Origin of the sequence: Rickettsia africae ESF-5 (genome assembly GCF_000023005.1) — a bacterium.
GTDB classification, from domain to species: Bacteria; Pseudomonadota; Alphaproteobacteria; order Rickettsiales; family Rickettsiaceae; genus Rickettsia; species Rickettsia rickettsii.
This window is the reverse complement of record NC_012633.1, coordinates 519,043-634,385: the sequence shown is the minus strand read 5'-3', so window position 1 is coordinate 634,385 and position 115,343 is coordinate 519,043. Positions and strand designations below refer to the sequence as shown.

The following is a 115,343-nucleotide window of genomic DNA, read 5'->3' as shown; positions in this document are numbered from 1 at the left end:
AGTCGCTTGGAAGTATTTCAGTTATGTAATTCGCAATATCGTTACCTTTTTCATTAAAAAATTTTCAGCAATTTTTATCCGTGGCTAACATTCCTAATGTTTTAGAAGTTACTTTATTATAGTCCGGTACTTCTTGCTTTATCTCAAGTGCAATTTCTTGAAGGCTTTTAAGTAAAGCATCATTTTTAAAACATTCTTTTAGTATTTCGAGTCCCTTTTCATCTAAAGCACTCTTATCTTGAAATTCTCTAAAACCTGCTTTTGCTAAGATTTGTCCTATTTTTGGTAAATCATCTGCATGCTTTTTTAGAAAATCCTATATTTCGGATTTTTCAAGAACAGATTTTTGAAACTTTGAATCTATCAGAGGAGCTTGCAAGTTTAACAAGATTATAACTATTTACGGGATTAGTGAAGGCAAACTTCGCACCTTTTAATAATGCTCCTATACTAACTGGTAATATTTTTTCTTTGGAGATGCAAGGTCATAAATAAAGCTTGTCAATGCCTTTCTGCATCAGTAGAAGATAATGTCCTTTTAACAGTTTTATTAAAATTCTTTAATTTAATATCTTTAATGGAATTTGTAACTGCCGTAAAAATAATGAAATATATTTAATTACATAAACATTAAATTATCTTAAAATTGATTCAAAGAAATAAATTAAGCACTACTTAAATATTTTAATTTATATTACATAATATGGTAATTCAATCAATTTGATCTAAGATTTATGGAGTGATCTGTGTATTTGTTTACTTTTTGTAGGTAATGATGCGTAAATATGTGATTTATCGTGATTACCTACTACATGCACTTTACTATCTAAATTTGAAACTATATTTGTTGCTTCTTTTAAAATATTTAATTTAGTAATATTTTCGAACTCATTTTTAAAGTTATCTTTTAACTGTTCATTGAAAATTTCTTTTGGTAAATAAATTCCACCGGTAATAGTGCCTACCCCAGTATATTTAGATTTAGAATATAAAGTAGAGGCAATATTACTTGCTAGCTTTTCTAGATTTTTTGGCTCTAAAAAATTATTTATATTATCAGGATTTTCTTTAGAAGATTCAGAAACGATAGCTTTTAGCATCTGATTTATCATGTAAAAATCTTCACCTCTATTATCACCTTTATCAAAAAGTTTTTGTGATATTTTCTCGCTTAAAATATTTGCCAATAAATTACTCTTAATATTTTGTTTATTTGCAATATTTTCATATAAAGGGTTCAATATTTGTAATGGAGAATTTACATGATTTGTAATATGTTTATATTGATTTGTTCTAGGAGTAGCTAGGTTAGTAACCATATTCATAGGTAGTGAATTTAGTTTTTCTATAATATAGTCTTTAATCGTTTGATTTTCTTCATATAATCTTTTTACTTGTTGAACAAAATTTTTTTTACTAAATACATTTCTTTTTCCTTCAGCTTGTATTTGTAAAAATAATTTATCAATTGCCTTATCAATTAATTTTGCTTGTTGTTCTTTAATTAGTTGAGGTACTAAAGGAGGGATAGCCTTATCAAGATTGTAAGTATCAGTAAGTAGCATTAAATTATCAGGTAATTTAGCCTCTGCTAAATTAATATTTTTAAAATTACAATCTTTTAAAGAAGTGACTTTAGTTAAATCTGCATTTTTTAATGATACGCCTGAGAAGTCGATATTAGATAAATCGCCTACTAATATAGCTCCCTCTAAGCTGAATTTTCCATTTTGTATTTTATGTAAATTATTTCTAAGAGTAATTGCATCTATAGTTTTACCTTTAAAATCTTGTGATGGACTAAATACGTCTTTTAGTTTTTCAGTAGCATAGCTAAAACCTGCTTTTATAATATTCGGCAATTGCCCTTCCAAATAATTTGTTTTTTGAGCTAGAGTATATATAGCACTAGCAGCCTCACGATAATTACTTTTTTCAACCTCTTCTATAACTTTAACTAATTCATTAGGATGGTTTAACATTGATGGAAGTACATTATATAATTCTTTCTTATCAAGGTTATTTATACCTGGTATTTCTACTAAAGTTTTATCTAAAATACTTGCAAATATTTCTCTATTATTGTTTAAATATTTTTTAATTTCAGGATTGTCTTTAGTTAAAGCTATTAACTCTTTTGCCATTCCCGTATAATCACCTTGAATAAAATCTCGAAAAACCTTTTTTAATGATTCAGATTGATCAAGTAATATAGGCATTATGCTCGTTAGCTTTGTAACATCATTCGCTTCCAGACCATAATTTATAAGTTGTTGTTTTATAGTTTGGCTATTTTTTGCATCTTGTTCTAAAACTCCTGTAATTAAATTATCAAATAGACCTCCTTTACTTTGCTCTACTAATATATCTTTTAATTTAAATGAAGGATCATTAAGGGCGGAGATTATATTACCGGTTAAACTCATATAATCGCCTTTATTTAAGTCTGCAATAATCTCATGAGCAACTTCCGGTTTTGACATAACTTCGCCTACAATACTAAGCATTTGTTTATCAAAATTATATTCTTTTGTTACGCTTTGTACGCTAGGAGTATTTTCAATAATACCTAAAACAATATTTGGTAAGATTGTTTTATTATTAGCAAAAAAACTTTTTAATTTATCATCACCAGCTACCATTTCTAAGGATTTCTCAAGAGATATCATTACACCTTGATTTGGAGCATTAAGAGTATCAAAAATCTCTTTTGTCTCAGGCATTTTATTTAATAAAGTAGGAATAATATCTAAAATTTTAAGATCAATTTTGTAGGTTTCAAAATGTTCTTTTAAGAAAGGTTTAGCTTGTTCTTTTGCTTCTTCTAAGAAATTTTCAATAATTATTTGTTTTTCAGGAGATAACTTATTAAATCTTTTTAGAGTATTAGGATTGTTTATATTTTTAGCCAGTTCTTGCTTAAAATCAGGATGTTCATTAAATATTTTTAATAAATTTTTCTTTTCGGGTTGTTGTAATATATCATCAAAAGTTTTTATATAATCGCTTGGAAGTATTTCAGTTGCTCCTGTACGTATGTATTGCGTAATATCTTCACTCTTTTCGTTAAAGAATTTTTGGAAGTTTTTATCGGTAACCAGCATATCTAAAGTCCTAGAAGTCACTTTATTCCAGTCCGGTAGCTCTTGCTTTACTTCAACTGCAATTTCTTGAAGTTTTTTAAGTACTTGTTCATTTTTAAAACATTCTTTTAGTATTTCGAGTCCCTTTGCATCTAAAGCACTCTTATCTTGAAATTCTCTAAAGCCCGCATTTGCTAAGATTTGACCTATTTTAGGCAAATCATCCGAATGTTTTTTTAAAAATTCCCATATTGGAGATTTTTTAAGAAGTGCTTTTTGAAATTCCGGATCAAGATATATCTTAGAAGAGTTAGCAAACCTAAAAAGATTATAAGTATTTACAGGATTAGTTAAAGCAAATCTTGCTCCGAGTAATATCGTTCTTAAGCTTATACTCTTTCTTAAGCTTATACTCTTTGAAGATAATAAGTCCTGCATTGCACTATTTAGTACTTTATTAGCTTTAGAAGAAGATAAAACTTTTTCTACAACTTTTTGATAGTTTTTATTATTTATAACAGCCATAAAATCACTCGCTAATGTTTAAATATTCTAAATCTATTTTAAAAAATTTTTAAAAATAAAGATCAGGTATTTTTAATTTTTTGTTATTGTTAATATGTATACTTCGACACAACATGTTCAGCATAAGTGCTATCTGAGTATATTATTTAGCCTCCGCTGTGGCGTCCATCTCAGTGAATACTTCTTCCCATGAACCGGTAGTCGCTGCTTTTGAATATTCAGTTGTTCTATTTTCAAAAAAGTTCGTATGTTCGACTCCGTTTAGCATTTCATCAAGCCAAGGAAGGGGGTTATGATTTACCAAATATACATCTTTGAGTCCTAGCTGCATTAAACGACGGTCGGCAATATAACGAATATATTGTCTTACTTCATATGCCGTTAATCCCTCAATACCGCCAACTTCAAAAGCAAGTTCAATAAAGGCATCTTCAAAATGCACAATAGTCGTACAAGCTTCATAAATACGTTTACGTAAAGTTTCTGTCCAAACTTCAGGGTTTTCTCTTACAAAAGTCTTAAACAGAGTAATAATTGAGTTAGTATGAAGTGTTTCATCACGCACTGACCAAGCAATAATCTGTCCCATACCTTTCATTTTATTAAAACGAGGGAAATTAAGCATGATCGCAAAAGAAGCAAATAGCTGTAATCCTTCAGTAAAAGCTCCAAATACTGCGAGTGTAGTTGCTATATCTTCTTTGGCATCCACTCCGAATTGCTGCATATAATCATACTTGTCTTTCATTTCCTTATATTTAAGAAATGCTGAATATTCTACTTCCGGCATACCTACCGTATCAAGTAAATGTGAATATGCCGCGATATGTACCGTTTCCATATTAGAAAATGCTGATAACATCATTAATATTTCAGTCGGTTTAAATACTCGTGAATAATGCTTCATATAGCAATTATTCACTTCAATATCTGCCTGTGTAAAAAAACGAAATATTTGCGTTAATAGATGTTTTTCCCCTGGAGTTAAGTTATATTTCCAATCTTTAACATCGTCGGCAAGCGGTACTTCTTCCGGTAGCCAATGAATTTTTTGTTGAGTGTGCCAAGCTTCATATGCCCATGGATATGAAAACGGTTTATAAATTGGACTTGCATCAAGTAGTGACATAATTTTTCTTCTTTTAATTTTTCTATTTCTTCTTTTGAAAGCTTAGTATATTTAATTATTTTCTCGATCGGCTCATTATCCGCTAACATTTCTTTTGCTATTTCTGTATTTCTTCTAGTTTCTCCAATTTCAATACCCTCAGCTTTCCCCTCATTATATTTACTTTTTTGATTTAACTCTTCCGTTTGAGTAGCAAGCATCGCTTTAATATAATTATCATATTCTGCTTCGCTCCAGTTAAATTATTCAATAGTTTTATAAACTGATAATGCTATTTTCATCTTTTGTATGTTGCGGGGGTTCTTTTGCTCTATCGAATTTAGCCATCATATATAACCAATCATCTTCTAAGCTTTCTAACTCATCTGCTTCTTTGGTAAATTTGTCTAATTCAACAAATACGCAAGCATTTAAGTTGATGCTTACCGTTGCCGACATTAATAGTTTGATGATAGCTAATACATTCTTTTTCCTCGGGCAATGCCTGAAATCCAGAAATAATTACTACCATTACTACAGGAGCTAGATCAACATATTCTTGTCCTCTTTTTAATTGCGAAGAAAATGCTATACAACTGTAAAATGATACTCTTGCTAAAGAAGCATCGGCATAGCCGTCTTGCATCTCAACAATATAAATATTGCCGGAGTTATCTCGAACTTTTAAGTCTACTATACTCCTTTTATTCTGCCCTAAATCCAGCGCTTGTTCGTTTGAAATATATTCAAGGTTGATAATCCTTAACTCTTCAAGTAACCTCATAATATATTGAGAAAGCCTAGTCACCTTGTTTTATCCGTAAACAATTTTTTAAATGCTACATCATTTGTTGGGTCTAAATATCTTTGCATAGTTATACTTACTGACAAGCTAAGCATTCTTCGTAGTTACCGGCTTCTGCTAACTTATCGTTTTGTTCCTCTAAATCTTTAAAATCGGCCTTTAATACGTCATGCGAGACCTTATCGGCTCGCTGTATTGATGTCGATCTACAGTAATATAAACTTTTTACCCCTTTTGTCCAGGCTTTAAAATGAATATTATTTAAATATTTCTTACTAACATTCCCCGGTAAAAAGATGTTTAAAGATTGTGCTTGCGTAATGTAAGGAATACGATCGCTTGCCAGTTCAATTAGCCAATTCTGATCAATTTCGTAAGCGGTTTTGAAAACCTGTTTTTCTTCTTCGGATAAAAATGTTAAATGTTGTACTGATCCTTCATGTGTTGCAATCGAAGACCAAACTTGATCATTATTAAATCCTTTCTCCTCTAATAACTTTTCTAAATGTTTGTTACGCACGTTAAAAGAACCGGTTAAAGTCTTTTGTACAAAGCTATTAGCGGCAAACGGCTCTATTCCGGGTGAGGCATTACCTGCTATTACCGAAATTGAGGCGGTAGGTGCTATTGCGGTTTTATTGCTAAATCGTTCATTACTTCCTGCATCTAGAGCATCAGGACATGCTCCTTTTTCTTTACCGATTTCTATTGAGGCTTTATCAGTTTCAGCAGATATATATTCAAATATTTTTTTATTCCAAACTTTTGCCATCACCGATTCTATCGGTACTTTTTTCATTTGCAAAAATGAGTGGAAGCCCATTACGCCAAGTCCAACGCTGCGCTCACGTAAAGCCGAATATTTAGCTCTTGCCATAGTATCCGGTGCTTTATTAATAAAGTCTTCTAAAACATTATCAAGGAACAACATAATAGAATGGATAAATTCTTTATCGTCTTTCCACTCTTCGTAATACTCTAAATTTAAAGAGGAAAGGCAGCAAACAGCAGTTCTTGACTTGCCTAGATGGTCAATTCCTGTCGGCAATGTAATTTCGCTACAAAGATTAGACATTTTAACTTGAAGCCCTAATTTTTTATGATGCTCAGGGATAGATTTATTAACACTATCGATAAATAACAAGTAAGGCTCACCTGTTTCTATTCTAGTAGTTAATAACTTAACCCATAAATCTCTTGCTCTAACTTTATTTACGACTTTTTTGGTAGCAGGACTAACAAGGTCAAAATCCGTATTGTTTTCAACTGCTTTCATAAATTCATCGGTTATAGCTATACCGTGATGAATATTAAGAGCTTTACGGTTAACATCCCCACCTGTAGGACGTCTTATATCGATAAATTCTTCAATTTCAGGGTGATTAATAGGCAAATATACAGCCGATGAACCTCGTCTAATAGAACCTTGCGAAATAGCAAGAGTCATAGAATCCATTACTTTAATAAACGGTATAATACCAGATGAATGACCTTTATCACGAATCCCTTCATTAATAGCACGAACATTACCCCAATAACTGCCAATCCCGCCACCGCGTGCAGCAAGCCAAACATTTTCTGTCCATAAATTTACTATATCGTCTAAGCTATCATCGGTCTCATTCAAGAAGCATGAAATAGGAAGTCCCCTATCCGTCCCGCCGTTACTTAAGATTGGTGTTGCTGGCATAAACCACATTTTACTCATATATTCATATAACTTCTGAGCATGCTGTTTATTTTCGGCATAATAACTAGAAACTCTTGCAAATAAATCTTGAAAATCCTCACCTTGCATAAGATACCGATCTCGCAGAATAGCTTTACCGAAAGGAGTAAGTAAATTGTTATGGTTGTTGTTTATAGTGATTTGAAATTTATTTTTTTTAAACGTGTTCATTATAGGTACTAATGGGGTTGTAGGATTTATAATGCTTATTTTGAAAAAATGACACCATATTCAGTGTATAGAATCTTCACTTAAGTAGACACGAGAATAATAATTTATTCAATATAAATATTTATTTTTTTTTAGATTTTTGACTTGACACAAATCACTTTTGATTACTATATAAAATTGTTTGTACAAATTATACTTTCTTAAGGCACAACCAGTCTTATCCTGCGGAAGTAAGGCAACGTTGCGTGGTTCCCGGTTGCATTGTCGCGTAGACATAAGTTTAAGGATCGATTCCATCTCTGTCATCTCACGATCAAGTCACAGCGTAACAGAAAGAAAACCGATCCATGCAACAAGACCTTATCTATACGGGAATAACGTTAAATACATTCTCCATCATTCGTATTAAGAGACCTATCGGTGTAACCTCATCCTTATGTTCAACAATAAACGATGCAACAAACGTGGTGTGTCGGCTACTATCCAATCAACTTCTACAACATAATATCCTGGCTCTCTATCTGGAAAAGTTACTTCAATCATTTTAGAAGGAACTAATGTATGATCTCAGTAAGGACATTGATCAGAAAGTTCACTATAAATTTCGTCTCAATCATCGTGTTTCAGTCTATTTTCAAAGGTAAACTCTGCTTTTGTCATTTGCACTATATAACCGCAAGTGTTATGTGATACAGTATAATCCCATGCTATTGTAAGTTTTTTCTCACCTTCTAATGGTATAGTTTATCCAGTTAAACGTTGGATCTTTTAATTCCGCTCTTATTTCTTCATTAGTAGCATTTACCCAATCTGTATCATCTGTACGCCCAACATTAAGAATATGCCCATCTAGCGGTAGCGGTTCCCCTGCGACATCATTTCCAAAACGCTCATCACTCCCTTTCCCTGTTTCAAATTCGTTAAGTTTTCACTCTTCATCTACTAGCTTCTTATCTACACAAACTTTTCCCATTGTGTAAAGCGGGAATATTATTCGACCATGTTTTGGAGTTGGTGGATTGTGTTGTTCTTCATTTTTCATAAATTCGACCTTTATTCAAGTTAAAAATATTAAGTAACTACAAAATACTAAATGTAGTTATAGTAATATAAAACTTAAATTGTTTTTGATATTATAATAAAAATACAGCTTCATAATACTGGACAGCAATGTCTAGCACCCTAGGAGTCAATCCATGTAAGCAACAAAGTTAGAACCTAGGCTGAAGAATTTTGATTTTAAAGATTTTTTATTATATAGCCATGGCTGGGTTACGGTAATAGTGTCTTGAAACGTGCCGGCAGCAGTAAGAGGTTGTGACGGCAGACGTGCATATACGGTATAGTTTTTTGTGACCGGTTCAAGACCTAGTGTATAGGCTATCGGTAAATGTTACAGTACTACTAGTACCGTTACCGAGGATTTGAGTAAAACCGGCATCTTTATACAAATTATAATTCAGCTTACGTACCCCATTAATCATATTTCTTGGGTTATAAATATTAGCAGCTCCCGTACTAAAAGTTACGGTATAGCTAACAAGTAGTGATAATAAAGCACCACAAGTAACTGAAGCAATAACGGCAGTTGTGCTAATGGTACCGACATTAAAACTACCGAAATTTACGGTTGGAACTGACGGATTACATGTTGCAAGTAACGCCATAGCATTTCCTGACATAATCATGTTGATTAATAATATTATTATTGATTTCTTGACATTGCTTAAAAAGAATTTGTCATACCGTGGTGGTCAAGCCACGGTATGACAACGGAGCGTTTTTAGTCCACACAGGAGTAACAATAAAGTCTTCATTTGCATGTTGCTTCGCCTAAATCAATTACAGGGTCATTTAAATCTCTATTAACCGGTACGCTAAAATGACAGCATTTATTATTCTCCTCATTCTCGTCACAAATAGAATCGTTTAATACTTCAAGATCTTTAATATATATCTTACCGTCATAGCCTACAAATATTTCTTCATCTAAACCTTCAATACTCACGTACTATCAAATACTGTCATTTCAATGCTTTTAATTATTTTAATATTAAAGTCTAATAATACCGCTGATTTTGTTCTTGGAGCAACTTTCAAAGCAATTTCTTCAAACTCTGTATTAAGAGGTAGATTTTCATCGTCTAGTCTTATTTCGGAAGGAACATATGGTGTTAAGTTAGGTACAAGCATTTTACCTTTATCATCGGTATCACCCGCTATTATTATAAACCCCGACATTCTTTAAACTATTTACTTGAATCAAAGCAAGACCTCCGTTAATCGGTCTTGTCTCATAATAGCTTTTATCAATAGAGAAAATTCCTCCTTTGATATTAAACTGTTTCATTATTTCGGTATCATTTTTCTGCAGATAAACTCCAATATCATTATTTTTACCGTTACGGTTAACTTGTACATTGTAATTTGTAGCTTTAGCTTTGATCAGGTTAGCATTATATCCCCATCCCATATTTGAAGTAATTGGCGAGGAAACACCAAGTTGCTTTGTATGATATTTATTTTGATATAAATCGGTCAATGAAATGCTTTTATTGGAATCTAAATTCAAGTTAAATGGTATATAGGCAAAATTATTTTTACGTTTACTGTTTAAATCGGTACCTATAGTAAAACTTAAGAAACCTTTTTTAGTAATATTTCTTTGATAAGTCGATGATAATATATTTGAGCGTTTACCTTTTTGCATTGTGTTATTTACGACAAAAGACAAAAAATTAACACTTATATTACCAAAATCGGTATTACCGCAACTAGCTGAAATCTGATAATTTAAACTTGAGAAAATCTTATCGGGATCGTTATATACGTTCTGATAATTACTATTATTCCAATCTAAATTACTATTAATATCAAAATATTCCGATTCATAAGTATAGCCGCAATTAATTCTTGGACAGCGACCGAAATTTTTGATATTGTTTGCAGCTGAAATGCCTATAATAAATTTCCGACTTTTAAATTATTACCCCTACTGCTCCATTATTTTTTAAAAATTCAAAATGTCCGCCGCTTGTTAAATAATCATTCATACCAAGCATATAATCAGTATTTAGAACTAAATATTTATAAGCACTGCTATATATAGTAAAATCTTGTCTTTGAAAACCTGCATCGTAAGAGAAATGTGAAAGCCCGGGACGTAATAAGCTCGGTGATGCGTAATAAGGAATAGTAATTGTCTAAACTTTACCGGTTATATCTTGCGTTTGAACTATTAAATCACCTCTACCGGTGATAACCGAAATATTGGTTATATCAAAATCCCCCATATGAGCTTTAGTATTATATATAGGTATACTATTTGAAAATATCTCTATACTGCTTGGAAGTTCTGATTTCCCTCTAAAATCCAGTAACGGATAGGTAACTAAATTCGGTCTAACTGCAAAATTAGTAGCATACTGAATACCGAATTAATATCATCATTTGGACTAAGAGTCACATCATAGTTTAAATATACCCCACTAATAAGTTTAGTATCGACGTTCTTCATAGGACCACCTGAAGCATCAAATGATTGAGGTTAAATTTTTCTGCTGGAACTTTTACAAAGTTTAACAATTTTACAAGGCTAGTTTAAGAAATGGTTATATTTAAATATGAATTGATGATATTTGCCCCACAGAATTTGTTTTGGTTTTTCTTTAAATTTTTATTTTTTACATTAAAATATAATGAATATAACCCAAATTAGCTATAAATAGATTCTTTATATAGAAAAATTACAAACAGATAAAGAATCTATTATAATTACCAAAAGCGATAGGCAAGTAGCACAAATATTACCTATAAATACTAAAAAAATCTCATTATTCGGTATGCTACAAAACAAAGCCGAGATAAAAGCGGATATATTAGAACCCGTAGAAGAAAAGTGGAATGCAGCACAACCTTGAAATACATCTCGTCTAGTATAATATCCGACAGTTTTTAAAAATCCCCCTGCGAAAGTGTTGGATTTCTATAAATATACTCACATAACCATTGATTATTTTCTCAATATCCAATAAAATCCTTTTTAAAATTTAAATATAAAAAGTATGTATAATACTGATGTTGTAATAATAGGTGCCGGTCCGGTTGGATTATTTGCAGTTTTTCAAGCAGGAATGCTTGGCATGAAGTGTCATGTTATTGATGCACAAGAAGTTATCGGCGGTCAGTGTATTACCCTATATCCTGAAAAGCCTATTTACGATATACCGGCATATCCTAAAATTGCAGCAGAAGAGCTAATAAAACAGTTAGCACTTCAAGCAGCTCCTTTTAACCCTATATATCATTTAAATCAGCAAGCTATAGAGCTAAATAAACAAGATGATTTTTTTGAAATTAAAACCTCAAAAAACACTCTTATTAAAAGCAAAGTTATTATTATTGCAGCAGGAGCAGGTTCATTCGGTCCAAACAAACCGTCCCTTGCGAATATTGAAGATTTTGAAAGCAAGTCAGTTTTTTATTTCATCAATGATAAAAGCAAATTTGCGGGTAAAAATATAGTTATAGCAGGCGGCGGGGATTCGGCTGTTGACTGGGCTATTGCTCTTTCAGATATTGCAAATAAAATATATTTAGTACATAGGCGGGATAAATTTACGGCAGCTCCTGAAAGCGTAAGGCAATTAAGGCATATTGCAGAAACCGATAAAATCGAGTTAATAACCGGTTATCAATTAAATGCTTTAGATGGTAATAATAGTGAACTTCAATCGGTTATAGTTAAAGATTTGCAAAATAATACTCGCAAATTGGATGCCAATATATTACTACCTTTTTTTGGTTTAAAACAAGATTTAGGTAGCTTAGCAAATTGGGGTTTAAATGTTAAGCTTCACCATATTGAAGTAGACTCTTCCTATTATCAAACTAATATAGAAGGTATTTACGCCATTGGCGATATTGCTCATTATGTTGGTAAGCTTAAGCTGATTCTTACGGGTTTTGCTGAAGCGGCAAGCAGTCTTCATCATGCTTATAGTAGAGTATTTGACGGCAAGGCTCTACATTTTGAGTATTCTACTACCAAAAATACGGGGAAAAGAAGTAAGAGCGTGACTAAATAAAGAGATCGTCATTGCGAGCAACCGTAGAGAGCGTGACAATCTCATGAAACAATAACAAACTCCTGAGATTGCTTCGTCAATTACTTACGTAATTTTCTTGCAATGACGTTAAAACCGAACGGAGACAAAAATAAGAGTGAATAATATAATTGACGGTAAAGCATTAGCCAATGAGATACTAGCAGACTTAAAGCTAGAAATTCAAGAACTTACAAGCCAAACCAACGCTTCACCGAAGCTTGCTATAGTCCTAGTAGGCGATAATCCGGCAAGCATTATTTATGTAAGACACAAAATAAAAAATGCACATAAAATAGGAATTTATACTTTATTAATAAATCTATCTGCTACTATTCATACTAATGATTTAATATCAAAAATCAATGAGTTAAACCTTGATAACGAGATTTCAGGAATTATAGTTCAGCTTCCTTTGCCAAGCTCCATAGATAAAAATAAAATTTTATCTGCAGTATCACCTTCTAAAGATATCGATGGTTTCCACCCTTTAAATGTCGGTTACTTACATAGCGGAATTAGTCAAGGCTTTATTCCCTGCACTGCTCTTGGTTGTCTTGCAGCTATAAAAAAATACGAACCTAATTTAACCGGTAAAAACGTTGTAATTATTGGACGCTCAAATATAGTAGGCAAACCTTTAAGTGCTTTACTGTTAAAAGAAAATTGCAGCGTTACTATTTGTCATTCTAAAACACACAATTTACGCTCTATTACTTCTAAAGCCGATATTGTCGTTGCTGCAATAGGCTCACCTTTAAAATTAACTGCAGAATATTTTAATCCTAAATCTATAGTAATTGATGTAGGCATTAATAGAATTAGCAGCAATAAAATTATCGGTGATGTTGATTTTGAAAATGTTCAGTCTAAAGTACAATATATTACTCCCGTCCCAGGCGGCATCGGACCGATGACTATTGCGTTTTTACTTAAAAATACGGTTAAGGCATTTAAGGATTCCTTATATACTCTTGATACGTAAAAAGTAGATAGACGACGCCAATTTTTCAAATTAAACGAGTATCTTATAAACATTTGCAAGTTCTACATAATGTCTTACATTATCTTGCATATATTCTAAATCTTGATCGGTTAAATATCTAACAAATTGTGCAGGGGATCCCATCCATAATTCTTGAGATTTAATTATCTTCTTTGGCAGGATAAGACTGCCTGCAGCAATAAAAGCATATTCTTCTATTACTGCATAATCCATTATCGTAGCACTCATACCGATAAAAGCATTATTATGTATTGTACAGGCATGAATAAGAGAGAGATGACCGATAGTTATATTATCGCCTATTTCTACCGGTCCGTTAAACCTTGAAGCATGAATTACACTACCGTCTTGTACATTAGTATTATTTCCTATTTTTATTGATTCAACGTCGCCTCTAAGAACCGTATTAAACCAAATGCTTGAATTACTACCTATTGCAACATCTCCTATTAAAGAGCTGCTTTCGGCAATATATGCACTTTTATCGATTCTTGGCGTAACTCCTTTGTAAGGGATAATGAGCATTAATTATAATCTACCCAAGAAATATTACCGTCTTTACGATAATAAACTATATTGATACGATCATTATTTATATTTTTAAATACTACTGCAGGTAAATCTTCTAAATCCATTTGCATTACCGCTTCTTTTACCGATAATTTTAATATTTCTACAGGCTTTTCAGCGATAATTGCCGGATTATCATTATCTTCAGCGTTAGAGGTTTCACTATCAGATTGCGGATTAATAATATATTTGGTACCTTCGTAAGCAATTTCTGATATTTTTACTTTACCTGCATGATGATTTTTGAATTTTGATTTATATTTTCTAAGCTGTTTTTCTAGTTTTGACATAGCTTTATCAAAAGCTACATATATATCACTACAACTATCATTACTTTTGACTATATTATGTTTACCGGAGCCATATTTTACTATAATATCACATTTAAAGTTAATTCCTTCTTTTGAAAAATGTATATCTATATTTATTATATCGGTAAAATATTTTTTAACGACTTGCGTAGCCCTCTCTTTTGAATATTCTTGTAAATTATTACCGATAGAAATATGTTGACCTGAAACTGAAATAATCATAAATAACCTTTATAATCTGAAATAATTAATATATAGGCGTTACTAAGTAACACCTATACAATTAATTTATATTTAGAGTAATTTCAAGTTTTATTACAAATTAATTTATTTAAACTTTAGCCGTAGAGTTTGGGACGCTTATCCTTATTTTGTTGCGATTTAATGAGTTTTTTAGCAGTCTTTCTTACATAATGAAGCTCAATGCCAATTTCTAAGCAGGTAGCATTAAAATTTTCATTATTTTCAACAAGCCATTTTTTAGCGTTATATTCTGCTTTTGTTGCCTCTTTCTTGGTAGAAGTATTAGTTGCATCTATTATTGCCTGCATAATAATAGCACTTCTAAGAGCAATATCGGGTATAGGATTATAAAGTTTAATATGCTCAAAAGGAGTAGTTAATTTGATGACATATGGTTTAGTCATATAAAACCTCTAATAATTATTAATAAAGTAAGATTTTATTAAAATAAATGTAACTACTAGGTTTTTCTTTTTTAACAAAGGCCTTAAAAAGTATAATAATTTTCAAGGCTTCAACTAGTAGTGACTAATTTGGATTAATAGAGATATCTAGTAATTATAATATTAGGAATAAGCTAAATGTTAGGTTCTGTATATTTTTTGATAAAATACGATATTTTACTCTTGCAGAAATAGAAGAATTGTTATATACATTGTTATCTTTTACGTATACTCAAATGATTTCAAGAATTGAATTTTATTTTGAGAGGTGAGCACCCGCAGCCTATACTTAATAGATGAAGATGCAATCCTTGATAAAATGAAAGAGCAATTCTTAAAAGCAGAAGAGTATATAAGGGGGTGTAGCTCAGTTGGTTAGAGCATCTGCCTGTCACGCAGAAGGTCGCGGGTTCGAGCCCCGTCACTCTCGCCAACCCCTTTCAGGTTTCGGGATTTCCTGTCGTTTTCTAAAAAATTCATATGCTCCTTTTATTCGCCTTTTGTTTTAATTGTTATATTAAACTCTTTTAAATTCCGAATTTTAAATATTATAAAAAACTAACTTTGTATATTCCTTAAAGTAACCTCAACTCATTTGTTCACACTTTTAGTTAAATTTCTATTGTATGCTTAAAACTTCTTATTATGATTCTATCTATAAGCTCATTTTTAACAAAATATTAAAATTTATAGAATTTAATAAGAAAATAATTATGTTTAGATGGTTTCAACCCTCAAATCAAGAATTAATAAGAACTATACAGAAAAAAAATACCGCAAAAGCACAAAAATTAATTGCCGCAATGGATATTACTGAATTAAGTAAAGTTAGGGATATTTATATTAGCATTAGCAGGACTATTGGCAGCATCCGTACCTATATTTTGAGTTACATTACCGTCACCTATCAAATTCAATGTACCGCCTACACCGCCGGTGCTCAGTACTGCTCCATTTGCTCCTACGCTACCGGTTAGCGTAACCCCATCTGCTAAAGCTAAGATAGAGCCATTCTTATTTAAAGCTACGGGAACAAATACATTAGCTGAGAACGTAATGGGGGTTGCTCCGATATTTACGAGTTTTAAGCTGCTGCCGTTAGCTCCAATCGTACCGTTAACATTACCGCTTTGTATTGTCAGTGTGCCTTAGTTATTTCCTTGGTTATTTGCAGAGGTCGTAACTGAACTGGTCACACCATTTACTATTAACTCACCATCTGCTCTAAATAATATGTTACCACCCGCTCCTAGATCTAAAGCTTGGTTAAATGTTACCTGCTATTCATACTAAGTAACTGCGTAAATACCGTATTATCGACTACGACATCACCTGCTCAGTCTACTATGAAATTCTTAAGGCGATGGGTATTCTATAGTATAAGGTCCACCGTTATTTGCTATGGTTAGGTATTTTGTGATTGCTCCTATTCTCACTATTCCATATTCATCATTGCCAGATTTGTTTAAATTATTATTTGAGCAAATTTACATTCCCATTTGCTGCATCTATTGTATATGTTGTATTATCCGCTATTCTAATATCACCTATATCTCCGGCACTTGGATCATTGGTTAAATTAGCATTTATTTGTATTTTTGCTTGTATAGCGTTTAATAATGCAACATTAATTGTATTTTCGGTATTTATTATTAAAGTACCGCCGCTAGCATTACTATTATTAAAAGTAATACCTCCTACATCTAATAGACTGTTAACACTTATAGTTCCCGCAGCTAAAACACTATCTGCAAAAACAATACTATTTACCGTAGTATTACCTTGTAAATCAAGAATCTTACCGTTACCTCCATTACACTGAAGTATATTGAAATTATTTATATTTCCGTTAAGTATAGCATTCCCTATAAAATTTCCGTTTACTCCTTTAGCACCGTCTATATTACCCGTAACCGTTATGTCGTCATCTAAATTAAGTACGGACGTATTACTTTGTAAATTAATATTAGTAGCTTTTAATATTGTAGAATTAAGTGTTGCCAACCCAAGTAAAACATTTACTGCGGCTAGTGAGCCTATATTACCTATATCGCCTGTTATTATGTTACTACTACCAAGATCATGAGCTGGATTTAGTATCCCTTGACCGTCAACGCCGGTAGTATTATTTATATTCCGTTAACGTTGTTATATTACCGTCAAAAAGAGTAAGTATAGAGTTATTGTTAGTAAGATTTATATTTGCAGCATTAATTGTAATATTAACTGCTCCAGACATATAAATCTGTGCTTCCCCGTTTCCTACATTTATTCCGGCAAGAGAGTTAGTTAGACCTATGTGATTTGATATAGTACCCGTACCTACAAATGTTATTGTTGCCAGCTACCGTATTATCTATCTGAGTTGTAATATTTAAACCGTTATTAATTTGTCAAGTAGAATTCTTACCGGCGAAATCTATATTACTAAATGTTTGATTACCGACTCCGGTAACAATTGACGTAACATTATTATTAATAAATTTAAGAGGAGTGAAATTAGGAGCAAGACCTACTGTTGCACTAAAAGCACCTATTGATACATTTTGACTTACCTCAACCCCACCAAAAGCAGGTAGCGCTATTAATTAATGTATTTATCCCGCCAATAACAGCATTTGTTTTATCTGCCGATATTTTAATTCCAAGCCCTTTGAATAAATATTGCCGTTATTAAATACTCCTCCTACAAGACCGACACCGGAACTCAAGCTTACGCTACCGAGATTAGGAATTGTTGCTCCTGCAGTATCAGAGCTAGTGAATAATGTTCCGCATAATGATGCCGTTGCTAAAAATTTTCTTAATATTTTTGATTCTTTCATTAATATTAATACATTTAATTAATACTTTGTAGCAACTTTTTTACAATAATAAAATAGAAGCAGATAGAGCTAGATTCAGAAAGCTTTAGACAAGATGAATTGACGACTGAGCCTGCGGAACGTACAAAAAGTACGTGAGCAAAGGCGCATGTCAGAAAATTCACTTGTATCAAGCTTTCTGAACGACGCTGTACCAAAAAAATATTGTTACTTGGTAGTGTAGCAATTTAATTTTGTATTTAGAATTAAGTTAAAGGAATTTCTCAATGAAAGTTGGAAAGCAGAAAGATAAACTAAGCTGTTTTGTCTTTTATTGTAGGCATGGATTTTACTACCTCAGATACACCGCTTTGAGTAGCTGCTGCAGTAGTAGCAGCATTACTGTATCACCACCCCCACGGGGTCCATAAAAACAATAAAAAATACTAATAATATTAGTATTTTTAACTGGATCCTATGGTCAGACCACAGGATGACAGAGGTGAAATTGATCCACGCAACAATATAGTCAATTCAGCCCAATTTAGTGACAGGCGTAAGGAAGAGAGTCTATAATAATAGGTGAGCTCAAGATAGTCAGGAATTAAGCAAGAAAAATCGCATTTTGATTGAAAAGTCAAAAAGAATTACTTTACTATAGCTTGCATTAATTTAATATATGATATTTTGACTATTAACAAATCTCTATTTATTTATCGGTGTTCCTACCAAAGCATGCTTAAGTACTTGATCAATATTTGATACAGATATAATTTCTAAGCTTTCTTTTATATTCGGCGGTATATCTTTCAAATCTTTGACATTTTCTTCAGGAATCAACACGGTTTTAATACCTCCCCTACTTGCAGCAAGTAACTTCTCTTTAAGACCACCTATAGGTAAAACATTGCCTCTTAAAGTAATTTCACCGGTCATTGCTACAGTACGATGTACGGGTATTTTAGTCATCAACGAAACAATAGTCGTAAACAAAGCACAGCCGGCAGACGGTCCATCTTTTGGAATAGCTCCGGCCGGTACGTGAATGTGAATATCAAAATCTTTATAATTGTCATACTTTAATCCAAAATTTGTTGCTCTGCTTCTAAAACAACTATAGGCAGCCATTGCCGATTCTTTCATAACATCACCGAGTTTTCCGGTGGTCTTTATTTCACCTTTCCCTGGAAATGCTAAAGCCTCTATAGTTAAAAGCTCTCCGCCTACTTCAGTATAAGCAAGTCCCGTAGTACTTCCTATTTGATCTTCTTTCTCGGCAAGCCCGAAATTATATTTCTTAGCTCCTAAAAATTCTTCAAGATGATTACTATCTATGGCGATATGCTTAACACTTTTATCTGCTAAAATCTGCTTTAATGCTTTTCTAGTTAATGCCCCTATCTCACGCTCTAAAGCTCTTACACCTGATTCCTTGGTATAATATCTAATTAAATCCAAAATTGCCGTCTCGGATATAGTAATTTCATCTTTTTTGATTTTATGCATTTTAAATTGTTTTGGAACTAAATAATTTCTGGCAATTTGGAGCTTTGTTTCCTCTACATAACCGGAAATATATATTTTTTCCATTCTATCACTTAAAGCTCTAGGTAAATCATGAGAGTTAGCAGTAGCAATAAATATTACATTTGATAGATCATATTCTACTTCTAGATAATGATCAACAAAGTGACTATTCTGCTCAGGGTCTAATACCTCAAGCAAAGCGGATGCCGGATCACCTCTAAAATCAGAACTCATTTTATCGATTTCATCAAGCAGCATTACAGGATTACTAGTCTTAACTTTCTTAAGTTGACCTAAAATTTTACCGGGCATTGATCCAAGGTAAGTTTTTCTATGCCCTCTGATTTCTGCTTCGTCTCTAACACCGCCGAGCGCAAGTTTAGTATATTTTCTGCCCATTCCTTCGGCAATAGATTTTACAAGTGAAGTTTTACCGACCCCTGGCGGACCTATTAAACATAATATAGGTCCTCTAATTTTACTTGAACGCTGTAATACCGCTAAATATTCTATAATTCGTTCTTTAACTTTTTCGAGTCCAAAATGGTCACGATTTAAAATTTTCTCTGCTTGGTTAATATCTATTTTGCTATTATCATACTTACCCCAAGGCAGGCTAAGCAATGTCTCAAGATAGTTACGCGTTACTCCCGACTCCGCTGACATTTGGTTCATAGTACGGAGTTTCTTAAGTTCAGCCTCAGCTTTTTCTTTTGCTTCTTTTGATAATTTTAAACTTTTAATTTTTTTCTCAATATCGGCAAGTTCTGATTTATCTTCATCAAGCTCTTTTTGAATAGCTTTCATTTGTTCGTGCAGATAATAATCACGCTGCGTTTTTTCGATTTGCTTTCGTACTCTTTGCTGCAATGCCTGCTCGGTTTCTGAATTTACTATATTGGAAGTAAGCATACTAATAACCGTAGTGATACGCTTAAAAGGACTCGTTTCTTCTAATAAATGCTGCTTTGCCTCAAGTGAAGTTATCAAATGTGAGGCTAATATATTTATAATATCTATGAAATTAGTGCTATTACTTATTTTTTTATTGATAGTTTCAATAATTTCTGCATTAACTTTCTTATCATTAATCGCATATTTACTAAATAGTTGTACTGCATTATCAACGAGTGAACGCATGTTATTAACGTCAAATATTTCTTCATCTGGAATAATTTCATAATTTGCTTCAAAAGCTTCCTCGCCTTTGATATTGCTTAGCTTTACTCTTGCTACTGCTTCTATTAAGATTTTTGCCGTATTATTAGGCAGCTTCACTATTTGGATAATCTTGGCAAGTATAGCTGTATTATAAAGTTCGTGTGTACTAGGGTTTTCTTGATCAAATTTTTTCTGTAAAGTTACTAAAATGTATTTACTATTATCTTCCTCGAAAATGGTAGTATTAGAGAGTGCTTGCAACGATTTTGGCCTACCCACAAAAATAGGCGCAATTACTCCCGGGAATACTACCATATCTCTCAGTGCCATTAACGGAAGGGATTTTTTATGCATCAATTAAAACCTTTTAAAATTTCTAATTATTAACTATATAATATAGTATCAACCTGATTTCAAGCTACCATTATTAATTATATTTATGAATTTATTACTACAACCTCCTCAAAATGTAGCAGCCGCACATAATAGAATAAAACAATATCTACATTTAACTCCGATCGTTCACTCTGAAAGCTTAAATGAGATGCTCGGTCATGAGATTTTTTTTAAGGTTGAATCATTACAAAAAACCGGTGCATTTAAAGTTAGAGGCGTGTTAAATCATTTATTAGAATTAAAAGAGCAAGGAAAATTACCTGATAAAATAGTCGGTTATAGTACGGGTAACCATGGAATCGGTCTTGCTTATGCGAGTAAATTATTCGGTATTAAAACAAGGATTTATTTACCGTTAAATACTTCAAAAGTAAAACAGCAAGCAACTCTTTATTACGGCGGTGAAGTTATATATACATATACTCGACAAGAAGCGGAAGAAAAAGCAAAAGAAGATGAAAAGCAAGGATTTTACTATATGCATCCTTCCGATAGTGATTCTACAATAGCAGGAGCAGGCACGTTATGCTATGAAGCATTACAGCAGCTAGGTTTTAGTCCTGACGCTATTTTTGCCTCTTGCGGCGGCGGCGGTTTAATTTCCGGCGCATATCTTGCCAAGGAATTAATATCACCGACAAGCTTGTTAATAGGTTCAGAACCTTTAAATGCCAATGATGCTTATTTATCTGTTAAAGATAATAAAACATATAGATTTAACTATGCTCCGAATACTATTGCGGACGGTCTTAAAACCTTGAGTATATCAGCTCGTACATTTGAATATCTGAAAAAACTTGATGATTTTTATTTAGCAGAAGAATATGAAATATATTACTGGACGGCGTGGCTTACTCATTTACTTAAAGTAATATGCGAGCCGTCAAGTAGTATAAACATGGTTTCAGTGGTAAATTTTTTAAAAACACAATCCAAACCTCAAAAATTACTAGTACTAATCTCAGGCGGTAATATCGATCCTATTCTTTATAATGAATTATGGAAAGAGGAGTATTTAAGCATCTCACCTAAATCTTTATGTTCTGATGTCATTTCTGCGAAAGCAGCAATCTAGTAACCTTTAATGTCATACTGCAACTTGATCGCAGTATCTTAGGACTCAGCTGGTGATACAAGACCCCGTGGTCACGCCACGGGGTGACAATAAAAAATCTAGATTTCCGCTTTCGCGGGAATGACATAGAAGCAATATAACAACGCCTCCTCACAATGATGAAGTTATATTAAAATTTAACCCTTTCTTCTTACTGCTTCCTGATTTTTAGTAGAAGGATTAGGAGTGATGTGCGGAGGTTTTATATTAGAACTTCTTAGTTTTATTGAATCTTCAAATATGGTTTTATCAAATGCTATTGGATTGATTTTTCTGAGTTCCGCTAAATTAAAATTATTAATTTGTTGCGGTTGAACTATAATAGACTCACCCGTAACAGGAATTAAATTTTTAAATTCAGGATTAGTTGCTACTTTATCTTTATTTTCATTTAAAAATTTTGTTAGACCTGCAGCAATGTCAGGGTTTGTTAAAGCATTTGAAAAGATTTTATCATTAATTGTCTTCACTACATATTCATCACTCAGAGTAATATATTTATCTACAACTTTTCCTAATCTTTTTTCCAAATAGTTTCTACCTGTAAATATCTGCTTAAATTTTTCCCCTAAAGAAGTACCTCTATCATTAATATCTTTTAATTCATTGGCTATTTTAGTACTATTCTCAGTTAGATAAGTAGAATCTAACTTATTTAATTCCCTTATTATTTCAGGATTCTTTATGCCTGATGAGTTAGTAAGTATAATAATTTGTTCTAATTGCTTACTAATGTTATTATTTTTTTCTAATCTATTACTAATCTGCTGTACCGTATAAGTGGCTGCATTTTGTAATGCCTTAAGTTCCACTTGAGATAATTGATTTACTCTTGGGATAAACTGCTTACTATTTTTATTAAATTTCTGGTTTTTATCTCCTTGCATAATAAATTTTTCATATTTCTCAAGTTTGTCTGGAGTGTTTTTAGGATCTTGTTTTAAGATTTCTATAGCTTGATCTTTTACAGCCTGTGCATATTGCTCTTTAGGTATAGACTTTCCGCTTACGGCTATTAATGCTTCTTTAGTTGCTCTTATAGGATTGGCAAAGATTTCTTCTTCATCTTCTATACCCATCAATGATAATGCATCAAAAGGTCCTCCTTTATTTAGAGGAAGTACAAAACCCTTAAGTGCTGCTTCAGCCCTTGCGACATCAAACTTTAGCTTATCTGCTAAACTAGGCATTAGTTTTATATCTTGTCCTAAATTGATATGCAAGTTATCTACTAATTTTTGTGTATCTTTATTTTCTACAACTTCACTAATAATTTTACTGGCAAGTACTTCAAGCGTACTAGTGATATATTCTTCAGATTGTAAATATTGTTGAATAGGATCGGGAGTAACAATATTTTTATTCAAAGTATCTAATCTCCTATCTACGTTTTTTATATCAACTATTTTATCTTTTACTGCAGCCAATATCTCAGTCACTTCATCGTTTTTTTTAATAGTATCATTTATATTAGTTATAATCCCTGCCATATAATACTCATTATTAAGTTATTTGATATAATGAACTAAATTATCAAACTTTTTAAAAATTCGCAACTATATTATCATATAAATCACTACTTACTATGCCCTGACTGTTGCCCACTCTCTCTACTTTTATTAAGGTTTTCAACATGAGATATAGGGGTTGATATAGAAGACTTATAGCCTTGGGGTATTGTTTTATTTTGCTTTACAATATTTGGTGCTTGTTTTTCTCTTTGTAGTTCTTCCGACAAATTTTTTGTTTCTATATGTAAACTATTACTTTTTTCAAAGTTAGCAAATGCTTTATCTATATTTTTTTGAGCATCATCCGTACCGGTAAAAACTGCTACTATTCTTTGCCATAGCTTAGGTTTGGTTACTCCTTGTAATTCTAATGCTATACTTTCTCCCCCCCATCCGTGTGTTCCTTAAATATCCAGGATCTAACTCTGCTAATACTCTTTTAGTACCGTTAACAAGTACAGAATTGCTGCTCTCAAGTAATGGGCAAAATTCTTGATAATTTCTTTACCTTGCTCTATCATTGTTTCAGACGGTAGTTTACTTATCACTGGTAATAAAGTTTTAATTATATTAGGCTCATTTACTCCTAACTCATTAATAGACGATAAAGCTTTTGCTTCTTTTTCATAAGTAATTTTTAAAAATTCAGCTATCTTTAATGCTGCTTGTGTTAATGCTGCTACTTGTTGTGGATAATTAATTTGCTCTTGTTTATCAAGTTTAGGGGTAGTATTTTTAGTAAGAAATTTTCTGTAGTTACCTAATGTTATTTCTGAAACATTTTCTTTAAGGTTATCTAATGTTTTATCTATTAATTTCTCTCTATATTGTTCTTTAGATATTTTTTGGTTAGCTAATTCTAACATAGCTTTTTCTAATGGTTTTTTAATATCCATCACTTCATCTTCGCTTAAGCCATTACGTTTTTCGTCGTGCATCTGCTCTACTTGAGACTCACTTAAATCTATGGCAAACCAATTTAAAATTTATGAATGAAAATTAATTAAAACTTATAAAAAGAATTGTATTTTTTCATAGAAGAGGTCCTAATCGTAATTTCATCAGGGATTTCAGTTATGAACCTTGAAGGGTAAGAACGGACTATTTCATAAAATATTTTTCTGCTTTCAGCATGAGTAATGTAGAGGTCTTTTTTGGCTCTCGTAATACCGACATAAGCAATGCGGCGTTCTTCTTCTAAGCCTTTTTCGCCGTCTTCGTCTAGAGATCTTTGAGACGGAAATACCCCCTCTTCCCAGCCCGGTAAAAATACCACGTCAAACTCAAGCCCTTTAGCTGCGTGCAGGGTCATTATAGTAACAGAGCCACCGTAATTGGTTTCAAGCACTTCATTTTCCATAACTAAGCTTGAATGTTCGATAAAATCATGAACATCGTTAAATTCAGCAATAGCTCTAAGCATTTCGTTAATATTTTCGATTCTACCGAATGCTTCCTCGGTTTTTTCTTCTTGAAGCATTTCAAGATAACCGGAATCATCAAGTATTGCTTTAACTACGTTTATTGGAGCATCTATACTAAATCTTTCGTACCAATTATCGATTTTGGTAACCAAATCTTTTAGAGTTTCATATGATTTTGCTTTAATCTCACCTATTTCTAGCATTTCTTTAATGGCTGCGAAATTAGAAATATTTCGCTCAAGTGCATAGCCTCTAATTTTATTTAAGCTAGCTGCACCTATTGCCCTTTTCGGCACATTTATAATACGCTCAAGTGCTAGATTGTCATTTTGATTCAAAGATATACGGATATAAGCAAGTACATCTCTTATTTCCATACGTTCATAGAACCGCAAACCACCTATAATTTTATAAGGCATAGCACTATTTATAAACGCTTCCTCAAAACTTCTTGTTTGAAATACGGCTCGTACTAATATTGCAATATTGCCGGCATTATACCGGTTTTCTCGCACTAAATTATCTATTTCACTGGCTATATATCTTGCTTCTTCTTTATCACTCCAACAAGAGATAATTTTTATCTTTTCACCGTTTTCCCTATCCGTCCATAACGTTTTACCGTGACGGTTTTTATTATTATTGATAACATTGGAAGCAGCAGCAAGTATTGGCAAAGTTGATCTATAATTCTGCTCTAATTTAATAATTGTTGCACCTGCAAAATCTTTTTCAAAACGTAATATATTCCCGACTTCTGCTCCTCGCCAACCATAAATAGATTGATCATCATCCCCTACACAGCAAATATTTTTATATAAACTTGCGAGCATTCTTGCCCATAAATACTGGACAACGTTAGTGTCTTGATATTCATCAATTAAAATATATCGATATTTTTCTTGGTAATATCTTAGTATTTCAGAATTTTTAATAAAAAGCTCATTATTATAAAGTAGCAAATCTCCAAAATCTAAAACATTAGAAATAAGTAAATTTTTCTGATATTCTTCGTATACAAGTTTTGCAACCCTCTGCAACGGTAAATTAGTATCTGATACTGATAGTTTAGTTGGTAATAATCCTTGATCTTTCCATCTAGAAATTATGATATGTATTAATTTAGGAGCATATTTTTTAGTATCAATATCTTTTAGCTTTACTATATCTTTCACTAGTTTTAATTGATCATCATGACTAATAATAGTAAATCTATTATTTAAACCAAGATTTAAATGCTCAATCTGGTCACGTAATATCCTAGCTGCCATTGAGTGGAAAGTACCTATATTAAGACCATAGCAATTAATTAGACTATTAACTCTTTCAGCCATTTCTTTAGCAGCTTTATTAGTAAAAGTAACAGCTAGAATATTTTGAGGTGAGGCTAAATTTTGGTGAATAATATTAGCTATTCTTGAGGTAAGTACCTTTGTTTTACCTGTCCCTGCACCTGCAAGCAATAAAAGCGGTCCTTCAGTGTGAAGAACTGCTTTTTGCTGTTCTGGATTTAATGTATGTATGAAATCTTGATTTTGCATTTATTTTAAGGATGTTGTACTATGGCTCTACTATGTCATTCCCGCAAAAGCGGGAATGACATTAAAGCATTAAAATATCACCTTATTCTTCTTAGATTTTTAATAATATACGAAATAGTAATTATCGGACTACAAATAATTATTTTAAATAACCTAAAATAAGAGCTTAAATTTCTATCTTCAATAAACCAATTATATAAATCATTTATAGGTTTAATCTCAGCAGGAATAATATATTGATCTTTAAATAATGCTTTTAAAACTCTTTTTGCCTGTTTTGCTTCTACTTTACGCTCTATTGTTAAGCTTTGATTATGTACTCGGTAGAAATATAAAGATTCCGGTATATGAGCAAATTTCGTAACAAGTCCAAACCTTAGCCAATATTCATAATCATCCACTAACTGCATATTTTCATTATATCCACCTACTTGCCTTGCTAAATCGGCTCTATATAAGAAACATGCACCGACGCAATCTCTAATCGGTAAAAACTCAGGAGGTTCTTGATAAAGTCTTATTCCTACTTTACCGTGGTCATCGATCAAAGTATAATCAGTATATACAAGCCCTATCTCAGGTGAATTATCAAGTATCTTAACCATTTTTTCTAAAGCATTTTCATGGAAAAGATTATCATCTGAAGTCCAAGTAAAATACTCCCCCTTGGCCTCTTTAAAAGCAATATTAAGACTTGCCGGTAATCTTTTATTGGTCTCATTTACTATTACCTTAATACGTGAATCCTGCTCTGCATATGTCCTAGCTACTATAACGCTATTATCTTTTGAGCAATCATCAATAATAATAAGCTCAAAGTCTTTAAAGCTTTGATTAAGGCAACTCTCAATAGCAAAAGGTAATAGCTTCTTTCTATTATAAACCGGTAAAACTATTGAGATTTTTGGAAGATTACTATGCATGTCCTCCTAACATATCAAGAGTATTTAAACTATTAATTATATTTTCTATTAGTTCTGATTCTTCAGCTTTACATCCATCTTCAAGGATTAATAATATATTGCTTAAAGCATTATTAAGCATTTTGGGTATTATAGTATTTTGCTCTTCAAACCTTTTTTAATTAGTTGCATCAAAGGATCAACATATTCAATTGTTAACGATTCTTTATATTGAGCTAATAGCTCGGCAAGACAATCAGATACTGCCCATAACAAAAGATCAGCTGCTTCATTATCTATTAAATCAAATACTTCATAAATTTTTTCAATTTGTACTTCAATATTATCTACAAACACTAGCATAATTTTTACTATTTAGATTATTATATTTCCTATGTCATTCCCGCGAAAGCGGGAATGCAGAAAAAATAATCTTAATACTGCTACAAAGAATTATATTCTTTACTAGATTCCTGCTTTCGCAGGAATGACATAAAAGGAACCATGCGGACATGCTTAATTCTGTAAATTTATATATTTCGTATTTAGATATTCAAATATTCCTTCAAATGAGCCTTCAACTCCAAAACCCGAAGCTTTACGTCCTGCAAAAGGTGCTTTTGCATTCGCAGGTAACGGGTCGTTAATCGATACCATAACAAAATCAAGCTTAGACGCTATCATTTGTGCCACGGATATATTATTTGAATATACATATCCTTGCAAGCCGTATTCGGTATTACTTGCATGTTCTATTACTTCATCCAAATCTTTAAATTTATAACAAGCAACTACCGGACCGAATATTTCTATTCTAAAGATATCCATATTATCCAAACAGTCAATAATAATAGTAGGCTCAATAAAATTATCAACAGTTTTACCGCCGCAAATTAATTTAGCTCCTTTACTTTGTGCATCAGCGAGTAACTTTTGTATTTTTTCTATGGCAGCAGAATTAATTAACGGACCTATATCCGATTCCTTATCAAATCCGTCACCGGCTTTAAGCTTAGTAAATTTAGCCTTTAGAATTTCTATAAATTTTTCATATATAGATTCTTCTATAAATATTCTGTTAGGTGAAGTACAAGACTGTCCACTATTCCTAGTTTTAGCGATTACTAAATCACTTACTACTTTCTCTAAATTATTATCTGCCGTTATAATGAAAGGAGCATTGCCGCCAAGTTCCAAAGATAAACGTTTTAGAGTATTTGCGGCATTTTGATATAGAATTTTACCGACATTTGTAGCGCCGGTAAATGATAATTTCTGAAGCCTAAAATCTTCACAAAAAGCCTTACCTATAATATCTGAACTACCTGTAATTACATTAAATACTCCGGCAGGCAAACCGGCATCGCTTGCAAATTTCGCAAGTACTAAAGCTGATAGAGGCGTAAGACTTGACGGTTTTAATATAACGCTGCAACCCGCAGCTATTGCAGGTACTACCTTGCGAGTAATCATTGCATTAGGAAAATTCCAAGGAGTTATAGCAGCAGACGGTCCTACAGGCTCATATTGCGTAACAATTTTATGAGTGTTACTATTACCGGGTTTGATAGTCGAATGAATATTATGTATAGCATATGTATACCAATCAATAAAAGAGGCTCCATATAAAATTCCTTTTTTTGATTCAGCAAGTACTTTACCCTGCTCTAGGGTTAATATATGACTTAACTCCTCAATATTTTCGATTACTAAATTATACCATCTTCTAAGAATTGCTATTCTCGCTCCAAATGAACTTTGTGACCATAAAGAAAAACTAGTCACCGTATTATTAATCGCTGAATTAATCTCAGATAATCCTAAATTCGGAACTGTAGCAATTTCTTTTAAGGTCGCAGGATTAATAACGGATATTTGCTTCCCGAACTCTATAAATTCACCGTTTATATAATTCTTTCCCGTAATGTTTTTAAGTAAGTTCATATATTTTTACCTGCGTGGATACTAAAATCGTCATTGCGAGCGAACATTGGCGTTGTTGCATGGCTCGAGAAAAGTGTTATAAACTTATATTAAAATTATACGGCAATACTAGCAAGAAAAATATTTATAATGAATTATTTATACCAAAATCTTCACCACCCATTTGACTTTCTAATACATCATAAGAAATATTTGCCAAATTAGCATGTTTTATAATATTAATGATATCTTCAGGAGCTATTGCGTTTAATATAAGATTTAATATTTCTTGAGGAAATTTATATCCAATGTCAGATAATATAGCAGAGTTTTCTATTATAATAAAGTCATACACCTATCTTGTTTAAGTCTTCTAGAATATTTTCTCACAATAAATTTGATACTTTATCTACCTTTATAGCCTCAGCTATTTTAACCCATAACTCAGAGGGACTTATTTCTTCTTTGCCAAAAGCTATTAAATTCTTGAATTGCTCTAAATAATTACCTTTAACTCCTTTAATATTTCCCCATGCATACTCAATAACCTCAGATGAAATATCAGAGTAATATTTTTTCTTAGGATTTATTAATTGTGACTCTAAAGAGATCACAGCTGAGAGAAATACTTTTTCTAAGTTATTAAATAACCGCCTTTATTAAGATTTATACTTGCTAACAGCCAACCATTTGAGTCATCTCCATTAAAAATCCAATTCTGATGTAACATATTGAGTCCAAAGTCAAATTTTTAAATATATTAGTAGTCGTAGGCTTATCGGTAGCTAACCTAATATCAGGAGCCTTTATCACTTGATCATATCTAACTCCGGTTATTTCTAGCTCTGTAAATTTTTCACTTTGGCTATTTGGATAAAAATGATTTAAGTAAAATTTTATTGCAGAATATATTAAAAATTTTTTTGAAAATGCGGCTTCTGCTAGCTCTATTTCTAAATTAGCATTTTTCAATACTTCTAAATTTTGTATGTTAAAACTACCTCATCCAACTAAAAATTTCATAAGTAATGGATATGTATCAATATTTTGTTTTTGTGGTGGTATATTTGTTCCAAGTCATTATATATTTGTACCTAATTAAATTAATACACAATGACTATAATAAGTGTCTTACTAAATACAACAATTTTTTATTAACTTATATGTTAATTTACAGCTAAAAAATCTAAATTATTTATTTAGAAATTTTTCAGCCTCAAGAGCCGCCATACAGCCTGTTCCTGCAGCAGTTACTGCTTGTCTATAAATTTTATCCTGAACGTCACCAGCAGCAAAAACACCTTCTACACTAGTTCTAGTAGTACCTGACTTCGTGATGATATAATTATCGTCATCCATTACAATTTGTCCGGTAAATAGCCCCGTATTCGGTGCATGCCCAATAGCTATAAATACACCACTACAATTCAATAGACTAATCTCTTTGGTGTGAACATTTTGAATTTTAACTCCAGTAACGGATTTTGGTTTATTGCTACCTACAATCTCATCTACTACATGATCCCAAATTACTGATATTTTAGAATTTTTAAATAATCGATCCTGTAATATTTTCTCAGCTCTAAAACTATCTCTTCTATGCACTATAGTGACTTTGTTAGCATGATTGGTTAAGTATAAAGCTTCTTCTACTGCACTATTTCCTCCCCCTACTACAACTATTTCTTGATTCTTAAAAAAGAAACCATCGCAAGTAGCACATGCCGAAACACCAAAACCACGAAATTTCTGCTCTGAAGCTATACCAAGCCATTTTGCTTCCGCACCGGTACAAATGATTATGCTCTCCGCGTCATATTCATTTCCTGCTCCTGTAAATACTTTAAAAGGTCTTTTTGATAAATCCACCTTTTCTACGTAATCACTAACAATTTCCGTACCGACATTTTTAGCCTGCATATACATCTGCTCCATAAGCCAAGGTCCTTGCACCGTTTCCGCAAATCCTGGATAGTTCTCAACATCGGTGGTACTTGTAAGCTGCCCGCCTGGCTGCATACCATTTATTAATATTGGTTTTAAAGCAGCTCTAGCTGTATAAATAGCGGCACTTAAGCCCGCAGGTCCTGAACCTATTATTAGTACTTTAGTAGTAATTTTCATAATTATTATTTATTAATTTAAATGATGCCTATGTCATTCATGCGAAAGCAGGAATCCAGAAAAACATATAAAAAACAGTTTTTTTATATGTTTATTGTATTAAATATGTAATTTTTGTACTAAGATTAAGGTTATTTTTCTGGATTCCCGCTTCCGCGGGAATGACATCCTGAACGTTCGTACAATACAAGGTCATACAATCTAAGATTTCTTTTTTAACCAAGATTTGACATAGTTAATTTCTTCAGGGTTCATTAGAGAAGGAGCATGACCGGCATATTTTATTTCATAAAGATCAAAAATTTTTGTTTCTTTCATCTTTTTAATAGTAGATTTTGTTAAAATTTGAGATTTCATCCCATGAATTACTAATATTCTACATTTTATTTTGTTCCATACAGACCATAGTTTAATATCTTCCTGGTTACTAGCATTTTTCATTCCTTTTGTTATAGCAGGATCATAATTCATTTTATATTTTCCGCCGAATGTAGAAATTACACTATATTTTGTTAAATAATCCCAATCTTCTTCATCTTTAATACCGCTTTGTGCATAAATAAGTTTTAAATGTTCTTTTGCACTAGCCAAATCATCTAAGAGTATCGTTTTTTTAGCATAACCTCCAATTTTAATTAAAGGAGCAGCATCAATAAACGCCCCTATATCATTTAATATTAAGGCTTTAAAAATATTTTTATATTTACTGGCAAGTATCATACCTATAATACCGCCCATTGAAGTACCAAGCCAAATAGGATTTTTGATATTTAGCCTTTTTAAAAAAAATAACGTATCTTTAATATAAGTCGTATAGTTATAATGATTAGCTTTTTTAAAATTTTCGCTATCACTGCGACCGGGATAATTTATTGCAATTACTCTATAATTTTTACTCAACTCTTTAGCTATTTTATCAAAATCATGAGCATTTCTAGTTAAACCGTGAGCACATACTATTATATTTTTATTTTTAGGATCACCGAATTCCAAATAAGAAATTTTATGTTTCGGTATATATTGAAGAGGTAATAAATTAATATAGGGACCAATTTTTATTGAATTAATTTTCATATGAACCTATTAATACCAATTTAGAATAAATTGTAAAAAAATCATTGTCATCAATTGTCATCATGTTATTAATTTAAGTCACTTAAAAATATACTGACCATGGTCGGCATATATATAACTACAAAAAGCAAAGATAAAAACACAGTAGCTGCAACTTTTTCAGGGTAAAATTTCTGTAAATTCGCTATAACTATAGTATTTGCTGCGAGTGGTGCCGTAGAAAGTAGTTTTAGGGCATTATAGTAATCATTGTTATACCATTTTGTTACAAAATGATCAAACATGATCAATAACCCTACTCCCAAAGGATAGAATAGAAATTTAGCAGCAAAAGTAGCAAGAGTAAATTTGATATCGACTTCAAATTTTTGTAGAGACGAAAGAGCAAGACCCACCATCACCATACCGAGTATCGAAAAAGAGCCTTTCATATTATATATAAAATCATCTAAAAAATCCGGTAAAGTAAAACCGCAAAAACTAAATAAACATCCCAAGAAAAAAGCGTTTAAAATCGGTAATTTTACTACTTTTAATATACTATCGGTGGTATTAGCAAAGCTCCTCATACAAATATAAAAGCCGATGGAACATTCATAAATATTCACTCCTATAACAGCCATCATGTAAATACTTAATGTATAATCATCAAAAAGTGCTGCAGCTATAGGCAACATAAAATACCCACCATTGGCCGTACCTGCAGACAAAGCTATAATATTACGTGTATGATCCTGCCAAAATTTACCAAAAAAATAATAAGAAAAGAGCGATAAGAGTGTTGCAATTACAAATGTTACAACCGTAACGCTTAATGCCGCAAGTGTTAAGGTTGTACTAGCAGGTATCGTAAAAAATACTATAGGCGATATAAAATAGAATAGTAACGAAGAGATACTATCTCTTTCAACATTTGAATATTTACCTGCTAAAAATCCTATTACTACACTTAATAATACCGAAACGGTTTTAAAAAAAACTATACTAAAGATTATCATGTAATGAGCTAAAGATATAATTACTTATAATATATGAGGTTTTATTTTTTTCACTAAATTTTGTAAAGATTTTTACTTCATCAGACCACAATAAATTTCTAATTGAAACTTTAAAAACTTTATGTGATTTAAGGTATCTAATTTAATATGAAATTTTCATATTTATTGGTATTGCTCGCGTGGAGTCATATGTCATTCCCGCGGAGGCATTGTTGCGTGGATACCTATGTCATTCCTGCGAAAGCAGGCATGACATAAGGAATAACACACGAAGCTACTTCGGAAATTATAGGCATATGTAAATTATATTTTTTTATCAAATCCAAAACTAATTTTAATGCTTCTCTTCCCTCTACTAGCTCTTTATATTCCTGTAAAAATTTCTGTTTATCGCTACTAATTCCAAGTTCATAACCAAATTTTGTATTACGTGAACCTAACGAATAACAAGTAAGCACTAAATCGCCTACTACGCCTTCTAATAAAATATCAGAATTTTTTTGCATACCACCTAACGCTTTCGACAAAATAGCAATTTCTTTTAAGGCAGCTACTATAAGCGTTGCTCTTGCATTTTCGCCCTGCTTTCTTGCTAAATCAATCCCGCTTTTAATAGCAAAAATATTTTTTAAAGCTCCTGCTACCTGTAATGTTACAATATCGCTTGACACATTAGTAGTAAAAATTTTTGAACTTAGGTTATAAGCTATTTTATTTGCTATATCTATATCTAAACTTGCAATACTTGCCGAAGCAGGTAAATTTTTAGCAAGTTCTTTTGCTAGATTCGGACCTACAAAAAACGCTGTAGGGTTATACGGTAATAGAGTTTTTAACCTATCTGAAAATAATGCGGTAGGATTACGGGCAAAGCCTTTTGTTGCAATTAGAAGAGTATTGTCTTTAGAAATGCTGTGAGTTTTTAATAATTTTATTGAGTCATCAAAAGCGTAAGACGGCAATGCAATAATAATTAGTTCAAAATCCTTAATTATATCTAAGTTTGTAGTAGCCTGTAAATGAGCAGGTAATTTAATATCCCCTAAATATTTTACATTAGTTTTGTTATGTAAAATTTCCTTTGCTATTGCCTCATCACGTAAAAATAAAGTAACGTTATTACAGTTTTGTGCTGCTAAAGAAGCAAGGCTAGTACCGAAACTCCCTCCCCCATACACCGCAATATTTTTAAATTTGTTCATGTGCTTATTTTTTCTTTGTCACTTACAGGTTTGTAGGTATCGTTGCTTGGCTTGTTTATGTCATTCTCACGAAGGCGGGAATGACATTGAACGAATTTCTCGAGCCATAAAACAATACCTACTTACAATAACAATTTCACTACTCCACAGCTTTCTCAAGATTTACTATTATAACGGGTGACTTATTAATTTCTTGTTTTAAGGTTTTACGGATTGTTCCTTTTATTGCCTCGATTACTTGTTCATCCGACAATGCTTTTTTAGCCTGTTTATTTTGAATGGTAACAAGTTCTTTAATGTCGTTTTTAATGAGGTTAACTAATGCCATATCCTCTTTCGGATCAAGCAGCCCGGGCATAGACAGCATTGGGTTTGCAGCAAGTAGTCCTTTTTTATTAATGACTACTGATGCTACCACGATACCCGACTCACGCATACGTCTTCTAGCTTTGAAAATCGGAGATTCAACGGGCAGCAAATAATTACCGTCAACAGCTAAATAACCGTTTTCAACCTTTGAAATTACTTTTGCATTATTAGGTTCAAGCAGTACTACACTACCATTTTCAACCTCTACTACCTGTTTTATGCCGTTTTTCTTAGCAAGCTTAACATGTTCATGAATATGTACAGGCTCGCCGTGAACAGGTATACAAATATTCGGTCTAATTAGAGAATACATTTTTTGTAGCTCGTCAATCGATGGATGTCCTGAAACATGTACAAAATGGTCTCGCTCAGTAATAACTTCTACACCGGCTTTAACAAATATATTAAATAGCCTGAATATTTTCTTTTCATTACCCGGAATAATTTTTGAAGAAAAAATCATTGTATCCTTAGGAACAAGCTTTATAGACGGATGAGAATTACTAGCCAGTTTTGCGGTAGCAGCCATAGGCTCACCTTGACAACCGGTAGCAATTACTAATAATTCTTCTCTTCTAAATCTGCTAACATCACGTTCACTAATTAGAGGAGCAATATCTTTCAAATAGCCGCTTTCCTGCGCAGCAAGCATCATACGGTGCAAACTTCTACCGGTTAAGACTACTTTTCTACCCGCAAGCCCTGCAGCATGAATTATTGTATCAAGCCGTGCTAAATTAGAGGCAAAGGTTGAAACTACTACCATTTGAGGACAACCGGCTATAATATCTACTAAACTTTTTCTAACATCCCCCTCAGAACCTGAGCTTCCTTTATTAAATACGTTAGTTGAATCACAAACAAGTGCAAGAACCCCTTCATCTCCGTAAGATTTTAAAAGCTCCTCATCGGCTTTTTTCCCAAGTATCGGATCGTTATCAAATTTCCAATCCCCCGTATGTAAAATATTACCTGCATCCGTACGGATCATAATTGCTTGCATTTCAGGAGCCGAGTGAGTCAGTGGCACCATCTCTAAGGAAAAAGGATCTAGATTTATTTTACTACCGGGTTTTACTTCATGAATTTTTATATTTTTAGCAAAATCATATTCATTTAAACGAATTTTTAGAAAATTTGCTGTAAAAGTAGTAATATAAATAGGACATTTAAGTCTATGCCATAAATATTGGACTCCACCTAAATGATCCTCGTGAGCATGAGTTAAAATCAGACCTACTATATCTTTTTTATATTTCTCGATAAAGCTGCTATCAGCAATTATCATATCAACACCGGGTAAATAATCATCGGCAAAACCGCTACCACAATCAATCATTAACCATTGACCTTGATAATGGTAAAGATTAAGATTCATACCTATTTCATTAGATCCCCCTAGCGGTACAAATAGCAGATCATTTTTATGATTTTTGATGTTGAATGATGACATAATTTAACTTAATATTTATTTTATTTTATTCTTATAACTTATTATTAGTTAAGCGTCTATATATTAAAAAAGAAATTCATATAATGAATATAAATAAAATAGCATTAATTTATAACCACAATTCCAAACATTTAGCTATTATAGAGGAAATAAAACAACTCTATAATTATTGTAAAATAGAGGAGGCGGAGGTCATTATCGTAATAGGCGGGGATGGAGAATTACTACATAATATTCACCGCTATATGCATCTTAATATACCTTTTTACGGAGTTAATTTAGGAAGCCTCGGCTTTTTAATGAATCCTTTAGATACCAAAAAATTATTACAAAATATACACGAAAGTACAGTTTCTATCCTAAATCCTCTTCTTATGCAAGTCGAAGATACGAGCGGTCAAATATATACGGCACTTGCTATTAACGAAGTATCGATATTTCGTAAAACTAATCAAGCTGCTAAATTTAGAATAGAAGTAAACGGGATAGAGAGAATGAGCGAATTAGTAGCAGACGGAGCTTTAGTTGCAACACCTGCCGGAAGTAGTGCTTATAATTTATCTGCCAGCGGTCCTATTTTACCGCTTGAGTCAAACATGTTATGCCTAACCCCTATCTGCTCGTTTAGACCGCGTAGATGGCACGGTGCTTTACTGCTTTCATCTGCTACGATTAAATTTGAAATACTTAATACAAATAAACGACCGGTAAATGCTACTGCCGACTTTCAGGAGTTTAATAATATCACAAATGTTACCGTTAAATCTACTAAGGATAAGCCTGTCAAACTGCTCTTTAATAAAAACCATACGCTGGAAGATAGAATTATTAAAGAGCAATTCGGTGGGTAATTATTAAAAAATATTAATAATTTTTTGACTAAGAATTAAACTAATGTATGATGCCTTGTTAAAAATAACTAGGCATCATATATGAAATCAAGTCTTCTATTAACTTTTCTGAAAATAACCATATTTTGAGAATATATTAACCAAATTCATATCGAAGCTCTTGTTAGCAACCTTAATTTTGCACAAGCACAAGCTATAGAAAAAATTAATAAGATTATCACTTGTTTAATCGCAATTAAAAAATACAACTTAGCGTTAAAGAAAGTTGAGGAAATTTTACAATATGATAATAAAAATCAGGAAGCCATTGAGATTAGATAAGAATCAATGTGATAAATTTATAAATGCCTTAAAGAAAGATATAATATATAGACAACAGGGGGATAACGGCGTTAAATTTATCGGTAAAAAGTAGTTGACATTAAAATTGATGGTGACCAGTGTTTATTCACAAATATATTACATTCAAACGAACAAGGTGAATTACTGATACATTTTGATCATCAAGGAAATCATAATGATGTAATAAAATTCGCCGGCGAACATCATCTAGAATTTCATCAAGATTCACTATAACTTTAATAAAATTATTAATTTTTACTCAAAAGGTTGGCGTAGGTTAATAGCGGCAGATACGGTACCCTCGTCTAAATAATCAAGTTCACCTCCGATAGGTATACCGCTAGCAAGGCGAGAAATTTTAGCAGGATGCTCTTTTAAATATTCTGTAATAAAATAAGCAGTAGTCTGACCTTCTAAAGTAGAATTAGTAGCAATAATAACTTCTTTAATATTTTCTGCAAAACATCTTGTAAGTAGTTCAGGTAACCGAAGTATGCTAGGGTTTTGTCTACTAGCTGCCGATAAATTATGACCGAGTACATGATATAAACCTTTAAAATTACCGCTACGCTCCATTGCCCATAATTCAGCCACAGTTTCGACAATAGCAATAATTGATTTATCTCTATATTCAGAAGAACAAATACGGCACATATTTTCCGTATCCATATTACCGCAAATCTCGCATTTTACTATTTTCTTATCTATCTCTACAAGATTATTAATCAGGCTTTTTAACCTTACGTCTTTATCTTGCAATAGGTAAAGCGCTATACGCCTTGCCGATCTAATACCAAGACCGGGTAATTTTGAAAAAAGATAAATTAGCTGATCTATATCATTATCATTTGTTTCATTCATAAATATACTCGTTTAATTTGAAAAATGAGCTACGTCGTATTATAAGAACTGCGGTACTCACCTATTAAGTGTATATGCTCCGCTCCTCGCCTTATATACTCCTTGCTCTTTTCCAAATTAAACTTCGTCTATTACTTAGGAGTATATTTAAGACTTAATAACGACGGTTCCGGCTATCTTATCATGTAATGCTTGTTTTTTAGAAGAAAAAAGTATGAAAAAAATACCGATAGGAAAAGTCATATACCCTAAAAATCTTTTAATTAACTGCTTTAAGGTCGGACGATTTAATGTTACGGCATCTACGATTTTCATACGTAAAAACATTTTACTAAGCGTTGCACCTTTATAATACCAAAGCGTTATGAAATATGAGCCTATTACTAATATATTAGTAGCAAAAATTGAAATATTAAACAAAATATATTTATTAAAATTTCCTGCTTTAAGATATTCATAAAATTCCTGACTCATAACCGAGTTAAACATTTCATTGGGATTATAAAGATTAATGTTATTGCTAAGGAAGTAATCATTAAAGAACAACCATAATAAATTAAAAGAACAAAATTGTGATATTGGGATTGCTATAAAGGCAAATACTGATAAATCAAGTGCCGTAGAAAAAATTCGTGCTATAAAATCAGGATAAATAATTTGCTTTTTCATTGCCAGTTACTTTATTTTGGTGTTAGATAGTAAGGGTTATGGCAATCTCAGGATTTTGGCATGAGATTGCTTCGTCAAAACTTACAGTTTTTCCTCGCAATGACGATTAATACCCCTAATCAAAATTCAATATATTACATTCATGAATCAATTTGAAGCATATAGTTTATTATTTGTTGATAGTTTTGTCTCAAATCTTGTTATAGGTTTTCAGAATGAATTAATATTTCATGCTATGAAAATGTTCGGAGGCTATAATAGTTTAATAATGCTGTTAGTAGCTATTTGTGCTTCTCTTAGCGGTAATGCAATCAATTATATTTTTGGAAAAATAGTTTTAAATATCTTTTATGCTTCCAAAAATACACAAAATATTTTAAGACATAAAAATTTAACAAAACTATATTATAAATATGAGATATTTATAATTTTCTTAATGGCATTTGCTTTTTGGGGAAGCTTTATTTCTTTATTCTCCGGTTTTTTTAAAACAAAATTTCTAAAATTTTTAGGTATTGGTTGTTTGGCAAAAGCATGCTATTATGCCTTAGAATTGTATATATTTTTTAACGCATGAAAAAATTAACCAAAACTCATTCTCATAGACAACAAAAATTAGCAAGCATTATAAATGAAGCATTAATAGAAATTCTAAGGCGTGGCAAAATGCTGGATACCAGACTTTTTGATTGTCCTCTCACTATTACGAAAGTTATAGTTACTGCTGATCTCAAAATAGCTAATTGTTATTTCTTGCCTTTTAATACTAAACTAACAATAGATGAAATTATGGATGCATTAAATAATTCTAAAAATGCTATCAGAAATTTTATTACTAATAAAATAAATATGAAATTCTCGCCTGATATAAGATTTTATTACGATCACGGATTTGATAATGCTATAAAAGTGGCACACTTATTAAAAGATCTCTGAATATAAGAATCTAATAATTTATTAAAAAAATTATTATTAATAAATTGTTTTAATATTTAGGTTATTGTATCATGCCATATTTTAATCAGTAATGTTATAACTTAAATATGGCATAACAAAATAGATAACTTAAAAGAAATAAAAGGATTAACAGGTTTACGCGGGTATACTGCATTATGGGTATTCTTCTTAACACGCCACATATAATTTGGCCATGTAACTCAATTGGAATGAATATAGCAAGACTTGGCAGTCTTGGGGTTGTAATATTTTTTGTGTTATCCGGCTTTATTTTATGTTATGTATATAATACTAGGTTTTATACGCATACCGTTAGTTATAAAAGTTTTTTATTTGCACGTATTGCCAGAGTTTATCCCTTACATTTATTTATGCTTTTATAATGTGTTCCTTATTCAAGCATGGGGGTTCACGGGTTTAGTATCTTGGAATCAACCTTCATGTACAATACATACGGTAATGTTTGCATATTAATTATTTCCTTTTTTAATATCATTGATGCAAGATTATCAATAATTAAGTTATTGATAATCTTGTTATTTATATCTTATGGGATAATTTCTACTCCTTATGCTTTTCAATGGCTGCAGACCCATATTAGTAACGAAAGAATACAATTTGCTTACGGTAAAAGCTTAATAATGTTTTTAGGTGTATTTATTTTTGGTTGTATAACATTTTTTATTACAAAATATATAAAATCTTTGAAACTTAATTATATTATTTATGATATTATTACATTTGTAGGAATTGCTGTTTTTGTTTATATTTTTATTATAATTAATGCAGAAACACTTTGGTGGCTTGCAGTTGGCTCATCCTTAATAATTATTGGAACATCTAATGATTCAGGATTAAGTACACTTATTTTCGGTAATCCAATAACATATTTTCTAGATCAAATTTCATATGCTTTATACCTTTCTGTTTTAACTACAGAATGTTTGTAGCATATTACTGGATTGATCCAACTCCTTTATGGCTTAAATTTGCTACTTCGGTTACAATAGCTACTATGTTGCATTATACAATTGAATTACCAGCTCGCCAGTTCATTCATCAATTAAAAGTGAATAGATAGATAGGTGCTAGGGGATAAACGCAATCATTGAAAACAATAATTATCCGTTATACTAAAAACGCTTAAAAATTAAGCTTTAGTACAACAGCCCCCTAACATAAATGGACTAAAGGCTATAATAAATGTTTTGCAATGATGGAGTTTAAACATCATTTACAAAACGATAAATATCATAATAATTAAAATAATCAAGATATTTTAGTGATTTTTTAAATTTTAAGTATAACTCAAATAAAAATAAATCCTTATTTTTATTAAATAACTTTAAAAGATTATTTTTTTATATTATAAATATAAAAATAATCTTTTAATAAAAATAAATAGAAAATGTCTCCTCAAATAATAGAGTTATTAATTTTTGCCGTTATTGCCTTTTACATTATCAACAAATTAATTACGACTCTCGGTTCTACTTCAGAAGAGGAACAGACAAAGCAAAAATCTTATTTTGGCGAACCGGTTATTAAGGACGTAACTTACAGTATAGTTAAATCTAATAAAGAAGAAAAAAATATTCCAACAGCCCAAGATATTAAAGCTTTTAAAGATATAATAGTAGAACATAATATAACTGCGGTCGTAGATGGAATGGAACAAGTCCATAAACGCCTTTACTCCTTTGATCCGGTTAAATTCATAAATAATGCTAAAACTGCTTTTCAAATGATTATAGAAGCTGCTTATAAAAAAGATGCTAAAGAATTATCTGAGCTGATAGATAAAAGATACTTGGAAGAATTTGAAAAAATAACACCGTCCTATGGTGATTTTTTTGACTCATCGACTTTAAGTGCAAAATATTCAGAAATTTACATGTTCGGTAATAACATATTTATTAAATTACTATTTCAAGGTAAAAATGTGGTTGACAAAATCGAAGATTTAAAAGAAGAATGGACATTTACACGTAATGCTAATACCAAAGAAGTTGATTGGTTTTTAAGCAATATTGAGAGAGTGTAGCAATTATATTTTATGACCTGAATGTCATTTCCGCAGAAGCGGGAATGACATCAAAAGACTATAAAACTAAATAACAAACTATTAGTAATGAGTAAAATTTTCTATATTATAGGCACTATATTAATAATAAGTGTCGGTATTTTTATGTTTCAAACGATAACGGATAACAATCAAATAATCCCCAGAAAAGTTTTATTCGGTAACCCTGATAAAGCAAGGGTTTCTCTAACCCACGACGGCAAATATATTCTATATGTTGCACCGAAAGACGGTGTATTAAACATTTGGCTAGCACCCTCAGATGATATTAGTAAAGCAGAAGCCATAACCCATGATAAAGGACGCGGTATTTGGTCTTATACTAAAGCTTATAATAATAAAAATATTTTATATACCCAAGATTTTAACGGTGATGAAAATGACCGAATTTATAGCTATAACATAGAGACAAAAGAGACAAAATTACTTACTCCTGCAAAAGGAGTTAAAGCCAAAATAGCCGGAGCAAGTCATAAGAAGCCAAATGAGATATTAATATATTTAAATGAGCGTAATCCTGAATATTTTGATATTTACAAATTAAATCTAGATACTCTAGAAAAAGAACTGATTTATAAAAATGATAGATTTACTGATTATGTAACTGATGAAAATTTAAATTTAAGATTCGGTAGCTTACTAGATAAAGACGGAGCTGTTGAATATTATGAATTAAAAGACGGAGAACCAAAGTTATTTACTAAGATATCAATGGAAGATTCTTTTAACACTTCCATACTTGGTTTTGATGCTAGCGGTGAAACTTTATATATGCTAGAGGGACGTAATCGTAATACCTCCGCACTTAAAGCTATAACACTAGCTACAGGTAGTGAAGAAATATTAGCCGAAGATACAAAAGCTGATATCGGCTTATTTACAGTTCATCCCACAAAGCAAACTCCGCAAGCAGTATCTATAGATTATGATAGAGTCTCATATAAAATATTAGATAAAGATATTGAAGATGATATTAAATATTTGCAATCTATTGATCGCGGTGATTTAATTATTAATAGTAGGACGCTAGACGATAAAACTTGGATCGTTGCTTATATGGCTGATAATACACCGGTGAAATATTATAAATATGATAGGGCAAATAAAAAAGCTGAGTTTTTATTTACTAATCGCAAAGAACTTGAGCAATATAATCTTGCTAAGATGATACCGATAATTATCAAGTCACGTGACGGGCTTGATTTAGTTAGCTATATCACTTTTCCAAATGATGTAAAGCTCGATAAAAATAATATACCCGATAGAAAAGTACCTCTAATTTTAAATGTCCACGGCGGTCCGTGGGTACGTGATAGCTGGGGATACAATCCTGAGCATCAGTGGCTTGCAAATCGTGGTTACGCAGTTTTAAGTATAAATTACCGTGGTTCTACCGGTTTTGGGAAAGATTTCTTAAACGCCGGTAATTTAGAATATGCCGGTAAAATGCACACCGATTTAATTGATGGTGTTAACTGGGCTATTAAGAATAATATAGTTGATTCTGACAAAGTTTGTATTATGGGTGGAAGCTATGGAGGTTATGCAACGCTTGTAGGTCTTACCATGACGCCTGACGTATTTGCTTGCGGTATTGACGTTGTCGGTATGTCTAATTTATTAACTCATGTGCAATCTAAAGCTCCTTATATGACACCATTGTTAAGTATATATAAAACACGTATAGGACCTTGGGATACTGAAGAAGAAAAAGAATTTTTAAGACAAAGATCACCGATTAATTTTGTTGATAATATCAAAAAGCCTTTATTTATAGCACAAGGTGTTCACGATGTGAGAGTCGTGCAGGCAGAATCAGAACAGATTGTAAACAGCATGCAAGCAAAGCATATACCGGTAGTTTATGCACTTTACAAAGATGAAGGTCATGGATTTGCAAAAGCCGGTAATCGAATCTCATATTACGCTCTTGCCGAGCAGTTTTTAGCTAAGGTTTTAAAAGGAAGAGCGGAACATATAGGAGATGACTTAAAGAATGCTAATCTCATTCTGAATGATAAAGAAAAAATTAGCGGTACAGAGGCAGAAAAGATTATAGATACGGCCGTTGGGAATTAAGAAGAAACTGTCATACCGTGACTCGGTGTCACCCCGTGGCTTACCCATGGGATCTAGTTAAAAATACTAATAATTTTAGTATTTTTTATTGTTTTTTAGATTCCTGCTTTCGCAGGAAAATGACACAGAAGAGCGACAATGACATTAAGTAAGTTTGAGTACTATCATACTACTTACAAATACTGAAAATTCTTACGGCTTAATTACAAAACTTTTTCACTGGATCATGAGCATTATAGTTATAGTAATGCTCGTTGTCGGTGTCTTAATGGATAATTTCTTAGAACTTCCTTTAAAATGGCAATTATACGGGATACATGAAGCAACCTGTATAGTTGTTTTATCTTTAGTAATAATAAGGCTTTTATGGAAATTCTATAATGCTAATGTTTTGCTACCGGAAGATATGCCGAATTGGCAAAAAAAGCCGCTAATATTAATATACATTTGCTATAGCTTTTAATGTTATTAATGCCGATAAGCGGCTTTCTAATAACTATTTTATCAAACTATCATATTGATTTTTATGGTTTGTTTACTATAAATTCTTTTGCTCCAGATTTACAATTTGCCAAAATCTTTAAAAAAATCTATAAAAATGCTGCTTATTTACTGCTTTAATTATTTTGATATACTAGCTGCATTATATCATCACTTTATTAGGAAAGATAACGTATTCAAAGAGGATAGTAAATGAGTAACCTCATTATAAACTTATTGACATATAATAAATTGTGTTTTATATACAAAGTAAGATCCGATAACTTCCTATATTAGTATTATGAGTAAAAGTGCCAGAGTAGTAATCTCATCGACACAGGTAGTTATACCTAAATATATAAGAAATAAACTTGGTTTACATTCAGGCTCTGAGTTAATAATTAACTACAAAAAAAATGAAACATTAGAATTGCTTCCCATAAAAAAAGATATCTATAGCTTTTTTGGTAAAGGTCAACATAAAGCTAAAAACGGTCCGGTGGATGTAGATGAAGCTATTAGTATTGCGGTTATCGAAAATGATAGGAATTGACACTAATATCTTAACTCGTACTTTTCTTGAAGATGATGCAATACAAGGTAAAGCAGCTCAAAATTTCTTAAACAATAACATCACTAATAAGATTTTTATTGCATCATATGCATTACTTGAATTTGTATGGGTGCTAAAAGTAAATAAATTTACTCGCCAGGAAATTTATGAAGCAGTAATTAATCTTATTGATAATTCCGGCTTTATCATTGGGCATCAAGACATAATAATATCAGCTACTGAAAAATATACTAAAGGTAAAGCAGACTTTGCCGATTATATAATTATTGCAGAAGGAGAAGTCAATAGTGCTAATAAGTTTATCACTTTTGATAAAGACCTAGTAAGAGAAGTTAAAAATGCATCTTATCCATAAAAATTAATAGCAATTTAAATAAATTATTTAAAATGAATATTCATGAATATCAAGCAAAAGAGATTTTAAGAAAATACGGCGTACCTACTTCCACCGGGCTAGTTGTTACGAAAACCGAAAAGATTAATGAAACCATAGATAAATTAAATACGGAAGTATATGTGGTTAAAGCACAAATACATGCCGGCGGTAGAGGTAAAGCAGGCGGTGTTAAGGTTGTTAAGAGTAAAGAAGAAGCCAAAAAAGTTGCTCATGACATGTTTGGTATTAATTTAGTAACGCATCAAACAGGACCTCAAGGACAAAAAGTAAACCGTCTTTATATCGAATCAGGTTGTGATATTTTAAAAGAATATTATTTTAGTATAGTATTTGATAGATCGGCTAGCTGTATTACTTTTATAGCTTCTACAGAAGGAGGAGTTGATATTGAAGCAGTAGCAGAAAAAACTCCGGACAAAATTATTAAATTTTCCGTTGATCCTGCAACCGGTTTACAAGATTTTCATATGCGAGGCATAGCTTATGAGTTAGGCTTTAAGGATAACCAAGCTAAACAGATGAAAGAAATAGTAAAATCAGTCTATAATGCTTTTATTGAAACCGATGCAGCACAAATTGAAATCAACCCATTAATTGTAAATAGCGACGGGAATTTATTAGCTTTAGATGCAAAAATTACTTTTGACGATAACGGCTTATTTCGGCATCCGAATATTACGGCAATGCGTGATCATGATGAAGAAGATCCTCTAGAAACTAGAGCAGCAAATGCAGGACTTAGCTATGTAAAAATGGATGGTAATATCGGTTGTATGGTTAACGGTGCCGGTCTTGCCATGGCCACTATGGATATTATTAAACTTTACGGTGCTTCGCCTGCTAATTTCTTGGATGTCGGTGGTGGAGCTGATCGTGAGCGTGTAAAAGAAGCTTTAAAAATAATTTTATCTGATAAAGAAGTACAAGGGATTCTAGTTAATATTTTCGGCGGTATCATGCGTTGTGATATTATAGCAGAAGGGATTATTGCCGCTGCAAAAGACATAGGTATAAAAGTACCGTTAGTAGTTCGTTTAGCCGGTACAAACGTTGAAAAAGGCGAAGAAATTTTATCAAATTCCGGTTTAGCAATAATACCGGCACATGATTTAGCAGATGCGGCAAATAAAATAGTTGAAGCGATACGGTAGATAACCGTCATGAGCTATACAGGCATTGACCTTGTTGTATAGCTCGAAAAACCAGTTCAGTGTCATACCGTGGCTTGACCACAGTATCCATAAAAAAATTAAAAAAGGACTGGATCACGCGATCAAGTCGCGGGATGACATCAAAGTAAAATAAAAACAATAAACATTATTTAACATGGCAATATTAATAAATAAAAAAACACAAGTTATCTGTCAGGGTTTTACTGGTTTACAAGGAACTTTTCACTCTGAACAAGCGATAGCGTACGGCACTAACATGGTTGGCGGTGTTACACCCGGCAAAGGCGGTCATACTCACCTTGATTTACCTGTATATAATACCGTACATGAAGCAAAAGCAAAAACCGGTGCAAATGCAAGCGTTATATATGTTCCGCCCGGCTTTGCCGCTGATTCAATATTAGAAGCAATCGATGCCGAAATTGAAGTAGTAGTATGTATAACGGAAGGAATTCCGGTGCTTGATATGCTGAAAGTAAAACGTGCTTTAGTCGGTTCTAAAACTAGATTAATCGGTCCTAACTGCCCTGGAGTTATCACACCGGGTGAATGTAAAATCGGTATTATGCCTGGGCATATTCATAAAAGAGGAACAATAGGTATTGTTTCAAGATCAGGTACTCTAACTTATGAAGCAGTAGCACAGACAACAGCAGTAGGACTTGGACAATCTACGTGTGTCGGTATAGGCGGCGATCCTGTTAACGGCACTAATTTTGTTGATTGTATTGAGATGTTTTTGAAAGATGATGAAACAAAAGCAATTATTATGATCGGTGAAATTGGCGGTAATGCAGAAGAAGATGCAGCTGAGTTTATCAAGCAGTCAAAAATCAAGAAACCTATAGTAAGCTTTATTGCAGGTATTACAGCACCTCCAGGTAAAAGAATGGGACATGCCGGAGCCATTATTGTCGGAAGAACAGGAAGTGCCGAAGATAAGCTTGAAGCTCTACAAAGTGCCGGCGTAATTATCACTAGATCCCCTGCCGATATCGGTAAAACTATGTTAGATTTACTAAATGGCTAAAAGTTATTCAAGAGCAATTGCTGTCATTCCTACTAGGCCTTGTTGCGTGGAAACTGAAGGTCGTCATTGCAAGGAAATTACGTAACTAATTGACGAAGCAATTTCAGGATGCTTGACAAGATTGCCACGTCGCTTCGCTCCTCGCAATGATGATTTGGTATCCATACAACAATGCTTTCACGGGCATAACATAAAAAGCATTTACTGGTCTACGCAACAATTCTTAAGAACTCTTAATTACCCCTAATTTCTTTAACTATATTTAGTAATTGTGGGAAATCTATTAACCCAGGTATTAATTTTGAATCGATTATATACGCAGGTACTCCTTGAATTCTAAGACTTCTAGCTATTTTCATATTTTGAGTAATTAAATCTTTAATCTGATTACTATCGGCAATTTCTTCAATTTCCGTAGCATTTAAGCCATTCTCAGTTAATAATTCTTTTATAGATTCCTTAGAAACATCTCTTATTTTTATTAATTCATCATGAACAGCTTTGAATTTACTTGGATTAACCTTATAAACGGCTAAAACTATTCTTGCAAGATATTCGGAAACATCTCCAAGGATAGGAAGCGGTCGTAATACAACTTTAACTTTTGGATCGTTTTGCAATAATTCATTTATAGAAACATCGCCTTTTTTACAATAAGAACAATTGTAATCATAAAAAGCAATTATTGTTACATCACCGTCTTTATTTCCTATAACAGGAAAACTTGTGCTATCTTCAATACTTAACTTATTATCTTTTATATAGTTATTAACTTTAGTCTCATTTTCCTGTACTTTACGTTTTTGCAACCCTTCTATTGATTCTATTATTATTTCCGGAGTTTTAAGCAAATAATCTTTGATTATTTCTTGTACTCTTTCCTCCTCACATTTTCTTGCATCTTCGCTTTGTTTAACCTCAACGGAAACCGGATTTGTAGAATAAGTTTTCATTGTTTTGAAAACAAATAAAACTCCTATTATAACTATAAATATAACCAATATTTTACCTATAATATGCTGCATAAATACCTTTTTTAAAAATTTTATATCTTCCTAAAGTCTAAGTAATTCTATATGTCATTCCCGCGAAAGCGGGAATGACATAAAACGAGCTATGTAACAAAGCCGGCTTGTCATCCGGTGTAGCAAAGTCCATTACTTCTGTCTTATTAATCTGCTCTGATCTCTTTTCCAGTCTTTTTCTTTAATTGACTCTCTTTTATCATGTAATTTCTTACCTTTAGCAATACCAAGTTCAACTTTCACTTTATTTTTTTTATTAAAATACATAGAAAGAGCTACTAGCGTATAGCCTTTTATTCTAATTCTACCGATAATTTTCTTTATCTCTTTAGTATGCAACAATAATTTACGCGGTCTACGAGTAGCATGATTAAATCTATTCGCTTTTTCATATTCTGCAATATGGCAGTTATACAAAAATACCTCATGTCCGGTATCTGCCGCATGACTTTCTTCTATAGAAGCTTTGCCCTGACGCAGAGACCGTACTTCACTACCCTTTAATACAATACCCGCTTCTAATCTTTCTGCAATAAAATAATTAAAAAGGGCTTTCTTATTTTGTGCAATAACTTTCTTATATTCAGTCATATTTTTATAGATAGTGATGTTATGATGTTTTCAATTTGTTTTTTGGCACTATCGCTTGCTTCAGTTAATGGGGGTCTAATTTCATTTTCACATAAACCTAAATAATGTGCAGCATATTTTATCGGAATCGGATTAGATTCTACAAATAATGCTGTATATAAAGGTAGTAATTTCTGATGGATTTCTAATGCTCCTTTAGTATCATTCTTATTCCATTTTTCTAATAGCTCTTTACATATATTAGGAACAATATTAGAGGCTACAGAAGTCCACCCCACCCCACCTTGAGCGTTAAAAGCTAAGACTACTTCATCATTACCGGTTAAAATATTGAAATCCTTTTTAACTGTTGCTCTGATCCGCAATGGACGTTCTAAATCTACACCACAATCTTTTAATGCTAAAATACGCGGTAGCTTGCTAAGTCTCAATATTGTCTCATCAGAAAAATCTACTCCGCTTCTAGTTGGAGCTGAATATAACATAATAGGTAGATTACACACTTCATGCAATGCTTCAAAATGCTTATAAATCCCGTGTTGGGTAGGTTTGACATAAGATGGTGGACTAGCCATAAAACCATCTACGCCGATTTTTGTAGATTCCGCTGCAAGTGCTCTTGCATAAGTAGTATTATTTGATGAACACCCGCTTATTATAGGAATACACTTATTAACGATTTCTACGCTAGTTTGCAGTAATAATTTATATTCTTCAAAGCTTAAACTACTACTTTCTCCCGTTGAGCCTGCAATTAATACTGCATCGACTTCATGCTTTATTTGATGTTTTACAATTCTCTCTAAAGCATATAAGTCTAACTTATTATCTTTAAAAGGTGTTATAAGTGCGGTAATTAAACCTTTAAATATGTTATGCATGATTTTTTTGATTTTAATTGTTTAGCTTATTAAATCGTCATTGCGAGAAGAATTACGTAGTAATTCGACGAAGCAATCTCAGGAGTTTGTTATTATTTCATGAGATTGCCACGCAGTCTACGACTGCTCGCAATGACGACTCGGTATCCATACACAGGCAATACCTCCTCGCAATGACGTTTCTTCTACTCCCTAACAACACGCCTATACTCTTCTTTCAAACGATCTGCAATTTTATGATCATCAAAAATAATCTTTTTATTGCCAAGATCTATAGAATCAATATTTTGTACCTCAATTGCTGTGCCTGTAACAAAACATCCGGTAAAATCCTCTATTTGCTCTAATTTTAAACGCTCTTCTTTTACTTCTAGACCTAAATCTTTTGCAATTTCAATAATAGTCTGTCTTGTTATACCGTTTAAAAACCTATCGGCAATTGGAGTATATAATATTTTATCTTTAACAAAGAAAATATTTGTTGTAGTGCATTCAGCAATATACCCTTCATAATCAAGTAATAATGCATCCTCATAGCCAAGAGCCTTAGCTTCTTTTTTACTCGTTATTGCCATATTATATTGAGCGGCGGATTTAGATTGTACCGGGGTGCTATCAGGCATTGCTTTACGCCAGCGGCTTACATGCAAATTTATACCTTTCTCAAAAGACCTCGGCATAGATGGAATACCGGCAATCAAAAGATTAGTAGATAAATACTGATTAGTGATATTTAGCGACTCGTCTCCGCACCAAATAAGCGGTCTTATATATGCATCCTTAATATTATTTTGTTTTATTACACGTTCATGAGCCTTTATTATCTCGTCTACATTATAAGGTACTTTCAAACCTAATGCTTCTGCTGATTTTATTAATCTTGCCGTATGTTCTTTTAGTTTAAAAACTTTGCCGTTATAAGCTCTCTCACCCTCAAATACCGATCCTGAATAATGCAGGCTATGAGTCAAAACATGAATCCTTGCAAATTGATAAGGAACTAAATCACCGTTAATCCAAACATGCCCAAAAATTTGCTCTAGTTTTACCATTGTCATTAACCTATATTTATATTAAAGTATTGTCAATCGTCATGAGCTATACGGCCGTAGTTCTTATGTCATTCCTGCGAAAGCGGGAATCCAGTAGTATTTAACGTCATCCCGCGACTTGATCGCAGGACCTCAGAACACAGCCTGCGACATAAGATCCCGTAGTCAAGCCACGGGATGACAATAGTGAAATACAATTTTTTTAAATTAAACGAGTATACATGCATACATACAAAGCACATATTTTAATCGTTGATGATGATAGCAGAATATTAGCACTTTTAAAGCAATTTTTAAATAAAAACGCGTTTTTAGTATCAACGACAAGCTCAGTCATAGAAGCTAAAAATCTATTAAAAACTTCTAATTATGATTTAATTATTTTAGATGTTATGTTACCTGAAATAACAGGGCTTGATTTTGCTACTACTATAAGGGATGCCGGTAATAATATTCCTATAGTTATGCTTACTGCTTTATCGGAAGCTGATGACCGTGTTAAAGGACTTGAAGCCGGTGCCTCTGATTATATAACTAAACCTTTTGAACCGAGAGAATTATTACTTCGGATAAATAACTTAATCAATAATTATAATAACTTTACAAAAGAAACGAATATAATTAAATTCGGCAATAATTTTTATAATTCCGATACAAAAGAATTTATCAAGAATAATCAAATTGTATCTCTTAGCTCTACTGAACAAAAATTACTTGAGATATTAATAAAAAATTCCGGTAAATCTACTAGTCGTTTTGAACTGTCAAAAATAATGGGAGGGCTTAGTATGCGTTCTATCGATGTACAAATTACAAGAATAAGAAGCAAAATAGAAGACAACCCAAAAGAGCCGAAATATTTAAAAACTGTGCGTAATGAGGGCTATGCACTTTATATCTAAATTATTACAGCATATTTCAAAGAGCTTCAGACAAGATGAATTTAAAAGCGAGCCTACACAGCGTATAAAAATACGTGAGCACAGACGAATCTTGAAAAATTCGCTTGTATCAAGCTCTTTGAAATATGCTTTACCAAGAACATTATTTGTACGGTTTATGTTTATTATAATCATTCCGATTTTAATAGGACAAATCGTTGCTATATTTTTGTTTTACGATCGTCATTGGTATAATGTTTCATATTATACTAGTACTATTATTATCAATGAAATAGAATCATTGATTAAAGAACATAGAAATAATTCAAGAAAGATAACCCATTTATCGGAAAATTATCTTAATTTATCTTATCAGTTTCAGCTTAATAAAAAGTTATCTATAAAACAGCCTAAATTAGGTGAACCTTTAACTATATTCAAAAATATTTTAGCTACAAAAATCCATGAAAAAAATATAGTTAAACTAAATAAGGAAAATAAAATTGAAGTATTTTTAGAATTAAAAGATGGAGTATTATATATTACTTTTCCTGCAAAGTTACTACTTAATCCTACAGTATATATATTTGTTTTATGGATTATATCTTTAACTGTTATATTACTTTCTGTTTCTATTATTTTCTCCAAAAATCAAATTAAATCAATACTCACTCTTGCGGATAGCATGGATAAATTTGGTCGAGGTGTTTTAAAAGGCAAAAATTTTAAACCTTCAGGAGCATTAGAAATAAGAAAAGCAGGGCTTGCTTTTTTAAAAATGAAAGCTCGTATTGAAAAACAAATTACTAAAAAAACCACTATGCTTGCTATGATTTCTCATGACCTGAGAACTCCTTTAACAAGAATGAAGCTACAACTTGAATTGATGGAAGAAAGCGAAGAAATCGAAGGGTTAAAACAAGATATATTAACTATGCAGCAAATGATAAATTCTTATTTAGATTTTGCTAAAGGTGAAAGTACAGAAGAATTTGAAGACATTTTATTATTACCTTGGATGGAACGTTTTTTTAACAAATGGTCACATGTAAATATTGAATTTATAAAATCTACTAATTTAGATAAACTAGAAGTATGCATTAAGCCGCATTCTTTTGAAAGAGCCTTGTCTAATTTAATCGGTAACGCTATAAAATATGGAACTAAAATTAAGATATCCTCAAAAGATAATTCATCTACCGTAGCTATAATTATTGAGGATAACGGTCCCGGTATAGATGATACGGAAACACACCTTGTATTTAAACCGTTTTATAGATCGGATAAAGCAAGACAGCTTGATAATGCAAGTAACGTAGGGCTTGGGCTTGCTATTACTAAAGAAATAATAAACGATCATAAAGGCTCTATTTATTTAGAAGATAGCAAGGATTTAGGCGGGCTATCGGTAAGAATCGAAATACCTAAAATATGACTACCGATGTCATTCCCGTGTAGATGCCAAGTCGTCATTACAAGGATAGGCAAAGCCGAGGGCGTGACAATCTCAGAAATTTTATATTGTTTCATGAGATTGCCACGCTCCTTGCAGTCGCTCGCAATGACGGAAAAATCGATCCATGCAGCAACATCTAAAATATAAAATAATGACTAACATAAAACATTTAGCAATAATAATGGACGGTAATGCTCGTTGGGCAGATCAGCATAACTTAACAAAATCTGAAGGGCATAAAGCAGGAGCCGATAAAATTCGTGAATTACTGCCTGAGTTTCTTAACCTTAACATACCTTATATAACTTTATATACTTTCTCTTCCGAAAATTGGCAACGCTCAAGCACGGAAGTAGATTTCTTAATAAAATTATTAAGTATTTATTTAAAAACCGAATTAAATAATTTACATAAAAACGGCGTTAAAATAAAAGTAATAGGTAGGCTGACTTTATTAAGTAGCTCATTGCAAAAACAAATAAATAATGCTATAGAATTAACAAAAAATAATAATAAGATAACGCTTTGTATAGCTTTTAGTTATGGAAGTCGTCAAGAAATAGTTGATGCCTGCACAAAAATTATTACAAGCGGTAAAAAAGCAGTAAGTGACAGCGATATACAACACGCTTTATATGATCCTGAAATGCCGGATGTAGATTTATTAATAAGACCGGGCGGGGTTTATCGCATCAGTAATTTCTTGCTTTGGCAAGCAGCTTATGCTGAATTATATTTCTCACCCAAATATTGGCCTGATTTTAATAAATATGATATACAAGAAGCTATAAATGATTACTCAAAAAGGAAAAGAACATTTGGTAAAAGATAAACAAAAATCAAACATATATTTAAGAATCCTGTCCGGTATAGTTTTAGTTCCGTTATTTGTCATAGCTATATTATGGTGTAAGCCTTTATTCTATATTCTAATGATATTAGTAGGTACGGGAATGTTAAGTGAATGGTATAATATGACCTACTCTTCTATTCCTGATCTATTAATCGGGCTAATTATTATTCCGATTCCTATAAGCCTATTAATATTTTTAAGTATGGAAGATACCAATAGATGGCTTATTATGCTTTATTTTTGCATAATGTGGTCAGTAGATACTTTCGCTATGATTGGCGGTAAAACTTTTAAAGGAGCAAAACTTGCTCCGAAACTTAGTCCTAAAAAAACCTGGAGTGGTTTAGTGACGGGAGTATTATCAGCAGGTTTAGTTGCGGTATTAGTTAGTTTTATACCAAACTTTCATATTGAAAATTACTATTTTTCAAATAAAATTTATTTGTTTATAATTAGTTGTATATTAGCATTAATAGCTCAATTAAGTGATTTATTTATTTCATATTTTAAGCGAAAATTTAATATTAAAGATAGCGGTCATATAATACCCGGTCATGGAGGAGTGCTAGACAGATTTGATAGTATTATTTTAACCGCTCTGATATTATTTCTTATGAATATATATTTATGATAATACATTTAAATAATCATGCTAAAAAAATAATTTTAAATATCGTTTTAGCTTTACTGCTTGGATATTTTGTTTTTCATTGCATATATGGTAACAAAGGGATTATTGCATATCTAAAAGTAAATAGGCAGCTTGAAAAAGCTTATGATGAACTAAAAGGCTTACGAGCAGAAAGAGTAGAACTTGAGCATAACGTCAAATTACTTCGAACGGAATCTCTAAATAAAGATATGTTAGAAGAACAAGCAAAGAAAGTTTTAGGAGTAGCTGCTCCAAATGAGCAGGTGTTTAATCACCAATAACAAAACTTTGTTGTCATCCCGCGACTTGATCGCGGGATCCAGTCTTTTTTAATTTTTTTTTGATACCGTGGTCAAGCCACGATATGACATAGAACGCGTTTTTCGATCCGCACAACAACATTATTGATTCAAAGGAATTAAAAATCATTTATGACTATAAAAATTTATCAAAACGACCTACCTAATAATTTTAAACTTGAAGGAGATCTAGCTATAGATACCGAGACAATGGGACTAAATCTACATAGAGATAAACTATGTTTGCTACAATTTAGTAACGGCAATGGTGAAGCTCATCTTGTTCATTTTACAAATCAAGATTATACAGCTCCTAATGTAAAAGCATTATTACTAGATAAAACTAGATGTAAGATATTTCATTTTGCTAGATTTGATCTAGCATCCATAAAAAAATATTTAAGTATAGATTTAGAAAATATCTTTTGTACTAAAATATCTTCAAAACTAGTTAGAACTTATACCGATAGTCATGGGCTTAAGGATTTGTGCCGAGAATTGCTTAATATAAATATTTCAAAACAACAACAATCTTCCTATTGGGGTGCGGATAATTTATCTTCAGAACAAAAAGAATATGCAGCAAAAGATGTGCTTTATTTGCATCAGTTAAAAGATATTTTACAAAAAATGCTACTTAAAGAAAATAGATATGAACTTGCCCAAGATATTTTCCGTTTTTTACCGATAAGAGCTAATTTAGACCTTATCGGTTGGAATGAAATCGATATTTTCATGCATTAATTTATTAATACCATTTATTGACTTCAGGTATAAAATCAGGCGTTAATAGTCTATCTGTAATAAATTTTAATTAATAATTGAAGATTTTTGCAGAAATAGCAGTTCCTATTTCAAAAAAATCTTATAATTTACAGCAAAAAAAAATTAAATTACCGATTAAAATTTATTACAGACAGTCTATTAGTAGCTAATTGATTTTTTTAAATTACTGAGCCTACAATAGACTTATTGCATAATGTAGCTAATAAGGAAGAATTTGAAGACGACACGGAAACACTTACCACCGCAGCATACATAAAAATACGTAAGGATGTGAGTACCGGATTGACATACAAATTTACCCTTAGACACAAGTTATACAAAAGGGTATCTTTATGACTAATAGAAAAAAAAATAGACGTGCTAGATTCAGAGTCAGATTTAAATCTAAGTCTAGATAGTATAGCAAACCTCTGTTATCTTAGGATTATAACTTGTAAAACAGAAGAAGACACTTTAAGTATTGATGGCGGTGTTTTTGCCGCATTTTGGTAAGTAGCCAATTATATAATAGATAAAGTATTAATGCTAATAAACAATATTTACTATTACCTTAGAGAAGGGGCATTATGAAACTTCATCTTATCAGAGTTATAAGGGTGCTTCAAAAGGTACTTACCATAATAATTGCAGTAATTTTATAAATGAGACGCAGCAGCATTATGACGCTTCATTAGATAAACATAAGGAGGTAGTTTTAGGTCATACTACTATTTTTTTTGGGTTAGTATGGTGGTAATACAATAAAAGTATGCTAGGTGTCATACTGCGGCTTAACCACGGTATTTAAAAACAACTCAAAGTACTAATAATTTTAGTATTTTAAACTAGATCTCGCGATCAAGTCGCGGGATGACAGATTCAAAAAATAATATACTTCTGATAAATGAAAAGTAGATAGACGCAGTTTAATTTGGAAAGAGCCAGGAGTCTGTAAGCCGAGGAGCGGAGCATATACTTAATACGTGAGCATCCGAAGACTTACCAAAACAACGTAGCCAATTTTCCAAATTAAACGAGTATATTCACAATTTTACGAGGAACGAGGATAATCTTCTTCGGCTCTTGCCCTTCTAAAAACTTTTGTACCTTTGGTAGACTGACGGTAACTTGCTTTATTTCATCTTCACTTACGGAAGTTTTAAACTCATAGGTATCACGGAGTTTGCCGTTAACCTGCACTGCCATAATATATGTATCTAACTCTAGCATTGATTCATCAAATGCAGGAAAAGACAAATTATATAATCGCTCTTTATTGCCAAGCTTTTGCCAAATTTCTTCCGTAATATGCGGGATAAAAGGATTTAGTAGCTGTACTAAAACATTAAAGCCATGCCTTACGGTTTTAACATCAATTTTATCTTTGGATATTTCAGCAGATATAGCATTAGAAAGCTCGCGCATACGTGCTATTGCTCTGTTTAGGGCAAAATGCTTTATATCTTCGGCGACGTGCTTTATTGTAAAATGTACTAACCTATTAAGCTCTTTATTAACCTCGCTATTCACATCATCTTTTAAAGAATCTATCGCCTTAAACATATACTCAAGCTTATTAATAAAACGTGAGCAGCCTTCAATACCGCTTGCCGACCATTCTAGATCTTTCTCAGGCGGACTATCGGACAGTACAAAAAGCCTAATAGCATCTGCCCCATATTGCTCTTGCATTGTCTCAAGATCGATGAGATTCTTTTTAGACTTACTCATCTTTTCAATGCGTCCCTGCACTACTCTATTATTGCTTTCTTTATGAAAAAATTCATTACCCTTTTTAACTACTTCTTCAGGATATAACCAATTATTATGTTCATCTTTGTAAGTGGCATGCAGCACCATACCTTGAGTAAATAGCCCTTTAAAAGGCTCCCGAACGCTTACGTAATTCTGTTCGTTCATTACTTTTGTGAAAAACCTTGCATATAATAAATGCATTACCGCATGTTCAATGCCGCCTATATATTTATCGACCGGTAGCCAGTAATCACAAGCTTTTTTATCAGTCATCTCTGTAGCATTGCTATTGCAATATCTCATAAAATACCAAGATGATTCAAAAAATGTATCAAAAGTATCGGTTTCACGCACAGCCGGCTTATCGCATTTCGGACAATTAACATGTTTCCAACTAGGATGATGATCAAGCGGATTACCGTGACCGTCAAAATTAACATCATCAGGTAAAATAACGGGTAAGTCTTTGTAAGGTACAGGCACTATGCCACAAATTTCGCAGTGAATCATAGGAATAGGACATCCCCAAAAGCGCTGCCTTGAAATCCCCCAATCTTTTAGACGATAATTTACGCTGCGTTTACCTATGCCTAGTTTCTCAAATTCTCCGATGACTTCTTGTTTTGCTTCGTGACTAGTTAAGCCGTTTAGAAAATCCGAATTAATTAAAATTCCATCTTCCGTATAAGCAGTCTTTTGTACATCCATATCTGCTTTAATTACTTGTTTAATAGATAAATTCATTTTGACAGCTAATTCATGGTCACATTCGTCATGAGCAGGGCAACCAAATATTGCACCAGTTCCATAATCCATTAGCACAAAATTAGTAATAATAACCGGTAAAACTATATTTGAATCGAAAGGATGAATAACAAAAAGACCGGTAAATACACCTTCCCTTTCAGTCTTTTCTAGTTCGCTACTTCTTGTAATATGCGAGCATTGAGTTATAAAAGCGAGTATTTCAGGTGTTTTAGAAACTAACCGCTCTATTATCGGATGATTAAAGGCAATTCCTATAAAGCTAGCACCAAAAATGGTTTCAGGTTTGGTTGAGAATACTTCTATAGTAGTCTCTTCATTATCCTTAATTTTGAAATGAAAATTAGCACCTATCGATTTACCTATCCATTTCTCTTGCATAGACCGAACAGCTTCAGGCCACTCTTTTAAATTCTGAATTTCGTTTAATAATTCTTCAGCATAATCGGTAATTTTTAAGAACCATTGCTTTAAATAACGTTTTACAACTATTGCACCTGAACGCCAACCACGCCCGTCTACAACTTGTTCATTCGCAAGCACGGTATTATCAACCGGATCCCAATTAACAAATGATTCTTTTTGATAAGCAAGATTTCGTTCATAAAGCTCTAAAAAGAATTTCTGCTCATGTTTATAATACTCAGGATCACAACTATTTATCTCTCTAGACCAATCATAAGAAAAGCCCATAGATTTTAGCTGCTTTTTCATATTCTTGATATTAGAATATGTCCATTTTTTTGGGTGAGAATTATTTTTTATTGCGGCATGTTCGGCAGGTAGCCCGAAAGCATCCCAGCCCATCGGATGAAGCACATTAAAACCTTGCATAGTCATAAACCTTGCAATAACATCACCTATAGAATAGTTGCGTACGTGACCTACATGGATTTTACCGGAAGGATAAGGCAGCATTTCAAGTACGTAATATTTTGGCTTGCTACTCGCGTTTGATACCTCAAAAGCTTTTTCTTCTTGCCAAATGTACTGCCATTTTTGTTCTATTTGGTTCATATTTTTTTAATTTATATACTACATTGTCATTGCGAGCAGTCATAGACTGCACGGCAATCTCATCAAATATCCTGAGATTGCTTTGTCAATTACTCCGTAATTTCCTCGCAATGACGGCAATACTGTTATTACCTCACACTATTAATATATATTTCTCTAGCTTTTCTTAAAATTTTATCTTCAAGCGTGATAGCAAGATTTGAGGTGTTTTCATTAAGTACCCATTGTTTATTTTTAAGCATTTCTTCAAATACTTTCACTTCGATTGAATCAGGGCTGATTACATCGTCTTTAATAAATATATTTATTTTAAATCGAAAATTAGGATTAGAACGTGGGCTATACCATTCCGTAATAATCACACCGCCGTTTGAGTCGGCTGATGCAAGAGGAGCAACACTTATAGTCTCTAATGCTGCTTGCCAGAGATATTTATTAACTGAACCTCCTACAGCTTTAGTAGATTCATTCTTAACCCTACCCGGTCTAAAAACTAATCCTTCTTCACCTGCTATAGAACCTACTTCGTCCCATTTCTGCTCTCGTTCTGTTTTTGGATAATCACCCGCTAAGATACTAGTACTTATTGCACTAAGTATAATTACAAAAAATAATCCGATAATTTTCTTCATAACCAATATTTAATTAGTGTGCTTAAGGGAAATAATAGAGAAGCTTTAGCTATTAGTCAAAAATTATTTCTTCCCACCGTTCTTTAGCATTGTTATATGGCTCAAAAAAAACCACTCGATGTCATACCCGCATAGGCGGGCATGAACATAGGGCAGATTTAATTATTTCTCAGAAATAAATTCAAAACGTGGAATATTTTTGCCGTGTAATAAAACCTTTTCGTTAAACATTTCAAACGGCCTTACCCAGAAGCTGGAAATTATCATATAACTCTTGCAAAGTTTCAGTATGTTTTGCAGTATCTATAACTTGATATAATTTTTCTTTGTAATGCTTATATATTCCGGTTCTCATAACACTTACACCTTAACAGGCATGACGACAAAAATATCTTTAGGATTCTCAGGAAATTTAATAAGTACCGGTGCTGAAACATCTGAAAAATATAGTTCTACTACATCCGATTTCACTGCTTTTAAGACATCTTCCAAATATTGCGGGTTAAAGCCTATAGCTAAAGACTCATCACTATTATATTCATAAAAACTTTCCTTATCTTGTGAAGAATTAATAACCTCTTTTGCGTTACCTCTTGCTTCACCTACGGCACTAATCTCTAAGGTTTCACGAGATAACGATAATTTTACTGCTCTAAATTTTTCAACGGTTATTATCGCTATCCTTTCTATACTATCTGCAAACATTTTTCGATTAATTACTAATTTTGAGCTGCTGCTTTCCGGAATAAAAGTACTATAATCAGGGAAAGTACCGTCTATAAGCTTTGATAGCATACTAGTATTTTCGTTACATATAAATTTAATCTTATTGCTACTTAATAAAATTTCTATATCTTCATTTATATTTTTAGGATCTTTAACGATTTTTAAAATTTCCTCTGCACTTTTTTGGGGTAATATAACTCCAAAATTCTTTATTTGTTTTTCTAATGTTACCCATGAAATCGAAAGTCTATGCCCATCGGTACTTGCCGAACAAAACTCTTTGTCTTTTATGTGTAAATAAACACCGTTTAAATTATAACGAGTTTCATCTAAAGAAATCGAAAATTTTGTCGATTCGATTATTTTAGCAAAATCCGTGCAGGAAATTTTAAAACTTGCTTCAGGATTAATACTATCCATTGCAGGAAAAGAACTAACCGGCAAAGTAAATAAATTAAATTTACAATTTTTTCCTTTGATCTCAAGTCCCGTTGTACCGAGATCTGTTAATGTAAGCTCGGAATCCGGAAGTTTTCGGACTATATCATTTAGAGTTTTCGTAGAAACGGTACATTCACCTTCACTTACTACCTGTACTGCTATTTTTTGACTTAAGTACAAATCCATATTAGTAGAACTAAGCTCTAGATTGCCGTCTTTTGCCAATAATTTAATGTTTGCATATTCAGGTATGACATTACGTTTTTCAACAACGGAACTTGCAAACCCTAGGGACTGAACTAATGTTTTTGTTTCAACTATTAATTTTAACATATTGTTATTCTCTTAATGTTCCTTGAAATTTTTGTGAGATGGCAGCAACTAAATCTTTACTGAACGAATTTAAATCAGTATCAGATAACGTCCGATCATCTGCTTGTAGTTCTATTTTAACCGCTATAGATTTTTTACCTTCAGGTAATTTATCACCACTATAAATATCAAATAATATAACTGATTTGATAAGCTTTGTATTAAAATTATTTATATATGATATTATTTCACCGACTCTATGATCTTGACCAACAATAAATGCGTAATCTCTAAAATTAGCTTGGAAATCCGATACTGCAAATTCGTCTCTTTTACCAAATTTAGCTTTTATCAACGGCAAATTCGTAATATTTAGCTCGAATGCAAATATTTCCTGATTAATATCATAATATTTCAAGATTTTAGGATGTATCTGCCCAAAATGACCTAATAAATTTTTACCAAGCCCTATATTTACTGCTCTAGTTGGATGATAATATTGTGGCAATGCTGTCCCATTTGTTGCTATACATTTATCTATAGATAGTCCTGCATAATCAGCTACCAACTCTAAATCACCTTTAAGATCAAAAACATCATAGCCTCGTCCAAGCGAATGAGGGTTTTTATTATTATATGAACCGCTTATAATTGCCGTCAAATAAGTTGCTTCCGTATTTAAATCTATAAAACTTGGTCCAACTTCAAAAAAAGCCATATCTTTTATAGAGCGTGCTAGATTTTTACTTACTATACTTAACAAATTCGGCAGTATAGTAGGACGCATATAATTGTCTCCTATGCTAATAGGATTAAGCAAAAATAACTCTTCTTTTAATTCAGCAAACAACTTTGCATCTTCACTACTCATAAAAGAGTTAGTTACTACCTCATCATAGCCTTTGCTTGCTAATATCCTTTTAAAACTAGATATTCTTTTATGCTCTCTTAGCTTATTATTATCTTGGTCTAGTTCAGGTAATTTTATACTCTCTATTTTGTCATAGCCGTAAATACGAGCGATTTCTTCAGCTATATCTTCTAAAATAGTTATATCGTGACGCCAAGAAGGAGCTATTACCTTTATAAGCTCACCTTTAACATCCGTAATAAATCCTAGTTTATTTAATATGGCTTCTATCGCTTTGATATTTAGTTTAATTCCTGTAATTTTTTCTAAATAACATGCTGAAAAATCTAAAGGTTTTTTTTGTGACTCTTTTTCACCGACTTTCACTACTTCCGATACTTCACCGTTTCCGCATATTGACAAAATAAGATTAGTTGCTATATCCAAAGCCTTTTCCGTAAAATTTCTATCGATATTACGCTCATTACGATATCTAGCATCCGTATCAATTTGGAACCTTCGCCCGCTAGCTGCAACCATTTTAGCATTAAAACAAGCAGCCTCGAGTATTATATTAGTCGTACTATCAGTACAACTACTATCAGCCTCGCCAATGACACCGGCCAGACCTTGAATACCGCTTTCATCTTTTATAACTAAATCATTTTCTGTAAGTAAATATTCTTTGCCGTTTAGGGCGTGGCATTTAGCTACGTCATTGCGAGGCTGCAAAGCAGCCGTGGCAATCTCATTTTGTTGTCCTGAGATTGCTTCGTCGCTACGCTTCTCGCAATGACGTGCTACAGTAATTCCCCCTTTTATCCTATCTGCATCGTAAGCATGCATCGGCTGCCCAAAGCTATAGGAAATATAATTTGTTACATCCACTAAGCTTGAAATAGTTTTTACCCCAACATTTTTTAATAATTTCCGTAACCAATCAGGGCTTGGTTTATTTTTTAAATTTCTTATCTCTCTAAAAGTAAATAACGGACAGGCTTCCTTATCTTGCACGTTAAGCTTCATTTTAGAAATAAATGTACTCTTTATTGGCGAAATTTCTAGCTCTTTAAGTATTCCTATTCCTTTAGCTGCTAAATCTCTTGCGATGCCGTAAACTCCAAGTGCATCACCACGATTAGGAGTAACGTTAATAACAAATATAGGATCATCTAAACCGTAATATTTAGTAAAATTCTCTCCAACTACGGCATCTTCAGATAGCTCTATAATCCCTTCAGACTCTGAAGCTAGCAGTAATTCCTCTTCAGAGCAAAGCATACCACAGCTTTTTTCGCCTCTAATAACAGATTCCTTAATCTTAAATTTACCGTTTGGTATTTCTATTCCGATATTTGCAAGTACTACTTTTATACCTGCTCTTACATTACGCGCACCACAAACTATTTGCAGCATACCGCTTTTAGTCTCAACATCACAAAGCTTTAATTTATCAGCTGACGGGTGAGGTTTAATATTTGTAATATATGCTACTTCAAACTTTTGTAATTCCGCCGCTTTATCTATCACCTCTTCCACTTCAAGGCCAATAGCTGTTAGGGCTTCGGCAATTTCAGTAACTGAAGCCGATGTCTCTAAAAATTGTTTTAACCATGATAACGTAAATTTCATTTCGTAAGCCCTCCTGCTAAATTCGGTATATCAAAGCTCCCAAAATTATAATGTTTAAGCCAACGCATATCGCCTTCAAAAAATTGTCTTAAATCTTTGATATTATATTTTAACATTGCAAAACGCTCTACTCCAAGCCCAAAAGCAAAACCTTGATACTCGCTGCTATCGATACCAACATTTTTAAGCACGTTTGGATGAACCATCCCGCAACCGAGGACCTCAAGCCATTTATCGTTTTTATTCATCCGAATATCAACTTCGGAAGAAGGTTCGGTAAATGGGAAAAAGCTGGGTCTAAAACGTAATTCAATATTAGAATTTTCAAAAAAGCTTTTTATAAATGTCGTGATAACATATTTTAAATGTCCCATATTGATATTTTTATCCATAACAAGCCCTTCTATTTGGTGGAACATTGGCGTATGCGTCATATCCGAATCCGATCTATAAGTCCTACCCGGTGCTATAAACCTAAAAGGCGGTTTGCCGTTTTTCATAGCTCTAATCTGCACTGTTGAGGTATGAGTACGTAATAACAGCGGCTTATTATTTTCCTGACTTTTCAAATAAAAAGTATCATGCATTTGCCTTGCGGGATGATCATCTTCAAAATTGAGAGCGGTAAAATTATAAAAATCATTCTCGATATTCGGTCCGTTTTCTATAGTAAAACCAAACTGCGAAAATACTTGTATTAACTCCTCACTACATTGTGTTATTGGATGAATAGAACCTTGTTTATATCTCCGTGCAGGGATTGTTAAATCAATTTTATCGGCAGCAAGTTTAAAATTTAGTTCCTGCTCCTCTAAAATTTCTGCTTTTGCTTTTATTATATTCTGTATTTTATCTTTTAATTTATTGATTTTTAAGCCAAATTCTTTACGTTCCTGTTCATTTAAACTACCTAATTTTTTAAGCTCACCGGTCACTATACCGTTCTTGCCTAAAAATTCTACTTTATATTCTTGCAGAGCTTTTAAGTTTTGTACTAATAAGATTTTGTCCTCAGCAAGCCTTAATATTGTTTCTATATTTTCCATGATTGTTTTTTTGTTTTTGATTTTTTATTGTAAGGTAGAACGTCATTGCGAGCGGGCATTGTTGCGTGGACCTGTTTATCCGTCATTGCAAGGAAATCGCATAGCAATTGATGAAGCAATCCAGTTAAAAATTCTGTAAATCAGAATTTTTTTAATTATTTTCTGGATTGCCGCGTCACCTACGGCTCCTCGCAATGACGACCTTCAGTATCTACACAACAATACCTCCCTGCAATGACGTTAAACCAACATACACTTCATATAATTCTCTTCTATCGCCACCAACTTCGCTTTAAATATCTGCCCTATTTCTAAAGGTTTATCTAGCTTTACCGGAATAAAATTTTCGGTATGGGCAATATTATTATTCTCTACTAATAACTCCACTTTCTGTCCTATATGTTTTTTAAAGAATTCGGTCAACTGGTTTTGCCCTTCTTGCCTTAAAATTGCTGCCCTTTCTTTTCTTATATTTTTAGGTACTTGTGGCATACGTGCTGCAGGCGTTCCTTCTCTTTCCGAATAAGGAAAAACATGTAAATATTGTAATTCCGCTTCTGAAATTAATTGTCTTGTATTTTCAAACATTTCAGGGGTTTCAGTCGGGAAACCAGCTATAATATCCGCACCAAAAGATACTTCCGGTCTTATTGCCCGCAGCTTCCGACAAAACTCTATTACGCTTGCTCTATTATGACGTCTTTTCATACGTTTTAATATCATATCATCACCTGCTTGCAAGCTAATATGAAAATGCGGCATTATCCTTTCACTATAAGCTATAAGCTCAAAAAGTTCATCATCTATTTCTGCAACATCTATTGAAGATAATCTAAGCCTCTTTAATTCAGGGACTAAATTCAACACTCGTTTAATCATTTGTGCGAATGTTGGACTTCCTGGCAAATCACTACCATAAGCCGTGACATCGACACCGGTAAAAACTACTTCTTTAAAGCCGTTTAATACCAAATGCTTTACCTGCTCTACTATAGCTCCTATTGCTACTGATCTACTTTTTCCTCTACCATAAGGGATAATACAGAAAGTACAAAAATGATCACAACCGTTTTGTACCTGAATAAAAGCACGAGACTTACAGTCAAAGCTACTTACTAAATGACTTGCCGTCTCTTTCACCGACATTATATCGTTAACTGTTATTTTTGCATCGGTAATTTGGTAGTAATTAGGTAATAACTTCTCTTCATTACCTATAACTTTGTCAACTTCCGGCATATTACCGTACATTTGCGGACTTGTTTGAGCACTACAGCCGGTAACAATAATTTTTAAATCAGGATTATTTTTTTTAGCCTTGCGTATAGCTTGTCTTGCTTGTTTCTCAGCTGCTTTAGTTACCGCACAAGTATTGAATATTGCTACATTATCGATACCCGACAATTCCAAGTTTTTTCGTATTATCTCACTTTCGTAAATATTAAGTCTACAGCCAAATGTTACTACGTTTTGTCTTAAATTATTGCTCACAATAATATTCCCCACGTGCTACAAGCGTAGCTGCCCCTTGCATTATTATATTACCGTTTTCTTCTTTCATAGTAAGGTTACCGTGCTTAAAGACTATAGTACTTGGTGAATGAATAAAACCGCGCTTTAAACCGGCAGCAAAACTACCGCAAGCTCCGCTTCCGCAAGCAAGGGTTAACCCTGCCCCCCGCTCCCAAACGGATAAATAGATTTTATTATCTTTTACTTCAGCAAAATTAACGTTTACCCCATCTGCAAATAATTCCTTAGCCTGCAATCTTTCACCGACAATTTTTTGATCTTGAGGTTCTAACTTACTAAAAATAACTACATGCGGATTACCTATATCAACGCAAATAGTTTCCTTTAAATCAATCATATAACGCTCTGCAAATTCCCAAACTTTATCACGATTTGGCATCCAAGCTTCATTAAAACTTACGCTTCCTACATTAACGCTAATATTATTTTCATCATTGACATTACATAGCAATTTTTTATTGCCTACCATTACAGTAATATCTTGCTTTCCCGTATCAAGATAAATTAACTTGGCTAAACATCTTGTAGCATTACCGCATAATTTAGCACTAGAGCCGTCTATGTTATATATAATCATTTCATAAAAATCATTATGCTCTTCATAAATAATAAACTGATCGCAACCAATACCTGTATGACGCTCAGCCATATTTTTTGCTAACTGCGATAAATCATATGAACTTGATAAATCTCGTTTGTTAACAATAACAAAATCATTACCGAGACCATGCATTTTTACAAAATTAATTTTACTAATCATAATGTTTTACATATTAGGAAATTGTATTATAGCAAATTTCTTGGAATTTACTATAATGAAGTAATGATATATAAAAATATAGACTATTATGCTAATTTCACGTTTCTTAGACCCTAAAAATAACTATGCATTTTTAAAAATTTTCGGTACAGAAAAAAATAAGGATATACTTATTCATTTTCTAAATAACATTTTAGGTTATACGGGAAAAGAAATAATTACCAAAGTTACTTTTTTAAAAAAATCTAAGGTTCCGACATCGCTGCTTATAGACAATCTATAGTTGATGTATTATGTAGAGATAAATACGGTACTCAATTTATTGTAGAGATGCAGGTCAGCAAACATCCAGGTTTTGAAAAACGAGCTCAGCTTTACACAACAAAGGCCTATTCAAGAAAAATAATAAACAAAGATGAAAATCATAAAAAAAATGGCAGAATATGCAAAACTTCGAGGAGTAATATTCTTAGCTATTGCCGATTTTATTTTATTGCCCGACAAAAAAGATTGGAGATCAAATCACAGATTACTTGATACTAAAACTTATGAGAACGACCTACAAGATTTTTATTTTATATTCTTAGAGCTTGAGAAATTTAATAAAGAATTAGATCAATTAGAGAACCTTCAAGAAAAATGGGCATAGTTTCTTTAAACATGCACATGAAAGCACTCTAGAAGGAATTTGATAGGTCATGATTTTATTATTAAAAAAGCTTTTTATGCTTTGGATCAAGCTAGTTGGTCTGAAAAAGAGTTAAATACTTATGAAAAAATGATAAAAACCGAAATGGATAATCTAGCCGTAAAAGAGCAGAAAATTATGGATACTGAAGCTAAAGGGGAAGCCAGAGGGGAAGCAAAACAAAAAATTTCTATAGCTAAAAAAATGTTAGCAAAAAACAAACCTTTAGATAAAATTATAGATTTTACCGGTTTAACAGAAAAAGAAATCGAGCAATTAAAGTAATGAAGATCCTTAATATTATGCTAAGTCGTGACCTTGGCGGCATTCAACAAGCATTTTTAGATTATAGCACTGCTTTAGAGATGCAAAAAATTGAGGTTATAAATATCACTTCTTACAAGGCAAAAATAAATTCCTTTCTACACAAACAAAGCTTAAAACTACCTAATATAGTACCGTTTGATTTACTCTCGGTACTTATTTTTAAGTATATAATTCATAAGACTAAACCCGATATAATTATAGCACACGGTAACAGAGCAATAAATTTTAGTAAATTTGCTAAATCACAAAATATAAAATTAATCGGTATCGCTCATAATTATAGTTTAAAAGGACTACGTAAATGCGATTTTGTTATTGCCTTGACGCATCATATGAAAGAATTTTTATTAAAAAATCACTTTGCCGAATCTAGGATATGCATCCTACCGAATATGATAAATATTGCTAAAGACTTTATTCCAAATAAAACATATAGAAAACCTGTCGTAATTGGTGTACTAGCAAGATTTGTAGCTAAGAAAGGTGTTGATGTTTTTATTAAAGCTATCAAAATTTTAAAAGAAAAAAAATATGATCTTCATGCAGTTATAGGTGGAAGCGGCGAAGAAAAAGATAATTTAATTGCTTTAGCACATAAACTTAATTTACAAGATCAAATATCATTTACGGGATGGGTTAACGATAGAGATAAATTCTTTAAACAAATAGATATTTTTTGCTTACCGTCTCTTCATGAACCGTTTGGAATTATAGTGCTTGAAGCAATGGAGGCAAGCATGCCTATCGTTAGTACAGATACTGAAGGGCCTGCAGCAATCTTAAACGACATGCAAGACGGGCTTATTTGTAAAGCCGGCTCTGCTGAAGATTTAGCAGCAAAAATTGTCTATCTAATAGAGAACCCTATAAAAGCAAAAGAATTTTCTAAAAACGCCTACCTTACTCTCAAACAAAATTATGAAATTAAAGTTGTTTCTGAAAAGTTACAGCATATTTTAGAAAGCTTCAGATAAGATGAATTTAAGGGTGAGCCTACACAGCTTATAAAAATACGTGAACACACAAGCGAATCCTGCAAAATTCACTTATATCAAGCTTTCTAAAATATGCTATAGCAACATTATTACGTAATTATAAAAATAGTTAGTTGAACAAATAATAGTCTATATTGACATAACGGTTTAAAGATTCATAATTAATATTAAGTAATTTATTTTAATGAACCTAATCGATGAACTTCATATGCCGATTTTGCATTTACTTAAAATATATTCTAGTTTTATCGATTTCATCATTTCTTCTATGTGTTTGTAATGCAAAACACGATAATATTCCCCCTAAACTCTCATTACCTACTACTTGGAATAATTATTCTCTAGAACAAAATAATAATGCATCCTCCAAGTGGTGACTGCAATTTAACGATCCGGTGTTAAATAACCTAATCGAAGAATCTTTAACCGGTAACTCCGATATTAAGCTGGCAATGAGTAATGTGCTAGCAGCGCAAGCACAGCTTAACCTTATTAATTCTTATAGATTTCCACAAATCAATTTACAAGGCGGAGCAAATCAAACAAAAAACAGTAAAGAAACAAAAGCACCGAATGAACCGAAATTCTCTAATAATTTGGGGCTAGCAAGCGTGCTTAATTACAAGCTGGATTTATAGATGCAGCCGCCAACGCTAGCGAATCAGCTAAAAAAACTTTCCTTGCAAGTGAGTATAACAAGGCAGCGGTACTTTTATCAGTTATAAGTAACGTCACTATAAGTTACTTTAATCTTTTAGTATTAGACAAACAAATCTATCTAACTGAAAAGCTAATTGAGGCTCAAACGGAAATTTATAAATTAAATCAGAAATTATATAATCTTGGCGTAGGTGATTTAATATCGGTTAGTGAAGCTGCTTCCGAGCTTGCACTTACTAAGTTATCATTGCCGCCTTTAAAACAACAAAGACATGAGCAGGAAACCACTTTAAAAATTTTAGTAGGTAGAATTCCTGAAAATATAGTAAACGGCTTAATTTATCGTAATAAACCAATAGATTACTTCCCTGCTCTACCGGTATTACCTAAAATATTACCATCAGAGCTTTTAGAGCAAAGACCGGATATTAAAGCAGCAGAGCAAAATTTACTAGCAGCAGATGTAAACTTAAAAACAATAAAAGCTACTTATTTTCCACAAATTTCTTTAACAGGCTTATTAGGATTCGGTAGCAATAAACTTAATACTCTGTTTACTAACTCAGCTGAGACTTGGCAGGTAGGCGGCAACATAGCAGGACCTATTTTTGATTTTGACAAATAACAATGCTTAAAACAATAATGCGGAATTTGATATTGATAACATTACTAGTACTAAATAGTAATATTAGTGGTTTGGGTAATAAAACATCATAATAAAAGCAGTAAACAAATCACTATAGCAGCTCCGGTTGAGGTAACACAAGTTATTAGAAAAGACGTATCTGATGTGATAGAACTTGCAGGAGTAGCTGAAACTGACCAAAGTGCCGATATATTCAATCTCAAGTTACGGGCCAAATATTAAGTGTAAATTTTGATGACGGACACGAAGTAAAAACAGGTGATTGATTATATGAAATCGATTCTCGCCCTTTTCAAAATCAATTACAGCAAGCACAAACAAATTTACTAAGTGATACTTATAACCTTGAAGATGCTATAAAAGAAAAGGCAAGATATCGTGCTTTATACGAGGAAAAAGCTGTTTCGGAAGAGCAATATTGACAGATACTAACTAATATGAATATGCTTAGGGCCACCGTGGAACGCGATAAAGCAATTATTGCAGACGCTAATTTACAAATCGAGTATTCAAAAATAGTAGCTCCTTTTGATGGTAAACTTAGTGAGAGTAATGTGGATATAGGTGATTTAGTATCGCCGGATTTTGTGCGTCTAGTAACTATCAATACTAGCTCGCCTATTTATGTCAGCTTCTCCGTACCTGAAAAATATCTCGAGCGTATTAATAAATCTCAAAAATCTAATCATTTAGCTTTGACGGTTAGAACCGTAAGCGACCAAGAAATTAAAGACGGTGAGATCGTTTTTGTCGATAATTCGATTTATCCAAATAGCGGCACTATCAAAGTTAAAGCAACACTACCTAACCAAAACGAAATATTATGGCCGGGACAGTGTGTTCGTGTATCCCTAACGATTTACATCGAACAATAGGCTTTAATAGTTCCGTCTAAAGCCATGCAAACTAACGATCAAGGTCCTTATATGTTTGTTGTCGATCAAGATAATAAAGCCGTGGTCAAGAATATAGATATAGTGTTTTCTAATGATGGTTTTATTGTTATTAAAAGCGGTATAGATGAGGGAGAAACGGTAATCACCAACGGGCAGCTACGATTATCTAACAGAGCAGAGGTGAGTGTTAGGGAGGAGTAGTGTCAAATCGTCATTGCGAGGAAATTACAAAGTAATTGACGAAGCAATCTTAGGAGTTTGTCATTATTTCATGAAATTGCCACGCTGCTTACAGTCGCTCACAATGACGATATGTATGACAGAAAAAATCCATAAAACAGGAAAAAATAATTGGGTATTTCAGAAATATTTATTAAGCGTCCGGTTCTTGCTACTTTATTCATGGCAACTATTTTGCTGTTTGGAGCATTCGGCTATAGGATATGACCGGTAAGCGTTTTACCTGACATCAACTGCCCGACTATTCCGGTTTCAGTAAGCTTGCCTGGAGCTGACCCTACTACTATGACATCTTCAGTTGCATTACCGCTTGAAAAGCAATGCTCAACGATATCAGATATTGATTCGATGAGTTCGGTTAATAGTAACGGTACTACTCAAATTACTTTGCAGTTTAATTTAGACCGAAATATAGATGCAGCGGCACAAGACATACAAGCAACTACCGAACGACTTACCTACCCCGCCCTCATATTGTAAAGTAAATCCTGCCGACGCACCTATATTTTATTTATCTTTAACCTCTGAGACTCTTCCCCTTATATACCGTGGACTATTACGCCGAAACAATTATGGCTGAGCGTTTATCTATGCTGCCGGGTGTTGCACAGATACAAGTTTACGGCTCACAGCAATATGCAGTGCGTGTGCAGATTGACCCTGTTAAAATGGCAGCAAATAATATAGGGCTTGACCAAGTCTCAAACATTATCATCTCTGCTAACGTTAATTTACCGACCGGAGCTTTTTATACGGTACAGATATCTACTCAAGCATTAGAGCCCCTGGGCAATTACAAAATGTTAAAGAATATAATGAGTTAATATTAACTTATAAAAACGGTAATCCGCTTTTTCTTAAAAATATTGGGAAAGCCATTGATAGCGTAGCTAATAATAAAATAGCCGCTTGGTATAGGGATAAGCCGGGGGTAATACTTGCTATTCAAAAACAACCGGATACTACTAATACTATTGAAATAGTCGACTCTATAAAAGAAGTATTGCCGTTGCTTCGCAGGCAAATCCCTGAGGGCATTAATATTAATATCATGTTTGATAGGTCAATTTCTATATCAGAGAATCGGTAAATGATACCAATTTTACTATACTACTCGCTTTAATACTCGTAGTGATTGCTATATTTCTCTTTCTACATAACTGACGGTCCGTGATTATTCCGACTATTGCCCTTCCTTTATCAGTTGTCGGTACTTTTGCCTTTATATATCTATTCGGTTATAGCATCGATAATATGTCTTTAATGGCTCTAACGCTTGCGATGGGTTTTGTCGTGGATGATGCAATAGTAGTGCTTGAAAATATCACACGACATATGGAAAAAGGCGAGAGTAAAATAGCAGGATGTATTAACGGTACTAAAGAAATAGGATTTACTATCGTCTCAAGGACTTTATCCCTAATGACGATATTCATCCCAATATTATTTATGAGCGGAATTTTAGGGAAGCTACTGCACGAACTTGCCGTTGTTATTACTACCTCTATTTTGCTTTCGGGAGTTATCTCGATAACCGTAACTCCTATGTTATGTAATGTGTTTTTGAGGGATCGTCATTGCGAGGAACGTAGTGACGAAGCACTCTCAGGGCAACCAACCGAGATTGCCACGGCGCCTTTGACACCTCGCAATAACGACCTACCACTAACCGAAAAAGCCTTTGAATATGTCAAACAAAAATATGGTAGCAGTCTAAAAACAGTAGTAGAGCATTCAAAAACTACTATGCTTATATTTTTCTCTTAGTAATCATCGCAACGGCTTATTTATTTGGGAAAGTACGCAAAGGCTTTATGCCTTATTCCTATACGGGACAAATCTTAGTTTTTACCGACGCCGCTCAAACTATTTCTTTTGATGCGATGGTGCAAGAACAGCAACAAGTAAGTGATGTATTACTTAAAAATCCTAATATAGATTCATTTTTTTCTGCCGTAGGTGTTTCAGGTAGAAACTCTGCCGTAAATCAGGGTACGATTTTGATTAGCTTAAAACCTCGTGATCAAAGAATAGGAGCTGACGCCGTTATAGATCAGTTACGTTCAAAACTAAATCATTTAGTAGGTTTAAGGGTATATATCCAGAACGTACCTACTATTACGATCGACGGACCAGCAACCAAAAGCCAATATCAATATACTATGCAAGAACTCGATCAAGATGTGCTATTTAGCTTTGCACCGAAATTAAAGGACAAGCTCGCACGACTGCCAGGTTTTATTAACGTAACTTCGGATTGACAAATAGCATAGCCATAAACTTTAGTGCAGATTGATAGATATAAGGCTGCAAAACTCGGTATATCAGTCGAGCACGCCCAGAATATCTTATATGCAGCTTACGGTGCTGAGCAGATTTCCACATTATATACCCCAACAGCTCAATATGACGTTATTTTAGAGCTAGATCCTAAATATCAAACAGAGTCATCAATGTTATCTTTAGTCAATATTAACTCCACAAGCGGCAATTTAGTAACGCTAACTACCCTTGCTAAAATTGTTAACACTGTTGGCCCGCTTAGTATTTCACATTTCGGGCAATTACCTTCAGTTATGGTATCATTTAACCTGCAAGATAGATATTCAATTAGTGATGGCCGTTCCAAAAGTTAATCAAGCAATAAGAGAGTTACAAATGCTGGCTACGATTACGGGAAGCTTCCAAGGAACAGTTCAGGCATGTCAGTCGTCTTTTTCCGATCTTGGCTTATTGCTTGGACTTGCCGTTATAGTTATTTACATAATCCTTGGCATGTTATATGAAAGTTTTGTGCATCCTATAACTATACTTTTAGGACTACCTACCGCTATATTGGGAGCATTACTCGCTCTACTAATATTTAATAGCGAACTTGATATGTACGGATTTGTCGGACTTATAATGTTAATCGGTATAGTGAAGAAAAACGCTATCATGATTATCGATTTTGCCTTAGAACTTGAGAAAACTGGCAATCAATCTTCGGCATGAAGCAATTTATGAAGCATGTATAATACGATTCAGACCGATTATGATGACTACCCTAGCTGCCTTAATGAGAACTATGCCTATTGCGCTTGGAGTCGGAGCAACAAGAACAGAGAGAAGATCACTAGGACCTGCAGTAGTGGGAGGTTTACTCACACATTGCAATTACTTACTCTTTATACATCACACCGATAATTTGCCTATATTTTAGAAACAGCTAAGAAATGGTTAAAGCATAGCAATTATAAAGCTGAAATTAGAAACTATCCGGAATTAAATTGGCAATCTTAATGTTGTTGTATGGCGCGAGAAACTCGTTCGGCGTTATCCCGTGGCTTGACCACGATATCCAGAAAATAACTAAAAATACTAATAATATTAGTATTTTTGACTAGCTCCCGTGGACAAGCTACGGCGTGACAGTGGTATCAAGCGTGTTCAATATTCGGCATCGTGTTCTCTTCTCCAGTAACCGTAATTTCATCACTATCATAATTAAATGTGTCCGTTGTAGAAGGAGTAGACGGTACAGGCGATGTGCTTACTAACTCATAAGACTTTTGATCTAAATAATCTCTTACTTCTCGTTTACCAAGCAATTCCATAGCATCATTTTTATTCCTTTCTTTTATATATGCTTCAGGAATATATGCCTTAATATATTCCATATCAGATGCGTTTTCTAATAAATAAGGTGATACAAATTCTAGTATGTCCTTACCGCTTCTTTTATAATTAGCAAATGAGTAAGCAACACAAATACCATAGTCATTTAATAAATGCTTGTGTCTTGTCTGTTGAATGTTGTTTTGTAGATTCCACAGCTCTTAAAGCATATAATATCTGTTCTCTTGTTGCTTGAATAGAAACATCATCTGAAGCCAGACCGTAAGCTTTTTCAAGCTCTTGATCTTTAAAAATGTAATTTTTTTGTTAATTCTTTTATTTCAGTAACAATAGGGTTTTGAAGGCCTTTTATAAAGGTAAGACTAGCAGTACTTGCTGAGAGTTTACTTTTCATAATATACCTATTAATAAATTTAACATATTTCTATATTCAAATATTAATTTTTATTAATAAATAATAAACCTATTGGTAGTGATAAATATATCATATCAGAGATTGCTGTATATATCTAAAAACTGGAGATTTCTGCTTTTAGCTAAGAATAGGCTTATTATATCGAACAAGCATTACTACCGTTATCATCATCTTCAAGGATAAATTTTTGCTTTACCTTAGAATTGTTATTATACGGCTTACTATTTTTTACCGGTGGATAATTTACAGGCTCATAATTTGTAACGGGCGGGGCATAATTTTGATTTACTACAGCATTTGGACAAGTATATTTTGATATATCACGCTTAGTTTCTCTAAGCATGGCTTTTATCTGATTTAATTCCTCTTGTATCTTTTTTTCTTTATCGCTATCGTCTTTTCTAACCTTTTTATTCGCTCTACTTAAAGTCATATCATCATCGGATTCAGCGAAACCGGCTTCTGCTTTTTGCCTTGCTATATCCCTTTTAATCATCTTAAGATACATTTCACGATTTCTCTTTACAGGATCGATTCTTTCTCCTCTTAAAGGACTATCACTATCATAGTCATCATCGTTATCATAATCAAGATTATCTTCTACTATATTCTTTTTAGCCAAAGTAATATATTTATTATTATATACAGGTTTTCTCTTACCGCCTTTAGCACCTTTGCTATCAACCAATCTGTTATTTGCTGATCTTTGAAAATAGCTTCTAAAATTATCTGTACAAGCTGAAAGTAAAAACATTCCTAAAAATAATATTATAATTTTTTTTAACATATGATTTATATTATTCCAAAACTTTTATTAGACTTCCTATACAACTTAGCTAATAAGGAGGAATTTGTAGAAGACACGGAACACAGCACCGCAGCGTACGCTTTGGTACGTGAGGATACGAGTAACGGATCGACGCACAAATTACCCTTAGAAGCAAGTTATGCAGAAAGTCTAATATGATTAATGCCACATAATAGCCAAACTTGCAAGAATAAAGAGCCGAACTGCTATGTGCTTAATTAAATTATTGTTATTCTGAGGTATTTTTGGTCTTGTTGTATGTCTCCACCCCGTCATTACAAACGACTAAAAGGAGCGTGGCAATCTCAGGACTTTAGCACGAGATTGCTTCGTCAAAACTTACAGTCTTTCCTCGCAATGACGGAAAACAAAATCTAAATCACCTCTTCTATTAGGTTACTTAATAGCTTATGCCCTTCTTTTCTTCTTTTTAATAAATTTTGTGAAGCATCCTCTAATATTTTTGGATTACTTATCAACTCGAGTATTTTATCTGCTAATTTTCCTGCAGAAATATTATTCTGCTCTAAACACCATCCTGTTTTTTCATCTTCCAATAATTGTGCATTGTAATATTGATGATTATCTGCAGCACTAGGCAGTGGAATAAAGATTGCCGGCAACCCTATATAGGTCAATTCTTCTATAGTAGATGCTCCTGCTCTTGAAATCACTAAATCGGCTTCTTTATATTGCAATGCCATATTATCAAAAAATTCAGCAAATTCATAGGTAATGTTTAATTTCGAGTATATATCTTTTATTTTTACTTGATCATCTAATGCCGCTTGCTGGATTATGTTTAATTCAAGACTTGGCTGTTTTTGCATCAAAAATTGGATACTTGCAGGTATCAGCTCTGAAAATAACTTAGCTCCTTGACTACCGCCAAAGATGAATATTGTAAAAAGCTTGTCATTCCGTGGCTTAACCACGGAATCCAGTGCTTTTATTAAAGACTTTTTGGACCCCGTGGTCAAGCCACGGGACGACATTTCTATAACCTTTAATTCCCTAATATTCTCTCTAACTACCCCACCGGTAACTACTATTTTACTTTTTGCAAATTCCGGTAAATTCTTTATTTTTTCATAAGAAATAGCTATCTTTTTAGCAAAGCTTGCAAAAAATTTATTAACTTTTCCAAGGTAAGAATTCTGTTCATGAATTATAATCGGTACTCTTAAAAAAATTGCTGCAAACATTGGAGCTATAACAGGATAACCGCCAAACCCTACAGTAACGGAAGGCTTCATATTATATAATAATTTAATAGCCTTTAAAACTGCAATTGATAACCTAGGTAAAAACAAGAAAATATTACCTGAGCGTTTTAAATCTAGGATATGAAAAATTACTTTCATATCCTGCTTTATATATTGTTTGCATCTTAAATCAGTAATAAAATGAACTTCATAGCCACGTTTAATTAATTCTTCTCCAAGAGCAACTGCCGGAAAAAAATGTCCCCCTGTCCCTCCTGCTACCAAAATGATTTTTTTCATATTTCAATATTACGAATTTTGTACGAATTTAACGGCGTTCGGTATCTTGTAAAGCCAAGAAGCATACCGGTAGCGATAGCTATTGCAAGCGTTGAAGAACCACCGTAACTAATAAACGGTAATGTCATACCTTTAGTAGGAAGTAAATGTAAAGTCACACCCATATTAATTATTGCCTGAAGCCCTAATTGTGCAATTATACCGCTAGCAGCGAATTGTACAAATTTATCTGTTTCGTTTAATAACTTAATAAGACTTCTTAATACTATAAAAGCAAATATACCTATAACAATAAGGCAAATAATAGCTCCAAACTCCTCACCTGCTACAGCAAAAATAAAATCCGTATGCGAGTCGGGTAGTACCTGCTTAACTACCCCCTCCCCTGGACCTCGTCCATATAACCCGCCATGCTCAAACGCCTTAAGAGACTTACTAACTTGATAATTCTCGCTACTATCTGGATCTAAAAACGAATTAATTCTTTGCGTTACGTGCGGTAACCAAAAATAAGCAATAGTTACTCCTATCATTCCTAAAAAACCGGCTAAAACAATCCAAAGTATCGGCATACCCGCAATAAACAGTTGAATACCAAAAACTGCCGTAATCATTACAAGCATTCCAAAATCCGGCTGAATAATTAAGAGAATAGCAACAATAGAATAAAGTATTACACAAATCGTAAAACTTGGAAAATCATCATTAAATTTTAGCGATAATATCCAGCCCGTAACAACTGCAAAAAACGGTTTGATAAATTCCGAAGGTTGAATAGATAGACCTAGAATATTAATCCATCGCACTGCGCCTTTTACTTCATAGCCAAAAAATTTAACTGCTATTAATAAAACTATACTAGCAATAAATCCAACTATTGCAAAACGCCTTAACCATTTTTTATTAAGACATGAAAATAATAATATAAGTCCTGAAGCGGCAGCTAAATAAAATATTTGTCTAGATGCAAAATAACTTTCTTCAAGACCTATTCTACTTGCTACTGCTGAACCTGAGGTAGTCACAAGCATTAGACTAAAAGCAAATAAGATAATTAAAGAAATTATTATTTGCCTATCGGTACTCCGCCACCATAATTTTATAAAGTTATTAGATATTTCGTTATGCATATTATAGTTATTCAATTATGGCTATATTTATAATGTTATTGCATGGATCGGAAAACACCCTCGATGTCACTCCGTGGCTTGACCACGGTATCCAGAAAAACAATAAAAAATACTAATATTATTTAGTATTTTTAACTAGACCCCGTGGTCAAGCCACGGAGTGACAGGATACTACACAATTTTATAAACAACTCGCCACGCTCTTCAAAATTTTTAAACTGATCATATGAGCTACAACTAGGTGCTAACAAGATATTTTTTACCTCCGCGTTATCACCTACTGCATCCTTATAAGCAAGATCGAAAGCCTGCTCAAGATTATCACATATTATAAAATCTACTATATTCTTAGCAGTATTTGCAAATATTTCTTTAGCTTGACCATAAAAATAAGCTTTCTTAATGTGACTGAAATAAGGCTTTATTTCCTCAATACCACCCTCTTTAGGAATTCCTCCTGCAAGCCAGTAAATATTATCGAGTGCTTTAATTGATTGCACGGCAGATATGGCATTTGTCGCTTTACTATCATTGTAAAAACTTATATTATTTATACTACCGATATATTGCATTCTATGAGGTAAACTTTGAAAACTACTTATAGATTCAAGTATTTTTTTAGGTTCTACTCCTATTATTTTAGCTACTGCATAACTTGCTGCAATATTCTCACAATTATGAACTCCTTGCAGGTTTTTATTAAAAGGTACAGCATAATGCATAAAGCTTGATACAAGCGAATTTTGCAGGTCTTGCCTATGCTCACGTATTTTTATACACTCCGGCTCCACAGGCTCACCTTGAAATTCATATTGTCTCAAACTTTCTGAATTATGCTGTAATTCAAAACTTATATCATCAAAAAAATTAGCGCTAATTTTATCATCAACTACCGAAATACCGTTTTCAAGAATTTGAGCAACTGAAAAAGGAATTAGCTTTATACGCTGCTCTTGCTGCAATTTTATAAAGACTTCACGACAATAATCATTATCGATATTAATTACCGCATAACTCTCTTGATCCATGCGATCAAAGATCTTAGATTTTGCGGCAATATAGCAGGTCATATCCTGATGTCTATCTAAATGGTCGGGAGTTATATTAAGAAGCACGGCTATTTTAGCTGTAAAGGTTTTTACTAGATCTAGCTGAAAAGAAGACAATTCAAGTACATATCCATCCTTACTTGCTTTAGCTTGCAAAGCAGAAACTCCAATATTACCGGCAACCGGATAGTCTAAACCGCTACTATTTAAGATATGGCTTATTAAAGCAGTAGTAGTACTTTTACCGTTTGTACCGGTTATAGCTATAAATTTTAAGTTTTTTGATTTTGCAAATAATAAGTCTATATCGGAAGTGATTGGAATACTAAAACTTTTTGCAATATTGACTATCTCATGCGTTAAAGGAATTCCAGGACTTAAGACAATTGTATCTAAATTTTGCCATCTTGAATCAGATAAAGCAGCGATAGCAGTTTTACTATATAATTCTTCAAATATATCTCTATTTGCTTTTAAATCATCATAAACAATTACATCATATTTATTTTGCAACTCCTCGTAAACCGATATACCGGTTTTACCAAGCCCAAAAACACCTATTTTTTGTTTTGTATGAGAATTCATGAATTAATTTGAAAAAACATTGCAGTCTTAGTATTCAAGAACAGGTATACTTGATCAACTTCAAAAAGAGCAAGGAGTTTACAAGTCGAGGAGCGGAGCATATACTTAATACGTAAGCACCGCAGATCTTGTAAAACGACGTAGCCAATTTTTGAAGTTAATCAAGTATACTAATGCATGTCCTGCATTAATGCTTGTTCACCTTCATTAAATTCACCTTGTCCTTTTACATTACTGTAAGTTGTTTTGCTATGCCCAGGATCAGGTAAATAATAATGAGGCGGAACTTCTAGTGCTTTAGCACGCTGTACTTGATACTCATTAGGTCCAACTGTTGATATACCTACGGTTTCTTTTAACTTTTTACTACAAGCAGAAGTAATTAATAAAACAGTAAATAATACAAAAATCTTTTTCACTTAAACACCTATAAATTAAAATTATAATAGCCTCCTTGCAAAATGAACTTCTAGAGGTAATTTGTACGTCAATCCGGTACTTGAATCCTCACGTAGGTCTACTACGCTACGGTTCTGCGTTCTGTGTTTCCTTCAAATTCCTCTCTATAAGTTTAATTTTGCAAGGAGGCTATTTTATCGTTACCACCCTTATCGGTATTACGAATTTTTTCAGCCATAGCTTCAATTTGAGCATTATCATAATTCCCTTTAGCCTTTTCTTCAATAACTTTTTTAGTACTATAATAATCTTCTATTAAGATAATTACTCCTATTGTAATAAAGCAATCAGCTAAATTAAATACGGGGAAGCTATAATTCTGATAATGAAAATGGATGAAGTCAAAAACTGCTCCTCTAAAAAATCTATCAATTAGATTACCAACAGCTCCGCCGATTACAAAGCTATAACCGGCAAAGCTTCCGATCGTTTTTGAACGTATCATCAAATAATATAAATAACAGACAATAATCGTGTTCGTTATTAAGAAAATAGCATTGCTATATTGATAATATTCACGCATTAGACCAAAGCTAATACCGTAATTCCAAGTATAAACCATATTTAAGAAAGAAGTAAACTTAAGCATTAAGTCCGGCTTCCATCTCAAATTATCAATAAACCACCATTTACTTAACTGATCAATAATCACTAAGGTTATTATTATACGACTACTACGAGCAAATGTGAGATATAGTTTTTTTAATAGTGGGAGCATAATTGTAAATGTCATTCCCGCAAAAACGGGAATCCAGAAAAAATAACCTTAATATTAATACAAAATTATATATTTGATAAAATAAACCTATAAAAAACAAGTTTTTTATAGGTTTTACTAGATTCCCGCTTTCGCGGGAATGACATAAGAGTCGTACAACACCAAGTTGATTACGGTATGACAAGGATTCACTCTACAATGAAACTGTGGCTGCTTTATCAGCTTGCAATTCCTTATCAAGCTTAACAATTAAAGTTTTTATTTCTTTTTTAAATTGTTTAAATTTCTCTAAATTTTTTCCATTTAATTCTATACCCGGTGTTGTTTTAACTGACATAGGATTAACATGTTTGCCATCAATTTTAACTTCATAATGTAAATGTGGAGCTGTAGCTCTGCCAGTACTTCCGACATATGCGATGATTTGTCCTTGTTTTACGATACTTCCCACTTTTAAATTTTTTGCAAAATTTGAAGCATGCGCATAAGCAGTAGATAGCGTACCGCTATGTTTTACCTGAATAAATTTTCCATAACCCGACTTCCAACCTATTTCTGTTATAACTCCGTTTCCTGCGGAATATATAGGCGTACCGGTTGGAGCTGCAAAGTCAACCCCCCTATGCATTTTAGTATAACCGAGTATCGGATGCTTTCTATTACCGTAATGTGAAGAAACTTTTATAACTTTTAGCGGAGTTTTAAGTAAGCTTCTTTTTACGCTTTTACCGTCTTCGGAAAAAAATGCATGATTATTTGCGTTATTATCATGAGAATAACGATATATATTATATTCTTTCCCTGAAAGATTTAATGAAACATATAGAATTTTACCGTGGTGGGAAAATTTACCATCTTCCGTTACGTATTTTTCCGTTATTACGGTTGCAGTATCACCGCGTTTTATTTGACGCTGAAAATCGATTTGATAAGCATAAGCATTAATCAGCTCTATTATACTGTTATCCGATAAGCCCAATTTTTTAAGAGCTGACATAAAATTTGCCTCAATACTTACCGACGATTTAGCAACTTTTTTACTTAAAGGTACTACAATTTCTTCAACTTTAAAATTATCACCTTCTCTAATTACTTCAATAGTTTTTAGCTTATCGATAATTATAACGATTTTATTTAAGAATGCTACCTCTGAGGTTAAATCTTCATCCTCGTTTTCGATAATTTTTGTTTCATATTCAAAAGTAATTTGCTGCCCTATTTTAAGAGCAGAAGATAATTTTCCTTCCTTTATTAAACTTACAATTTTGTCTATTTCATTTTTAGGGATATGTTGTTCTATCAAAATTGACTTTATAGTATCGCCTTTTTTTACTACTACTTCTTTAAATGAAATTGTTTCTTCTTCACTACTATCAGGTTGTACTAAAGTTATGGATAAAGTGTTGTTAACATAATTATTAACAGCAAAAGAGACAAAAACAACTAATCCTATAAATAATAATAAGGAGGCAGAGGTGAGGATTTTCCTGAGACGTGCACTAATAAAAGATGATGGTAATATGCCATTAAAATCATAAGATAGTGCGGTATCATTCATTAAAATTGCTCTGAAGATTATTTGAATCAATTTTTCATTACTAGTAATAATATGAACTATATACAAACAAATTACAATAAAAAATTGTAAAATTTTGTTTTATTTCTGTCTTAATTAGTTTTTTATTGATTAAAATTTAATTTTTAATATAAGTTAATTTTTATTAACTTATATAGATAAATATTATGCCTAGACTTTTCCTATTTGTATTAATTTTTTATTAATTTTTATAAACCTTATGTCCTGCTCATCTAGCCATAATACTGTCAAATTACCCAAAATAGAATATTATGAGAATATTTCTTTAAATAAAAACTGTCCTATAAATAGTGAAATAGTTCTAGTAGGCGGTTGTTTTGATTTATTACATTACGGTCATATAGAATTTCTACGCAAAGCTAAAAAACACGGTAAATACTTAATCGTTGCTTTAGAGCCGGATGAAACAATTATTAAATATAAAAAACGTCAACCTATCCATAATCAATTACAACGAGCAAAAATTTTAAGTTCTTTCACATTTGTTGATAAAGTACTTATATTACCTACACTAAAAGATTTTAATGATTATGCTCGGTTAGTGCAAAACATTTGTCCTTCTGTAATCGCCGTAACAAAGCACGATCCTCAGTTAATAAATAAATTCAAGCAAAATTAAGAAATGCGAAAGTAATAGAAGTTATTGACTTACTGCAACATCCTAATATAGGTACACTTTCTAGCTCAACTTTCTAGCTCAAATATTATTAAAAATATGTAGTTTTTACAAAAATTTATCGATTTTTACTTTAATAAAACTGTATATCCATTTATATTAAATGTAAATAACTTTATATGTGCTATGAAAAATATTATTAGACATCTTTCCAAACCAACTTATAGAGAGGAATTTAAAGAAGACACTTCCCCTCGAACCGCAGAGTACAAAAGCGTAAGTGAGGATTCGAGTACCGGATTGACGTATACATTACCTCCAAAAGCGAAATTTGGAAAAATGTCTATTGCTTTAATTTGTTTTTTGATTGTTAGCAGTAATTGCTTTGCTTCCGAGCCGTTACCTTGGCAAGTAACGTTCCAGCCGCCGGCAAGTCCGATTATGGAGGAATTATATCATTTTCATAATTTTCTGCTTTATATCTCAACAGCTATTGTTTTATTTGTTGCCGGATTACTTGGCTTTGTATGCATCAGATTTAATGCAAAAAATAATCCCGTACCGGCAAAATTTTCACATAATGTTTTAATAGAAATAATTTGGACTGTAATACCTATAATAATTTTAGTTATTATTGCAGTGCCGTCTTTTAAAATATTGCGTCATGCCGAAAAAATACCCGAAACGGATTTAACTATTAAAGTAGTAGGTTATCAATGGTATTGGCATTATATATATCCTGATCATGATAATTTAGAATTTGATAGCGTAATGATCTCTGATGAGAATTTAAAACCTAACCACAAAAGATTATTAGACGTTGATAATCGAATTGTTATCCCTGAAAATGCTACCGTAAGGTTTCTCATTACCGCAGGTGACGTAATACATAGTTTTGCCGTTCCATCACTTGGATTTAAAATAGACGCAGTCCCAGGCAGAATAAACGAAACCTGGACAAGAGTGGCTAAAAAAGGCGTATATTACGGACAATGCTCCGAACTATGTGGCATCCATCACGGCTTCATGCCGATTGCTATAGAAGTAGTAAGTAAAGAGGATTTCGACAATTGGATTGCAAGCAAGAATAAGACTGCTATGAATGGCAAGAAGCCAAAATTGGTAGCTAACTAATTATATTTAGAAGTTCTATGGAAAATTATAATACAAAAATATCTGAACTAGATAAATTACTAAACGATATAACCGATTCTAATCGACATCAAGAAATTATTAAGTAGTGATGATTCAGCAGGTAAAGAAGCATGGTAATTTATAACGCAAGTATTTTATAAACTAAAACTATTACTTTAAATTTTTTAATATATGACTAACCACAATAACCCTTATCCCCATCTTTTTCCTAAACAAGCAAAAGAAACGATATTTTTAAAACATTTTATCCATAATCTAAATATAATAGTCGGAGATTACACTTATTACAATGACGCTAATCACCCTGAGAAATTTGAATATGAAAATGTTAGAGGAGCTTATTTTGTTAAATTGATTATAGGAAAATTTTGTGCTATTGCTATGGGTACTAGTATAGTATTGTTGTCGGTAATCCTGCAAAGCTATAGATTTCCTGATGAGATAGTTGAGCAATTACTTGAAATTCAATGGTGGGATTGGGATTATGATAAAATCACTCGGAATATTCCGGCAATTGTTGGAGCAGATATCGAACAATTAAAACAGGCAGAATAATAATTATGGATATAACTACTACCGAAATTTATCACGATTGCCACCACACCCCACACGGTTGGAGGCGATGGCTTTTTTCTACCAATCACAAAGATATCGGCATTATGTATATCATATTTGCCGTTTTTGCTGGAATTGTCGGAGGTTTGTTTTCACTGCTTTTTAGGTTAGAGCTTGCAATGCCCGGCGGCACTTTCTTAAATCATGATTTCCAGCTATATAACGTGCTTATCACAGCACATGCGGTTATTATGGTATTCTTTATGATTATGCCGGCTTTGTTCGGTGGCTTTGGTAACTATTTCGTACCTCTGTTAATAGGAGCTCCCGATATGGCATTTCCACGCCTTAACAATATCAGTTTTTGGCTACTAGTGCCTGCTTTTCTTTTACTTATGGGATCAGCTTTTGTTGACGGTGGGCCAGGAACGGGCTGGACGCTCTACCCTCCTTTAAGTAATTTAAGCGGTCACCCCGGTGCAGCCGTTGATATGGCTATTTTCAGTTTACATTTAACCGGTCTATCGTCAATCCTTGGATCAATTAACTTAATCGTTACTATCTTTAATATGAGAGCTCCGGGAATGGGCCTTTTCAAGATGCCGTTATTCGTTTGGTCTATTTTAGTTACCGCATTTCTAATAATTCTTGCGATGCCGGTACTTGGTGGAGCTATTACTATGCTACTTACAGATCGTAATTTTGGAACTACTTTCTTTAAGCCTGACGGCGGCGGTGATCCTGTATTATTTCAGCATCTATTTTGGTTCTTCGGTCATCCTGAAGTATATATCGTAATACTTCCAGGCTTTGGTATAATAAGTCAAGTTATTTCAACTTTTTCACGCAAACCTATATTCGGCTATCAAGGTATGATCGGGGCTATGGTGATCATAGGCTTTGTTGGATTTATCGTATGGGCGCACCATATGTTTACTGTTGGGCTTTCTTATAATGCACTTATATATTTCACTGCCGGAACGATGATTATAGCAGTTCCGACGGGTATTAAAATATTTAGCTGGATAGCGACTATGTGGGGTGGTTCGATTACATTCCCAACTCCTATGCTATTTTCGATAGGATTTATTATATTATTCACGATCGGCGGCGTAACCGGCATAATCCTATCAAATTCGGCACTTGATAGAGTTCTGCACGATACATATTATGTTGTTGCACATTTCCATTATACGATGTCGCTCGGCGCTTTATTTACGGCATTTGCAGGCTTTTATTATTGGTTTGGCAAAATATCTGGTAAACAATATCCGGACATTTTAGGCAAAATTCATTTTTGGATTACCTTTATAGGCGTTAACTTAACTTTCTTCCCGCAGCATTTCTTAGGTCTTGCGGGCATGCCAAGAAGAATACCGGACTACCCTGAAGCTTTCGCCGGCTGGAATATGGTTTCGTCGATAGGAGCAGGTATTTCTATGTTTGCTGCCCTTTATTTTGTATTTATCGTTTTCTATACGCTAAAATACGGCAAAGATTGTCCAAACAATCCTTGGGGAGAAGGAGCAGACACATTAGAGTGGACACTTACCTCACCACCACCGTTCCATACTTTTGAAACACCACCGCATATTGAGGGGTAATAGTGGCTTTGCTGCGTGGATGCCCAGTCATCATCATTGCGAGGAGTTGCGTTAGCAACGACGCAGCAATCTCATAAGATAATATAAAAAAACTCCTGAGATTGCCACGTCAGCATAAATGCTGGCTTGCAATGATAGAACCTTTATGAACTGTCCGGTACTATGAAGAATGACATAGCTGACAGAAAAATAATAAAATGTATAAAAAACCGATAATAGGTGTTACACCTGATTTAGCTCAAAATTGTGAAAAATATACTTACGCTGCTTTTCCATGGTACGCCTTGCGAAGAAACTATACCGATGCGATTATTGCAGCCGGCGGTGTACCGCTATTATTACCTTATCAAAGTGATACAATAAATCAGCTTATGGAACTTGTTGATGGTGTTGTAATGCCAGGCGGTGATGAGGACATACATCCTAAATTTTATGAGCCGGAATACGCCGAAGATATAGTAGTTTCCAATGAAGAACGTGATAATTTTGAGATATTAGTTTTAAAGAAAGCATTAGAGAGAAATATTCCGGTTTTAGGAATATGCCGAGGTATGCAGTTATTAAACGTTATTTTTAAGGGTACGCTTATTAAACATATTCCTGATTATATTGACACTGTAATTAATCATACACAACCTTTGCCTAAAAACATCGTTTCGCATGCAATTAATATAGAAGCAAATACTAAACTTGCTAAAATAGCTAATAATCAGCTACAAACTATGGTTAATTCGACTCATCACCAGGCTGCTAAACAACTTGGTAATGATCTTATCGTATCTGCAACAGCAGAAGATGGTATAATTGAAGCCATTGAATCAACAAAACATAAATTTGTTATCGGCGTTCAATGGCATCCTGAATATCTTAACGATAATGGAGTAGATTTAGAATTATTTAAAGAATTCGTAAAAGTTAGTAAGTAAATATTAGTTTTTAACATCATTAGATGAACATATTACAAACGCTTTATTATATTCATATCCAAGCGGCCAACAACATACGGAATTTTTAGAGCATTCATATACGAAAGTAGAACCTCTACCATTGCCTTCTAGTTGATACTGACCATAAATTACAGGTCCACATTGTTCTTGCCAAGCAATTGAATATTTTACCCGATTATCTTGCACATCCCATTGTTGTAAACAGCCGCTAATAATACAATTCATTTCAGTCACAAATAGTTTAACCAATTTTTGTATTACCAAATCTTCTTGTTGTTCTACTTGTATATTATCACAATAAGCTATATGTGAGTTTAAATTATTAGCATAAGCTCGTGATATTATAGAGACTATAATAGTAAATAATATAATAAAAATTTTCATATGATACCTTATTTATTAAATTTAAATTAATATATTTAAAGATACTTAATAAGAAACTAATAATCAAATATTATTTATTGTACTATATTATCATTTTAAATAAGATTTCGGACCTTTGATCTGCTATATTATCATCAAAAACATTATTTTATGACTGCTGATTATTCTTTTTTGAAAAGTTTTGCTGAGTATATCATTGATAAATTAGGTAAAGATACAAAAGTTCAAATAATATTGCCTAATAATTTCTCATGTCTAGAATTAAAGAAGATTTTAACCGATAAATATAAAATTAAATTACCTATCATTATTCCTTTTAATTCTCTTATTTCAAAAAAAATCGATTCGGATTATATATCTAAAATAGAAGAATTACTTATTTTATCATCAATTATCACCGAATATAAAGAATTACCTTTGAATAAAAATGAATCATTAAAAGCTGCAGAACTTTTAAGAAAATTGTTTAATGATCTTATAATCAATAATATCAATATAAAATTAATTGAAGTCTATAACAATTCTAACTATTGGCAAAAGATTTATAAATTTCTAGAATATTGCTTTTTAAGATGGCAAGAAGAAATATCGTTTACTCAAAAACAAACTAAAGCAGTTTATAAATTAAAGCTATTACAAGAAGAAATAATAAAAATAAAAACAGGACATAAGCAGGTAATACTCGCCGGAATATTCAAGCCTAATGTTTTTTTTAAAAGATTTGAAGAAGAATTAAAGGATTACATAATTCACTATAATCCTGCCTCCAAGCAGATTAGCGATGGTATATCTTATTATGAACCTAATGACATTTATGAAGAAACTAAACAAATATCTTATATATGTAGCCGTAATAAAGACAGACGAATTGCAATCGTTACAAATAATAATAAGCTTAAAAGAGTATATTGTAATTTTTTAGACAAATATGAAGATCTACTAGGTAATGACTTAAGGCTTAGTAATATAGGTGAATTACTAACGTCCATTATTAACATATTATGTAATAATTTTGATTTAAAACTCCTATTTTTATTACTTAAAAATCCTTTAATTAACTGCCCTACTGTGCAGCAGTTAGAATTAATGCTATCTAATAAAAACCGTTTTATATCCTCACCGAAATATTTATTGCAATTACAATTTGATAATGAGGATATAAGAGAGTATTGCCGTAACTTAATAGATATTTTATTTACCGATACTCCACACAATATACAAGCTATTCTAATCTTAACTAAAGAAATAACTGAAAAACTTTTGCCTACTATTTGGGAAAAAGAAGGAGGAGCAGAACTACTTGAGTTTTTAACAAATTTAACTGCATATAGTAAATATATAAATTCAACGGATAAAAAGGATTTTCCTAAAATTTTTTCTTTTTTACTTTCTAATATCAAATATTACAAAAATACCGACGCTGCTAGTATTATTATAGGACGGCCTGAAGATTTAGCATTATGTGAATTTGACTTAATTATATTACCGCATTTTAATAATGAAAACTGGACACTTAGTACTAAAGCTCACCCATGGCTTAGCAAGAAAGCATTGCAGATACTAAATATAGATTACGATGAAATTGCCCCTACTCTATATTCAGATTACTTCAATTTATTTCTACAAAACAAGCAAATAGTTATACTGAATGCTAAAAAATATGATGGGAAACTGTCAGTGCCGAGTAATTTATTTTTGAAGCTAGAAAAAGGTTCTGTGTCACCCCGTGACTTGATCACGGGGTCCAGTAATTATATGGATACCGTGGTCAAGCCACGGTATGACAAGAGTATTGAGATCCACAGCCCCTCTTTCCCAACCACCTTATCAGTAACCGAAATAGAAACATTAATAAGAAACCCATACGGTTTTTATGCTAAGAAAATTCTTGGACTACGTAAAAAAGATCATATATGGGAAGAACCTAAAATATCGGATTTCGGTAATTTGATTCATAAAGTTTTAGAGGAATATTCTAAAAATTACGACAAACAATATATTAATTTAAATTTGCTTGATAAACAAAATGCTTTAATAAATATCGGTAATCATATTTTATATAGCACTATTTTACCAAGCTACACAAAAAAAACTTGGCAAATAAAACTCACGGCTTTCAGCAAAGCTTTTATTTTATTTGATATAGAACGCCGAAAAAACTGCAAAGAAATCTATTTTGAAACTAAAGGGGAGTTACAGCTAAATATTATAGGTCAAGATATAAAAATAATCGGTATAGCTGACCGAATTGAAATAAGTAAATCCAACAATATCACTATACTAGATTATAAGACCGGTACTATTCCGACTAAGAAAGAAATAGAGCTTGGACTCTCTCCGCAACTTATCATAGAAAGTTTGATGTTACTAGAAAACGGATTTACGAAATGTAATTCTCTGTCCCTTTTATGTCATCCCCAGCCCCTTTTGTGTTATTCCCGCGAAAGCAAGAATCCAGTTATAAATAACAATATTACTATCGCCTACGTAAAAATAACTAGTACCGAACCTTATGTGCACACAACAGAAATAGCTTTAAGCATCGAGACTTTAAATAGACATAAAGCAGGATTAGTAAAATTACTTGAACATTATATTACAAATAAATTCTTTTCTTATGATTTGAATTTATCAAAGTATAATGATTATTTGCATTTGAGTCGATAGGCTAATTATGTCATTCCCGCGTAGGCAGGAATCCAGTACTTTAAAACTTTTTTTAAAGCTCGATTTATCTCGCTTTACCCTAGGATTCCCGCCTACGCGGGAATATGACATAAACAAACCATGCAACAAGGCTTTCAGTCGCTCGCAATGACGGCTTAGCAACTGCTCGCAATAGTGCTTACAACCCCATCACTAACTTAAATTCTTTACTTTTAATAATCTTACTATTCGTATTATAAATAATCGGATCGTTAATTTTTTCATGACCGAATCTATTTGTTTTAAATACCGGTATATCTAAACTATCTGCAAAATTACGAAGCACTAACATTGTGGCATCAAGATCTTTACCAAATGAACCAAATATTATAGCCTTAACATCCTCAATTAACCCTGCTTGCTTTAAGTGTAAAAGCGCACGATCTAATCTAAAAGGAACTACATTCACATCTTCTAAAAAAAGAATTTTGCCCTTAGTCTTTATTTGCCAACTCGTTCCTATACTAGTCTGCACCATAGTTAAGTTACCGCCTGTTAGTTTGCCGTTAACAAGATCACTTGATTTTGCTATATCGTTAAGAGGCACTAAATTATCTATAGTAACCTGCTTTACTTTACCTTTTAATATTTCAGCAAGCTTGGTAAAATTACCTTGCTCTTGTTCCGGCTTTAAGAGATCGGCTATATTACTGCCGTGAATAGTTTTCCAGCCCCATTCTTGTGATAGAAAAAGATGTAACGCTGTTATATCGCTATATCCTATAAAGAATTTCTCTTTATTTGGTTTTGATAGCTTTAGTAAATCGGGAATTATTCTCGCAGAGCCGTAACCACCTCGTAAACTCCATACTATATTATCAGACTCATCAAATAATGCATCCCGCAGGCAATTAAATCTTACTTCATCGCTACTTGCAAGAAAGGGTAGCTTACCTTTAGCAAAACACTGAGAAGAAATTTGTAAATTTAGTCCATTAATATTTTTTAAATCCGACAAGGTTTTATTATCCGCTTCTGTTGCCGGAGCAACAACAGTAATAGAGATATTTTTTAGACTATGACCAACAGAAAAAGTTGATATTGAAAAAAATAATATTATTAGTAAAGATATATTTTTAAGAATCATGAATATAATTGATAGGTATTGTTGAACAGATAAACCTACTATGTCATGCCGTGGCGCTTGACCACGGCATCCAGTCTTTATTTTATTTTTTCTAGATACCGTGGACAAGCCACGCTATGACAGAGGCAAGCACTGGATTCCCATTTTAGCTAGGGACAGACATGACATAGAAAATGCGAATAACCTTAAGAAGCTATTCTAAAGCAGCAGCATCACCGGCAATCTCTACTGCTTTAGCCTTGATTTGGTCAATAGTAAGGCCACTATATTCTACAGACCCACCTAATACAGTATCGTCCTGACCAAAAAAATTAATGTTCTTAACAACAGTTGCTTTATCTATATTACCTTTCCTCATATCATATACAAGCTTTAATGCTTCTTTTTGTGCTGGTAGTTCATGAGTATTAGATAGTGCTAAAGTCTTTACTTTTGCTCCAAGTTTATTCGCCGAAGCCTCTGATATTTCATCATCTTCAGATTTATCAGTTGAATTTTCGCTTATTCTAAGGTTTTCTATTATAGGTTCAACAAGCTTTGTCCATAGCTGGTCAGTTGAACTACAATCACAATCGGCTAGATATTTTCTACCTTCTTCTCCAGTTTTTACAGCATTATCAACAAACTCTTTAACTATCCACTTATTGTTAAATTTGTTATAAGTAGCTTTTATGAATAGTTCTAAATGATTAGAACCTAAATCTAAGAATTTTTGTTTAAGGTCCACAGGGATATGACTTTTTGTATCTAGCCATGTTTGCATTCCTGATAATATTTCTGACATTACCTTATTAGTGTCTTGTATCGGTACAGTAATATTATTACTCTTAATAGTAACCTCAAGTGCATTTTTAGTACTAGCATCCAAGTTAGATACTAAGTTTTCATACTGGGCTGGGTTACTTTGAGCTTCTTTTAAAATGCTTACTATTTCCTTAAATCTTGGTACTATTTCTGAATGACTACCCGTAATGCTTGTCATCCAATCCCATTTAAAATATTCAAAACCGCCGGTAGCATGATTTGGAACTGCAACATGTGCAAATTTATGGTCATATCTAATGCCGATTACATTAAGATCGTCTTTATATTTCTTTACTTGAATATCGTTATCATTGCGCTGTTTTTTAAAGTGTTGCTCTAATTTTTTCATACTCTCCTCCTTAATTCATAGTTTTTAATTAGTGTCGGTGTTATACTTACATATTACTATATGTCAAAATAAAACACTAATAGAAATTAACTTTTTGCTATATCACAAGCATGTAAGTCACGCTTAAAGTACAAACTACTATTCTTATTTAAGATTACCCGATAAATCTGAACATTTTCAAGTACTCTTTGAACGTAATCTCTTGTTTCTCGATAAGGTATAAGTTCTATCCAGTCAATAACTTTTCTTGTATCTTTTATATCCCTTGGATCACCAAACCTATCTATCCATTTTACTACATTATGACTTCCGGCATTGTAAGAAGCAATGGATAGAATATAAGAACCTTTATGATTATCTAATAATTTTTTGAAATGATGCGCACCAAGTTTAATATTATATACCGGATTTCTAGTTAAGTCTGCTACATTACATTTAACATTTATGGATCTTGCGGTATCACAAGCAGTACCTTTAATAAGTTGCATGAGACCCATAGCATTTGCATAACTTACTGCTTTATGATCAAAAACCGATTCTTGTCTAATTATTCCATAAGTTAAATGAGGTGGGATAGGCAAACCTACTAGATTATAAGGCGTTGGAAAAGCACAATCCAGAATAAAAGCATTATTTTGGGCAGCAATTTTTGCCACCTCAACCATATGATTAGTATTATTATTGGCTTTAATAATATTCGCAATTACTTGAATTTCTGCAGAATTTTTAGTATTTTTCATTGCTGCTTTGGAATATATAAGGGCTAAGTAGTTTTTATTATATTTAACCAATAACCTTATTGCTTTAATAATCTCTTTATTTTCTATAATTTTCCTTTCTTCAGAAGTTATTACGGGAATAGAAGGTAAAACTAACTTTGTCCTATTTAATTCAATATTTGCTACCTGCCCATAAAAGGTAAAAGAATATTTAGCTGCCTGCTCGTAAAATTTTCTAGCCATTTGCTTATCGCCTTTTGCTGCATAAGTACGACCGAGCCAATAAAACCCACGTGCCAAACTAATCGGAGTCTTAACAACTTTAATAAACTTATTAAAATGTACTAATGCTTGATCAGGCTTTTTTAAAAAACTTAAAGAAAGCCAGCCCGCAAGCCACTCCTGCTCCCTTATAGTTTCAGGACAAGTAGCAAAAGGAAGCGTTGCCATTCTATAGCTATTAGCAAAATCTTTGTACTCGATGAATTCACGAGCATAATAGGACTGAATACGACACCATTTAGCAAAATGTTTACGGTTATTTTTAGCTTTCTTAAACAAAGTAATAATTTCCTTTGTCGGCTTTTGCATTTTTTTAAAATCTAAATAACGATATAATAAACCGGAAGTATAGTATTTTTCAGGAACACTTTTAAAAAGCTTTTCAGCATTTGGCGATTTACCTATAATCGCAATTTGGACTTTAAAAGAATTACGGTAACCTTGCTCTACATATTTCAGGGATTGCTCAGCAGATCTAATATCATTTTTCCATAAATGTTCTTCTATTCGCTCTAAATGATCACTCGCAGTTAAATATTTATGCCACTTATTGTAATATGCATTTTCTTCTTCAGGAGTGAAATTGGCGTATACCCAAGCCTCTTTAATAATAGGTAGTAATATCTTCTGATCTTTGATTAAACTACTTGCAGCTGCTGCATAAAATTTATAACCTTTGCCGGTAAGAGGAGAATGTTTACTAAACCAATCAACAATTACTTTTTTATTTGTATTATTATTTAGATATTCTTCTGCTATTTCCTCAAGCAGCTTATTTTGAGGCCAATCCGGGTTATTGCATAAAAACCTTATTACATGTTCAAAACTATTATCTGAATATTTATTATCTAAATATTTCTGAGAAAGTACAATTTTTGTTAAAATTTTATTATTTACTTCTAAAGCTAAATCTTCGGCTTGTGACCAATTTTTTTGATCGATATAGGTAAAAACTTGCTTAACATTATCTACAGCATCAGAATTAGCATTTACTTTCAAAGCTAATAACAACAATATAGAGGTTAACAATTTTATTATGATTTTCATAAGTTTTATGATTTGTTGCGTGGATACCTAATAGTCATTACGAGCTACTAAAAGCGTTGTTGCATGGCTCGTTAATGTCATTCCCGCGAAAGCAGGAATCCAGTAAAACCTATAAAAAACTTATTTTTTATAGGTTTATCTAATATGTAATTTTTGTATCAATATTAAGGTTATTTTTCTGGATTCCCGCCTACGGCGGGAATGACATAGAGACCCACTAAACACCGGTAGAACCAAAGCCACCGCTACCACGCATCGTTTCCATAAGACTACTACTTTCTTCCCATAATATACGTTCGTACTTTGCGATTATCATCTGTGCAATTCGCATGCCTTTTTCTATAATAAAATCTTCTTTACCAAGATTAATAAGAATGACCTTTATTTCACCTCGATAATCTGCATCAATAGTACCGGGTGAATTAGCAACCGTGATACCGTGTTTAACGGCAAGACCCGAACGGGGTCTTATTTGGGCTTCAAACGAATCCGGTAGTGCTATAGCGATGCCTGTTGGAATTAGCTGTATCGCGGCTGCTTTTATTGTTATAGGTTGCTCGTTTGCGGCTATTAAATCCATCCCCGCACTATGCTCTGTAGCATATTCCGGCAAACTGCCGGAAAAATTTTCTAGTTTTTTAATTTTAACTTGTGTTATTGTCATATTATTTCATATCAAATTTATCGTTAATAATTTTATTTTCTACCGCATCAATTAAAGAATTAGCAAGATTATCGGTTAATATCTTACTTCCCATGCCAAGTTTCTTTTTAAGCCAAGGTTGCTTAGCACACAGATATTGAAACTTAATATTATCACCGAATTTTTCTTTCATTACGCTATACATATCACCTATGCCATCAATTAAGCCGTAATCAAGCGCCGTTTGCCCTGCCCAAAATTCACCGTTAAATAAAATTTCGTCTTGCTGAGTTAACTTCCCTGCTCTTCTTGTTTTTACATATTCTATAAAATGTTCATAAACCTGCTTTTGCAAATCTTTGATAATTTTAAGATCATCTTTATTAATAGGTTTAAACGGATCCAATACTGATTTATTCTTGCCTTCCGTATAAACTCTTCTCTCTATCCCAAGTTTATTAATTGCTTCATGAAAACCGAATCCGCTTGATACTACTCCGATACTACCGATAACCGAACTCGGCAAAGCATATATCCGGTCACCGCTGCAAGCCAGCCAATATCCGCCTGAAGCCGCCATATCTTCAATAAAACTATAAATTTTTATTTTATTTTCTTCAGCAAGATCACGAATACGTTTTGCAATAAGTTCAGATTGTACCGGAGAACCGCCGGGAGAATTAATAATTAAACATAATGCTTTTAATTTCTTTATTTTAAAAGCTTTTTCTATTAGTGCATTTAATGATTCTAACGTAAGTCCCGATTGCATAGTACTTACTTTACCGATAACACCGCTAAGGCGTAAAACGGCAATCACCTCTTTAGAATTACCAAAAACCGAAGCAAATAATTGGTCTAATTTACTTATCTGTCGTTTGGTTATTATCTGATCAAATTCAGCATTCGCCATAGTTGATTTATTTACTTCATTCATTAATTTTACTCATTTTTAATTTAATATACTCGTTTCATTTGAAAAATTGGCTATGTTGTCTTATAAGATCTGCGGTACTCACCTATTAAGTATACGCTCCGCTCCTCGCCTTATAGACTCCTTGCTCTTTTCCAAATTACACTTCGTCTATTTACTTGGAGTTACTATAGAGCATCCTTTTTTATTGGCAGCAAAGGCTTAGCCGGTTTATTCAGAGATTGCGCGTTATAACTATTTTTAGGTTCAGGATAATTGCCGGAAATGGCAGACAAAATAGTACCTCTAACTTTTTCGTCATACCAATTTGTATTGCCAACAAAGCTAGTTACTATTTTACCGTTTGGGTCTATTAATATACTAGTCGGCAAACTAACAACCCATAAGGCTTTAAATAATTCATTTCTATAATCATGATAAATCGGCAAATATCTTATTTGATAGCTTTTAAAATATTCTTTCACAACTTTTATGTCTTGATAATCTTCTGAAATCGGAATTACTGAAAAAGGTAATTTCCTAAAATCTTTTTGCAACATATCAAGGTCAGGCATTTCTTTGACACAAGGAGCACTCCAAGTAGCCCAAAACACTAACAATATAGTCTTTCCTTCAAACTGATCAAGAGAATATTGATTTTTTTCTTCATCAAAAAAAATTATATTATCAGGAACGCTTGAACCTCTTAAAAATGCTAATTTATCCTTAGGCTGCTCATAGGGCCTAGCATGAATTTTAGGAATAAAAATTATTATAGATAATAAAAATACTATAATATATATAAGATATTTATTATAATTTCTTAAGGTCATATAATAATTTATAGTAATGAAGACATTTTATTTATTCGTATTAGCACTTACATTATGTAGTTGTGGTATAAAAAAGCCTTTAGAAGCACCGCAGAAAGAGGCAAAACGTCATTGCGAGCAGTCGTAGACTGCGTGGCAATCTCGTCAAATATCCTGAGATTGCTTCGTCAAATTACTTCGTCATTTTCCTCGCAATGACGTACTGTATCAATACCTCTTAAGCGTCATACCTTGCAAAACTAAGTCAAAACAATAAGACAGCATATTTTCTTGCGGTTCGATCAATATCGGATTTACTTCACCGCACTCATTATCACACATATTTTGATCAGATAAGTCTAAGCGTGTTTCGAGAGTAGTAAGACTAGGATGCTCTATTCTTATATTTGCACTTCTCAAATAACGAGAAGATGTATAAGGCAACATACTAATAAAGTAATATTCTCCTTTATTATTAGTAGTAGCAATACCGGAACCGGTAAAACTTGAATCGCTTTTACTTGTAAATCTTCTTTTATCAACTCTAGTTTTTAAAGGTTCGTAAGGATATTTACCCCCGCTTCCTGCTTGCCATAAATACACTTTAGCATCTGCAACCGGCACGCAATTTTGATCTAATACTTTTCCTTTAATTAATATCCTTTCACCGTAAAATTTTGATAATCTTCCTGTTTTACGTAATAAATTATTAGTAGTTTCAAAAACTTTCGGTTCATAATCATTAAATATATTTCTAGTAATTTTACAACGATTAAGCTTATTAGGGTAAGTTTTAGAAGCAGCAAATATGTTTAATGTCCATAAACATAAAAAACAAAATATAAATTTTTTCACTTTGCACCGCTATATTTATAAAATTCTGCATCTAAATTTAAATCAATTATTTTTATTAATCAAATTATTTTTATTCTCATTTGATTATTAAGTAATTGATTGTTATAGTAAACTTTGTTATACTAAAAATATTATATATATTATATGCAAAAATTTTTATCTTTAATAATTGTAATTCTAATACTTTACAATATAGTAAAGTTAAAAATATCTCCCGACAACAATAATCTTACAACTGTAGAGCAAACGGCTTCAAATAATTCATCTACCGATGAAAACCAAACTAGTATAAATAATGAACCTCCTATTTCATTAAACGGCAACTTATTTGAACGTACGGTTTCAAAAATAGTAATAAATGCTCTTAAAACCGAAGAAGGGAAAGCATTTTTTGAAAATATTTTACAACCGTTAAATGGACCTATCAATCCTAATGATTACACTATTGAAGTACGTAAGGATTTAGTAAAAACACTGTTCAAAATTAATACGCTCGGTAGCGGTAATATCGGTCCCGCTTCTTGCGGACATGTAGTTACCGTATTTTATCAAATATCAGATATGAACAATACTTTAATATCTGAAGATACTAAGACTTTTACTTTAGGCTCTGCTCCTGTAATGCTTGGCTTAGATAATGTAATAATCGGTATGATGGTAGGAGAAGCACGAGAAGCTATTATTCCGGCAAAATATGCTGTTAATAATAGTAATAATATTATCTTCGATGATGCTTATAATTATAAAGTTAATGTAATTTTAAAATCCATATTACCGCAAAATTTTGTTAAAAGTAATGAAGTTAAAATTTATGACGATGAGATAGCTTATCGTGTTCCTTTATTATGTGGTGAAAAAGTAAGCTTTAATGCTAAAATTACTCGCTTATCAAACGGTAAAATACTATATGATTCAAAAGCAACAGGACAACAAATAGATATGAAAATCGGCGATATTACATATCCTTTAATTTTTTCTTACGCCTTGCAAGGTAAAGTAATGATTGGAACACGCAGTGTTATTGCTGCAGGCAAAACATTTAAAACTTTAGGTTCTAACATAAATAAAATTATTTCTCATGAATCATTACCAACAAATGAATATCTTTTGCTTGAACTAGGAGACTTTAAACAAAATTAAATAAATATGAAACAAAATAAAATTCAAAGACAAAAAAATTATATTTTATTATCTATCCTTGTCATAATGATAATAATTGTATATCTTATAGCATTAATAAAAATTGCAGGATAAATTTTGTAATTATTAAAAATTTAAAACTCAAATTAAACGAGTATATAAGCATCTTACTTTAAACTTTAATTATAGTATGGAAATTATTAAAAAAAACAAAAATATTATTATATTAGTAGGTTTAATATTTTTAGCAGTAATTATTTATATCTCTACAAGTAAGAGTTCCGATAATAAAACAAACGATAATATATTAGAAGTAAAGATAGCTATACAAGATCATAAATTTGTTCCGAATATAGTTGAAGTACCAAAATCGACTAAGATAAGGTTAATTGTTCATAATGAAGATGATACGGTAGAAGAGTTTGAAAGTCATGATTTACATCGTGAAAAAATAGTTATGCCAAATGAGTCAATACATATTATACTTGCACCTCTCAAGTCCGGGAAATATGAATTTTTTGGAGATTTTCATCAAGATACGGCTCAGGGTTTTATAATTGTTAATGATTAGATAAAAAATATGTTTAAAATTGCTTTAGTAGTGTTTCGTGAATGTTTAGAAATATCCTTATTACTTGGTGTAATACTCGTCGTAACAAAACAAATAGAAAAATCTCGTCTTTATATTATTGCTGGAGTAATGCTTGGAGTAGTATTTGCTTCAATTTTTGCATTTTTTACACGTAAATTATCTTTATCTTTTGGCGGAATAGGCGACGAGTTATTCGATTCCGGAATTATGATACTAATAACAATTCTGATTAGCTGGACAATAATATGGATGCAAGGTTACGGTATAAAAGTAAAGCAACATATAAACGACTTATCAGTAAAAATTCATGAAGGTAATGCCAGTTATTTCATGTTGTTTTTTTTAGTTGCCACTACTATATTACGAGAAGGTGCAGAAATTATTATTTTAGTATATAGTATATCTTCAGTTGAAACAATATCAAGCAGTATTTACTTGCAAGGAGTGATAATAGGTGCTACAAGTGGCTTCTTACTTGGTTTAGTAATATATTTCGGTTTCATTAAGATTGCTAATCAAAAATATATTTTTAAAATCTCTACCATATTATTAATGCTAATAGCAGGCGGATTTGCAGCAAGTGCTGCAGGTATTTTAACCTCTTCCGGTCTCATTATGTTTTTATCCGATCAACTTTGGGATAGTTCATGGTTAGTAGCAGATAGAAGTATGATAGGTAAAATCTTACATATTGTTACCGGTTATATTGCAAGACCTAACGGGCTACAAGTACTGGCTTATTTTACTACTATATTACTGATAAATATTTTCATACAAATAAAATTAAGATATTCCAAAAATAACTTAATATCAGTACAAAAAAATGAATCAAATTAATTTTATCAAAGAGAACAATTAAATTAAATATGTTAAAACTTTTATCAGAAATTGGTCCGGTAATAGCATTTTTTGCAGGCTTTTTTTATGGAGGCGGTATACAACACGCTACTCTTTATATGCTTATTACCTCTGTTATTTGTATTACCCTTTGTTATGTTATAGATAAGAAAGTATCCAAACTTTCTATTATTTCTACGACTGTTTTATTAGTTTCGGGAAGCATTACTTTAATTAGCGGCGATTCAATGTATATAAAAATCAAACCTACTATATTATATGTTATTTTTGGAATAATATTTCTCATGAGCGGTATAAGAAAAAATCCTTTTATCAAATATGCTTTAGAGAGTATAGTACGTCTTAAAGAAGAAAGTTGGATAACCTTAAGCTATAGAACAGCGGCTTTTTTCTTTTTTATGGCTGTAGTTAATGAAGTAGTTTGGCGTAATTGCTCAGATGAAACATGGGTAAAATTCAAAGTATTCGGTGTAATACCTATTACTTTTATATTTATTTTACTGCAATTACCTCTTTTATTAAAGAATAAATTACCGGATAGTAAGATATGATATATAATACCTTACTATTTTTACTTTATGTCATTACCGCATAGGTGTTGTTGCATGGACCGGTAAAATCCACTGTGTCACCCCGTGGCTTGACGACGGGGTCCAGCTTAAAATACTAATAATATTAGTATTTTAAGTTGGATCCCACGATCAAGTCGCGGGATGACACAGGATCCCTGCTTTCACAGAGATAACACCGATGGCTTTTTTAAAATCGTAGGGTACTATTGTTATGATATTACGAGTTCTAATTTTTATAACTCTTTCTTTTAGTCTATCTGCTTGTTTACCTGCTATTTTTACCGCAGCAACCACTACCGGTATTGTTGCTTCAAAAGATCAACCAATATCTGAAACATTAAATGATTCAAGGATTGCTGCCAGCATTAAAGCTGATTTAGTAAAAAATAATTTTAGAGATTTAGGTGCTAAAATAAAGGTTGAAGTATCACAAGGAAGAGTATTATTAACAGGAAATATTCAAAAAGAATCTGATGCGTTAAAAGCCGTAGAAATTGCTTGGAATCAAAAAAGCGTAAAAGAAGTTATTAATGAGTTGAAAGTAAATAAAAACAGTAATCATTTTGACTTAGCCCAATATACTAAAGATAGTATGATAACCACGCAAATTAAAGCTAAAAATTTAGTCAGAAAAGATATTAAATTTGCTAATTATACTATTCTAACTATAGATAATATTGTTTATTTATTTGGAGTTGCAAGATCAGAAGAAGAGCTAGAAAAGCTTGCTTCTATTGCATCAAAAATAAAAGGTGTTGAAAAAGTTGTGTGTTACGCTAAAATAATGAATAACTTTAACACCAATAATGATAATAGTGAAGAATCATAAATTCAAATTAGACCTCTTGCAGAATGAAGCTAATAAAGAGAAATTTGAAGGAAACACGGCATGTAGCACTGCAGCATACACTTTAGTACGTGAGGATGCGAGTACCGGATTGACGTATACCGCAGATATTTCAAAAGTTGGAAATCAAATAAGTGGTGAGCCTGCACAGCGTATAAAAATACGTGAACACAGGCGAATCCCGAAGTTTGACTTACCAAATCTTAAAGTATCAAAGGTATACAAATTACCTTTAGGAGCAAGTTATGCAAAGGGTTTATTACTTTTGTTAATTTTTTGTTTTGGTCTAAGCGGTTGTAATACCTCAAAAAGATTACCTTATGCCCACAAATATTCTTACAAAGAATTATCAAAAGATGATCCTCATAATCTAACTTATAAAGGACATTATAAAGTCGGTAAAAATTATAAAATAAAAGGAAAGACTTACAAACCTCACAACCCTAAATCTTTTACCGAAACAGGTTATGCCTCATGGTACGGTGGACTTAAAGACGGTTTTCACGGTAAAAAAACAGCTAATGGCGATAGATTTAATAGAAATTTATTAACTGCTGCACATAAAACTCTTCCGCTCCCTTGCTTAGTTAAAGTTACCAACAAAGCCAATAATAAAGCAGTAATTTTAATGGTTAATGATAGAGGTCCTTTTAAGAAAAATCGTATAATAGATGTTTCTCAAAGAGCGGCTGAAATTTTAGCATTTAAAAATCAAGGTATAACTAAAGTAAAAATAGAATATTTACCTAATGAAACTGAGAAATTTCTAAAAAATATTAATCTAAAAAAACCACAAAGTAAAACTTTAGCTAAAAACTCTAAAAAATCTTCATCTAATAAAGTTATAAACAACAATAAATGTAGCGTTAATTGTCATATAAAACTTATAAATTTAAAGTATAAATTGGCAGTAACTCCTTAAAAGATGTGTGAATATTAAATCGTCAATAGTCGTAGGCGTTGTTGCATGGCTCGATTTTTAACGTCATTGCGAGGAGCCACTTAAGTTTCGACGAAGCAATCTCAGGAGTTTTTGTATTACCTCATGAGATTGCCACGACCACTTTGTGGTCTCACAATGACGATACATATCAACTACGTATATTCTTTTTCTTTATTATTTTTGATTTAGCTTTTGTAGTAGATTTATTATTAGAGGCAAACTTGATTGAAGGTTTAGGGACTATAGGCTTAATATTAAAATGCTGATCTAATAGCCCCATCATCTTTTGATCACGAGATGCGGCACTTTTACCGCCTGTAACAACAGCAATCAATGATTTACCGTTCCTAGAAGCAGTAGTTACTAAATTATAACCTGCCGGTGTATGAAAACCTGTTTTCATCCCTTCTGCACCTTGATAATTTTTAGTAACCCTATTATGTCCGTTTACTACATTTCCACGAAATACAAAGCTGGTTTTAGCAAATAACGGATAAAATTTAGGATAATCTCTCTTTAAAGCCATAGCAAGTTTAGCCATATCTCTTGCGGTAGTTTGCTGCAATGGGTCATGCCAACCTGAAGCATTTTTAAAATAGGTATTCTTCATACCGAGCTGTTTAGCTTTAACATTCATTAAATGAGCAAAAGCTTTCTCTGAACCTTTCATGCCCTCAGCAACCGTTACAGCAGCATCATTAGCAGATTTTATAATTAATCCATTAATTGCCTCTCGAACGGTTATAGTTTCCCCTGCTTTTAAACCCAGCTTACACGGTGGCATTTTTGAAGCTTTTGCTGATACAAGTAATTTTTTATCTAAAGGTAACTTACCGGCTTCAATTGCTTCAAACATTAAGTATAGAGTCATTAGCTTAGTTAAAGAAGCAGGGTAAATCCGAATTTGTGAATTATGGGCCTGCAACACTTTACCGCTTTTTGCATCAATTACTAAACTAGTTTGAACAGGAGGTTTAGGGGTATTTTTTACGGCTTTTTTTGCTTCGCTTATAGGCGCAAAGAAAAATGTTACGACAAAAATATAAGGTAATAAAAATTTCCTAAACATTTTAAATAAATAAAATATTATTCAAATTAAACCAAGTGTGATTTTTCGTCATTGCGAGGAAAAATTGAAAATTTTGACGAAGCAATCCAGTAAAAAATGCTATGCATTTTCTTATTATTTTCCTAGATTGTCACGCTTCCTACGGTCGCTCGCAATGACAATGAAAATAATACTTACTACACATTAACCTTTTTATTAAGATACATGAATATAAACAAAGCAGGCAAGGCTAAAATTATAGTAAAGAGGAAAAAACCGTCCCATCCCATCATATTTACGAGTTTTCCAGCATAAATAGTGACAGTATTGTTACATAAACTACTAGCACTACTAAGTAAAGCATATTGTGTTGCGGAATATTTTTTATTACATAAATTACCTATATATCCGACTAAAGCAGTAGCACCCATAGCGGCAGCAAAATTCTCTATAGTAATAGCAATTAATAAAGCTTCAAAAGAAGGAGGCTGATGGTTAAGCCAAATAAATGCAAAATGCGTTAAGCTTTGGGCAATACCGGTAATAATCAAACCTTTAAAATTCCCCACCCTATACATTACAATACCACCGACAAAACCGCCGACTAAGGTTGCAATCAATCCATAAAGTTTAGCTATTATTGCTATTTCGCCTTTTGTATAACCAAGCTCTATATAAAAAGGTGAGGCAACCGCTCCAAGCATAGCATCGCCTAATTTAAAAAATATTACCGCAAGTAAAATAGTTGCAGCAAATTCTCTTTTGAAAAAATCCTTGAAAGGATTAATTACTGTAGAAATCCATGAAGTAAGAGAAAAAATTAATATTTTTTCTCTTACTAATTCTTTTTCGTTTACGGTTATTATAAATATCGTTACAACGACAAATATTATAGCTATAACACAAAAAGTTAGTTGCCAATTATTTCCAGTTATTTCTGCAAGGTACAAAGCACCTGCCCCTGTAATAAGCATACCGATTCGATAACCGAATACAGCGGTTGCACTAGCTATGCTTTGTGTTTCTTGATCAAACTTATCTATACGCAACGCATCAACTGCAATATCAAACGTGCTAGATAAAAAGCCTAATAATATAGTCAAAAAATAGAAAAAAGTTAAAGAAACTTCAGGATTTTCCTTGCTCATAGCAATTAGTACTAAAGCCATTAAAGAGCTACATAATATAAGCCAGCTTTTGCGATGTCCCCACCTACTTAAAAAAGGTATTTTAAAATTGTCGACTAGAGGCGACCAAAATACTTTTAACGAATATGATAACCTTGCAACCGCAAAAGTAGTAATAACGGCGATATCTATACCAGATTCTTTTAACCATACCGCAAGAGTAGAAAAAATTATAACCAGCGGCATACCGCTAACTATTCCTAAAATAAATATTTCAAATAATCGATAATCTTTAAAAATCTTGGTAATGCGCATTGTGATATTTCATTAAATCGTCATTGCGAGGAGGGACATAGTCCCAACGTGATGACAATCTAGGCAAATAATAAAAAAATGCTATGCATTTTTTACTGGATTGCTTCGTCAAAATTTTTAATTTTTCCTCGCAATGACGAAAATATTAGTGTTGCAATAATAATTAATAAATATAAGCTATTTACTTTATAAATCAACCATTTTCTCTTAACTCCTTATTATACAACCTATAATATTCATCTTTATTCTTAAGCAATTGTGTATGAGTTCCTTGTTCACAAATCTCACCGTTTTTCATGACGATAATATTATCAAGATCGGTAATACTGCTTAAACGATGCGTAATAATTAAAGTGGTTTTTCCTTGGCGTAATTTCTTTAACGATTCTAGAATTTTCTGTTCGGAAGCTTGGTCTAAGCTGCTTGTTGCTTCATCCCAAATTAAAATAGGGGCATCTTTTAAGAAAGCTCTAGCAATAGATAAACGCTGACGCTGACCGCCTGAAAGAGTCGTCCCCTGCCCCCCTATCTGCGTGTCGTAACCATTCGGCAGATGCATAATAAACTCATGAGCATCGGCATATTTTGCTGCTCTAATTATTTCTTCTCTTGTAGCGTTTTCCTGACCGTATGCTATATTTTCTGCAACGCTTGTATCAAATAAATGAGTATCTTGAGTAACTAAGGAAATCTGACCTCTAAGTGAAGTAAGCTTAATATCTTTAATATCATGATTATTAATTAAAATTCTTCCTTCATTTGGATCATAAAAACGCACTAATAAATTACTAAGCGAAGTCTTAGCACTACCTGAACGCCCGACAAACGCAATAATTTTATGAGGTTCTAGCCTTAAATCTATATATTTTATAGCTATTTTACTCTCAAACCTTAAAGCTAGTTTTTCAAAAGTAATTTGTGGATTATATAAATCTACGTCTTTAGCATCTTCATGATCTTTAATAAGAGGCTCGGTATCCAAAATACTAAATACCCTCTTAGCTGCTGCTATTCCTTCTTGCAAATTAATATTTAACGATACCAAACTTTTAAACGGTCTATAAGCCGCTGCAAAAGAAGCCAAAAAAGCAAAAAGAGCCCCTGGCGTACTTTTCCCCTCCAGGACTAGATTACCTCCATACCATATCATCCCTCCAACTGCAAGACCGCTTAAACCCTCCATAATCGGTGAAACCATCGCATCTAGCTTAGATGTTTTTTTGTAGAACTCTAAAATATTATTAATAATCAACGATGCTCTATTACTTTCTATTTGTTCGCCTACAAAAGATTTAATAATCTTAATTGACTGAAATGTTTCATCAAGCCGAGAGGTATAATGCCCAAGCTCTTCTTGTGACTGTGCAAATATTCTTCTTATCTTTCTACCCATCCTTTGCACCGGATAAACAGCTAAAGGGAAAACAAGAAAAACTATGCAAGATAATAGCGGTTCTAAATGAAACATTGTTGCTATTAAACATACTACAGTTAGGAAATGTTTAGCACATCCGACAAGTAAGTTAGAAACAGCTCCACGCATCAAAGAAATATCATTAGTAAAACGAGATATTAAACGTCCTGAAGATTGGTTTTGAATAAAAGAAATATCGGCAAATAACAAATGCTCATACATTTTTATCTGTAAATCGTTTAGTACCCTCTGCCCAACAAATTTTATTAGATAATTCTGATAATACTCTGAAATTCCTTTTATAACAAAAGTTACAGTAAGCACTATAGGCATTATTATAAGCATTTCCTTATCATGCGTTAAAAAAACCTTATCAATAATAGGTCTAGCCGCATGTACGATCACTGCCGTACAAAGTGCTGCAACAACCATACAAAATATCGAAAAATATATTTTATTTGCGTAAGGTTTAACATGATCTTTTATCAGCCTTTTTATAACATCTGCGGCTGTGTAGTTATCATTTAAATTATTGTTATTCATTCTCGTTAAAAATATTAAATTGATGATGTGATTGATTCGGTACAGGCATTTTCAAATGCTCAAAAGCGGCAATCGTGATTACCCTACCTCTAGGAGTTCTTTGTAGTAAACCTATCTGTATAAGATAAGGCTCTATGGTTTCTTCAAGCGCATCACGTTGTTCAGATAAGGCAGCTGCAATCGTTTCAATTCCGACAGGACCGCCGTTATAATTATCCGCTATGAATTTTAGATAACGATAATCATTGCTATCAAGTCCTATGCAATCAACTTCCAAACGATTTAACCCAAAATCAGAGATTTCCTTATCTACTCTTGATTTACCGTCAACTGCTGCAAAATCTCTTATACGACGAAGCAATCTTAATGCAATTCTTGGCGTTCCTCTACTTCTTTTAGCTATTTCTTCAGAACCCGAATCGGTCAAATCAATATCAAGTAGTTTACTTGCTCTATTTAGAACTTTCTTCAATTCCTCGGTATTATAAAAATTTAGCCGCATAGGGATACCGAACCTATCACGCAAAGGATTACTAAGCAGCCCGAGGCGTGTGGTAGCACCGATTAAGGTAAATTTCGGCAAGGTTATTTTCACTGACCTTGCGGCAGATCCTTCACCGATAATTATATCAAGCTCAAAATCTTCCATAGCAGGATATAAAACCTCTTCAATCGCAGTATTTAAGCGGTGGATTTCATCAATAAATAATACATCGTTCTTTTCAAGATTGGTAAGAATAGCAGCAAGATCAGCGACCTTAAGTATAGCAGGACCGGAGGTGGATTTAAAATTACCGCCGATTTCGTTAGAGATAATTTTAGCAAGCGTAGTTTTACCAAGCCCGGGCGGACCGTAAAATAAAGTATGATCAAGATGCTCATTTCGAGATTTTGCAGCCTTAATAAATACCGAAAGATTTTCTTTAATCTGCTGTTGACCGACAAATTCTTGCAAATATGACGGCCTTATCGGCAATTCTTGATCATTTTCACTTTTTTCAGGTGATAATATATTAGTCATTATTTTAAATCGAATATAATGACTAATAATAGCCAAAAAATAGTTTTATGCTATAAATTATTTTAGACTTTTATATTAGCCCTCTTCATAGAAACTAGTGACCCCTTCTCTAAGTTTATCTACGGTTTCAAAAAATTTTTCTGTATCAGTGACGCCTAAGTTTTGTAATTCTTCTTTAAGGTAATTTTGATTTAATCCTTTACATAACTTGAAATAATGGCCAAATATCTCATTTGATAATATTATATTAGGATTTTCATAATAATTTTTCAAAACTTCTGCTACATCTTTTAGCGTAAGGTTATTTTCATCAGTTATTTCTGTAATTTGTGCGTCCAATTCTTGTCTATCTTGAGATTTCATTCCTATCTTATAACCTAAAATATTACATCCAATTAAGCTTTTATTCTATTTTATAGCATCCGATAAGACTTTCTTTTATTCCTCGCTTACTTCTGTACTTAATGAAAAATTCAATCCGGCAAGTTTAGTATTTTTAACAAATGAGGATCAGGCAGGAACATTATTATCAAAAAATATCCCACTTATATCTAAATCGCTTATTTTTGTTTCGTTTACTCTTAAGGTATCTAAAAGAACATCTATCTTATTAACATTATTCAAAGCATTTATAAAACTAATGTCAGTAATGCGGCATAGCGGATCTTTAAAAAATTCAGCAAATAACTTTATTGATTTTAAACTCCACGCAAAACTATCAATACTTAAGTACTTTATAGTAGCGTCTCCTTGTAAAGCATTAAATAACCCATTTTAAAGCATCTTCAGGAATTTTAGAGTATCCAGCAGCTGCAAATACCGGTGATTGTGGTACAAAATTAACCTCGGTAATACTTAAAGTAGCAGGGTCTTTCTATAGCTCTTTTAATATTTCTTCAGCCTGTATTTTTCCTAAATATTCTATTAACTTGGACATATATTGTACCTATTAATTTTAGTAATTAAAATTAATATAAAATAACTGCTAATTTATCAACTAAAAATTAGAATTTCGATTTTTCAGGGCTGTTTTGATTAATTCATCAATAGAGATTTCGGGATTTTGGGTAATGATGCCTTGAACAGCGTTTTGAGCTTCAAATCTAGAAAATCCTAGATTTACTAGAGCTTTTATTACTTCATTACTTGCAACGGGTGTGATATGCTTAATATTTAAGCTCTCTTTAATAATAGCTGAACCGCTTGATATTTTCGCTACTTTACCTTTCAGCTCTAGCACTATACGTTCAGCAAGTTTAGCCCCTACTCCGGATATTGCTTTAAATATATTTTTATCTTCATTATTTACAGCAATTTGAATATCTGAAGGCGTAAGGCTTGATAAGATAAATAAAGCCATTCTTGTACCTATACCGTTTACTGATTGTAGTAAATTAAAAAAAATCTTCTCTTCTAGATTCAAAAAACCGTAAAGATGAATATGTTCCTCTCTAACATGGGTTTCGATAAATAGTTTATAAAACTCCCCTTCAGCAAGTTTACCTAAAGTTTTACCTGAAGCATAGACTAAGTACCCTACCCCGTTTACGTCAATTATAACGTAATCATCGCCTTGGGCATCAACTTTACCACTTAATTGACCGATCATATATTTACTTTTTCTTTTTACTATATATTAAAATTAGTGTCGGTAAAGCGGTAATAATTGCTGCTAAGATGTAATGAATAACAAACGGTCTATCCATCATATGACACTGCCCATCATTAGGAATAGTTTGAGCCAAAACCATATAAGCAACTATTATCGTCACTACTATATATAGACCGGTGAAAAACAAATATTTTATAAAATTTTTCATGTTAATCTCTTTTTAAATCAGTGATATGATGTTATTCCTGCGAAAGCAGAAATCTAGGGATAAAGCAAGATAAATCGAGCTTTTAAAAAGCTTTAAAGTACTGGATTCCGGCTTTCGCGGAAATGGCATCAGAGGTTTTTTCTTCTCTTAAGTTAACACTCATACACGAAAGCGGGAATGACATTAAAAACTACACAAACTTATAATAAGTTTGATTCTTATACCCTTTACTTATTAAAAGTTTACGCTCTAAACCATATAACAAATCTCTACTAGCCGTTGCCGTAGAAATATTTTTATGTACAGTAATATAATCTTTTCTAGAAAACCATTGATCTATTAAATTAACCTTAGCAAATTCCATTCTAGATAAAGGCGTATTTGCCTCATATGTAATATTATTACTATATAATCTTAATGCTGCAACTATTTTATCAAGCATAAACTCGATAAATAAGGTCGATTCACCAAGCTTATCACACTTACTTAAAACACTATAATATTCACTTTGATTATTCCTTATCAAACTTTCAACGGAAATATACTCAAAAATTTTATTAGCTTGCATTAGTAATAATTGTTGCCATAATCTACCTATTCGTCCGTTACCGTCTGAAAAAGGATGGATAAATTCAAACTCATAATGAAATATACAAGCTTTAACTATTCCAGAAATTTGCTTATCTTGTGCTATAAACTCAAATAAATCCTGCATTAATAAAGATACACGGCGTGCCGTAGGGGCAAAATATATAATCTCTGTGCCTTTAAATATAGCGGCATTACCTTTACGCCACTTTCCGTTATCTTCTACTAATCCTTGCATTAATATCTCATGTGCTTTTAATAATGATTCAATTTTGAAGGGATTAAATATAGTCAGATTATTGTATAGTTTTATAGCATTTTTTACTTCTACAATATCTTTTTCAGGTGCGAGTACACGCTTGTCGTTTATTATATCGGTTATCTGCTCTACGCTTAAACTATTTCCTGCAATTGCTAAAGAAGAATGGATGGTTTTAATTTGATTATTTTTTCTAAGTTTTATAGGTTGAGAGTAAAGCTTGCTACCGGCTAAAATACCAAGCTCATAAGAAATATCTTGTGATAACTCCAAGATTTTATTAGTTATTTGAAAAGACGGTTTACTATTCATTATATGATAGTATCATATGATATTATCATTGTCTACCCAGAATATTTTTGCTATATCATTCCCATAGGGTATTAGCCTTATTGCATGACTCCAAAATCGTCATTGCGAGCAGCCGTAGACTGCGTGGCAATCTCACGAAATAATAACAAACTCCTAAGATTGCCTCATCAATTGCTATGCAATTTTCTCGTAATGACGTATATCTCTTTATTTTACAATACACTCATTAGACTACCTACCTCAATATCTTCTATAACACCACTTTTACGATCTTTTAATTCAACAATATTATTTGCGGCTTTTTTAGGACCAATTATAATTTGATGAGGTGAGCCTATAAGATCATGCGTTGCAAATTTACTGCCTGGACGTGCTTCGGTATCATCATATAACACTTCTATATTTTTATCTGATAGCTCTTTATAAGCCATTTCCGCAAGCTCTACGCATTTACTATCATGAATATTTAAATTAATTAGAGAAACTTTGAAAGGAGCAACGCTAGAAGGCCATATGATACCTTTCTCATCGCAATTTGCTTCTATGATAGCAGCAACTAACCTTGAAATGCCTATGCCGTAAGAACTCATTTCTATAGGAGTTAGTTTACCATACTCATCATTAATAAGTGCATTCATATTAACCGAATATTTTGAGCCTATATAAAAAATATGCCCGACTTCTATTCCTTTACTGCTGGTTATTTCTTGCTCAGATATAGGTAATTTATTTACTTCATATTTTTCTTCAGCTGCTGCGTACCAACTTTTAATTTCCTCTACATCGATATCAGGATTATCTTTTAATGTCTTAAATTTTTTATCGTAATAAATAGTACTTTCACCAGTTTCAGCGATTATATGAAACTCATGGCTTAAATTGCCACCGATCGGACCGTTATCGGCAATAACAGGGATAACAAACACGCCTAAATCCCTGAAAGCATTGATATAAGCCTTATACATTTGATTATAGGTTTTAACGGCATTTTCTTCATTTATATCAAAAGAATAAGCATCTTTCATTAAAAACTCTCGTCCTCTCATAACACCAAAACGAGGTCTAATCTCATCACGAAATTTCCATTGGATATGATAAAGATTTTTCGGCAAATCCTTATATGACTTAATATTATGACGAAAAATATCCGTAATCATATCTTCGTTAGTAGGACCGAATAGTAAAGTATTATCGTGGCGATCTTGAAATTTCAGCATTTCTTTACCGTAATTATCAAAACGTCCCGATTCCATCCATAAATGTGCCGGCTGAATGCAAGGCATTAGAACTTCCAAAGCTCCCGCTTTATTCATATTTAAGCGTACTATATTCTCGATATTCTTCAATACTTTTAAGCCAAGCGGAAGCCAAGTATAAATCCCTGCTGCTTGCTGCCTAATCATTCCGCTTCTAAGCATTAATTTATGCGAAGTTACTTGAGCTTCACTTGGCTCTTCCTTTAATACAGGTAAAAAATATTTTGATAATAACATATTTTATTTACTTTCTTGCTATATTTATAATCATTTATTTGGTTATCCCGTGGCTTGACCACGGGATCCAGTTTTTTTAAATTTTTTTCTGGATACCGCAATCAAGTCACGGTATGACAAAATGACTGGATTCCCACTTCCGCAGAAATGACATTAATAACGTATCACCTTTTAGCAGTAAGGTTTAAAAACTCATGACGATATTTCTGCTGTTCGGCAAATATACCCGTATAATGCATGGTATTCATAACACTATTATCTTGCATTACGCCACGCATTGACATACAGCTATGTACGGCAGAAATCTTAACGGCAACGCCAAGCGGCTTTAAATTCTCCTGCACGCTTTCTGCTATCTGTACCGTCATTTTTTCTTGGATTTGTAGTCTTCTAGCAAAAATATTTACTATTCGTGCTAGCTTACTTATGCCGACAATACAATTATCAGGAATATAAGCTATATCTACTGTACCGTTAAAAGGTAATATATGATGTTCACAGAAAGAGGTAAATTTTATATTCAGTAAGATAAAATCTTGAAAATTACAAGTTTCATAAAACTTGGTATTTAATATTTCTGCTACATCCTTTCCATA

General features: G+C 32.6%; 123 protein-coding genes, 1 tRNA gene and 11 pseudogenes (2 of these 135 only partly in view). 59 read left to right on the top strand and 76 right to left on the bottom strand.

Annotation, left to right across the window (positions count from 1 at the left end):
- The 11 genes and pseudogenes from RAF_RS09840 to RAF_RS09835 form a co-directional block, all read right to left on the bottom strand.
- Positions 1–579, bottom strand: a pseudogene (locus RAF_RS09840) (hypothetical protein) (its annotated part extends 1,175 nt beyond the left edge of the window); the annotation flags it as partial.
- 146 nt (positions 580–725) lie between these two features.
- The gene (locus RAF_RS03335; protein WP_012719718.1) at positions 726–3,608 is read right to left on the bottom strand and encodes a pentapeptide repeat-containing protein; all 2,883 of its coding nucleotides are present in this window, start codon (positions 3,606–3,608) and stop codon (positions 726–728) included.
- Between the two features lie 142 nt (positions 3,609–3,750).
- Entirely contained in the window at positions 3,751–4,737 is a 987-nt protein-coding gene (locus tag RAF_RS03330) for a ribonucleotide-diphosphate reductase subunit beta (RefSeq protein WP_004995690.1), read from the bottom strand.
- A 255-nt stretch (positions 4,738–4,992) separates the two neighbouring features.
- Complete coding sequence (locus tag RAF_RS09325; protein WP_010977276.1) at positions 4,993–5,175, bottom strand: hypothetical protein; 183 nt, start codon at positions 5,173–5,175, stop codon at positions 4,993–4,995.
- Positions 5,129–5,524, bottom strand: a complete 396-nt coding sequence (locus RAF_RS09320) for a PD-(D/E)XK nuclease family transposase (protein WP_012719717.1) — start codon at positions 5,522–5,524, stop codon at positions 5,129–5,131. The genes RAF_RS09325 and RAF_RS09320 overlap by 47 nt, the downstream gene beginning before the upstream one ends.
- A 73-nt stretch (positions 5,525–5,597) precedes the next feature.
- Positions 5,598–7,421 carry a ribonucleoside-diphosphate reductase subunit alpha gene (locus tag RAF_RS03315; RefSeq protein ID WP_012719716.1) on the bottom strand — a complete coding sequence of 608 codons (1,824 nt, stop codon included), beginning with the start codon at positions 7,419–7,421 and terminating at the stop codon, positions 5,598–5,600.
- 724 nt (positions 7,422–8,145) lie between these two features.
- Positions 8,146–8,463: pseudogene (locus RAF_RS10580) on the bottom strand (chitin-binding protein).
- A gap of 147 nt (positions 8,464–8,610) precedes the next feature.
- Positions 8,611–9,109: pseudogene (locus tag RAF_RS03305) on the bottom strand (spore coat protein U domain-containing protein).
- 125 nt (positions 9,110–9,234) lie between these two features.
- The gene (locus RAF_RS03300; RefSeq protein WP_041471864.1) at positions 9,235–9,429 is read right to left on the bottom strand and encodes a hypothetical protein; all 195 of its coding nucleotides are present in this window, start codon (positions 9,427–9,429) and stop codon (positions 9,235–9,237) included.
- Positions 9,426–9,662 (bottom strand): fimbria/pilus outer membrane usher protein, encoded by a 237-nt coding sequence (locus RAF_RS03295; RefSeq protein ID WP_004995697.1) that lies wholly within the window; start codon positions 9,660–9,662, stop codon positions 9,426–9,428. Before RAF_RS03295 ends, RAF_RS03300 begins: the two co-directional genes overlap by 4 nt.
- Positions 9,634–10,131, bottom strand: a complete 498-nt coding sequence (locus RAF_RS09835; protein ID WP_234943933.1) for a hypothetical protein — start codon at positions 10,129–10,131, stop codon at positions 9,634–9,636. The genes RAF_RS03295 and RAF_RS09835 overlap by 29 nt, the downstream gene beginning before the upstream one ends.
- A 1,018-nt stretch (positions 10,132–11,149) precedes the next feature.
- Here RAF_RS09835 and RAF_RS09830 point away from each other — a divergent pair.
- The 3 genes and pseudogenes from RAF_RS09830 to folD all read left to right on the top strand — a co-directional run bounded on the left by RAF_RS09830 (position 11,150) and on the right by folD (position 13,511).
- Positions 11,150–11,341 (top strand): type II toxin-antitoxin system Phd/YefM family antitoxin, encoded by a 192-nt coding sequence (locus tag RAF_RS09830; RefSeq protein WP_234943936.1) that lies wholly within the window; start codon positions 11,150–11,152, stop codon positions 11,339–11,341.
- A gap of 144 nt (positions 11,342–11,485) precedes the next feature.
- Positions 11,486–12,492: pseudogene (locus tag RAF_RS03270) on the top strand (NAD(P)/FAD-dependent oxidoreductase).
- Between the two features lie 152 nt (positions 12,493–12,644).
- Positions 12,645–13,511: a bifunctional methylenetetrahydrofolate dehydrogenase/methenyltetrahydrofolate cyclohydrolase FolD gene (folD, locus tag RAF_RS03265; RefSeq protein WP_004995703.1), complete on the top strand. Its 867-nt coding sequence runs from the start codon at positions 12,645–12,647 to the stop codon at positions 13,509–13,511.
- Between the two features lie 30 nt (positions 13,512–13,541).
- Here folD and RAF_RS03260 read toward each other — a convergent pair whose 3' ends face one another.
- The 3 genes from RAF_RS03260 to RAF_RS03250 form a co-directional block, all read right to left on the bottom strand.
- Complete coding sequence (locus tag RAF_RS03260) at positions 13,542–14,057, bottom strand: gamma carbonic anhydrase family protein (protein ID WP_012719713.1); 516 nt, start codon at positions 14,055–14,057, stop codon at positions 13,542–13,544.
- Positions 14,057–14,635 carry a ribosome hibernation-promoting factor, HPF/YfiA family gene (hpf, locus tag RAF_RS03255; RefSeq protein ID WP_012150829.1) on the bottom strand — a complete coding sequence of 193 codons (579 nt, stop codon included), beginning with the start codon at positions 14,633–14,635 and terminating at the stop codon, positions 14,057–14,059. The genes RAF_RS03260 and hpf overlap by 1 nt, the downstream gene beginning before the upstream one ends.
- 116 nt (positions 14,636–14,751) lie before the next feature.
- Entirely contained in the window at positions 14,752–15,060 is a 309-nt protein-coding gene (locus RAF_RS03250; RefSeq protein ID WP_012719712.1) for a hypothetical protein, read from the bottom strand.
- A 395-nt stretch (positions 15,061–15,455) separates the two neighbouring features.
- Here RAF_RS03250 and RAF_RS03245 point away from each other — a divergent pair.
- Positions 15,456–15,532, top strand: a tRNA-Asp gene (locus tag RAF_RS03245).
- Between the two features lie 503 nt (positions 15,533–16,035).
- Entirely contained in the window at positions 16,036–16,251 is a 216-nt protein-coding gene (locus tag RAF_RS09035) for a hypothetical protein (RefSeq protein WP_041471862.1), read from the top strand.
- Between the two features lie 321 nt (positions 16,252–16,572).
- Here the strand turns inward: RAF_RS09035 and RAF_RS09310 are convergent, their stop codons facing one another.
- The 3 genes from RAF_RS09310 to lon all read right to left on the bottom strand — a co-directional run bounded on the left by RAF_RS09310 (position 16,573) and on the right by lon (position 20,945).
- Positions 16,573–17,103: a hypothetical protein gene (locus RAF_RS09310; RefSeq protein ID WP_012719710.1), complete on the bottom strand. Its 531-nt coding sequence runs from the start codon at positions 17,101–17,103 to the stop codon at positions 16,573–16,575.
- A gap of 593 nt (positions 17,104–17,696) precedes the next feature.
- Positions 17,697–17,924: a hypothetical protein gene (locus RAF_RS03230; RefSeq protein ID WP_004995713.1), complete on the bottom strand. Its 228-nt coding sequence runs from the start codon at positions 17,922–17,924 to the stop codon at positions 17,697–17,699.
- A 684-nt stretch (positions 17,925–18,608) separates the two neighbouring features.
- On the bottom strand, positions 18,609–20,945 hold the full coding sequence (gene lon / locus RAF_RS03225; RefSeq protein WP_012719709.1) for an endopeptidase La: 2,337 nt from the start codon (positions 20,943–20,945) through the stop codon (positions 18,609–18,611).
- A gap of 85 nt (positions 20,946–21,030) precedes the next feature.
- On the opposite strand from lon, the gene RAF_RS03220 reads away from it, so the two are divergent.
- Positions 21,031–22,062: a serine/threonine dehydratase gene (locus RAF_RS03220; RefSeq protein WP_012719708.1), complete on the top strand. Its 1,032-nt coding sequence runs from the start codon at positions 21,031–21,033 to the stop codon at positions 22,060–22,062.
- A gap of 176 nt (positions 22,063–22,238) precedes the next feature.
- On the opposite strand, the gene RAF_RS03215 is transcribed toward RAF_RS03220, so the two are convergent.
- The 16 genes from RAF_RS03215 to RAF_RS03150 form a co-directional block, all read right to left on the bottom strand.
- On the bottom strand, positions 22,239–23,591 hold the full coding sequence (locus tag RAF_RS03215) for a hypothetical protein (RefSeq protein ID WP_012719707.1): 1,353 nt from the start codon (positions 23,589–23,591) through the stop codon (positions 22,239–22,241).
- A gap of 86 nt (positions 23,592–23,677) precedes the next feature.
- A complete protein-coding gene (locus RAF_RS08645) occupies positions 23,678–23,839 on the bottom strand; it encodes a hypothetical protein (RefSeq protein WP_012736381.1) in 162 nt (53 codons plus the stop codon).
- A gap of 201 nt (positions 23,840–24,040) precedes the next feature.
- On the bottom strand, positions 24,041–24,550 hold the full coding sequence (locus tag RAF_RS03210; protein ID WP_012719706.1) for a hypothetical protein: 510 nt from the start codon (positions 24,548–24,550) through the stop codon (positions 24,041–24,043).
- Between the two features lie 65 nt (positions 24,551–24,615).
- Positions 24,616–26,577, bottom strand: coding sequence for a DNA helicase PcrA (gene pcrA, locus RAF_RS03205; protein WP_012719705.1), 1,962 nt, complete (start codon positions 26,575–26,577; stop codon positions 24,616–24,618).
- 77 nt (positions 26,578–26,654) lie between these two features.
- Positions 26,655–27,500 (bottom strand): glycosyltransferase, encoded by an 846-nt coding sequence (locus RAF_RS03200; RefSeq protein ID WP_012719704.1) that lies wholly within the window; start codon positions 27,498–27,500, stop codon positions 26,655–26,657.
- A complete protein-coding gene (locus RAF_RS10385) occupies positions 27,493–27,621 on the bottom strand; it encodes a hypothetical protein (RefSeq protein ID WP_255374147.1) in 129 nt (42 codons plus the stop codon). The genes RAF_RS03200 and RAF_RS10385 overlap by 8 nt, the downstream gene beginning before the upstream one ends.
- A gap of 8 nt (positions 27,622–27,629) precedes the next feature.
- On the bottom strand, positions 27,630–27,842 hold the full coding sequence (locus tag RAF_RS09820; RefSeq protein ID WP_041471861.1) for a hypothetical protein: 213 nt from the start codon (positions 27,840–27,842) through the stop codon (positions 27,630–27,632).
- 153 nt (positions 27,843–27,995) lie between these two features.
- Positions 27,996–29,423 carry an NAD-dependent succinate-semialdehyde dehydrogenase gene (locus RAF_RS03190; RefSeq protein ID WP_012719703.1) on the bottom strand — a complete coding sequence of 476 codons (1,428 nt, stop codon included), beginning with the start codon at positions 29,421–29,423 and terminating at the stop codon, positions 27,996–27,998.
- 124 nt (positions 29,424–29,547) lie between these two features.
- Complete coding sequence (locus RAF_RS03185; protein ID WP_004995723.1) at positions 29,548–29,757, bottom strand: hypothetical protein; 210 nt, start codon at positions 29,755–29,757, stop codon at positions 29,548–29,550.
- A 31-nt stretch (positions 29,758–29,788) separates the two neighbouring features.
- The gene (locus RAF_RS03180) at positions 29,789–30,016 is read right to left on the bottom strand and encodes a hypothetical protein (RefSeq protein ID WP_041471860.1); all 228 of its coding nucleotides are present in this window, start codon (positions 30,014–30,016) and stop codon (positions 29,789–29,791) included.
- A 61-nt stretch (positions 30,017–30,077) separates the two neighbouring features.
- Positions 30,078–30,374 carry a hypothetical protein gene (locus RAF_RS03175; RefSeq protein ID WP_004995724.1) on the bottom strand — a complete coding sequence of 99 codons (297 nt, stop codon included), beginning with the start codon at positions 30,372–30,374 and terminating at the stop codon, positions 30,078–30,080.
- A gap of 219 nt (positions 30,375–30,593) precedes the next feature.
- The gene (gene trxB / locus RAF_RS03170) at positions 30,594–31,526 is read right to left on the bottom strand and encodes a thioredoxin-disulfide reductase (RefSeq protein WP_012719702.1); all 933 of its coding nucleotides are present in this window, start codon (positions 31,524–31,526) and stop codon (positions 30,594–30,596) included.
- Between the two features lie 201 nt (positions 31,527–31,727).
- Positions 31,728–32,600, bottom strand: coding sequence for an alpha/beta fold hydrolase (locus RAF_RS03165; protein ID WP_012719701.1), 873 nt, complete (start codon positions 32,598–32,600; stop codon positions 31,728–31,730).
- 68 nt (positions 32,601–32,668) lie between these two features.
- Entirely contained in the window at positions 32,669–33,598 is a 930-nt protein-coding gene (locus tag RAF_RS03160) for an AEC family transporter (RefSeq protein WP_012719700.1), read from the bottom strand.
- 224 nt (positions 33,599–33,822) lie between these two features.
- Positions 33,823–34,800: an NAD(P)H-dependent glycerol-3-phosphate dehydrogenase gene (locus RAF_RS03155; RefSeq protein WP_012719699.1), complete on the bottom strand. Its 978-nt coding sequence runs from the start codon at positions 34,798–34,800 to the stop codon at positions 33,823–33,825.
- 139 nt (positions 34,801–34,939) lie between these two features.
- Positions 34,940–36,622, bottom strand: a complete 1,683-nt coding sequence (locus RAF_RS03150; protein WP_012719698.1) for a ribonuclease J — start codon at positions 36,620–36,622, stop codon at positions 34,940–34,942.
- 83 nt (positions 36,623–36,705) lie between these two features.
- On the opposite strand from RAF_RS03150, the gene RAF_RS03145 reads away from it, so the two are divergent.
- Entirely contained in the window at positions 36,706–37,473 is a 768-nt protein-coding gene (locus RAF_RS03145) for an NAD kinase (RefSeq protein ID WP_012719697.1), read from the top strand.
- Positions 37,474–37,756: 283 nt separating this feature from the next.
- Positions 37,757–37,888 (top strand): hypothetical protein, encoded by a 132-nt coding sequence (locus RAF_RS10380; protein WP_016728210.1) that lies wholly within the window; start codon positions 37,757–37,759, stop codon positions 37,886–37,888.
- A 182-nt stretch (positions 37,889–38,070) separates the two neighbouring features.
- Here RAF_RS10380 and recR read toward each other — a convergent pair whose 3' ends face one another.
- Complete coding sequence (gene recR, locus RAF_RS03140) at positions 38,071–38,676, bottom strand: recombination mediator RecR (protein ID WP_004995735.1); 606 nt, start codon at positions 38,674–38,676, stop codon at positions 38,071–38,073.
- Positions 38,677–38,823: 147 nt separating this feature from the next.
- Positions 38,824–39,345, bottom strand: a complete 522-nt coding sequence (locus tag RAF_RS03135; protein WP_012719696.1) for an RDD family protein — start codon at positions 39,343–39,345, stop codon at positions 38,824–38,826.
- A 142-nt stretch (positions 39,346–39,487) separates the two neighbouring features.
- Between RAF_RS03135 and RAF_RS03130 the strand changes: the two genes are divergently transcribed.
- The 12 genes from RAF_RS03130 (at position 39,488) to sucD (ending at position 48,117) form a co-directional block, all read left to right on the top strand.
- The gene (locus RAF_RS03130; protein WP_012719695.1) at positions 39,488–39,922 is read left to right on the top strand and encodes a YqaA family protein; all 435 of its coding nucleotides are present in this window, start codon (positions 39,488–39,490) and stop codon (positions 39,920–39,922) included.
- Positions 39,919–40,281 (top strand): 30S ribosome-binding factor RbfA, encoded by a 363-nt coding sequence (rbfA, locus tag RAF_RS03125; RefSeq protein WP_012719694.1) that lies wholly within the window; start codon positions 39,919–39,921, stop codon positions 40,279–40,281. The genes RAF_RS03130 and rbfA overlap by 4 nt, the downstream gene beginning before the upstream one ends.
- A 176-nt stretch (positions 40,282–40,457) precedes the next feature.
- Positions 40,458–40,685, top strand: coding sequence for an acyltransferase family protein (locus tag RAF_RS10575; protein WP_012719693.1), 228 nt, complete (start codon positions 40,458–40,460; stop codon positions 40,683–40,685).
- Positions 40,686–40,742: 57 nt separating this feature from the next.
- Complete coding sequence (locus RAF_RS09815; protein ID WP_234943932.1) at positions 40,743–41,252, top strand: hypothetical protein; 510 nt, start codon at positions 40,743–40,745, stop codon at positions 41,250–41,252.
- Positions 41,253–41,710: 458 nt separating this feature from the next.
- The gene (locus RAF_RS03110; RefSeq protein ID WP_012719691.1) at positions 41,711–42,346 is read left to right on the top strand and encodes a Tim44 domain-containing protein; all 636 of its coding nucleotides are present in this window, start codon (positions 41,711–41,713) and stop codon (positions 42,344–42,346) included.
- Positions 42,347–42,433: 87 nt separating this feature from the next.
- A complete protein-coding gene (locus RAF_RS03105; RefSeq protein ID WP_012719690.1) occupies positions 42,434–44,464 on the top strand; it encodes a S9 family peptidase in 2,031 nt (676 codons plus the stop codon).
- A gap of 166 nt (positions 44,465–44,630) precedes the next feature.
- Positions 44,631–44,927, top strand: coding sequence for a cytochrome b (locus RAF_RS03100; protein WP_041472018.1), 297 nt, complete (start codon positions 44,631–44,633; stop codon positions 44,925–44,927).
- Positions 44,927–45,085, top strand: coding sequence for a cytochrome B (locus RAF_RS09810; RefSeq protein WP_234943930.1), 159 nt, complete (start codon positions 44,927–44,929; stop codon positions 45,083–45,085). The genes RAF_RS03100 and RAF_RS09810 overlap by 1 nt, the downstream gene beginning before the upstream one ends.
- Positions 45,086–45,245: 160 nt before the next feature.
- A complete protein-coding gene (locus RAF_RS03090; RefSeq protein WP_012719689.1) occupies positions 45,246–45,497 on the top strand; it encodes an AbrB/MazE/SpoVT family DNA-binding domain-containing protein in 252 nt (83 codons plus the stop codon).
- Positions 45,484–45,873: a PIN domain-containing protein gene (locus tag RAF_RS03085; protein WP_041471859.1), complete on the top strand. Its 390-nt coding sequence runs from the start codon at positions 45,484–45,486 to the stop codon at positions 45,871–45,873. Before RAF_RS03090 ends, RAF_RS03085 begins: the two co-directional genes overlap by 14 nt.
- A gap of 32 nt (positions 45,874–45,905) precedes the next feature.
- Positions 45,906–47,066 (top strand): ADP-forming succinate--CoA ligase subunit beta, encoded by a 1,161-nt coding sequence (sucC, locus tag RAF_RS03080; protein WP_012719687.1) that lies wholly within the window; start codon positions 45,906–45,908, stop codon positions 47,064–47,066.
- A 175-nt stretch (positions 47,067–47,241) separates the two neighbouring features.
- Complete coding sequence (gene sucD / locus RAF_RS03075; RefSeq protein WP_012719686.1) at positions 47,242–48,117, top strand: succinate--CoA ligase subunit alpha; 876 nt, start codon at positions 47,242–47,244, stop codon at positions 48,115–48,117.
- Between the two features lie 233 nt (positions 48,118–48,350).
- Here sucD and RAF_RS03070 read toward each other — a convergent pair whose 3' ends face one another.
- The 4 genes from RAF_RS03070 to RAF_RS03055 form a co-directional block, all read right to left on the bottom strand.
- Positions 48,351–49,142: a DsbA family protein gene (locus RAF_RS03070; protein ID WP_012719685.1), complete on the bottom strand. Its 792-nt coding sequence runs from the start codon at positions 49,140–49,142 to the stop codon at positions 48,351–48,353.
- A gap of 132 nt (positions 49,143–49,274) precedes the next feature.
- The gene (gene smpB, locus RAF_RS03065) at positions 49,275–49,733 is read right to left on the bottom strand and encodes an SsrA-binding protein SmpB (protein WP_012719684.1); all 459 of its coding nucleotides are present in this window, start codon (positions 49,731–49,733) and stop codon (positions 49,275–49,277) included.
- Positions 49,730–50,614 (bottom strand): 4-hydroxy-tetrahydrodipicolinate synthase, encoded by an 885-nt coding sequence (gene dapA / locus RAF_RS03060; RefSeq protein ID WP_012719683.1) that lies wholly within the window; start codon positions 50,612–50,614, stop codon positions 49,730–49,732. The genes smpB and dapA overlap by 4 nt, the downstream gene beginning before the upstream one ends.
- 185 nt (positions 50,615–50,799) lie before the next feature.
- A complete protein-coding gene (locus RAF_RS03055) occupies positions 50,800–51,672 on the bottom strand; it encodes a branched-chain amino acid transaminase (RefSeq protein ID WP_012719682.1) in 873 nt (290 codons plus the stop codon).
- 215 nt (positions 51,673–51,887) lie between these two features.
- Between RAF_RS03055 and RAF_RS03050 the strand changes: the two genes are divergently transcribed.
- The 7 genes and pseudogenes from RAF_RS03050 to RAF_RS10570 all read left to right on the top strand — a co-directional run.
- Positions 51,888–52,568 (top strand): response regulator transcription factor, encoded by a 681-nt coding sequence (locus RAF_RS03050; RefSeq protein WP_012719681.1) that lies wholly within the window; start codon positions 51,888–51,890, stop codon positions 52,566–52,568.
- Positions 52,552–53,982 carry a palindromic element RPE3 domain-containing protein gene (locus RAF_RS03045; protein ID WP_200858186.1) on the top strand — a complete coding sequence of 477 codons (1,431 nt, stop codon included), beginning with the start codon at positions 52,552–52,554 and terminating at the stop codon, positions 53,980–53,982. The genes RAF_RS03050 and RAF_RS03045 overlap by 17 nt, the downstream gene beginning before the upstream one ends.
- Positions 53,983–54,127: 145 nt before the next feature.
- Positions 54,128–54,835 (top strand): polyprenyl diphosphate synthase, encoded by a 708-nt coding sequence (gene uppS, locus RAF_RS03040; RefSeq protein WP_010977222.1) that lies wholly within the window; start codon positions 54,128–54,130, stop codon positions 54,833–54,835.
- Positions 54,795–55,487, top strand: a complete 693-nt coding sequence (locus tag RAF_RS03035; RefSeq protein ID WP_012719679.1) for a phosphatidate cytidylyltransferase — start codon at positions 54,795–54,797, stop codon at positions 55,485–55,487. The genes uppS and RAF_RS03035 overlap by 41 nt, the downstream gene beginning before the upstream one ends.
- Positions 55,484–55,789, top strand: coding sequence for an FtsB family cell division protein (locus tag RAF_RS03030; RefSeq protein WP_004995762.1), 306 nt, complete (start codon positions 55,484–55,486; stop codon positions 55,787–55,789). The genes RAF_RS03035 and RAF_RS03030 overlap by 4 nt, the downstream gene beginning before the upstream one ends.
- Before the next feature lie 150 nt (positions 55,790–55,939).
- On the top strand, positions 55,940–56,551 hold the full coding sequence (locus tag RAF_RS03025; protein ID WP_004995765.1) for a ribonuclease D: 612 nt from the start codon (positions 55,940–55,942) through the stop codon (positions 56,549–56,551).
- 957 nt (positions 56,552–57,508) lie between these two features.
- Positions 57,509–57,605, top strand: a pseudogene (locus RAF_RS10570) (palindromic element RPE5 domain-containing protein); the annotation flags it as partial.
- On the opposite strand, the gene leuS reads toward RAF_RS10570, so the two are convergent.
- The 9 genes from leuS to dapF form a co-directional block, all read right to left on the bottom strand.
- Positions 57,602–60,109, bottom strand: coding sequence for a leucine--tRNA ligase (gene leuS, locus RAF_RS03020; RefSeq protein ID WP_012719678.1), 2,508 nt, complete (start codon positions 60,107–60,109; stop codon positions 57,602–57,604). The pseudogene RAF_RS10570 and the gene leuS sit on opposite strands and share 4 nt — an antisense overlap.
- 128 nt (positions 60,110–60,237) lie before the next feature.
- Positions 60,238–60,741, bottom strand: a complete 504-nt coding sequence (locus tag RAF_RS03015; protein ID WP_004995768.1) for a DUF3576 domain-containing protein — start codon at positions 60,739–60,741, stop codon at positions 60,238–60,240.
- A gap of 162 nt (positions 60,742–60,903) precedes the next feature.
- Positions 60,904–60,972, bottom strand: coding sequence for a hypothetical protein (locus RAF_RS10375; protein ID WP_231839134.1), 69 nt, complete (start codon positions 60,970–60,972; stop codon positions 60,904–60,906).
- A gap of 1 nt (position 60,973) precedes the next feature.
- Positions 60,974–61,096, bottom strand: coding sequence for a DUF1653 domain-containing protein (locus tag RAF_RS09805; protein ID WP_041471858.1), 123 nt, complete (start codon positions 61,094–61,096; stop codon positions 60,974–60,976).
- Between the two features lie 5 nt (positions 61,097–61,101).
- A complete protein-coding gene (gene dnaN / locus RAF_RS03005) occupies positions 61,102–62,241 on the bottom strand; it encodes a DNA polymerase III subunit beta (RefSeq protein ID WP_012719677.1) in 1,140 nt (379 codons plus the stop codon).
- A gap of 4 nt (positions 62,242–62,245) precedes the next feature.
- A complete protein-coding gene (pheT, locus tag RAF_RS03000) occupies positions 62,246–64,702 on the bottom strand; it encodes a phenylalanine--tRNA ligase subunit beta (protein ID WP_012719676.1) in 2,457 nt (818 codons plus the stop codon).
- Complete coding sequence (gene pheS, locus RAF_RS02995; RefSeq protein ID WP_012719675.1) at positions 64,699–65,748, bottom strand: phenylalanine--tRNA ligase subunit alpha; 1,050 nt, start codon at positions 65,746–65,748, stop codon at positions 64,699–64,701. Before pheS ends, pheT begins: the two co-directional genes overlap by 4 nt.
- A gap of 240 nt (positions 65,749–65,988) precedes the next feature.
- Entirely contained in the window at positions 65,989–67,254 is a 1,266-nt protein-coding gene (gene mtaB / locus RAF_RS02990; RefSeq protein WP_012719674.1) for a tRNA (N(6)-L-threonylcarbamoyladenosine(37)-C(2))-methylthiotransferase MtaB, read from the bottom strand.
- The gene (gene dapF, locus RAF_RS02985; RefSeq protein WP_012719673.1) at positions 67,229–68,041 is read right to left on the bottom strand and encodes a diaminopimelate epimerase; all 813 of its coding nucleotides are present in this window, start codon (positions 68,039–68,041) and stop codon (positions 67,229–67,231) included. The genes mtaB and dapF overlap by 26 nt, the downstream gene beginning before the upstream one ends.
- An 88-nt stretch (positions 68,042–68,129) precedes the next feature.
- Here dapF and RAF_RS10370 point away from each other — a divergent pair, with 88 nt between their 5' ends.
- From RAF_RS10370 to RAF_RS10715, 19 genes and pseudogenes are all read left to right on the top strand, one after another.
- A complete protein-coding gene (locus RAF_RS10370) occupies positions 68,130–68,324 on the top strand; it encodes a PD-(D/E)XK nuclease family transposase (RefSeq protein WP_012719672.1) in 195 nt (64 codons plus the stop codon).
- Entirely contained in the window at positions 68,300–68,578 is a 279-nt protein-coding gene (locus RAF_RS10365; protein WP_327203446.1) for a PD-(D/E)XK nuclease family transposase, read from the top strand. The genes RAF_RS10370 and RAF_RS10365 overlap by 25 nt, the downstream gene beginning before the upstream one ends.
- Entirely contained in the window at positions 68,475–68,690 is a 216-nt protein-coding gene (locus RAF_RS02975; RefSeq protein ID WP_234943929.1) for an Rpn family recombination-promoting nuclease/putative transposase, read from the top strand. Before RAF_RS10365 ends, RAF_RS02975 begins: the two co-directional genes overlap by 104 nt.
- Positions 68,691–68,729: 39 nt before the next feature.
- On the top strand, positions 68,730–69,014 hold the full coding sequence (locus RAF_RS02970) for a hypothetical protein (protein ID WP_012719670.1): 285 nt from the start codon (positions 68,730–68,732) through the stop codon (positions 69,012–69,014).
- Positions 69,014–70,030 carry a glycosyltransferase family 4 protein gene (locus tag RAF_RS02965; protein WP_012719669.1) on the top strand — a complete coding sequence of 339 codons (1,017 nt, stop codon included), beginning with the start codon at positions 69,014–69,016 and terminating at the stop codon, positions 70,028–70,030. Before RAF_RS02970 ends, RAF_RS02965 begins: the two co-directional genes overlap by 1 nt.
- Positions 70,031–70,446: 416 nt before the next feature.
- Complete coding sequence (locus tag RAF_RS10360) at positions 70,447–70,689, top strand: TolC family protein (protein WP_041471856.1); 243 nt, start codon at positions 70,447–70,449, stop codon at positions 70,687–70,689.
- A pseudogene (locus RAF_RS10355) lies at positions 70,686–70,958 on the top strand (TolC family protein); the annotation flags it as partial. The gene RAF_RS10360 and the pseudogene RAF_RS10355, both read left to right, overlap by 4 nt.
- The gene (locus tag RAF_RS02955; RefSeq protein WP_041471855.1) at positions 70,959–71,336 is read left to right on the top strand and encodes a TolC family protein; all 378 of its coding nucleotides are present in this window, start codon (positions 70,959–70,961) and stop codon (positions 71,334–71,336) included.
- 66 nt (positions 71,337–71,402) lie between these two features.
- Positions 71,403–71,579 (top strand): hypothetical protein, encoded by a 177-nt coding sequence (locus RAF_RS02950; protein ID WP_041471854.1) that lies wholly within the window; start codon positions 71,403–71,405, stop codon positions 71,577–71,579.
- A gap of 221 nt (positions 71,580–71,800) precedes the next feature.
- Positions 71,801–72,232 (top strand): efflux RND transporter periplasmic adaptor subunit, encoded by a 432-nt coding sequence (locus RAF_RS07075; RefSeq protein WP_234943928.1) that lies wholly within the window; start codon positions 71,801–71,803, stop codon positions 72,230–72,232.
- Between the two features lie 24 nt (positions 72,233–72,256).
- Positions 72,257–72,454, top strand: a complete 198-nt coding sequence (locus RAF_RS09790) for a hypothetical protein (protein ID WP_041471853.1) — start codon at positions 72,257–72,259, stop codon at positions 72,452–72,454.
- 300 nt (positions 72,455–72,754) lie between these two features.
- The gene (locus RAF_RS10350) at positions 72,755–72,973 is read left to right on the top strand and encodes an efflux RND transporter permease subunit (RefSeq protein ID WP_410524336.1); all 219 of its coding nucleotides are present in this window, start codon (positions 72,755–72,757) and stop codon (positions 72,971–72,973) included.
- A gap of 92 nt (positions 72,974–73,065) precedes the next feature.
- Positions 73,066–73,317: an efflux RND transporter permease subunit gene (locus RAF_RS10345; RefSeq protein WP_268738935.1), complete on the top strand. Its 252-nt coding sequence runs from the start codon at positions 73,066–73,068 to the stop codon at positions 73,315–73,317.
- Entirely contained in the window at positions 73,257–73,583 is a 327-nt protein-coding gene (locus RAF_RS10340; RefSeq protein WP_327203444.1) for an efflux RND transporter permease subunit, read from the top strand. The genes RAF_RS10345 and RAF_RS10340 overlap by 61 nt, the downstream gene beginning before the upstream one ends.
- 80 nt (positions 73,584–73,663) lie before the next feature.
- A complete protein-coding gene (locus tag RAF_RS10335) occupies positions 73,664–74,260 on the top strand; it encodes an efflux RND transporter permease subunit (protein WP_083762099.1) in 597 nt (198 codons plus the stop codon).
- Positions 74,261–74,307: 47 nt separating this feature from the next.
- Positions 74,308–75,129 (top strand): annotated as a pseudogene (locus tag RAF_RS09780) (efflux RND transporter permease subunit).
- Positions 75,110–75,487, top strand: coding sequence for an efflux RND transporter permease subunit (locus tag RAF_RS10565; protein ID WP_327203432.1), 378 nt, complete (start codon positions 75,110–75,112; stop codon positions 75,485–75,487). Before RAF_RS09780 ends, RAF_RS10565 begins: the two are co-directional and overlap by 20 nt.
- 40 nt (positions 75,488–75,527) lie before the next feature.
- Positions 75,528–75,695: an efflux RND transporter permease subunit gene (locus RAF_RS10330; RefSeq protein ID WP_041471851.1), complete on the top strand. Its 168-nt coding sequence runs from the start codon at positions 75,528–75,530 to the stop codon at positions 75,693–75,695.
- A gap of 79 nt (positions 75,696–75,774) precedes the next feature.
- A pseudogene (locus RAF_RS10715) lies at positions 75,775–75,876 on the top strand (permease); the annotation flags it as partial.
- A 36-nt stretch (positions 75,877–75,912) separates the two neighbouring features.
- Here RAF_RS10715 and RAF_RS09110 read toward each other — a convergent pair.
- Positions 75,913–76,152, bottom strand: coding sequence for a hypothetical protein (locus RAF_RS09110; RefSeq protein WP_041471850.1), 240 nt, complete (start codon positions 76,150–76,152; stop codon positions 75,913–75,915).
- Positions 76,153–76,662: 510 nt separating this feature from the next.
- Positions 76,663–77,313 (bottom strand): hypothetical protein, encoded by a 651-nt coding sequence (locus RAF_RS02900; RefSeq protein ID WP_012719668.1) that lies wholly within the window; start codon positions 77,311–77,313, stop codon positions 76,663–76,665.
- Here RAF_RS02900 and RAF_RS02895 point away from each other — a divergent pair.
- A pseudogene (locus tag RAF_RS02895) lies at positions 77,314–77,484 on the top strand (palindromic element RPE1 domain-containing protein); the annotation flags it as partial.
- Positions 77,485–77,708: 224 nt separating this feature from the next.
- Here RAF_RS02895 and murG read toward each other — a convergent pair.
- The 7 genes and pseudogenes from murG to RAF_RS02865 form a co-directional block, all read right to left on the bottom strand.
- Positions 77,709–78,839 (bottom strand): undecaprenyldiphospho-muramoylpentapeptide beta-N-acetylglucosaminyltransferase, encoded by a 1,131-nt coding sequence (murG, locus tag RAF_RS02890; protein WP_012719667.1) that lies wholly within the window; start codon positions 78,837–78,839, stop codon positions 77,709–77,711.
- Entirely contained in the window at positions 78,836–79,969 is a 1,134-nt protein-coding gene (ftsW, locus tag RAF_RS02885; protein WP_012719666.1) for a putative lipid II flippase FtsW, read from the bottom strand. Before ftsW ends, murG begins: the two co-directional genes overlap by 4 nt.
- Before the next feature lie 131 nt (positions 79,970–80,100).
- Entirely contained in the window at positions 80,101–81,603 is a 1,503-nt protein-coding gene (gene murD / locus RAF_RS02880) for a UDP-N-acetylmuramoyl-L-alanine--D-glutamate ligase (RefSeq protein ID WP_012719665.1), read from the bottom strand.
- Positions 81,604–81,773: 170 nt separating this feature from the next.
- Positions 81,774–82,022, bottom strand: a complete 249-nt coding sequence (locus RAF_RS02875; protein WP_004995830.1) for a DUF3035 domain-containing protein — start codon at positions 82,020–82,022, stop codon at positions 81,774–81,776.
- Positions 82,023–82,055: 33 nt separating this feature from the next.
- A pseudogene (locus tag RAF_RS08605) lies at positions 82,056–82,171 on the bottom strand (palindromic element RPE1 domain-containing protein); the annotation flags it as partial.
- A gap of 3 nt (positions 82,172–82,174) precedes the next feature.
- Complete coding sequence (gene lspA, locus RAF_RS02870) at positions 82,175–82,780, bottom strand: signal peptidase II (RefSeq protein ID WP_012719664.1); 606 nt, start codon at positions 82,778–82,780, stop codon at positions 82,175–82,177.
- Between the two features lie 193 nt (positions 82,781–82,973).
- The gene (locus RAF_RS02865; protein ID WP_012719663.1) at positions 82,974–84,338 is read right to left on the bottom strand and encodes a M23 family metallopeptidase; all 1,365 of its coding nucleotides are present in this window, start codon (positions 84,336–84,338) and stop codon (positions 82,974–82,976) included.
- A 238-nt stretch (positions 84,339–84,576) separates the two neighbouring features.
- Between RAF_RS02865 and RAF_RS02860 the strand changes: the two genes are divergently transcribed.
- The 5 genes from RAF_RS02860 (at position 84,577) to RAF_RS02840 (ending at position 89,233) form a co-directional block, all read left to right on the top strand.
- Entirely contained in the window at positions 84,577–84,996 is a 420-nt protein-coding gene (locus RAF_RS02860; RefSeq protein WP_012719662.1) for an adenylyltransferase/cytidyltransferase family protein, read from the top strand.
- Between the two features lie 183 nt (positions 84,997–85,179).
- On the top strand, positions 85,180–86,127 hold the full coding sequence (coxB, locus tag RAF_RS02855; protein ID WP_012719661.1) for a cytochrome c oxidase subunit II: 948 nt from the start codon (positions 85,180–85,182) through the stop codon (positions 86,125–86,127).
- 192 nt (positions 86,128–86,319) lie between these two features.
- Positions 86,320–86,703 carry an acetyltransferase gene (locus RAF_RS02850; RefSeq protein WP_012719660.1) on the top strand — a complete coding sequence of 128 codons (384 nt, stop codon included), beginning with the start codon at positions 86,320–86,322 and terminating at the stop codon, positions 86,701–86,703.
- 5 nt (positions 86,704–86,708) lie between these two features.
- Entirely contained in the window at positions 86,709–88,307 is a 1,599-nt protein-coding gene (gene ctaD / locus RAF_RS02845) for a cytochrome c oxidase subunit I (RefSeq protein WP_012719659.1), read from the top strand.
- Positions 88,308–88,504: 197 nt separating this feature from the next.
- Entirely contained in the window at positions 88,505–89,233 is a 729-nt protein-coding gene (locus RAF_RS02840) for a gamma-glutamyl-gamma-aminobutyrate hydrolase family protein (protein WP_012719658.1), read from the top strand.
- 3 nt (positions 89,234–89,236) lie between these two features.
- On the opposite strand, the gene RAF_RS02835 is transcribed toward RAF_RS02840, so the two are convergent.
- Positions 89,237–89,638 carry a hypothetical protein gene (locus tag RAF_RS02835; protein WP_012719657.1) on the bottom strand — a complete coding sequence of 134 codons (402 nt, stop codon included), beginning with the start codon at positions 89,636–89,638 and terminating at the stop codon, positions 89,237–89,239.
- 150 nt (positions 89,639–89,788) lie between these two features.
- Here RAF_RS02835 and RAF_RS02830 point away from each other — a divergent pair, with 150 nt between their 5' ends.
- On the top strand, positions 89,789–92,305 hold the full coding sequence (locus RAF_RS02830; RefSeq protein WP_012719656.1) for a PD-(D/E)XK nuclease family protein: 2,517 nt from the start codon (positions 89,789–89,791) through the stop codon (positions 92,303–92,305).
- 178 nt (positions 92,306–92,483) lie between these two features.
- On the opposite strand, the gene RAF_RS02825 is transcribed toward RAF_RS02830, so the two are convergent.
- The 7 genes from RAF_RS02825 to RAF_RS02795 all read right to left on the bottom strand — a co-directional run bounded on the left by RAF_RS02825 (position 92,484) and on the right by RAF_RS02795 (position 99,855).
- Positions 92,484–93,431, bottom strand: a complete 948-nt coding sequence (locus RAF_RS02825; RefSeq protein ID WP_012719655.1) for an LD-carboxypeptidase — start codon at positions 93,429–93,431, stop codon at positions 92,484–92,486.
- 193 nt (positions 93,432–93,624) lie between these two features.
- The gene (locus RAF_RS02820; protein WP_012719654.1) at positions 93,625–94,584 is read right to left on the bottom strand and encodes a hypothetical protein; all 960 of its coding nucleotides are present in this window, start codon (positions 94,582–94,584) and stop codon (positions 93,625–93,627) included.
- Between the two features lie 86 nt (positions 94,585–94,670).
- Positions 94,671–96,632 (bottom strand): lytic transglycosylase domain-containing protein, encoded by a 1,962-nt coding sequence (locus RAF_RS02815; RefSeq protein ID WP_012719653.1) that lies wholly within the window; start codon positions 96,630–96,632, stop codon positions 94,671–94,673.
- 217 nt (positions 96,633–96,849) lie between these two features.
- Positions 96,850–97,296, bottom strand: coding sequence for a dUTP diphosphatase (gene dut, locus RAF_RS02810; protein ID WP_010977182.1), 447 nt, complete (start codon positions 97,294–97,296; stop codon positions 96,850–96,852).
- Position 97,297: 1 nt separating this feature from the next.
- Positions 97,298–98,212 carry a S49 family peptidase gene (locus RAF_RS02805; RefSeq protein WP_004995853.1) on the bottom strand — a complete coding sequence of 305 codons (915 nt, stop codon included), beginning with the start codon at positions 98,210–98,212 and terminating at the stop codon, positions 97,298–97,300.
- A 164-nt stretch (positions 98,213–98,376) separates the two neighbouring features.
- Positions 98,377–99,021, bottom strand: a complete 645-nt coding sequence (locus RAF_RS02800; protein WP_012719652.1) for a TlpA disulfide reductase family protein — start codon at positions 99,019–99,021, stop codon at positions 98,377–98,379.
- A 207-nt stretch (positions 99,022–99,228) separates the two neighbouring features.
- Positions 99,229–99,855 (bottom strand): dioxygenase, encoded by a 627-nt coding sequence (locus RAF_RS02795; protein ID WP_012719651.1) that lies wholly within the window; start codon positions 99,853–99,855, stop codon positions 99,229–99,231.
- Between the two features lie 144 nt (positions 99,856–99,999).
- Here RAF_RS02795 and RAF_RS02790 point away from each other — a divergent pair, with 144 nt between their 5' ends.
- The 6 genes from RAF_RS02790 to RAF_RS02765 all read left to right on the top strand — a co-directional run bounded on the left by RAF_RS02790 (position 100,000) and on the right by RAF_RS02765 (position 104,786).
- Positions 100,000–100,995 (top strand): FKBP-type peptidyl-prolyl cis-trans isomerase, encoded by a 996-nt coding sequence (locus RAF_RS02790; RefSeq protein ID WP_012719650.1) that lies wholly within the window; start codon positions 100,000–100,002, stop codon positions 100,993–100,995.
- 190 nt (positions 100,996–101,185) lie between these two features.
- Entirely contained in the window at positions 101,186–101,566 is a 381-nt protein-coding gene (locus tag RAF_RS02785) for a cupredoxin domain-containing protein (RefSeq protein WP_012719649.1), read from the top strand.
- Between the two features lie 9 nt (positions 101,567–101,575).
- Complete coding sequence (locus tag RAF_RS02780) at positions 101,576–102,424, top strand: FTR1 family protein (protein WP_010977176.1); 849 nt, start codon at positions 101,576–101,578, stop codon at positions 102,422–102,424.
- 29 nt (positions 102,425–102,453) lie between these two features.
- The gene (locus RAF_RS02775; RefSeq protein ID WP_004995863.1) at positions 102,454–102,996 is read left to right on the top strand and encodes a septation protein A; all 543 of its coding nucleotides are present in this window, start codon (positions 102,454–102,456) and stop codon (positions 102,994–102,996) included.
- Between the two features lie 232 nt (positions 102,997–103,228).
- Positions 103,229–103,846, top strand: a complete 618-nt coding sequence (locus RAF_RS02770) for a BON domain-containing protein (protein ID WP_012719648.1) — start codon at positions 103,229–103,231, stop codon at positions 103,844–103,846.
- On the top strand, positions 103,824–104,786 hold the full coding sequence (locus RAF_RS02765; RefSeq protein WP_012719647.1) for a septal ring lytic transglycosylase RlpA family protein: 963 nt from the start codon (positions 103,824–103,826) through the stop codon (positions 104,784–104,786). The genes RAF_RS02770 and RAF_RS02765 overlap by 23 nt, the downstream gene beginning before the upstream one ends.
- A 62-nt stretch (positions 104,787–104,848) precedes the next feature.
- Here RAF_RS02765 and RAF_RS10710 read toward each other — a convergent pair.
- From RAF_RS10710 to folE, 11 genes and pseudogenes are all read right to left on the bottom strand, one after another.
- Positions 104,849–104,948: pseudogene (locus RAF_RS10710) on the bottom strand (lytic transglycosylase domain-containing protein); the annotation flags it as partial.
- 7 nt (positions 104,949–104,955) lie between these two features.
- Positions 104,956–105,876: a D-alanyl-D-alanine carboxypeptidase family protein gene (locus tag RAF_RS02760; protein ID WP_012719646.1), complete on the bottom strand. Its 921-nt coding sequence runs from the start codon at positions 105,874–105,876 to the stop codon at positions 104,956–104,958.
- A 176-nt stretch (positions 105,877–106,052) separates the two neighbouring features.
- Complete coding sequence (locus RAF_RS02755) at positions 106,053–107,297, bottom strand: AmpG family muropeptide MFS transporter (protein ID WP_012719645.1); 1,245 nt, start codon at positions 107,295–107,297, stop codon at positions 106,053–106,055.
- A gap of 193 nt (positions 107,298–107,490) precedes the next feature.
- On the bottom strand, positions 107,491–109,254 hold the full coding sequence (locus RAF_RS02750) for an ABC transporter ATP-binding protein (RefSeq protein ID WP_012719644.1): 1,764 nt from the start codon (positions 109,252–109,254) through the stop codon (positions 107,491–107,493).
- Positions 109,247–110,275 (bottom strand): Holliday junction branch migration DNA helicase RuvB, encoded by a 1,029-nt coding sequence (gene ruvB / locus RAF_RS02745; RefSeq protein ID WP_012719643.1) that lies wholly within the window; start codon positions 110,273–110,275, stop codon positions 109,247–109,249. The genes RAF_RS02750 and ruvB overlap by 8 nt, the downstream gene beginning before the upstream one ends.
- Before the next feature lie 75 nt (positions 110,276–110,350).
- Positions 110,351–110,638: a hypothetical protein gene (locus tag RAF_RS02740; protein ID WP_012719642.1), complete on the bottom strand. Its 288-nt coding sequence runs from the start codon at positions 110,636–110,638 to the stop codon at positions 110,351–110,353.
- Positions 110,639–111,272: 634 nt separating this feature from the next.
- Positions 111,273–111,884 (bottom strand): Holliday junction branch migration protein RuvA, encoded by a 612-nt coding sequence (gene ruvA / locus RAF_RS02730; RefSeq protein WP_012719641.1) that lies wholly within the window; start codon positions 111,882–111,884, stop codon positions 111,273–111,275.
- Between the two features lie 4 nt (positions 111,885–111,888).
- Positions 111,889–112,095, bottom strand: a complete 207-nt coding sequence (locus tag RAF_RS02725) for a hypothetical protein (RefSeq protein WP_004995893.1) — start codon at positions 112,093–112,095, stop codon at positions 111,889–111,891.
- 190 nt (positions 112,096–112,285) lie between these two features.
- Complete coding sequence (locus RAF_RS02720; RefSeq protein ID WP_012719640.1) at positions 112,286–113,254, bottom strand: Fic family protein; 969 nt, start codon at positions 113,252–113,254, stop codon at positions 112,286–112,288.
- Positions 113,255–113,466: 212 nt separating this feature from the next.
- On the bottom strand, positions 113,467–114,747 hold the full coding sequence (proS, locus tag RAF_RS02715; protein WP_010977166.1) for a proline--tRNA ligase: 1,281 nt from the start codon (positions 114,745–114,747) through the stop codon (positions 113,467–113,469).
- A gap of 164 nt (positions 114,748–114,911) precedes the next feature.
- Positions 114,912–115,343, bottom strand: the 3' portion of a protein-coding gene (gene folE / locus RAF_RS02710; RefSeq protein WP_012719639.1) for a GTP cyclohydrolase I FolE. 138 nt of this gene lie beyond the right edge of the window; only the last 432 of its 570 coding nucleotides appear in the window; the start codon falls outside the window, past its right edge — the gene reads right to left on this strand; its stop codon occupies positions 114,912–114,914.

What these genes read in the sequence shown, in the direction of transcription:
- RAF_RS03035 (WP_012719679.1), top strand. Translation starts at nt 54,795, where the DNA reads ATGATTACTCAAAAAGGAAAAGAACATTTGGTAAAAGATAAACAAAAA.
- RAF_RS03030 (WP_004995762.1), top strand. Translation starts at nt 55,484, where the DNA reads ATGATAATACATTTAAATAATCATGCTAAAAAAATAATTTTAAATATC.
- recR (WP_004995735.1), bottom strand. Translation starts at nt 38,676, where the DNA reads ATGAATGAAACAAATGATAATGATATAGATCAGCTAATTTATCTTTTT.
- RAF_RS02725 (WP_004995893.1), bottom strand. Translation starts at nt 112,095, where the DNA reads ATGAAAAATTTTATAAAATATTTGTTTTTCACCGGTCTATATATAGTA.
- RAF_RS03330 (WP_004995690.1), bottom strand. Translation starts at nt 4,737, where the DNA reads ATGTCACTACTTGATGCAAGTCCAATTTATAAACCGTTTTCATATCCA.
- uppS (WP_010977222.1), top strand. Translation starts at nt 54,128, where the DNA reads ATGCAGCAACATCTAAAATATAAAATAATGACTAACATAAAACATTTA.
- RAF_RS02755 (WP_012719645.1), bottom strand. Translation starts at nt 107,297, where the DNA reads ATGCGCATTACCAAGATTTTTAAAGATTATCGATTATTTGAAATATTT.
- RAF_RS03025 (WP_004995765.1), top strand. Translation starts at nt 55,940, where the DNA reads ATGACTATAAAAATTTATCAAAACGACCTACCTAATAATTTTAAACTT.
- RAF_RS02820 (WP_012719654.1), bottom strand. Translation starts at nt 94,584, where the DNA reads ATGAAAAAATTAGAGCAACACTTTAAAAAACAGCGCAATGATAACGAT.
- murG (WP_012719667.1), bottom strand. Translation starts at nt 78,839, where the DNA reads ATGAAAAAAATCATTTTGGTAGCAGGAGGGACAGGGGGACATTTTTTT.
- RAF_RS02720 (WP_012719640.1), bottom strand. Translation starts at nt 113,254, where the DNA reads ATGAATAGTAAACCGTCTTTTCAAATAACTAATAAAATCTTGGAGTTA.
- dut (WP_010977182.1), bottom strand. Translation starts at nt 97,296, where the DNA reads ATGACAATAACACAAGTTAAAATTAAAAAACTAGAAAATTTTTCCGGC.
- RAF_RS10575 (WP_012719693.1), top strand. Translation starts at nt 40,458, where the DNA reads ATGGGTATTCTTCTTAACACGCCACATATAATTTGGCCATGTAACTCA.
- RAF_RS03160 (WP_012719700.1), bottom strand. Translation starts at nt 33,598, where the DNA reads ATGATAATCTTTAGTATAGTTTTTTTTAAAACCGTTTCGGTATTATTA.
- RAF_RS09805 (WP_041471858.1), bottom strand. Translation starts at nt 61,096, where the DNA reads ATGAGAACCGGAATATATAAGCATTACAAAGAAAAATTATATCAAGTT.
- RAF_RS03130 (WP_012719695.1), top strand. Translation starts at nt 39,488, where the DNA reads ATGAATCAATTTGAAGCATATAGTTTATTATTTGTTGATAGTTTTGTC.
- RAF_RS03135 (WP_012719696.1), bottom strand. Translation starts at nt 39,345, where the DNA reads ATGAAAAAGCAAATTATTTATCCTGATTTTATAGCACGAATTTTTTCT.
- RAF_RS03105 (WP_012719690.1), top strand. Translation starts at nt 42,434, where the DNA reads ATGAGTAAAATTTTCTATATTATAGGCACTATATTAATAATAAGTGTC.
- RAF_RS02825 (WP_012719655.1), bottom strand. Translation starts at nt 93,431, where the DNA reads ATGATTCTTAAAAATATATCTTTACTAATAATATTATTTTTTTCAATA.
- rbfA (WP_012719694.1), top strand. Translation starts at nt 39,919, where the DNA reads ATGAAAAAATTAACCAAAACTCATTCTCATAGACAACAAAAATTAGCA.
- RAF_RS09810 (WP_234943930.1), top strand. Translation starts at nt 44,927, where the DNA reads ATGTTATTAATGCCGATAAGCGGCTTTCTAATAACTATTTTATCAAAC.
- RAF_RS10565 (WP_327203432.1), top strand. Translation starts at nt 75,110, where the DNA reads ATGGCCGTTCCAAAAGTTAATCAAGCAATAAGAGAGTTACAAATGCTG.
- RAF_RS03045 (WP_200858186.1), top strand. Translation starts at nt 52,552, where the DNA reads ATGCACTTTATATCTAAATTATTACAGCATATTTCAAAGAGCTTCAGA.
- pcrA (WP_012719705.1), bottom strand. Translation starts at nt 26,577, where the DNA reads ATGCAAAATCAAGATTTCATACATACATTAAATCCAGAACAGCAAAAA.
- murD (WP_012719665.1), bottom strand. Translation starts at nt 81,603, where the DNA reads ATGAATTCTCATACAAAACAAAAAATAGGTGTTTTTGGGCTTGGTAAA.
- RAF_RS03145 (WP_012719697.1), top strand. Translation starts at nt 36,706, where the DNA reads ATGAATATAAATAAAATAGCATTAATTTATAACCACAATTCCAAACAT.
- RAF_RS03230 (WP_004995713.1), bottom strand. Translation starts at nt 17,924, where the DNA reads ATGAAAGAATCAAAAATATTAAGAAAATTTTTAGCAACGGCATCATTA.
- RAF_RS03155 (WP_012719699.1), bottom strand. Translation starts at nt 34,800, where the DNA reads ATGAACAAATTTAAAAATATTGCGGTGTATGGGGGAGGGAGTTTCGGT.
- RAF_RS03315 (WP_012719716.1), bottom strand. Translation starts at nt 7,421, where the DNA reads ATGAACACGTTTAAAAAAAATAAATTTCAAATCACTATAAACAACAAC.
- RAF_RS02840 (WP_012719658.1), top strand. Translation starts at nt 88,505, where the DNA reads ATGTATAAAAAACCGATAATAGGTGTTACACCTGATTTAGCTCAAAAT.
- RAF_RS02790 (WP_012719650.1), top strand. Translation starts at nt 100,000, where the DNA reads ATGCAAAAATTTTTATCTTTAATAATTGTAATTCTAATACTTTACAAT.
- RAF_RS03210 (WP_012719706.1), bottom strand. Translation starts at nt 24,550, where the DNA reads ATGCACGACGAAAAACGTAATGGCTTAAGCGAAGATGAAGTGATGGAT.
- RAF_RS03335 (WP_012719718.1), bottom strand. Translation starts at nt 3,608, where the DNA reads ATGGCTGTTATAAATAATAAAAACTATCAAAAAGTTGTAGAAAAAGTT.
- ftsW (WP_012719666.1), bottom strand. Translation starts at nt 79,969, where the DNA reads ATGCATAACGAAATATCTAATAACTTTATAAAATTATGGTGGCGGAGT.
- RAF_RS03085 (WP_041471859.1), top strand. Translation starts at nt 45,484, where the DNA reads ATGATAGGAATTGACACTAATATCTTAACTCGTACTTTTCTTGAAGAT.
- RAF_RS10330 (WP_041471851.1), top strand. Translation starts at nt 75,528, where the DNA reads ATGATGACTACCCTAGCTGCCTTAATGAGAACTATGCCTATTGCGCTT.
- RAF_RS02780 (WP_010977176.1), top strand. Translation starts at nt 101,576, where the DNA reads ATGTTTAAAATTGCTTTAGTAGTGTTTCGTGAATGTTTAGAAATATCC.
- RAF_RS03090 (WP_012719689.1), top strand. Translation starts at nt 45,246, where the DNA reads ATGAGTAAAAGTGCCAGAGTAGTAATCTCATCGACACAGGTAGTTATA.
- RAF_RS03110 (WP_012719691.1), top strand. Translation starts at nt 41,711, where the DNA reads ATGTCTCCTCAAATAATAGAGTTATTAATTTTTGCCGTTATTGCCTTT.
- pheS (WP_012719675.1), bottom strand. Translation starts at nt 65,748, where the DNA reads ATGGAAAATATAGAAACAATATTAAGGCTTGCTGAGGACAAAATCTTA.
- RAF_RS03055 (WP_012719682.1), bottom strand. Translation starts at nt 51,672, where the DNA reads ATGACAATGGTAAAACTAGAGCAAATTTTTGGGCATGTTTGGATTAAC.
- RAF_RS09820 (WP_041471861.1), bottom strand. Translation starts at nt 27,842, where the DNA reads ATGCTAGTGTTTGTAGATAATATTGAAGTACAAATTGAAAAAATTTAT.
- RAF_RS02805 (WP_004995853.1), bottom strand. Translation starts at nt 98,212, where the DNA reads ATGAATGAAGTAAATAAATCAACTATGGCGAATGCTGAATTTGATCAG.
- RAF_RS03165 (WP_012719701.1), bottom strand. Translation starts at nt 32,600, where the DNA reads ATGAAAATTAATTCAATAAAAATTGGTCCCTATATTAATTTATTACCT.
- RAF_RS02865 (WP_012719663.1), bottom strand. Translation starts at nt 84,338, where the DNA reads ATGAATGATACCGCACTATCTTATGATTTTAATGGCATATTACCATCA.
- RAF_RS10345 (WP_268738935.1), top strand. Translation starts at nt 73,066, where the DNA reads ATGGCTGAGCGTTTATCTATGCTGCCGGGTGTTGCACAGATACAAGTT.
- RAF_RS03200 (WP_012719704.1), bottom strand. Translation starts at nt 27,500, where the DNA reads ATGCATAGTAATCTTCCAAAAATCTCAATAGTTTTACCGGTTTATAAT.
- RAF_RS02850 (WP_012719660.1), top strand. Translation starts at nt 86,320, where the DNA reads ATGACTAACCACAATAACCCTTATCCCCATCTTTTTCCTAAACAAGCA.
- pheT (WP_012719676.1), bottom strand. Translation starts at nt 64,702, where the DNA reads ATGAAATTTACGTTATCATGGTTAAAACAATTTTTAGAGACATCGGCT.
- ctaD (WP_012719659.1), top strand. Translation starts at nt 86,709, where the DNA reads ATGGATATAACTACTACCGAAATTTATCACGATTGCCACCACACCCCA.
- RAF_RS02740 (WP_012719642.1), bottom strand. Translation starts at nt 110,638, where the DNA reads ATGAAATCTCAAGATAGACAAGAATTGGACGCACAAATTACAGAAATA.
- RAF_RS09325 (WP_010977276.1), bottom strand. Translation starts at nt 5,175, where the DNA reads ATGTCGGCAACGGTAAGCATCAACTTAAATGCTTGCGTATTTGTTGAA.
- RAF_RS02760 (WP_012719646.1), bottom strand. Translation starts at nt 105,876, where the DNA reads ATGTTTAGGAAATTTTTATTACCTTATATTTTTGTCGTAACATTTTTC.
- RAF_RS09790 (WP_041471853.1), top strand. Translation starts at nt 72,257, where the DNA reads ATGCAAACTAACGATCAAGGTCCTTATATGTTTGTTGTCGATCAAGAT.
- sucD (WP_012719686.1), top strand. Translation starts at nt 47,242, where the DNA reads ATGGCAATATTAATAAATAAAAAAACACAAGTTATCTGTCAGGGTTTT.
- trxB (WP_012719702.1), bottom strand. Translation starts at nt 31,526, where the DNA reads ATGAAAATTACTACTAAAGTACTAATAATAGGTTCAGGACCTGCGGGC.
- RAF_RS02785 (WP_012719649.1), top strand. Translation starts at nt 101,186, where the DNA reads ATGGAAATTATTAAAAAAAACAAAAATATTATTATATTAGTAGGTTTA.
- RAF_RS02860 (WP_012719662.1), top strand. Translation starts at nt 84,577, where the DNA reads ATGTCCTGCTCATCTAGCCATAATACTGTCAAATTACCCAAAATAGAA.
- RAF_RS10370 (WP_012719672.1), top strand. Translation starts at nt 68,130, where the DNA reads ATGCTAATTTCACGTTTCTTAGACCCTAAAAATAACTATGCATTTTTA.
- RAF_RS02815 (WP_012719653.1), bottom strand. Translation starts at nt 96,632, where the DNA reads ATGAAAATCATAATAAAATTGTTAACCTCTATATTGTTGTTATTAGCT.
- RAF_RS03015 (WP_004995768.1), bottom strand. Translation starts at nt 60,741, where the DNA reads ATGAAGAAAATTATCGGATTATTTTTTGTAATTATACTTAGTGCAATA.
- RAF_RS02835 (WP_012719657.1), bottom strand. Translation starts at nt 89,638, where the DNA reads ATGAAAATTTTTATTATATTATTTACTATTATAGTCTCTATAATATCA.
- RAF_RS07075 (WP_234943928.1), top strand. Translation starts at nt 71,801, where the DNA reads ATGCTTAGGGCCACCGTGGAACGCGATAAAGCAATTATTGCAGACGCT.
- dnaN (WP_012719677.1), bottom strand. Translation starts at nt 62,241, where the DNA reads ATGTTAAAATTAATAGTTGAAACAAAAACATTAGTTCAGTCCCTAGGG.
- RAF_RS02775 (WP_004995863.1), top strand. Translation starts at nt 102,454, where the DNA reads ATGTTAAAACTTTTATCAGAAATTGGTCCGGTAATAGCATTTTTTGCA.
- RAF_RS02750 (WP_012719644.1), bottom strand. Translation starts at nt 109,254, where the DNA reads ATGAATAACAATAATTTAAATGATAACTACACAGCCGCAGATGTTATA.
- RAF_RS03190 (WP_012719703.1), bottom strand. Translation starts at nt 29,423, where the DNA reads ATGAACTTACTTAAAAACATTACGGGAAAGAATTATATAAACGGTGAA.
- RAF_RS10385 (WP_255374147.1), bottom strand. Translation starts at nt 27,621, where the DNA reads ATGCTTAATAATGCTTTAAGCAATATATTATTAATCCTTGAAGATGGA.
- RAF_RS09835 (WP_234943933.1), bottom strand. Translation starts at nt 10,131, where the DNA reads ATGCAAAAAGGTAAACGCTCAAATATATTATCATCGACTTATCAAAGA.
- ruvA (WP_012719641.1), bottom strand. Translation starts at nt 111,884, where the DNA reads ATGATCGGTCAATTAAGTGGTAAAGTTGATGCCCAAGGCGATGATTAC.
- leuS (WP_012719678.1), bottom strand. Translation starts at nt 60,109, where the DNA reads ATGAACCAAATAGAACAAAAATGGCAGTACATTTGGCAAGAAGAAAAA.
- RAF_RS03050 (WP_012719681.1), top strand. Translation starts at nt 51,888, where the DNA reads ATGCATACATACAAAGCACATATTTTAATCGTTGATGATGATAGCAGA.
- dapF (WP_012719673.1), bottom strand. Translation starts at nt 68,041, where the DNA reads ATGATTAGTAAAATTAATTTTGTAAAAATGCATGGTCTCGGTAATGAT.
- ruvB (WP_012719643.1), bottom strand. Translation starts at nt 110,275, where the DNA reads ATGACTAATATATTATCACCTGAAAAAAGTGAAAATGATCAAGAATTG.
- RAF_RS02800 (WP_012719652.1), bottom strand. Translation starts at nt 99,021, where the DNA reads ATGACCTTAAGAAATTATAATAAATATCTTATATATATTATAGTATTT.
- dapA (WP_012719683.1), bottom strand. Translation starts at nt 50,614, where the DNA reads ATGCATAACATATTTAAAGGTTTAATTACCGCACTTATAACACCTTTT.
- lon (WP_012719709.1), bottom strand. Translation starts at nt 20,945, where the DNA reads ATGCATAAAAAATCCCTTCCGTTAATGGCACTGAGAGATATGGTAGTA.
- RAF_RS03220 (WP_012719708.1), top strand. Translation starts at nt 21,031, where the DNA reads ATGAATTTATTACTACAACCTCCTCAAAATGTAGCAGCCGCACATAAT.
- sucC (WP_012719687.1), top strand. Translation starts at nt 45,906, where the DNA reads ATGAATATTCATGAATATCAAGCAAAAGAGATTTTAAGAAAATACGGC.
- RAF_RS02900 (WP_012719668.1), bottom strand. Translation starts at nt 77,313, where the DNA reads ATGTTAAAAAAAATTATAATATTATTTTTAGGAATGTTTTTACTTTCA.
- RAF_RS03215 (WP_012719707.1), bottom strand. Translation starts at nt 23,591, where the DNA reads ATGGCAGGGATTATAACTAATATAAATGATACTATTAAAAAAAACGAT.
- RAF_RS03150 (WP_012719698.1), bottom strand. Translation starts at nt 36,622, where the DNA reads ATGTCATCATTCAACATCAAAAATCATAAAAATGATCTGCTATTTGTA.
- RAF_RS09110 (WP_041471850.1), bottom strand. Translation starts at nt 76,152, where the DNA reads ATGGAATATATTAAGGCATATATTCCTGAAGCATATATAAAAGAAAGG.
- RAF_RS03295 (WP_004995697.1), bottom strand. Translation starts at nt 9,662, where the DNA reads ATGTCGGGGTTTATAATAATAGCGGGTGATACCGATGATAAAGGTAAA.
- RAF_RS03260 (WP_012719713.1), bottom strand. Translation starts at nt 14,057, where the DNA reads ATGCTCATTATCCCTTACAAAGGAGTTACGCCAAGAATCGATAAAAGT.
- RAF_RS02965 (WP_012719669.1), top strand. Translation starts at nt 69,014, where the DNA reads ATGAAGATCCTTAATATTATGCTAAGTCGTGACCTTGGCGGCATTCAA.
- RAF_RS09815 (WP_234943932.1), top strand. Translation starts at nt 40,743, where the DNA reads ATGTACAATACATACGGTAATGTTTGCATATTAATTATTTCCTTTTTT.
- RAF_RS02770 (WP_012719648.1), top strand. Translation starts at nt 103,229, where the DNA reads ATGATATTACGAGTTCTAATTTTTATAACTCTTTCTTTTAGTCTATCT.
- lspA (WP_012719664.1), bottom strand. Translation starts at nt 82,780, where the DNA reads ATGCTCCCACTATTAAAAAAACTATATCTCACATTTGCTCGTAGTAGT.
- coxB (WP_012719661.1), top strand. Translation starts at nt 85,180, where the DNA reads ATGAAAAATATTATTAGACATCTTTCCAAACCAACTTATAGAGAGGAA.
- RAF_RS03250 (WP_012719712.1), bottom strand. Translation starts at nt 15,060, where the DNA reads ATGACTAAACCATATGTCATCAAATTAACTACTCCTTTTGAGCATATT.
- RAF_RS02765 (WP_012719647.1), top strand. Translation starts at nt 103,824, where the DNA reads ATGATAATAGTGAAGAATCATAAATTCAAATTAGACCTCTTGCAGAAT.
- RAF_RS02975 (WP_234943929.1), top strand. Translation starts at nt 68,475, where the DNA reads ATGGCAGAATATGCAAAACTTCGAGGAGTAATATTCTTAGCTATTGCC.
- hpf (WP_012150829.1), bottom strand. Translation starts at nt 14,635, where the DNA reads ATGATTATTTCAGTTTCAGGTCAACATATTTCTATCGGTAATAATTTA.
- RAF_RS10380 (WP_016728210.1), top strand. Translation starts at nt 37,757, where the DNA reads ATGATAATAAAAATCAGGAAGCCATTGAGATTAGATAAGAATCAATGT.
- RAF_RS02830 (WP_012719656.1), top strand. Translation starts at nt 89,789, where the DNA reads ATGACTGCTGATTATTCTTTTTTGAAAAGTTTTGCTGAGTATATCATT.
- proS (WP_010977166.1), bottom strand. Translation starts at nt 114,747, where the DNA reads ATGTTATTATCAAAATATTTTTTACCTGTATTAAAGGAAGAGCCAAGT.
- RAF_RS03070 (WP_012719685.1), bottom strand. Translation starts at nt 49,142, where the DNA reads ATGCAGCATATTATAGGTAAAATATTGGTTATATTTATAGTTATAATA.
- smpB (WP_012719684.1), bottom strand. Translation starts at nt 49,733, where the DNA reads ATGACTGAATATAAGAAAGTTATTGCACAAAATAAGAAAGCCCTTTTT.